The sequence below is a fragment of the Paenibacillus sp. 01T424 genome (assembly GCF_056398745.1).
Genome location: NZ_JBFTPZ010000014.1, coordinates 1 through 115,343, shown reverse-complemented (window position 1 = coordinate 115,343; position 115,343 = coordinate 1). Strand labels below are relative to the sequence as shown.

Here is a 115,343-nt window from a genome sequence, read left to right as displayed (position 1 = left end):
GTTCACGATTAGGGAAAACGCCATGAAATAAAAGTTGTTTAAAAGTGCTTTTCTAAAAACTTCATCCTGCCACAATCTCGTAAAGTTATCAAATCCGATAAACACCTTCTCAGTAATGCCATCCCAACGAAAGAAACCGTAAAAAAAAGATACGATAACGGGATAAACAAAAAACAAAGCATATAAAGCAAGCGTCGGAATAATGAACGCCACGTAAGTAATCGGATTTTTGAGCGCTCTGTTCATAATGTCCTCCTTTTGTCCTAGCGTTAAAAGAGGGTGCCCTCCAGGAAGGAAGCACACCCTCTTGCATAGCAGGATCGAATGTAATGTGTTGCGATTACTTAGCTGCGTTCGCTTTATCTTGCGATGCTTGAATTTTTGCAGCTACTTTTTCTGGTGTGCTTACTTTACCGATAAGCTCTTGAATACCAACGTTAATGTCAGCGCCTACTGCTGGTTGAACGATTGCATCATAAGCTTTCCATGAGCTGGAAGCGTTAGCCATAACCGTCAAGATTTCAGTTGTAAGCGGGTCAACACCAGATAGATCGCTTAGTTTCAAAGAAGGAAGCAATTTGTCTTCTACCAAAGTACGTTTTTGAACCTCTTCGGAATAGAAGTTAGCGATAAATTTCTTAACTGCTGCAATTTGATCTTCAGTTAGCGTAGCAGAGAAACCAAAGCCGTTTGAGTATGATGCGTTGATTGATGTTTGGTCGCCAGCGCCGCCTTCGATTGACGGGAAGCCGAAGTAACCGATTTGACCTTTAAGATCGCCAGCTTCGTCGCCTGAGAAGCGGTTAGCATCCCAAGTTCCTGTGAATACCATTGCAGCTTTACCAGAAAGCAATTGCGCGCCTTGATCAGCATAAGCAAGACCTAGAGCACCTTTAGTGAAGAAATCTTTGTTAACAAGCTCAGCATATGAAGTTAGACCTTTAACGAAGTTAGGATCAGTCCATTTTGCAGTACCAGCAACAACATCGCTGAATGCTTGGATACCAACGTTACGCTCCATAACTGTGTTCCAAAGCATACCGTTTACCCAGCCGTCTTTAGCAGCCAAACCAAGTGGTGTGTAGCCAGCTGTTTTGATTTTTTCGGAGATTTCAACCAATTGCGTCCAAGTTGTAGGAATTTCCAAGCCTAGCTCAGAGAAAATTTTCTTGTTGTAGAAAATCGCTTCGCTATAGCCGCCGAAAGGAAGGCCATAAACTTTGCCATCTACAGTGAACTCGTCCAAGCTTGCAAATTTGTCTGTAAGACCAAGTTCTGCAATGATTGGTGTCAAGTCAAGCATGCGGTTAGCTTTTACATAAAGGTTAAGGTCTGCTCCACCGAATACTTCAAAAATATCAGGAGGGTTGCCAGCAGCCATTTCAGCTTTCAGCTTTTGATCGCGGTTAACGATCTCGTCAATACCTTCAAGCTTGAAAGTAAGACCTTTATTTTCGTCTTGTGTTTTTGCAACAACATCTTCAAGAATTTTCAAACGAGTTTTGCTTGTTTCTTTAATTTGAGTGTGTCGAAGGGACAATGTTACGTCCTTTGCTGGTGCATCGGTTGCTGGAGCATCCGTTGCTGCATTCGTTGGGGCATTTGTTGCAGCGCCTTCATTTCCTTTACCAGCATTGTTACCGCCGCACGCCGATGCGACAATCATAAGGGAAAGCAGCGTAGTGGCAATTAGTGTAGATCTCTTTTTCATTGGGAAGACCTCCTCGTTTATGGTGTTGCTTGTTTGCCTCGCACATTTATTATAGTCCTGCAGAACCAATTCAAAGGAGGTCAAAAAAACGACGAGTTAGGGAGACAATTCTCTCATTTTTCAAAAGAGGGATAAAATCTTATAGCCCGTCGGGTTACTTTTCCCGACGGGCTATGTAAATTAATCTTACGTTTTAGTGACGCATATCCTTCGTTATCCCTCTAACAACCTCATAAAATCGCTGCCACTCTGGAATAGAACCTTGTATATGGTTATTTTCCACTATAATATTGTTTTCATTATGTGATATTTTATCTTCCCTATTCGTTATTTGAGCTTCAAGCTGCAATTTTTCTTGCTTAGCACGTAAACTGCCATCCGACAATTATATCCCTCATCCCTTTAGCCAGCCTTTTCGCAGTGCAAAAAGCTCCCTAAGATCCTCAGTAGACATTTCCGTAATCCACTGCTCCGATTGACCGACCACTTGATCGTTAAGCGACTGCTTTCGCTCAATCATCTCGTCGATCTTCTCTTCAAGCGTTCCGAGTGTAATAAACTTATGCACCTGAACCTTTTTCGTCTGGCCGATTCGGAATGCCCGGTCGGTCGCTTGGTTCTCAACGGCAGGATTCCACCACCGGTCAAAATGGAAAACATGGTTTGCAGCGGTCAGATTAAGACCCGTTCCCCCCGCTTTTAGTGAAAGGACAAATGCAGAGCACGGCTCCTCCGCATTTTGAAACTGCTCAATCATTTGATCCCGCTTCACCTTAGGCACGCCGCCATGCAAATAAGGAACCGGCAAACCTATTCGCTCCTCAAGCAGCTGCTTCAGTTGGTGCCCCATATCGATATATTGGGTAAAGATAAGGCAGCGTTCACCTTCGGCAGCTATTTCCTCGCACATTTCAAGCAGCCTTGCTACTTTATTCGAACGTTCTATTTCCCATAAAGCAGCGGTATCCTCATGATTAAGCAGGGAAGGATGATCACATAATTGTTTCAGCTTGGTTAAAGCTGCAAGAATGAGCCCTCTGCGCTGCATTGGACCTAGTTTATCCAAATTCTCAAGGAGGTCTGCGACTAAATTTTCATACATCGCGCCTTGTTCAGCTGTCAACGTCATATACAGCTTCGTTTCATTTTTATCCGGCAAAGACAGCTGAATCGAAGGGTCCTTCTTAATTCTTCGCAGCATGAATGGTTTTACCCAGCTTTGAAGGCCAGCAATAAGCTTCTCATCTCGTGTTTTCTCTATCGGTGTGACGATCTCCTTGCGGAACTCGGTCATATTGCCAAGATAACCCGGATTTATAAAATCATAAATCGACCAGAGCTCTGTCAATCGATTTTCCATCGGCGTTCCTGTCAGAGCCAGGCGATGATTCGAAGGCAGCCTCCTTATTGCTGTAGATTGTTTTGTATATACGTTTTTAATATTTTGCGCTTCATCGAGGCAAAGAGCATCCCAATCCACTAAACACAAATCATCTTCATCCAGCTGTGCCAAGGAGTAAGAAGTTATGACCAAATCTGCCCCTGAAACGGAATCGCGGAATGATTCGCCTTTCTCCCGTTTGTTGCCGTAATGCAGCATGACATTAAGCGAAGGTGCAAAACGCTCGAGCTCCTTCTCCCAGTTGCCTATTACTGAAGTTGGGCAAATAAGCAGCGAAGGCCCTCCCATTTGAAGTTTCTTCTCCTTAATATAGACAAGGTAAGCCATAAATTGAATCGTTTTTCCGAGTCCCATATCATCTGCAAGCACACCGCCAAGCCCGAATTTCCTAAGAAAAAGCAACCACGATACGCCTTCATGCTGGTATGGTCGAAGCTCTCCCAAAAACGTAGCTGGAATTTCCGCCTGCGGTATTTCCTTAATTTGCTGCAGCTGCGTGAGCCATGCCGTTAAATGGTCATTCAGCTCAACTTCCGTGTCCATAGACGAATCAAGCTCACCGCTGTCATCGAGCGGGATGCCGCCTCTTAAATGCATTTCCAGCACATCACGGAATGATAGTCCTTTGCGTTTACCCATCCGCTTCAGCCACTGTTTAATTTGCGTCACATCCTGTGGGTCCAAATGAACCCATTCGCCGCCGACATTGAAGAGACGACGGTTTTGCTCTGCCAACTGCAGAAATTCGGCATCGGTCAAATTCACATCACCAAGAGCCAGCTTCCAATCAAATTGTACGATTTGATCAAGTCCAAACATGGGCTGAGCCGCTGAGCCTACTGAAGATTTCATCTTTGCCTTCAAACGAAGCTTGCGATTACGAACCGCTTCCCACCAGCTAGGCAATAAGACCGGACAACCTGCCTCCAGCAGTTGAACGCTTGCATGCTCAAGAAACTTCCATGCTTCATTATCCGATAAGGTGTATCTTAGCTTGCCGTCGTTTTCCGCTTCTGTTAGATCAGGAAGAGCATTCATCCATTTCTGCTGCTCCTTAGCCAGCTTGCCATCTAGAAGCGGAAGCCATTCTTGCGGAATGATTTGTCCATCATCCGTATCCGCTTCCCAGCCATCCTGACTAATATTCTGGCGAATAGGCAGCCACGGTCCACCATCACGATTTTGCAGAGCGGGTCGAAGCCTCCAAATGGATGACTCCTGCGGCTCCACTAGCTGAAGCGCAATTCGGAATGGAAGGACATCCTTCCTAAGCCCAATGGCAATGAGCCAATCTTCCTCATCAACTGCTTTTCTCCTCAGCACCGCTTCTCCAGAAGCATTGCCTATTTCCCTCCAAGCCTGTGCAGCCTGTTCGTTTTCTTCAATCATTTGCTCAATTGCTCCGCTAATCCACTGTTCAATTCCTTTATCGCCGTTCTGATTAGCAGCTGCTACAATAGCACTCCATTGCTGGTTGCGCTCGGTATCCTGCTCAGGAATAGCCATTCTCCAGCTTCGCTTCTCTTCCGTCCAACGCTCCCAATCAGGCATATACCAACCATTAAGAAGCGCAATTCTTATGAACTCTGCCATTTGCATCAAGACCGTCAAACGCTCCGTCCACTCTACTTGAAGCAGGCGAACATGCTGAGGCGAGGATAAATAATCAATGGCAAGGAGCGGCGGAACCTTCAGCATCTTACGCTCACCTACACTGACTTCCTCGACATCCGCTCCATACCAAGATGCCTTGTGCCATGCGAACAATAAGGATCGCAGCTTGCCATCCGCAGAATCCTTTCGATCGACAGCGCTTAACCAAATGGACGTACCCTCTTCTTCATTCCAAAATCCGTCTATCGTCAACTTGCGCGCGCCAATGTAAGTTCTCATGTAACTATTTTCCCTTTCCACAGCTCTTCCTGAAATGCTCGCAATCGCTGATGCTTACTTACAAGTCCAGAAATATATTGATTCCATCTCACTTCATCTTTATCCGCTTTATATAACCGCTCCAGCTTCTTAAGCTGCTTAACCGCAATTCGGTAGCCTTGACGGTTCCGTGATTGGATGGACGATTCAACCGATTGATGATACATGGGCATTAGCGCGCGAGGCGCAAGCTTAGCAATTTCTCGAAGCGCATGAGCGCCGACATCCTCAGGGCTTGATCCAATCAGCATTTGTAAATCAGCCCATTCATCATAACGCTTCTGGTCGAGCCAATGGTCAGATAATTCTGAATAAGAATGGGGCAGCAATTGCTTCATATAATCGGTCCATATCGGCATTTCAGGCCGGTCAAGATCTGCTCTTCGGCATAATGTAACGAACGGTCCCACCGAACGGCCATTTTTCAATTTATTGATTCGCTCGAACAAGAAGCTCATCCACTGCTCTACAAGCTCCCATTTCCCTTCTTCCATCCGCTGTGCGGCGCAAGGATACATCACTTTCTGAGAGCGCTCAAAGCTTGTTAATGCAAAATGAGCAATTGCCTTCTCATCCTGTTTGTCAAAAAAATACATGATGCCAATCGCAGTATGCAAAAATGCCTTATTGACGTCTTCGACATCTTCATTCATCGACAGCTCAACCATCGAAGCTAACTCCCGCTCAAACCAGCTGCGGCTCTCTGAAAGCTTCTCGCATAAAACTAAATAGATATACTCCCAGTCAAAAAGCTGCTTTTCGGTACTCGATGCCCATACTTTCACTCGAGCGATTAATGCATCCGCCCAAGCTTCTTCCCGCAGCTCCATTGCTTCGGGAGTTAGCTCGGATACCAATGTATATAAATGCTCCACCCAAGGCTCTGCCATCCGGATGAACGACATTTCATGATAATATCTGCTGAACGAGTCCACCGTATTAATCGCTCGCTCTGCTTGCTCCAGCACAAAGATGATGGCTGTTGACCAATGCAAACGCTGCATCCTTTTTTCCCAATCCTTAGCAAGCCCCTTTAATGAGGACAATAATGGTTGAAGCGCATGGAGAGAGTGCCGGCATTTCCGCCATACGTCGCCATGTGTCGCTTCCATCCATTCCAGCCACTCCTCAGCTGAAGCTTGTTCACCGGGCTCGCGAGGCAAAGCAGGCGCTGCTTCGGGAGGTGGTGCAGCAGCCTGTGTATTTTTGAGCAGCGCACTCGCGGAAGACAACCCCAGCAAGCGAAAATAGGATCGCTCCGCCAGTGTATGTCCCCCCTCCTGCTGACTGCAATATTGAAAATAAACAGCAGCCATATGCTTGCAAAATCCTGTATAGGGACAAGTACATGAGCTATAACGCAGCTGACCAGCATCAAGGATGACCGCATAAAGATCCGATCCTTGCACGACCCCATAAAGATGATCATGGCTTCCCTCATTCGCGCTGTTCACTTTACCTTCCATGTAATAATGCCAGCCCCGCTTCATAATCGTTGTCTCAACATGGACGTTCAGTTGTTGCTCAATTAGCGCGTGCAGCTTTTCATTGAGGTGCATCATAGACATTCACCCGCTTCCTTTCCGTTCACTTGCATTCTTACTATTATACCAAGCCAATAAGGCTGGTGCCATCATTTGACGTTAAAAGCTGGATTACAATTGCAAATGAAATAAGCAGCAGCAAAAAAAAAAAAAAGCCTTACCGGCGAAGATCTCCGCTCGGCAAGGCGCAAAACAATATTATAATGGCATCTTCACAGTAAACGTTAATTTCCCAGCCGGCTCTGCAGCCACATAAACATCACCTTTATATTGCTTCGCAATCGTTTTTACAATCGATAAGCCTAAGCCTTGATGATCCTGCTGCTTAGTGGAATAACCCGCTTCAAATATAGGATTCGAAATGGCAAGCTCCGCATCGTCACAATTATTTGTTACCGTAAATTCCAGCATATCCGCCGTTTGTTTGCCGATAAGCGTAACATGGCGTCGATCCTCCGAGTATTTCAATACCTCATCAAAAGCATTATCGATCAAATTGCCAAGCATACGATTGACATCAAGCGTTCTAACGCCCATTTCCTGCATATTCAGTCCGGTAAAGGAGCAGCTAAATTGAATTTTGTTGCTTTCCGCTTGTGAAATTTTGGAACGAACCAAAGCTGCTATGGCCGGATTGCCAATATTGATAATATCGTTCATTAATCGAATATCACCGGTCAGCTCCTTCGTATAAGCAACGAGCTCATGCGATTTGTTAAGCTCTGCGAGAGAGTGAATGGTCTGGACATGATTCAAGAAATCATGCCTCTGCGCTCGAATAGACTGGAACATTTGATTAATCTCTTCCACATAGGTCTCCTGCGTGACGCGAACAACCTTGTCGCGAGAATGCCTGTAATATCTCATCGCAAATACAGCTATCAACAAACTGAAAAAGGTGACAATTAAAATGATAATGCCCAAATTCAGAAACTGAGAGTCCAGTTTATCCTGAATGACATGATAATCAGAGGTCATCATTAGCACATAGCTATTCATAGGCTGACCGTCACGATCGGTAATATTAATACCATCCTCATTAACAAATACCGGAATATACATTTTGAAAATCTCTTTTCCGCCGATATTCTCTCTTAACGTGACCGTCTTCTTAGAAAAGTAAGCTTTGCGGACTAAATTCGTATCCTGCTTTGATTTAATATTATACGTGCCATAAAAGATCGGTTCCTGCACTTTATGGCCTTGAACCTCGCCTTGCGGATTAATCGTATTTTTCCCATCAGGAAATGTCTCCGGATTAATAAAAGCAATTTCAAGCAATGAATCGCTGCTTTGAATTGAATTTTCAATCATGCGGTGAACACCTGTCGCATTCTCATACTTTTGTTGTCGCTCATAATCTACATAAGGATCAATAATATAGTTTGTAGCTCCGTCGTAGTAGTAACCCCATTTGTTAAGCTTATCCACATTTGTTGCAGATACCTCATAAGGTCCGCTCCAGAAGTTCGGAAGTGATTGTCCAAGCCAGTTTACCGATGCATTTTTGTTTTCGAATAGCTGGTTAAACACCTCGTACCATGGCTTCCATTCTTTTGTACTAATATTGGTTTGCTTAGCATTGGATGATTTGTATAAAACAATGTCATCAGGCAATTTTTTGAGAAGGGTAATGTGGCTTAGGTCCAGCTTATCGCGCAGCTCCATGAGCTGCTCCGTCGTTACTTTCTCAATATCGGGATCAAGCGCATATTGAATTGCAATCGAGGCGGCGCGAAGTTCACGTCCAATCTGGTTTTGAAACTGTTCCGAGCCTTCGCGGGATTGCTCGAGCGAAATCTCCAGCCGCTTGGCATGTGTTAGAAGCTCTTCATTAAAGGAATCTTCCAGCGTTTTTTTTGTGAGAAAATAATAAGCCGTATTATTTAATAAAACTAAAACGACGATAATACTAATCGCCACAAGCCAAATGTTGCGTTGCATCTCAAGCATCTTGCCCTTCTATTTATTATAGCTTCCATTATGGATCATCCTAAACTAAACGACAATATGACAATCACTAACAAATGATTACAAATACATGAATATCAACCAAAGCGCTAGTATTTCGTTCTAGATTAAACCGTCCATTTTTTGAAAAACAATCGAACAGCCCACTTGCGCTCCTGCCGCTTTTTGTAACGAGGAAGCATACGATAAATTCGAAGTCCTTCTTCAATGGCATTTTTAGCTTCAGCCGTATTGCCTAATTTCTTATATATCATAGTAAGTTGATCATATGCCTCGCAAGATGAGGAGTTTATCGATTGAAAGGATTGGATATGCTTAAGCGCTTGCTCTGTTTGGCCATTCGAGAAATGAGCCGCTAGATTCAAGTATGGTGCACCGTATTTGACGCGTGGATTAAGCTCCAGCCCCCGAAGTATGCTTGCTACCCCATTTTCCTCATCACCGGTATATAAATAACTAGTCCCTAAGTCATCCCAAAATTCAGCTGATTCATCAAGCATTGGCTGCAGCGGGACAAGCCATGTCAAAGCCTCTTTATACTTCTTTCTCTCAATTAAAAGACGAGCCAACTCATGCTTGGAGGACACATCATTTGGCGACCGATCAATTTGCTGTTTCAGTTTTTTTATTCTTGATATTCTTTTTAGTGGTTTAAATATGCTTGGCATTAACCCGACAAACCGACGATCAAGCACATACAGCAGGAGAAGCATGACAAGAATGGCTATAAACGGATTGCCAAACAACCAAAATAAAAATATTAAAAGACTAAATTTTAACATATGATCCTCCTGCACGCTTTGTAATTAAACATTCAATTCGTAAGCAAATCCATCATTTATTGTACAAATATGGTTCTATCATACCATAATCTTCACATTTTTCGAGCAAAAATAGCATTTCATTACTATATCTAATGTATGAATAATAAAAACTTGTATGACTTAAACTACACGCTAGAAATATCAATTGCATTAAATTGGAGGATGAAAACATCATGGCGACGAATGAGACACCAGATTCGACATTAACTGATCGGCAAGGTCACCCGATCTCAGACAATCAAAATATTCGTACCGTTGGCAATCGTGGTCCGTCGACACTGGAGAACTATCATTTCATCGAGAAAATATCTCATTTTGACAGAGAACGTATTCCAGAACGTGTTGTGCACGGCCGCGGCGCAGGTGCGCACGGTTATTTCGAGGCTTACGGCAAGCTTGGCGAAGAGCCGATTGCAAAATATACGAGAGCCAAGCTATTTCAAGAGCCGGGCAAGCGTACGCCCGTATTCGTTCGTTTTTCCAGCGTTATTCACGGAGGCCATTCACCAGAAACGCTGCGCGATCCGCGCGGGTTCGCTACCAAGTTTTATACTGAAGATGGCAACTGGGATCTTGTCGGCAACAATCTGAAAATATTTTTCATACGGGATGCGATGAAATTTCCTGACATGGTTCATGCATTCAAGCCCGACCCAGTCACCAATGTACAAAGTATGGAACGTTTTTTTGATTTTGTATCTCAATCGCCGGAAGCTACCCATATGATTACCTTTTTGTTCTCGCCTTGGGGAATACCCGCAAACTATAGGCAAATGCAGGGCTCCGGCGTCAATACATACAAATGGATTAATGCAGAAGGCGAAGGCGTACTCGTCAAATACCATTGGGAGCCGCTTCAAGGCATTCGCAACCTAAAACAAAGCGAAGCAGAGCAAATTCAAGGGAAAAATTTCAATCACGGAACCCAAGATTTATATGAAGCCATCGAACGTGGTGAATATCCAGCTTGGGAATTACAAGTGCAGTGGATGAGCGATGACGAGCATGAAGAGCTTGATTTTGACCCGCTGGACGACACAAAGCTTTGGGACCCTGAATTATTCCCGATGCTGCCCGTTGGGAAGATGGTCTTAAACAAAAACCCGGAAAACTACTTTGCAGAAGTCGAGCAAGCGGCTTTTGGCACAGGCGTACTCGTTGATGGTCTAGATTTCTCTGACGATAAGATGCTGCAGGGCCGGACGTTTTCCTATTCCGATACTCAGCGCCACCGCGTCGGCTCTAACTACCTTCAATTGCCGATCAACGCACCGAAGAAACGTGTTGCGACCAATCAGCGTGACGGGCAAATGGCTTTCTATATCGATATTGCACCCGGCCAAAATCCGCATGTCAATTATGAGCCGTCTACAATGGGCGGATTAACGGAAGCTCCAAAGTCGGGTGAGCCTCATGAGCCCTCCTATTCCGCAAAACTTATAAAACAGCCTATCGATCGCCAAAACAATTTCAAACAAGCTGGGGAGACCTATCGTAAATTCGAGGACTGGGAGAAGGATGAGCTCATCGAAAATTTGGTAGATGCACTCAGCACATGCAGCACAGTTATTCGTGATCAAATGATTCAACATTTCACAGAAGCGGATCCCGAATATGGCAAACGTGTGAAGGAAGGACTACACACAACCGATAAGCTCGGCAACAGCTCAAAACACGTTGGAACAACGCCAGCAAAAGAAGGAATGGAGCTTTCTGAGGAGCTCGGACACTCCACTGACGGTTATTGAAAATGATGAAAGTGATATTTTTCAAGTGAATACCCTCTTGACGAAAGCGTTTTACATTCTTATGATGTTAATATTCAAATGAATGGTGTTCAACATCATTTTATCGATTAAAACGATCAATCATATGAAATTGGCGTGTTACTCACTAAAAGAGGCATGAGCCAAGAACTGATTACCTTCTAATTTCCTTTTAGAACGGTTTTCTTTTCTTGGCTCTTTTTTTTGCCAGATGGGCACCTTAATGACAAAGGAGGGATTTCAAGTATGGCTCGCGCCTTTCGGGTTGAACGCGTAATCGGCAACAATGTGTTATTAACAATTGATGTTCAAACAGAGAAAGAATACGTCATTTTTGGCAAAGGATTAGGGTTCAGTCTTAAAGCCGGACAAATCATTGATCGAACCGATAACCGCATAGAAAAACGATTTCGTTTGGATGATTCCGAACAAATGAAGAAATATCACACGTATCTTGAAGAAATCGATCCAACCATCATTGATATGACAGAGCGAATAGCCGATTACATCAAGCAGAAAACGGGTGTCGAAGTAAACCCGAAACTATATTTCACACTGCCGAGCCACATCCAATTTGCTCTTTATCGGCTTTACAATGGCATGGATATTGTAAATCCCTTTCTAAACGAGACGAAACAGAGCTTTCCTTTAGAGTTCGAAATTGCCGCCAAATTGGCTGAGTGGATAAGTGAGCAATTCCACGTCGGCATCCCGGAAGAAGAAATAGGGTTTTTATCGTTTCATGTTTATTCTGGAATTCACAATGTACCGGTAGGGCAACTTATTAAACAAGCAGACCAACACTAGGAGGATATTATTATGCTATCTAAACTTTTTGGAAAGTCAAAACAAAAAATAATTGAAGTATCAGCACCCTTGTCAGGAAAGGTCGTACCGTTAACTGCTGTTCCTGATGAAGCTTTCGCAGGCAAACATATGGGTGACGGACTTGCGATTGAGCCGTCTGAAGGGACAATCGTCGCTCCTTTCGATGGTACTGTATCTCATCTTATTCATACCAATCATGCCATTATTATTGAGCATGCATCAGGCCTGCAGCTTCTCATTCACATCGGTATCAATACTGTAGCACTAAATGGCGATGGTTTTGAGGCTCATGTAGCTTCAGGTGACACCTTTCAAGCCGGTGATGCACTTATAACATTTGATCGCGCTAAAATCGAAGCCGCAGGTTATCCATCCATCACACCTATCGTTGTCGCAAACGAGGATGATGTGAAGCAATTGGAACACTTGCTTACCAGCGGTTCTGTTACAGCTGGCAAGGAGCTTCTGCTTAAGGCAACTATGAACGGCTAAAGAAGCACCCCTACACTTGGATAAGAAAAGAGGACGAATAACTATGCTAGCCTTCCTACAAAAAATAGGTAAAGCATTAATGCTTCCAGTCGCCGCTCTTCCAGCGGCTTCCATCCTGCTTCGTTTCGGTAATATTGACTATGTGAAAGACTTTCACATGGGCAGCGCAGGAGAGTTTATTAATCAATACATCGCACCGTTTCTTGCTGCTGGCGGCGCCGCAATTTTCGATAACTTACCGCTCATATTTGCCGTCGGTGTTGCCATCGGACTTGCTGGTGATGCAGTTGCCGCACTGGCTGCCGTTATCGCTTACCAAGTGCTTGTAACCGTTCAAATTAAAGTGCCGCTCGTCTTTACCAACATTGTTGGAAAAGATGTTGAACTCAACATGGGCGTCCTTGGCGGTATTATTGCTGGTTTGATATCAGCGTACTTATATAAAAGATTCCATACGATCAAGCTGCCCGACTGGCTTGGCTTCTTCAGCGGCAAACGATTTGTCCCTATCATAACCTCGCTCGTTATGGTTATCGTTGCTCTCTTGCTCGGTCTTGTTTGGGGTCCTGTTCAAATAGCGCTGGATACTTTTGGCCGCTGGGTCGTTGGTTTTGGCGGAATCGGCTCCTTCGTTTTTCTTACAGCAAACCGACTGCTTATTCCTACCGGCTTGCATCATGTTATTAATTCCATCGCTTGGTTCCAAATCGGTGACTATACAGATGCAACAGGAAAAGTAGTGCACGGTGACTTGTATCGCTTTTTCGCTGGAGACAAAACAGCGGGCATGTTTATGACTGGCTTCTTCCCGATTATGATGTTTGCACTGCCAGCAGGCGCGCTTGCAATTATCCACACAGCTCGCAAAGAGAAGCGCAAACTCGTTGCTTCCATATTTATTGGTACGGCATTCGCTTCATTCCTGACAGGGATCACAGAACCGCTTGAATTTGCTTTTATGTTCGCAGCACCGTTTCTATTTGTCATTCATGCCATCTTAACGGGGTTATCCGGCTTCATCCTCTACCAGCTGGAGGTTAGGCATGGGTTTGGCTTCTCAGCAGGCTTTATCGATTATGCGATCAATTATCAGCTCGCGACGAATCCGCTGCTCATTATTCCGGTGGGCCTTGCCTTTGCCGTCGTGTATTATTTCTTATTTCGATTTATCATCGTCAAATTCAATATTAAGACGCCAGGTCGCGAAGATGAGACAGCCGAGGACAAAGCCGATAACAAAGAAAAGACTGCAGCCGCATCTGGCAGTAAAGCAGAAAATGTGCTGCATGCGCTCGGCGGATCTTCAAATATCGTCGGTCTAGATGCTTGTATTACACGTCTTCGCTTAGTCGTAAAGGATGAATCGATTGTCAATGATACACAGCTCAAGGGCATGGGCGCAGCAGGCATTATCCGTTTAGGCAAGGGCGCAGTGCAAGTTATATTCGGCACGCAGTCCGAGCAATTGAAAGACGAAATTAAAAAAATAATGTAACAACAAACATATTAGGAGTGAAAAACGATGAAAAACAGCTTTGTTATACAAAATCCATTTGGCATACATGCAAGACCAGCACGCAAGATCGTTGAAGCAGCAAAGGCATTCACAGGAACAGTTACACTAGAGAAGGATGGCAAAAGCTTCAATGCCAAAAGTCTAGTTCATGTCATTTCCGTTGGGGCAAAACTTGGAGACAGCATTGCCGTTTCTGCTGATGGTGAGCACGCTGAGGCTGTTGTAGCTGCTATTGGAGAGATTCTTGTCTCTATTGAGGCGCATGCAGAAAAGGGGCAATAAGAGATGATGCTTCAAGGAATTGCCGCATCTCCTGGATATGCGATCGGCGTAGCTAAAGTATTGTCTACAAAACCTCTCCAGATCGAGAAGGTTCACTTGGAAGACAATCGATTGGACGATGAAATTAAACGTTTTGAAGCTGCAATTGCTTCAACTCATGAAGAGCTTGAAGCCATCCACGCCAAGCTGATTGCTCAGAACAAACAGCATGAGGCAGAAATATTTGAAGCGCATCTGATGCTGCTCGAGGATGAAGAACTCATCGACCGCTCGAAAGAGATCGTCAGATCCGAACGGATTAATGTTGAATTCGCCTTTTTCAACACCTCTGAAGAGATTGCAGAAATGATTGGCGGGCTGGATGATCCCTATTTGAAGGAAAGAGCAGCCGATATTCGTGACGTAAGCCTACGTGTATTGAACAAGCTGCAAGGCATTTCATCAACTTCTTTGAATGATGAATCAGGTTCTATCATTCTGTTTGCAGAAGATTTAACACCTTCGGATACGGCTCAGCTCGATCCAAGCAAAGTGATTGGCTTCGCAACGCAAGCAGGCGGACGCACTTCCCACTCTGCCATTATTGCAAGGTCTATCGGCATTCCTGCCATTGTCGGAATCGGCAGCTCCATGGAGCAGGCAGTGAAAAACGGCCAAACCGTCATCATTGACGGGACAGATGGGCATATTTTCGTGGACCCGGATAATGAAACATTAACTCGATATTCACAATTGCAGAAGCAGCAGCTTGAAAGCAAGCAATTTTATCAAACCTTTATGAATCAGCCTTCCGTAAGCAGCGATGGCGTACAGGTTGAACTTGTAGCAAATATCGGCTTAGTTAAGGATGCCGAGCTTGCCGCTGCGGCAGGAGCTGAAGGCATCGGACTCTTTCGTACCGAGTTTCTATATATGGACGCAGCTGGGCTGCCCTCCGAGGATACACAGTTTGAAGCTTATCGCAAAGCAGCAAAAGCGTTTGGAAACGATGCGCCTATCGTCATCCGAACGATAGATATTGGCGGAGACAAGGAAATTGCATACCTCAACCTGCCTAAAGAAGACAACCCATTCCTTGGTTACCGTGCCATTCGCATCTGCTTGGATCGACCGGATATGTTCAAGACACAACTTCGGGCGATTTTGCGGGCCAGCGCATACGGCAACTTAAAAATTATGTTCCCTATGATTGCTACACTGGGTGAATGGCGCCAAGCTAAAGCTATGCTGGAAGAAACAAAGCAGGAACTGACCGAAGCAGGTATTCCCTTTAACTCTGGGATCGAAGCCGGCATCATGATCGAAATTCCAGCAGCGGCTCTGCTAGCGGATTTATTCGCCAAGGAAGTTGATTTCTTCAGTATCGGAACAAACGATTTAGTTCAGTACACATTTGCTGCAGATCGTATGAATCCTAAGCTTTCCTATCTAAACGATCCGCTTCATCCAGCTATTTTACAGCTCATTAATCGTGTTATTACAGCCGCTCATGCTCATGGCAAATGGGTGGGGATGTGCGGTGAAATGGCGGGCTCGAAGCATGCACTGCCGATTCTGCTCGGTCTAGGTTTAGACGAGTTTAGTATGAGCGCAAGTGCAATACTTCCTGCTCGCGCTTTGCTCGCAAATCTATCTCAGCAGGAAATGAAGCAGATAGCTCAGGCCGTTCTGGCACTAAGCTCAGCTGAAGAGGTTAAAGGCTATGTGGAGCAGCATGTTTCTGGATTAACATAAAATTTCAGCAAAAGAGGCTGTACTGCATCAGAATGCGGTACAGCCTCTTTTATTTAGATTCGGATTTGAATACGAACCTTGCCTTCTTCATATTGAAATTTAAGCTCACCCTTATATTTCTCCACCGTTCTCCTTACTATAGAGAGACCGTTTCCTCGTAAAACAGAACCCTTCGCTTTCGTAGTAAAACCATATTGGAAGAAACACTTTTGCTCCTCATCCGTAAGCACGGCTGGATTCTCGATTATAAATATATATTTTCCATGTTCCACTTTACATTGCACTTGAATCTCCTGCGATATATACCCAGCATTTGATTCCACCGCTTCAATCGCATTATCCAACAAATTAGAAAATAATTTGACTAAGTCCATCGACTCTATTTTATCGAATGCATCATAATCTGTAGCGAAGCTGATGATTATATTTTTCGAATGCGCCAGCTCCCTCTTGCTCTGGAACAGCACCATTAAAATCGGATTTTTTATATGCAGCGATAGGTTTAACGTTTTGGATTCCTCGGTTAGCTGTTTTAAATAATCATGTGCCTTATCATACCTTCGGATGTCCATTAATCCATTCAACACCTGGAGATGATTCATGAGATCATGACGACTTGATTTGATGGTCTCTACAATTTTGCCCAACTCGGAAATGTATACCTTCTCAGATTCACGCATGTCCTGATGAAGCCTGGCTTTGTACCATTTATTAAGCACATATACACCAGCGAGCAGCAATAAAGCAAACAGGACATCCACTCCGAAAATAAACATATTATTTTGGACAACATACTTGCCCACATGGCCTAAATCCTTTGCAGCGATATCGATCCCCACAACACCAAGCACCGTGCCATCCTCATCAAAGAATGGAACCCCGACGGACATATAGGATTCGCTTATCCTATCATGTAACACTCCTGTGGAATATTTTAACCCTTTTTTAGCCATCTCCACTTGATTAGTAGGAACGGTACAAGGAAAACCAATCGGTATATCTTTTATATGAGGCGGAAATGCGTTAACCATTACTTTGGAAACATCGGTATCATCTAAAAGCAGAATATAGATATAGAGCGCATTTATACGTTTCCGATACTCCTCTAAATACAGCTTTATTTTTTTGCGATTCTCATCATCCGTTTTGGTTAGTAGAAATTGCTTATAAGCAACTTTATCTAAACCATTTGCTGCATCCGTAGCGATTTCCGTATACTGCTTCGCCAGCGTGATCTCCGCTGACTTCGTTGTATAGTGATAGGTGGAGATGAGTTTAAGTCCAACAAGCATACTTATGATTGCAATGGATAAAACGATAAAATAAATCATTCTTTTTTTTGTATACACTAGGTCTGGTTTCATTAGCTTATTCCTTTTCAGTACATCAATAATTGATAATAATCAGAAATTTCAGAGGCAGCATACTAGTCAGCCATTACCGTCTGGTTTCTTCCAGCGTGCTTGGCCTTATAGAGAGCTTGATCTGCAAGTGAAAATAATTCATCTGCTGTTTGTGCATGGGAAGGAAACTGAGCTACGCCAAGCGAAACGGTAACCATCTGCTTGAGATGATTTTCGCTGCTCGCCATCGTTGTACGAATCCGCTCAGCAGTTTCAAAGGCAACATACGGCGCGGCATTCGGCAGCAGGACAACGAACTCTTCCCCTCCATAACGGCTGCAAAGGTCATCAGGTGTTACAGAAAACCTTACAATGTCTGCCAAATGCTGAAGCACTCTGTCACCTTCCTGATGCCCATATGTATCATTAATGGTTTTAAAGCGATCAATATCCAGGACGACAATGGAGTAAGGTTTCTTTTCTTCTATCCATTTTTTCATAATCGTTTCTAACGTTCTTCTATTATTTAATCCGGTCAAAGCATCCGTCATAGCCGCTTGTGTCAACCGATCCGTTTCCGTTTTAATACCGTTCATAGCAAGTATGACCGTGCTCGTTAATAAATCGGCTTCTCTGTTCCAATGATGCTTCATGGCGGGTATGGGAACTTCTTCTTTCCCCATTTTGCTGACGATATTCGCAAGCGTTACAAAAGGTTTAGCCAATCGGCGGGCAAGAAAGGTCGTCACGAGCATCAAAAGAATAAAGGGTATGAGCGTGTATAATAGGATCGCTTGTATATGATTGTTCAACTGCTCCTTCACTATGCTTATTGGTGAAAGCACAACGACCCCCCATTGATTCTCAGGGACGTAGGAGTAACCGGCAAGCCATTTCACACCATTTTCATCTACGGCGAGCTCTTGACCGCTCTGCCCCTTAATCAGCTTCTGAACGATCAGATTCGAGGTGCTATTCTTTCCAATCTGACTTTTATCAGGATCGTACATCAAGTGGCCATCTGAACCTACTACATAGAAATAGGAACCGTTATGGTCAAGGTTATCATTACCGAATATCATATTTAGAACGTTATTTTGTTGCAAATAGAGGCTTCCACCGATATAGCCCCGGTATACACCCTTTTGATCAAACAAAGGCTCACTAATAAACACCATGAGATTTTTTGTTGTCGCGCTCGTATAAGGCTTTGACAAATATGGCTTTCGTGATGCCAATGCTTCCTTCGCAGCGGCTGTTTTTATAGGCTCGCCTGCCTTGCCAATCGACGAAGGGGACAGTGTGCGCATGACACCATTCTCATCAACTACGACAATCGAATTAAAATAGTTGCTGCTATTGCGAATGAGATCAAGATATTTTCCGGAATCTGATTGCTTCATATCACTATTCAAAGAGTAAAAGTCTGCCGCGTTTTTAAGACTGCTTCGCATCGACTCAAATAATAAATCCATTATCATGCTCATTTTTGATGCGGTTGAAAGATTAAGTGTAAGTGTTGTTTCATACAACGCTTGTTTCTTGGACTGGTAGGATGCAAAAAGCAAAATGGTTAACATGAGTAAAACCGAAACAGAGACTAAACCAATCATTAGTGTCGTCAGGCTCACTTTTCTCTTTTGGATAGCTTGTTTTACATGTAAAAGCGACACAGCGATACCTTCTTTGATTTATGATATTACTAATTATTCGACGAGATTCGACAAATACCTCTTTCCTAGCTGGTTTATTTTCCATAATTAGATAATCAATTTCAATAATTGCCCATTAATCGATTTAAAAAAATAAGACAGCACCTTGTCACAGTGCCGTCCGATTAGGTTGCTATGTTAGATTTGTAATTCACCAAGCTTGATTAGCTCGACAACCGCTTGTGAACGACCTTTTACGTTCAGCTTTTGCATGACATTAGAAATATGGTTGCGGACGGTCTTCTCGCTGATGAATAGTTGTTGTGCAATATCTCTTGTTGTCTTGTCCTGTACTAACAGCTCGAATACCTCGCGTTCACGATGCGTCAATAAAAACTTGCTCTTATGGTCGCTACCCTTCAATGTTTGTCACCCCTCCTTGCGCGGGTTTTTATGGTTTAACAAGGTTAAGGGATACAGTCAACTTATACTATGAAGGGGCGATACCATTGGTGCTGTTATGAAGGGAAAATGGGCTCTGCTGCCCATTATATTTTTGCATGAATGATGAGCCGATGCGTGGGGTTTACTATGGGATCACAGGTGATCAAAGTCAGCAGCTTATCTTTATTGTTGTAATTTAGAACAGATACATCAGTCGGATCTACAATGGATACTTTATAAACGGTATATGTGAAGCTTTCATCTTTTGTATCCACGACGATTTTATCTCCGACCTCAACTTCCCCAAGCCGATTAAACAGCCTTCCCTTAGAGCGCATCCGATGCCCGGCTATAGCTGCGTTGCCGACTTTGCCTATTGCTGTTGTTTCCTTTAAGTGAGCTGTAGCCGATTTCATATTCTTCTGGGTGGCTCCCTCAACGACAGGCAGCTTAAGCTTTATTTTATCAATCTTAATCGTTGCAATGGGGGCAATCTTCTGTGCTTTTGGCGCCTCTGTAGGGGTTGCTTCTGGTGTAGCTGCTTCCGTCGGCGATTGAATCGGCGTCTCGGTCGCTGCGGATTGCTCGTTGAAGAGATCCGTCAAATGCTCATATTGCTGCTGCGCTTGCTGCTCTGCGCTCACATCAAAGCTCGCCTCATCCCAAGTAGCCATCAGCTTATCCTGCTGACGGTTCTCGTACCATTCATTCGCTTTTGGATAGAGCAATATGAGAATACCTACAATCACTAATGCATAAGAGAGTATTCTTTTCATTTTTCCCCACCTTCCGCTAGCTGGCCTCAGTCTGTGGTCCTTTCGCCTCGAAAACCCATTTCTTGCTTCCGTAAAAGTTAAGCGCAACGGTTACCACCGTTACAATCAGCTTTGAGACGACCTCATTCAAACCCCACCACTCGTTCAAGGCCATAAGCAGCAGTAAAGTAATACCTAGTATGATACCGTTCCATACGATGAATCTCATACCTCTATTTAGCTGCTGCGGGCTTGAAGCTTCATTTTCCCTCTTCCTAAAAGTATATCGGCTATTTAGCACATAGCTGTTAATCATTCCAGCTCCGTATGCAATCACCTGTGCAAGTAAATAATACGCACCAAACCAAATGAGGAGTGTAAACATCAGAAAATCGATTAACGTATTAAGAAGTCCAACTAAATTGAACTTTACAAATTGTGCGATGAATCCTCTAGCTGCTCGTTTTGATGTTGCGTTAGACATATTTTTTAACCCGATCTTGTTCAGCAGACTCTGAGGATTGATTGTCATCTTTCGCAGGAAACCCCTGAGCTTCGCGAACGATGTATAAAGGGCGGTTTTTGGATTCTTCATAAATCCGGCCAATATATTCCCCGATTATGCCTAAGAGCATCAATATAATGCCGTTAAACAATAGATTTACTGCCACAATGGAAGCCCAGCCAGCAATCGTGGTGCCCGTAAACAGCTTCTGGAATATAACGACTAACAAATACAAGAAGCTCGTTATTGATAATGTAAAGCCAACATAGGTGGCAATTTTCAAAGGTTTATAAGAGAAGGAGGTTATTCCGTCTATGGCAAAAGATATCATTTTTTTCAGCGGATATTTGGTTTCGCCTGCAAAACGTTCTTCCCGTTCATATTCGACCATCGTCTGACGGAAACCGATCCAGCTAACCAAGCCGCGAACGAACCGATTTTTTTCCTTCAAGCCGCGCAGCACATCGCATACCTTCCGGTCGATCAAACGGAAATCCCCCGTATCTACGGGAATATCCACATTCGTTAAGCTGCGCAGCGTGCGATAAAACAGCTTAGCGGTTATTTTCTTGAACATCGTCTCGCCTTTACGCTTAAGACGTTTGCCATAAACAACCTCAAAGCCTTCCTTCCATTTGGCGATCATATCGATAATGACCTCTGGAGGATCTTGTAGATCAGCATCAATGACGACGATCGCATCACCCTGCGCATAATCCATCCCCGCTGAAATCGCGATTTGATGACCAAAATTACGTGAAAAATTAATCATTCGGACATTTGGATCGAAATCGCAGATCATGGAAATTAATTCGACCGTACGATCTTTACTTCCATCGTTGACGAAAATAAGCTCATAACACTCGTTCGTGCTGTCCATGACCAGCTTCAGCCGCTCGTACGTATGCTCGATAACCTCTTCTTCGTTGTACATAGGAACGATAATACTGTATTTTACAGCCGATTGTTTCATCCAGATACCCCTTTCTTCAAGCAAAAACGCCTTCGGCGTCCTTAGACGCTGAAGTAGCCTTGACGGTGAAATATAAGATAAGTATGAGAAAACGATATACTTTCTTATATTTTAAAATAACCAGCTTGGGAACCAGCGTAGAACATGCTCTACATACCAGGTCTTTACAGTCATACCGGATAGCGCAGGATAGTACATCACAAATAACAATATCGCTACTGCCACAAAAACATTTCGAATCAGCTTAAAGTTTGGCCGTTTCTCTTCGATTATTTTAAACATATAGACCAAGCTCAGAATAATGAACGGCACCATTGCAAAATAGTGATAAAGGAACGTAAGCCTTGTTACAAGCATCCAAGGCACGTACTGTGCTAGAAACGCAATCCATATCGTATACATCGCTTTATCTTTCCGTTTGATACTCATCCATATCGTCGCTGCCATCGCAAAAATGCCTGCCCACCAAATAAGCGGATTGCCCATCGCTACAATTGTGGATTTCATACCTGCTGCCATATTGTCGCCTGAGTAATACCATACCGGCCTCTTCATGAACGGCCACTCCCACCATGAGGATGAGAATGGATGCGTTGATACCAGCTTGCTATGATAGCTGAACATATGCTTCTGGTAATCAACTAGACTTTTCAAGGTATATCCTTCATCCATTACAGTCAGTACTGGAATGTAGGATAACGCATAAATCGCAAGCGGTATAACGATATAAAATACGAGACATACAGCAAGCGTTATGATCGTATAACGAGGAAATACGTTTATAATATGCTGCAGCTTGTCTTGGCTAAAGCCAGACTCTTTTTTGTTCTCTTTCAGAACTCGCTTGGCAGCTGCATACTCCTTATAACGATCAAATAAAGATAAACCGAGCATAATAGCTAAGCCTGCGCCCCCATAGAGCACAATCCATTTGGAAGCTACTCCGATTCCAAAAAAGAGACCGGCTAAAAACAACGGCAGCAAAGTAACACTCAGCTTTACCTTGTAGAAGCTTAAGGAATAATATTTGTGCATGAAATAAAACATCAGCATAATGAAAAACACGCCGTAAACGTCAATCGTTGCAATTCTAGTCTGCGTAAAATGCATAAAATCTGCTGCTAGCAACGCAGTCGCCACACCAGCATAAACAGTCGTTTTAAACAGCCTTCTCGCGAATACATACATTAACGGCAGCATTGCAATGCCAAACAGCGTGCCGGCAATGCGCCAGCCAAACGGATTAAGCCCAAACAGCTTAATACCGATCGCAATTATAATTTTGCCAAGCGGTGGATGTGTATTCTCGTAAGCTACAATATGCTCCATATGCTCATAAGCAGTACGGGCATGATAAATTTCATCAAAATAAGATCCGTTCATATAAGTCGCTTCATACTTCGCGCGCTGCTGTTCATCAAAGAGCAAAGGTACGCTGCCTCGTTTGGCATCCTTCGCCTGCTCATCATTTATTCCGACGATTGATAACGGTATTTGGTTGCCTTGCTCGTAAATAGCCATCTCATGCATGGAGAAGCCTGTTTGAACCGTCGTAAGCTTCACATACCGAGCTGCGAGCGCCGCGGGCTGACTGTTCCAAGTAAATACAGCAACATGGCTGCTGTCGACTTCCATGAGATTGTCCCAGTCGGTCCCATTTTGACTAAATTCATATTTGTATTTTCCTGTTCCAACTCCGCCAAAGCTGTTGATGCGATCAAGCTGCTTAACCTCGCCCAAATCAACGTAAAAGCTTTGACCAACGGACGAAGGCTGCCATGCGGTTGTCGGCCCCTTCATCTCGCCAAGTTGGAATAGCGCGACGACCGCATAAATTAGCGTAATCGCACCCATCCATATCCAATCCTTGCGCACGAGTCGTTCATTCTCTTGCTTCACTCTTGAGATCGCTTCAGCTTTGAAAGCTGTTAGTGTCTTGTGATCCGACTGCTTGCGTTCTTCCTCCAGCAGCGGGGCGATAGGCTTCAATCTTCCGCGTGCATAATTATCATATCCGATATATAACAAGTAAAGCATCAATCCAACATTTGCTAACGAGCACAATAAAACAATTCCATTAAAAGGCACGTTCGTGCTCACCTTGCTGTAGTCAAGCACATAAGCAATATTGATGAAGCTCGTCAAGCTAAATCCGAAATACACCATCAACATCCTGCGATCGAACGATTGTATAAAAGCAAAGATTCCAAGCAGCATTACTGGAAACAGATAACGCTCATGCATCTTCGTTACACCCATAAATACGACAACGATAAGCACCATCGCTATAAAATAAGAGCGCTTTGACGATTCATTGTCTCGCTTTAACAGTGCAAAAAAAGCGGAGATCGCTACGGCTGCAAAAATGAAGATATTCCCCCATTTTTTGAACGAAAACAGCAGCCACGTATCCGTAATCGGCTTCCAATTCGCATCGCTTAACGCATAGAAGTTGAATGCATTTAGCGTCGCGTACGGATAAGAAGACAAGGTTCCTGAATACAGCTTAATGAGGCCCGACAAGCCGCTGTTGCCCCAGAAGAAAGGCAAAGCGAGCAATATAAACGTAGTGAAGCCGTAAAATGCGCTGACCGGAATCTTCTTCCAATCTTTGCGATATACGAACCACAACAGCAGCACAGGCATGAATATAAATGCCTGCGGCTTAATAAGCGCTGCAATAGCAAACAAAACCGAAGCGCGCTCTATTTTATTTTCGACCAGTCCATGAATAGCCAGCACGAGTGCCAGCGCAAATATCGAATCCACTTGCCCCCATGCGGCAGAATCCACAATAATAGCTGGATTGAATAAGAAAAGAAGCGCTAATCCTAACGCTATCGAATAGCCAGCTTTCTTATTGCCTATTTGGACAATGAAATAAGCAGCAGCCAAATCGGCTAAAATCGCCGGGAGCTTAAATAGAAGCAATGCCGCATTTGATCCTGAATCTAGCGACAGCATATCTTTTATTAAACCTAATACATACAGAATATAAATATAGCCGGGAGGGTAATCTACAAACATTCCCGAATGGTAAAATCCAGAAAGCCCCTGCTTCGCAGCTTGGTCAGCCCAAGCCATAAACAAAGCGATATCATTCGCATAACCACTGCTTGAAACAGCAATCCAAAGCCGCAAAATTAGTGCGCCGAGGAACACGAATACAAGAATGGTTTTATGTAAATGTTGTTTCTCGTCAAGCCAGCTTCGCTCACGAAACAGCTTCTTATAAATAAGTGCAAAAAACAAGGTGAACAGTGCACCAAACAAAATAAGTGGAAGGACTGAGCCGCCCGAAGTCGATGCTTCAGTTCCTTGGCTTGTCTCCGTAGGGACTAAGCTGAACACCTCTGCACCGGATGGCGCCTTAGATACTTTCTCTACACTGACGTCATCAAAATAGGCTTTCCCGGTATTAATGCTCCCGTATCCGCCTAAACTAGCGCTGAACGTAATACTTTTCTGGTCCTGGCCCGTCTTCGCATAAAACTCAATGTACGCCCATTTTCCATTTGTATCCTTCACTTCAGGATAAGTTACTGCTACGCCTTCAACGAAAAATAGAGCCCCTGTTGCATCCAAGCCTACTTGTTCCGTCTTCACGTACCCAGAAAATTTATATGTTGTTTTTGGTTTTACTTTTATCGTCTGTGTCCACCGCGAGTGATTAGCTTGCTTGTTCTCAAGCACGGCTGAATAGGTTCCTGTATGCGCTTCGGTATTATCAATCGTATACGAAGTAATTTGCTCTTCCTTCAAATACGCATCATGCGTCCAATCTGAAGGGGCTCCCTCCGTAACATTTTCAAAACCGGCATTGTTAAGCAGATTGCTTGCTGCGTTTGATACTGCCGCTGGCCATAGAAGGGTTAGGAGAAGGATGGTTATTGTAGCGCGACTAAACATATTCATCATCGTTCCGATTTCCACCTCATATTTGGAATAAAGTTGTCCATTTTATAATGAAATACAACTTAACTCTATGTGATATTAACCTCATGGTCAATGAAAAAGTGAAATTTCCACCGCTTTTTTAGCACGACGGAAAAGTCGACAGCGATAATAAAAAAGCATCCCTAATGGGATGCGCGAAATGCCACAATGGAATGCATGTTTTTCTGCATGTAAGCACTCTCGATTCAGCTTGAGGCTGGAGGCAGCATACCACCCTTTCCATCGGCTATGCCTACAATTTCTGAAGGTTTTCTTATATCTGCGACAACGATATCGTTTTTCTCGCCAATCATGCCTCCCGCCACATAGCTTTTGCCATCTATGACTCTTGTTCCAGCGATATGCCTCATAAAATATTCCGTATTCAACATCGCATCAATGACATAAGAAAACGCAATGCGCACATCGAGCCGAATAATGGTTATCGCTAATCGCTTAGCTGTTGCGATCGCAGCCTCCTTAACCGTTCCGATGCCGCCGTCCACAATAAGCGCATGCTTAGCTAGGGTTGTGACCGCAGCCTCGTCTATAACAGGGAGCCTCTGCGTAAATCCTATAAGAATATCAGCATTTTTGACGGATTCCGCGATGTTGTTCTCATTGTATATCCGCCCGGTGCTGTACCTTGGAAGAATGGCATTCAAAGCTTGCGCAATGATTGCTCCCTGCTGATCTCGCCTGCTGATGTAAACGTCAGCTCCTCGCTCGGCGAGCGTCAACGCAAGCTTTGAGCCTAAGTTTCCCGCGCCAATAATCGAGACCTTCTTTTGCTTAAGCTCTGGAACCAGCTCGTTGATTAGAAGATCACAAGCCAGCGAGGTAATATCGTTTCCTTTATAGGCTTTTATCTCACTCTGCAGCACACACGCTTTGGCGACAGTCAGAAAATCACCCGATTCCGCGTTTTTAGCTTCGGCATCAATGAAAATGTAATCGACCTTACCATCGGCGTATTCACAAATAGCCTTTACATGCTCACGCTCTGGAACAATATAGAAACAGGCTACAAAAGTCTGCGATTCTCTGGCAGGTCCAATGATAAACGGCGGGTTGTTATGCCTCGCGGTAGATCCGATGATGGCAAGCGCCAATCGATTGCTTTCATGTGCTTTTTTTACACAATCATCAATTGCTCGCATCACTCTGCATCGCCGTGCTCATCTTCATCTAACCCATGCTTTTTCAAAATTTTCCCTAAAATATTTTTAATTTCACCTTGCTCGAAAACAATCGCCGACTCCAGCCTCTTTAGATCCGACCGCAGCTGCTCTTCATCGAGTGTTCGCGGCGAAGCTATAAAAATTCTGGGATGCAGACTTGGCAGTATGCTCTCCTTCTCGTAAAATAGCGATTCTGCTAATTTCTCGCCAGGGCGCATGCCTGTATATTTGATTTTCATTTCTTGCTCCGGCTTATAACCGGCAAAACGAATCAGTGCTTTCGCAAGGTCATCAATTTTCACCGGCTTGCCCATGTCGAGCACGAAGATTTCCCCGCCGTTTGACAATGCGCCTGCTTGCATAACCAAATGAACCGCCTCTGGTATCGTCATAAAAAAACGAACCATATCCGGATGCGTCACCGTTACCGGCCCGCCTGCTGCGATTTGTTTCTTGAAGATGGGGATTACGCTGCCTCTGCTCTCCAGTACATTGCCGAATCGAACAATCGAGAAGATCGTAGCACTGCTTTTTACTTTGGACTGCACAAGCATTTCTGCCATTCGCTTCGTCATTCCCATCACATTAATTGGACTCACCGCTTTATCGGTAGAGATGAATACAAATCGCTGCACTTCAGCCATGATCGCATTATCTACAACATTCAGCGTGCCAAATATGTTATTTCTGACGGCTGCTGAAGCGTTATTTTCCATTAACGGGACATGCTTATGGGCGGCAGCATGGAATACAATATGAGGCTGATGCCGGCGGAATACATATTCCACCTCAGGTGCATTCTGAATGTCTGCAATGATGCTATGAAGGAGGAGATCCGGGTATCTTTCTCTCATTACACCTTCGATAAGGTGAATGCTATTTTCTCCGTGCCCAAGCAATATGATGCTGTTGGGATTACACTTCGCAACCTGGTTGACGAGCTCGCCCCCAATTGATCCGCCTGCACCCGTAATAAGCACGATTTTGTCTTGAATATAACTCTTCACATCAATTAACGAATCGTTAATCATTTCTCTGCCCAGGAGTTCCTTCAGATCCAGCTCTTTAACTTTGCTATCCTGATTTCGTCCTAAAATGATATCCTTCATTCGCGGCAATATGCTTACATAAGCTGGAGTCTGCTTGCAGATGGCAACGATGCTGTCCAACTTTTCGCTCTGAGCTGAAGGTATGGCGATAATGATGTCTGTTATGCCATACGTACCGACGATATGCGGAATATCCTCTCGCTTGCCCAAAACCTGAATGCCGTAAATTTCGTAATTTTGTTTTTTGCTGCTATCGTCAATAAAACCGATTGGCGTAAGCTCTGCAATGTCATAAAGCAGCAGCTGTTTAGCTGTAATCGTGCCTGCAGCGCCTGCGCCAACGATTAACGCTTTTTTTCTCGTAACCTTGGATGCCTTGGCATGCTCCATCACATTCATAAAGCATATTCGGAAACCGCCGAGCAGCGCCGCAGAGATTAGTCCCAGCACCACAAGCATCAGAAAAGGAATTTGTTCATCTGTGAAAAGCAGCAACTCCGCTGCGTAGAGAATGACAGCTGCCGAGGAGCAGCAAGCTGTCGATGATGGATAAGACCAGCATCCTTTTTCTAAATGTCATACGTCCACTCCGCTCGTCGTCTCTATTTGTACTTCCACTAAAGTAAGCTCCGTTAAAGCGGCTATGCTGTAGCTTGTTGTCGACTCCATTTCCAAGCAATCCCCGGGAGCGACGTTTAGCGGCTTACCATCCACAATCGCTACGCCTTTGCCGGCTTGAACGGTCCATATAACCCTTCGAGAGGGCAATGAACCCGGAACATAATGCTCTCCTGTATGAACCACAATTTTTTTCACGAGCGTCTCTCGGTTGTCTTCCAGCTTAAACACGTCCAAAATGCGATACCAGCCCCAGCGGAGCTCCTCGTACATCAGTCGCTGATCGATAGGCTGCATCATTTCCTTAATGCGGGGACTCGCAGATTTATCGGATACGAGAATGCCATTCGGACTTGCTGCTACAACAATGTTCGATAAACCAAGCACCGTCACCAAAATATCCAATTCATTAAGCACATGCGTATTGTTCGAATCGTCGCTTATAAGACCCTGCCCAATTACATTCGTATCCATTTCCTCCGTCAGCGTGTTCCATGTGCCGAGGTCCTTCCACTCATTTTCATATGCGATGGCTCTGAGCTGCTTCGCTTTTTCCAACACTTCATAATCAAAGCTGTTTTTGGGCAGCGCATCATATTGACGGGATAATTGTTGATAGGAGGTTGGGTAATTTCGATCGCGTAGAAGCGAGAGCAAATAATCAAGCTTGAAGGCAAACACGCCGCAATTCCATAGTGCACCATTGTCTATTAACTCCTTGGCAATCAGCGCTGGCGGCTTCTCGACAAAACTTGTAATCACGATGCTATTATTAGTCTGTGATGCGAGATTCATAGGAGATGGAATCATATAGCCATATTTCTCTGAAGGATAAGTCGGACGTGATCCGATTAAGGCAACCTCCGCATTCGTTCCTCTCAAAACCTGCTCTAATTCCTTGATCTTTTTGAAAAAATCTGTATTTACATAGGGGTCTACAGGCAGCACGCATACGATCTCGTCCTTAGAAGCTTTCACTATTGAATTCAAATAAGCGGAAACCAAAGCAATAGCCGGAAAGGTATCTCTTCTCTCCGGTTCCACGATGATCGGAACTTGGTTGCCAATCTGGCTTCTAATCAAATCCACCTGAGAGGAGCATGTGGCGATATAGGATGAAGCCTCAAGACCAGCCTCTTGCAGCTGTCTCCACACCCGTTGAACCATCGATTCTCGTTCGCCGTTCTCCCCTTTGAGCACCTTTAAAAATTGCTTCGTTCGCGAGCCGTTCGAAAGCGGCCATAATCGTTTGCCGGAGCCTCCCGAGAGCAAAATTATTTTCATTAGCCTCGCTCTCCTTTTAGTGCATTCATATCCTGCATAACCATTTCTTTAACAAGCGCTTGAACGTCATATTTAGGTGTCCACCCTAATTGTTTCTTTGCCTTCTCAGGACTTCCGAGCAGCAGCTCAACCTCGGTAGGCCGATAATATTTGGCATCCACGGCAACAACCTCCTTGCCGACCGGAAGCGAATAGGCTGGATTATGGCATGCCTTTACATAGGCCACTTCGTCTTCCTTTTCCCCTTTAAATGCTATTTCCACACCGATCTCGGCAAAAGCAAGACGAACAAACTCTCTAACCTCTGTCGTGTATCCTGTTGCAATAACAAAGTCTTCCGGCTCGCTCTGCTGAAGAATCAGCCACATCGCCTCGACGTAATCTCTTGCGTGTCCCCAGTCTCGCTGCGCATTTAAATTTCCTAAGTAAACCTTGTCTTGCAGTCCATGCGCTATGCGGGCAACAGCTTTCGTTATTTTGCGTGAAACGAATGTTTCTCCTCGCAAAGGACTTTCATGATTAAAGAGAATACCGTTGGACGCGAACATGCCGTAGGCCTCGCGGTAGTTTACTGTGATCCAATAGGCATACAACTTGGCAACTGCATAAGGACTGCGGGGATAAAACGGTGTATTCTCATGCTGCGGAATTTGTTGAACAAGCCCGTAAAGCTCAGATGTGGAGGCTTGATAAATTTTTGTTTTTTGCGTAAGCCCGAGCAGTCGTACAGCTTCCAGTATGCGCAGCGTTCCGATGCCATCTGCGTTGGCTGTATACTCTGGCGTATCGAAGCTGACATGAACATGGCTCATCGCTGCCAAGTTATAAATTTCATCCGGTTTCACCTGTTCAATAATTCGCACTATGTTTAAAGAATCCGTTAGGTCTCCATAATGAAGAAAAAATCTTTGTTCATTAATGCTGGAATCATTCAACAAATGGTCGATTCTTCCGGTATTCGGCAGAGAGCTTCTTCTCTGCAATCCGTGTACAATATATCCCTTATCTAACAGCAATTCCGCTAGATATGCGCCGTCTTGTCCCGTAATCCCTGTTACAAAAGCAATCTTCAAAACATCYGCCCCTTCCCTATCATCCCAATTAGTAACATAGTATGTCTCTCAAACGAATTGGTATGGACGTAATGGAAGCTTCTCAAACTCTATTCTATAAATAGGCAAAGACATGCTCACATTAAGAGCCGATTACATAATCTGATAAGTAGAATTATATATTTAGGTTAAATAGGAAAGGTCGGAGGCTGATAATGAGTCAATTGAAAGGGAAAAAAATTATGGTCACCGGAGGCTCCGGCTTCTTAGGCTCGCATGTCGTCGAGCTGCTTGCTAAATACGATGCAGCAGACGTTGTTGTACCGAGGAGCCGGCAATATGATTTAACTAGCCAGGCCGCATGTTTGTCCGTCATTCAAGACTATAAACCGGATATCGTCATTCATTTGGCCGCAAAAGTAGGTGGGATTGGAGCCAATCGCGCAAATCCAGGTTCTTTCTTCTATGACAACCTGTCGATGGGCATCCACCTCGCAGAGGCATCTCGTCTTCATGGCGTCGAAAAGTTTGTAGCCTGCGGAACGATTTGCTCTTACCCCAAATTTGCCAATGTTCCATTCAAGGAAGAAGAGCTGTGGGACGGCTATCCAGAAGAGACAAACGCACCTTATGGCTTAGCCAAAAAAATGCTGCTCGTTCAGTCTCAAGCTTATCGCAAGCAATACGGCTTTAATTCCATCTTCCTTCTACCCGTTAATCTGTATGGTCCCAGAGATAACTTTGATCTGGAAACCTCGCATGTCATTCCTGCGCTTATTCGCAAATGCTTAGAGGCGAAAGAACAGAATGCTGATTACATTGAGGTTTGGGGCACAGGGATTGCAACAAGAGAGTTTTTATATGTGGAGGACGCTGCAACAGCTATTCTGCAAGCCGCAGAGCAGTTTAATGGCGAAGAGCCTGTCAATATTGGCACAGGCCGCGAAATCTCGATTAAAGAGCTCGCTCATTTAATTGCGGAGAAAACAGGCTACACCGGAAATATACGATGGGATGCAAGCAGACCCGACGGGCAGCTGCGAAGATGCCTTGACACATCCAAAGCAGAGCAGCTATTCTCCTTCAAGGCACAGACGGATTTGCCGGAAGGGTTAGAGAAGACCGTGAAATGGTATATCGATCAGCAATAAATACGGTCATAAAAACAAAAGCCACAGCGACTATCCCTAGTCGCTGTGGCTTTTGTTTTTATGATGCCCGCTTCTTTCCTTTTATTGCGCTCCCTTTAATCCGTGGCTGGACACTCCCCTTGCGCTTGCTCCGGCTGACAGCTCTCCTGCTTGATGCACCTTTACTACTTTTTTTTCTTCGCATGCCGGTTGTTTTTTTTCCTAACCTTTTACGTCCGTTTCTTCTTAACGGCTTCGTTCTCCTTATGCTTGAAGCTGGTTTGGCAACTGGCAGATTAGCATGATAATAGCTTGAAACCTCAGCAAAATACGAATTCAACACATTTTCAAGGCTCTGCTGGGAATAATGGTTTGTTTCGATATTTTTTGCCCGAAGCTTATCGAACCAGCTTGTCACCCCTTGAACAAAACCGTCTGTTGCCTGCAAACGTCTCTCGCATACGTTCATATGAAGATTAAGCTCATCCTCGGTAGGCAGAAGCCCCATCTGAATCAGCTGATTGAATACAATTTTTTTCCCGATCTCTTGTTGTTCCGCATTATGCTTCGCGCCTATTTGCTCACTATGAATGCGGTAATGAAGCAGAACATCAGGTATATTCGTGATGCGGGTTAATTGCGCCATTCTCGTCCACAGCTCATAATCCTCCGTATGTGGACTCTGATAGTCATAATAAAGCGAGTAGCTCTTAACGACGGAGCTCCGCATCATGACCGTTGGATGATTTAGAGAGCAATAAAACAAAAGCCCTGCCTTAATGTCCTCATGATCGGTTGGATGCTTAACCCAAATATCGGTATGCATATATTTCATCGCTGTACCGCAAAGGCCGATATCCGGGTATTGATTCATATGCTCAACCTGCCTTGCCAAACGATCAGGAAAAGCAAAGTCATCACAATCCATTCTAGCAATATATTCGCCTTGAGCAAGAACAAGCCCCTTGTTCAGCGTGAAAATAAGTCCGTAGTTTGATCCATTGCTAAAGAAACGGATTCTTGTATCCGAGTAAGAGGCAATGATTGCGGCGCTCTGATCCTTGGAGCCGTCATCAATAATTAAAAACTCAAAATCTTGAAATGTCTGATTTAAAATGCTCTCGATTGCTTCGCGCAAAAACAATTCACCGTTATAAACCGGCATCAAAACCGTTACCTTTGGCACCTTCCCGCCTCCTTCTACACACTCACTACTATACAATGAATGATAGATGCAGATGGTTTGGACAAAAGCCTTAGGGCATCTTCATCGTTCTTTCAACAATGTCGCTGTTTCAGTATAATCTCGGATGATTCGCTCGTATTTGCTGAACAATCATCGCGTGCTTCTGTCCCGCATCATAGGACAACGAATGGCCATGACGCCGGTATAATAACAAGGCTTCATGAATGGCAGTCCCACGCCAGCCCCTCTCGCATAACGAAATCCAGAAATCCCAATCCTCATAGCCGTGTATCATCGCTTCATTGTAACCGCCTACTGATAACCAAGCACTTTTGCGAACAAGCGAGGTGACACAAACAATATTTTCAGAGAGCAAGCGGTTAAAATCAAATTCAGGCGGAATCCAAACCCACGATTGATCGCCGAAATACTCCAAGCCGACAGTTGCGAAGCCAACCTCCGGTCTCGCTTCTAATATGCGGTAAGCCTTCTCTATTAAAGTAGGCTGTATTTTGTCGTCCGCATCAAGGGGCAATATATATTTCCCTCTTGCTTCGCGTATGCCAACGTTTCGTCCATACGGCAGACCAATATTCGTCTGAACATGAATGACTCTCGTTTTTGGCCGCTGAAGGCGTTGCAGAACTTCGATCGTGTACGGGTCAGTAGAGCCGTTATTTACGACAATAATTTCAATCTCTTGAAAGGTCGAGTTTAAGCAAGAATCTACGGCCTCCTCCACGTATTGGCCGTAATTGTAACAGGGAATGACGATGCTTACGATTGGCGCGAGCTCAAGATCTTGACCAAGCCGCCTGCGCAGCATTCTCCTAACCTCCCATTCGTCGCACAGCCAGCTGAGCCATAGCTTATCCAAGCGGTTTTCGTGAAAAAGCTCTGGATGGTTATTCACAATTTGTTTACGGAGCAGATCATGCATGGAACCATCGGAATCGGCGCTTAATACACGATAAGCCAGCGGGGCGTCATTTACAGCTACACTGGTCCAGCCCTTTTTCGAAAGCGAAATCCAAAAGTCCCAATCCTCATAACCATCCGTCATCCCCTCGTTATAGCCGCCAGCTTCAAGCCAAGCCTGCTTCCGAAAGAGAGCGCTTATGCATATAATATTTTCAGCTAACAAGCGGCCAAAATGAAAGACCGGCGGCTCCCAGCTATAATGAACAGCCCCGAAAGTATGATAGCCTGGCGAAGCAATGCCTGCCATTGGATTTTGCTCAAGCAGGCGAATCGCCTTCTCAAGAAAGCTGTGATGGAGCAAATCATCTGCATCCAGCGATACGATGAAGTCGCCCTGTGCTGCCTTAATCCCCGCATTCCTCGCAGCCGGGAGTCCACTGTTCCTCTCATAAATGACTCTCGTCTTTGGTTTATTTAAACTATTTATTAGATCGATCGTCGCTGGCTCTGTTGATCCATAATCCACGACGATTACTTCAATCTCCGAATAGGAAGAAGCTAAGCAAGAATCGACGGTTTGTTCAATAAATCTACCCTCATCCAAGCACGGGATTACTATGCTGACCTTCACATTCATCGGGCAAGCTCCTTTCATTCTGGTGTAACTTTCCTGTCTGGCAACATAAAATAATGATACATATCCTTTGTCACCGGCAAGCTGTATTTAACTGTCAACAGCGAAAGAATCGACTGGTCGTAACGATGATCGATAAATTCCGGGAAGTTCGGCAGGCCGCTGCTATTTTCAGCATTCGAAATCACTTTATAATCTTGGCAATAAAACAGCCATTCTTCTAATAGGCTTCTGCTTTTCTCATTATTGTAAAACATAAAAAATCCAGCCCAGACCTGCTCCGCTTCCCAATACCCCGAGCTGTCACACTGCATGAACACGAAGCTGTCTCTTTTGGTCCAGCTTTTATTTAAATAATAGGCTGTTTTAAAAAAAGCAAATCCGCCGTTATCGGCGCAGTGGGCAAATAGCGGATACAATGGATTAGTGAACCGCGTGTCCGCGTCCGAATACAGCACCAGCGCTCCTTCTTCCATTTTCGATAAAGAGTCCAGTAAAATATACGGCTTCCAGCACCATAAGCCAAAACCTTTCTCATGCTGCAAAATTGCTGCATTCTTACGAGCAAAAGCCGTTCCTTCGAGATCGCTTGGATGATATGAAATGACACGATCAACGCCAAATTGCAGCGCAGTCGCGTTTAGTCTATCTTGATAGGATTGAAATTCTGGTGATGCAAAACTTACTAAATAAATCATTCATGACCACTTCCTTCTAACCTATGATCCATCAACGCGAGTTCGATGAATCCATGCATAATCTTTGTTTGTACTCGGCGTCCATCTTGCATAAAAAATATTCGTATTTCGCTCCATCACCTCCTGGAACATCCTGCTCATCCCTGTATCGTAATGGGCCATTGTCAAAGAACGGTTCTCTACATCGGACATCATGCAATACACCTTGTAGCCGTAATGCTTAGCCCGAAAGCAAATATCCATGTCGTCTTGATACAAAGGCGCGTAGCATTCATCCAAGTATCCATACTGCTCCAAAAATGATTTTCGAATGACGAGCGGTCCGCGCATGCAAGCATCCACTTCAAAAACACGGTTTTTCAAATTCGGATCTGCTTTCTCATCCTGCCTCCAATACACCTCGTTTGCAGAACACGAGATTTGCCCAGGTCCGCTAAGCGTCGTTCCTCTCGGGTAAAAGTTAACGCCGGATAAACAGCCGACAATAGCACAACTCGTATTTTTGTCCATAAACTGTACAACCTCGTAAAAGATATTTTTATCGTAAACATAATTGTCATCCTGCAAAATGACGCAATAAGCACCGGATGATTTTTTTAAGCCGATGTTGTTCGTTTTAATCTCAAAGATGTTAGGCGTCGTTTCATAAGCAATACTGTAATCCACTTGAACGGTCTGAAAAAATTGCTTCACCACATATTCGCTTTGATCGTAGCAGCCATCGAAAATAATACGGAGTTCAGCATTTTTATATTCGCTCACAGCACGGTGCAGCTCCGCTATTAGGGGAACAATCGTCGCTTCTTTATTGAAAACAGGCAGCGTAATGCTTATTTTCGGATATAAATTCCCGTTCAGGCAATCCTTAATCGTCTTGTCCAGCACCTGCTTATAAGGAAGGTGATATTCCTTTACATATTCAATCGTCATCTTTTTCCAGTACACAATCTCTTGACCACTCAGCTGAAGCGTGCGCTGCAGCAGCTGTTTTTGCTGCAAATGATCCAATGGGTCGAATACTCCGATGGGTGAAAAATCGATGCCGGACTGCGCGGTTACAAGCGGTATTGCGCCGTGGATTAGTCCCTGTAAAATCGAAGAATCATATTCGCCTAACGAGGGGTAAACGATAAAATCAGTGTTCGAGAGCAGCTCTGCGCTCTGGGCTTCATTAAGCTCTTCACCGTGAACAAACAGCTTATCACCGAGCACAGCTTTTAATTGCAGCAGCCTGTTGTTGAAAAACCTATTTGCAGGCTGCCCTACAACATGCAGCTCCAAATTTTGACTCGCGATGTCTGAACTCGAGAAGAGTAGAAAGACGGCTTCAAAACCATTGTTTAATCCGAGTTTTGGAGCGATATACGTGTACACTCTTCTTTGCCCCGTTTTTACATTTTCCGAAGATGGCAACGTATTAGGTTGATCTAAAGCAGCAATCCCGCCTAACAACATTTTTAATTTCCATTTTGGCAGTCCGCGTTTGATGTAAGAATTGTAGGTTTCAATATTTCCGATTCCGATAATGAAATCAGCTTGTTTGATAGACTGTTCCAGCTCGTCAACATTCGGTGCAGCAGTCTCATGGAAAACATCATCTGGCAGGTTATGGCCAGCCTTTAATCTAGACGTGCTGTGGTTGATTTCTTGTGGATGCAGCCCTGTCGTTATCAATATACTTTTCTTTATATGGCATAGCCCATTTATACGTGAGAGATGATTGGATGCACCTACATACAGATCGTAGCTTTGACCTTGCAGCATCCGCTGATCAAAATATGAGGCATTGAACAGCGTTACTGCGCCTATTGGAACGAGTAAATCATGGAGCGCAGCGGTGAGCTGACCGGCTGCCTTACTGCCCGCAGCTGCCTCATCCGCCTCATAACAAAGCAAGATTCTCATCTTTATTTACCCTCCTCATTTTTAACAGCAATCTATTCTCATTCCTATTGCTGTTGCTCTATTAATCTTTTAATTCCCTCCTCTAGTGTTATTTTTGGCTTCCACTTCGGCACGGTTACCCCCTTGTTCCATGGAATCATAATTTCTCGCGGATGGTAGGGTCGTCCTCCCCAATTCACCTGTAACGGTACATCCATGATTTTTTCGATAATGCCCGCTAACTCCTTCAGTGGAATGGGCTGCTGTGAAGAAACGGAATAAACCTCGTTCTTAACTGCCCCTTCATTTAGCAGCTGCTGGGCTGCGAGCATATAAGCTTCAACAACATCATCAATGTGTACAATATCAATCAGCTGCTCTCCAGGTGACATCGCAAGCGGTTTATGTTCCTTTCCAGCCTTCAGCAGCAACGAAATGATTTTGGATCTCGTATCGTTTGGACCGTAATTATCGAACAGCTCCAGCGTAATTACACGTAACGGCGACGATTCACAATAATAAGCTAAAATATCCGTAAACGCTTGTTTTGAGGCATCATACAGCGATTTTGGACTATAAAGCTTATTGTCAAAATGCTGTGAGAAGGTTCCCGTATTAATGAATGCATAAACGTGCTGCGACAACATCGCCTCCACTAGCTGCGTACCGAAAAGAATATTGCTTGTCAGCATCTCTTCTACCTGTCTTGGCGCATAAGTAACTGTGGCGAAGGATGCTAAATGAATAACAAGATCGGGCTTTGCAGACTCGACAATTGCGAACATACTGTCAATCGTCCCATCATGCCGATGTATGATGATAGCACCCTGGACATCCTCCAGTTGCTTAAGGCTCGATTCATTTCTAGCGATAATGTGCACCTTCCACCCTTCCGCCAAAAGCTTTCGAACGAGGTGTGAGCCAATAAAACCCGTGGCTCCGGTGACTAAAGCTGTTAAGGCTGCACGGGAATTTTTTTCTATCATCGATCTCCCCCCTCAGCTTGTTTTCCCTGCATATTCATGCCATTGATTCAAACAAACCTGCCGAATATCTTCGTTGCCTTGATAGGCAAGCGTCCACTCAACCACCTTATTCAGCGCCTGATCAAGGGTCCATCTTGGCTTCCACCCTAAGCGCCGCTGCGCCTCCGAGCAGTCCAGCTTCAGCTCATGGGCTTCATGCGGGTGCTTGCCTGTATCCGTATGCACTACTACGCCGCCCCATTTCGCACCAAGTTGTTCAACAACCTGGCCTACCGGCCTTGCATCCTCATCGCGAGGACCGAAATTCCAACCTTCCGCATACTCTGATCCGTTCGCATAAAGTTTCTCTGCAAGCAGCAAATATCCGCTTAAAGGCTCAAGTACATGCTGCCAAGGTCTTACAGCATGCGGGTTTCTAATGCTCACCGCACTGCCGTCCATGAAGGCACGAACCATATCTGGAACTAAGCGATTCTGAGCAAAATCTCCGCCCCCGATGACATTGCCCGCTCTTGCCGTTGCAATGCCGACACCGTGAACCTTCTCATCTTTGCTATGAAAGAAGGAATTGCGATAAGAGGCTGTAACAAGCTCCGAGCAAGCTTTGCTGTTTGAATATGGATCATAACCGCCCAGCCTATCGCTCTCCCTATAGCCCCATGCCCATTCTTGATTTTCATACACTTTATCTGTCGTTACATTAACAACCGCCTTAATGCCCGCTCCACTCTCCACAGCAAGCTTTACCGCATCAAGCAGATTAACCGTACCCATGACGTTGACTTCAAAAGTATAAGCAGGCGTTTCGTAGGAGGGCTTAACCAGAGCTTGAGCTGCCATATGAATAACGATATCAGGCTCAGCAGCTAACAAAACCTTGCTCAGCCTTGCTGAATCTCTAATATCACCGGTAACGGACTGAATCATCGCATCGATATTGCAAAGCTCATATAAATTAGGCTGCTGCTGCGGTGCTAGCGCATAACCAGTCACCTTGGCGCCCATCGCTGCCAGCCACAAGCAAAGCCAGCTGCCTTTAAAGCCGGTGTGTCCAGTAATGAACACTTTTTTATTGCGCCAAAAGCTTGGATTCATCATGGACACTCCTTTATTTTTTCCATAGCGCTTTTCCTGATTTCCATAAACCTTCTAAATAGTTTTTATCTCTAAGCGTATCCATCGGCTGAAAGAACCCCTCATGCTTATAAGCCATAAGTTGTCCATCATTAGCTATCTTCTGCATGCAGTCCATCTCCAGATTTGTATGATCGCCTTCAATATAATCAAGCAGCTGCGGTTCCATTACGAAAAAACCTGAATTAATCCAGCTCCCGTCGCCTTTTGGTTTCTCCATAAAATCAATAACCTTGTTGCTGTCCTTTATATCGAGAGCGCCAAATCTGCCGCTTGGCTGCGTAGCCGTTACTGTAGCCAGCTTGTTATGAGAGCAGTGAAAAGCTGACAGCTTGCCAATATCGATGTCCGAAACCCCGTCGCCGTACGTCAGCATAAATGTTTTGTTTCCTAAATACGGCTGAACTCGCTTTAGCCTGCCGCCCGTCATCGTTTCTTTGCCTGTGTCGACCAACGTGATTTTCCAAGGTTCAATGGAAGATTCATGAATTGTCATTTCGTTTCGATTCGATAAATCAAAGGTCACATCCGAGTGATGCAAAAAATAATGATAGAAATATTCTTTGATGAAATAACCTTTGTAGCCCAAACAAATCACAAAATCAGTAAAGCCGTAATGCGCATAGGTTTGCATGATATGCCATAAGATTGGCTTATCCCCAATGTCGATCATCGGTTTTGGCTTCATGAGCGACTCCTCGCTTATTCTAGTGCCGAACCCACCTGCTAGAATGACCACTTTCGTATTTTTATCTATCGTCCGCATAGAAACATCCTCTCTTTCTCTCAAATATACTTGCCATCTTCCTATGTTTATTCATTCAATAGTTTGTTGTTCTGATGAATACCCAGTCTGTGAAAATTTAATAGATGCGATCAAGCAATGGAATACAGGCGCTTCACGCCTATCGATTGCCCGTACCATGCCAAATTATCGACATAGAATACATTGAACGAGGTTTCTTGAAAATAAGGAGGGATAACGCTTGTCTCAAACCGTTGTCAAACGAAAACCAGCTGCGAATAAGCGAATGAAACGACAAAGTAAAAAAATAAATCGCACGTCCGCAAATACGCGTCGCAGAGCTTCTCGCAAGGGGAAGAAGCTGCTGCGGTCAAATCGAATAAACAAACGAGCAAGAGGATGGAAACGCGGCATCCTCGCCCGTAAAGTACCAGCTGCTCCAATAGCTCCTACTGCTCCTGCTTCTTCTCTTGTTGAACAGCCAAGCGACGGAGGGGCAGCGCCTATTTTAATACCGCTGACGGGTATTATTTTCAGCAAGGATCGAGCCCTCCAGCTGGATGCAGCCCTGCGATCGCTTTACTTGCATGCCCTCGATATTTCCAATTTTCACATGAAGGTCCTTTACAAGACATCGAGCGATTTTTATGAATCACAATATGAACGACTCAAAAACGAATACCCGTTGGTGCAATTTATTAAAGAGGAGCAATTCAAAGAGCAGGTTATCGCTTCGATGGAACCCTATACCTATGTTCTATTCATCGTGGATGATTGCTTGTTCGTTCGCGATTTCACGCTGCAGTCCGTCATGAACACATTAGCTGCGCACAACGATTTGATTGGCTTTTCCTTAAGACTGGGACCAAACATTCGTTACTGCTACACGATGAGTGCTGAACAGTCTATTCCATGGCATCACATTATCGAGTATGGCTATCGCAAGTTTGACTGGACATCGGCGCAGTATGAATTCGGCTATCCGATTGAAGTTTCCAGCTCGGTATACCGCACAACTCATCTTCTTCCGCATCTGAGAAACTTGGATTTCTCCAACCCCAATACGCTTGAAGGATGTATGGCAGGACGTGCGCAGGAGCTGTCTGAGGGGCGCCAGTTTCTAGCATGCAGCGAAGTATCCTTAGCGTTTTGCAACCCGCTCAACGTCGTTCAGAATGTGTATGCCAACCGCGCAGGAAGCAATAAGGAATACTCGCCGCAAGAGCTTGCTTTGCTATTTGAGAACGGTGATCGTATAAACGTAAACAAATATGCAAACTATATCCCAGCCGCATGCCACGAGCAGGTAGACATCTTTTAATAGCTGTTCCTTTCATTCATCCACAAAAAAACGTAAGCAGCTCGGAAAAATCCGAACCGCTTACGTTTTTTTATGCCGCTAGCTTCTCAAAAAGCTATGGCCGCCGAAGTTGTTTTTATCGCGAATTAATATTTTCATTGGAAACGGAAGCTGCTGGCCCTCCACGTAACCATAGGATGGATTCATCACTTTAGGAGACTTGTCGATTAAATATTTATTTAAATGCGATTCGTCATGCCAAACGGCATTGATCCCATTATTCATATCCGTTCTAATATTCTCATCCAGAACACGAATGAGATTCGTATAGTGCTCCGTTCGGCCGCCGTTCAACCCACCCATAAAGTAGTAGCTTCCTGCGCCCTCAGGAATATAGGCTAAGCTTTGTTGATTTTTCTCAAAATCAAGCTCGTGGCGCGCTTTATTGTAGAAGCCTGGATGCTGGACCGCAACGATGCCCTCGTGAATTGGCAATATTTCTTCTCTTACGACATCAACGAATTGCATATTGGCATTAAAGAAAAATACAAAATCACATTCCTGCTGCAGCTGATGCACCACGTTTCTAAACATCGCATATCGCAGCAGCGTATTGCCCGGCCATCCAAGATTATCTTGAGGAATCTTCAAAATGTTCGATCTCTCTTCATCAACGATGTGCTCGGCATCTGTGAATACATAATAGTTTTTCTGGTAGCCCGGCAAGAAATAAGCTTCGGCGCTCCGATAGAAGTTTTCCCAGAAAATACTGTATTTCCCTGTGCATATATAAAGAATCCCGATTCGAGATCCGGCTACGCTCGCAATTTCCGCTTCACTCGGCATTTGAGTAGTCAGATAAGGCGATGCATTTGTGCTTTCTGGCTGTGCTTGCGAGAGGACAGCACCTTGATTCGTCATATAAGACTCTTGATGCGCATCCTCAAAACCTTTCGAATGCCCTTCTCTATACCCTTGCTCATAACCTGTGTGAAACGGTCCGCTTCTTTTTCTCCCTCTTGCACCGCTTCTCAACCCTTTTTTTAATGTTTTACCTCGCCGTTTCCCTTTTTTTACACCATATTTGTTTTTGCGGCTGCTTAATTTCCCGCCGGCGTTCAACGTTTTTTTGACACTCGTTTTTTTGACGCTCGTTTTTTTAATAGCTGTACTTTTTTTTCGTTTCGTCAGCATGCTGCCGTCCTCCTAAACTTGGAATTATATATTATTAGCCTTAATGATCGGAGGAGCTACAATAGGGAAGCCTTCCGAATACTGGTTTTTATCGGCCTGCGTTAAAGGACGAACATAACGCTGCTCCAGTCCCCATGCCTTATAGGCATATTTTGTCGTCATTCGGTGCAGCTTGCCCTGTATAATCTGGTACATTTCGCCGTCCTGCGTTTTTACTAAACTGCCCTCAGCGAAATTGGTGGTGAGCGCCGATAATGCAGCTATTCTCTGCTGCAAAACTGTAATCGAAATGTCCCCTCCTATCGGCCAGTTCCATAAATCAAGCTGCGGCAATCTTACTGCATCCACATGCATTAAATCTGAAGACCGTACAATATATCGATATCCATTTTCTACCCAATACACATTCGAATCAGTTCCTTTAACAACGATATGGCTAGGGTAAAAGTTTGTTCCTTTTCTCTTTTCATTAGGCGATGCCGAATTCATTACCGCCTCCAGCCTGCTGATCTGATCCCAGTCGCCCCATTTTTCACGAAAAAAAGCGTTGTTAAGCAAGGACGCATCCAGAAACGAACGCATCGTCACACTGCCATAATGATGGATGAATGTATCCTCCGCAATAACTAGATCCAGACCAAGCAATTGTATCCGAAGATAAAAGTCTACATCCTCGCAGGTCCCAATGACATATCCCTCATCCATATACCCGACTCGCTGAAGCACCTCTCTGGATAAAAGCAAGCAAAAGCCCATTATGGCATTCGTTTTTCTCCATCGTACCGGGTTAATATGATTGTAATTTTGGGCAAACTGCTGCATTTCTTTCATGTTTTTGTAGCTGACATCAATCTTTTGATCATTCGACAAATAATTGGTTACCGGACCAACAAGACCAATCGATGGGTTGCTGTTCAAGCACGACAATAAATTCGACAGCCAGTTTTTCGTCACGATCGTATCATTGTTAAGAATGAGAATCGACGTACCTTTTGCCATCATCAGGCCTTGATTGACGCCACCGGAAAAACCTAAGTTCTCTTGAAAAATTTTATAGCGCAATCGCCCTGCCTGCGACTTTAAATAGGCAGCCGTTCCATCCGTTGAGCCATTATCAATAATGATGATTTCGTAAGACTGCGGCGTATATTTATGAATGCTCTCTATGCAATTTCGTAAATAGTTCAACTGGTTATAGGTTGGAATAATAATGCTTGTGCCTTCAAAAGGCTGCTGATAGCTTGCTGCTCCACTCGCCCTGCCATCCCGATAACCAGCTGCATAGCTCGCTTGAAAGTTGGTTCGCTTTATTTTACGGACTGCTTTTATACGCCTGCGCGAATATCGCTTGCGCATCTGGGTTCACCTCCCACGATCTTGTTTAGCTATCATGATGGAAAGACGATTTGAAGCAGCTGGCTGAGCCGCTTCTCGTAGGTATGCTGCTCCAGCGTTTTTATAAATCCTCTTAATGCGATTTGATTCCTCTTTTGCTCGTCATGCAGGTAATATGCAATTTTATCAGCCAGCTCTTTTGGTGAAGAGTACGTTTCAAGCTCCATTCCAGGTACATAAAAATCGCTTAAGTCCTGACGAACATCTGTAAGCTGAAAAGCTCCGGCAGCCGCAATTTCATACGTACGAGGGTTGATCGACAGGCCGGGAAGGTTGCGGCTATTTTTGTTATGCACCTTGTCGTCATGGGAACGATGAATATTGATGACAATCTTGGCGCCATTGTAATAGCTCGCTGCTTCTTCTGAGCTGATCCATGAAATGCGAATGCCCTTGCTTAGGCTTTTGTAACGCTTAAGCCTTTTCCAGAACAAACCGATAATTCTTGTATCGCGCTGTGCTAGTGCAGGAGCAATTCGATCTATTAATCTGACTCTGTTATGAAAGGCATTCCCAATAAAGCAAATATCGCTTTGATAATGAGCGGGTACATATTTGGGCTTATACACGGCTGGGTTAACTGCCAGCGGCAAATAATGAACCTGACAGCCGAGCTGCCGATAGATTGGAATAGCAGCCAACTCATGGGTAAATAGCCATTCATACTGCGGGGCAATGACCGTTGTAACATCGGTTACGTAGGGCTCATCGACGAGCCATATCGCTGTTTTAACGCCGATCGAACGAATGCCTTTGATTTGGTTGACTGGCACCTGAGTGCCATGCAGTACGAGCACTAAATCCGGTCTTCTCCTGCTTGCCAGATCAATAAGATTATCCGATGGAGATGCGATGATCAGCTCGCTGACCATACCTCTGAGAGCATCCGTAACCGCCTGATCCATATCTGGAAAAGGGCCTCTTAATCCCGCGCGAACATATAATACTCGCAGAGATCGAAGCACGCTTGCAGGCCGCGGTATTTTCTGAATTATAGCCTCACAGGTACCCACATGGTAACCATGCTTCCAGCCAGATTCGCGTCCTGCATCCCACTCGTTTGCTGCTGAAATGTTTATTTTCCGTTTCTGCTTCAGAAGTATCTCACCTCTTTCTGTAACGAGTACTCTTTATACATTTCTAATTAGTGCCTGCTCCAACAAATCTATGCTTCGATCCCATTCCCACTTCTTTACCGTCTCGCTCCCGCCAGCTCTTAGGTGTTCGCGCAGAGACTTGTCTGCTATCAAACTTTGTACTGCATTCGCTGCTGCTCTAATGTCATTTGGAATGACCAAACTATTATAATGATTGACCAGATATTCATCCGTCCCCGTTACATCAGCAACGACTGGAACTCCTCCGCAAGCCATCATCTCAAGTGGAGGATAGAGGAAACTTTCAACCCTGCTCATTTTGAGCAAAATATCACAGCTAGAGTAAATATGCTTCATCGTTTCATAGGATACACTCTCAAAGAAGCGGTCACAGCGCCAAGATGCAGCGGGACGCCCCGACGAGCTGACACACCAAACCTCACAGTTCAAATCCCGCACTGCCGCAAAAGCATCGCTCATTCCTTTGTAAGGAACGTTAATAGGGCCCTCCAGCAATACTCTAACCTTGCTGCTTTTTGGTGCAAGCGGCTCTGCCTCATACATAAGTGAGGTATCGAGTCCGTTAGGGATATAGATCGCTTGCTTATTAAACGTACGCTGCAGCCAGCGCTGCAGCCAGCCTGCCATCGTCAGAAACGTAAAATCATTCGTTTTGTACGTTTGATAGGCCAGCTTCGATTGCTCCGACGATGGCGAATAAAATCTGGATTCATCCGATTGAATGAAATAAAAGCGTTTCTTTGCTTCTATTCTTCTTGCAGCGCCGAGTGTAGCCCAAAAGGTCGCAATCACAATATCACGATCCGCAGGAGCGCGGGATTCTGTGACGATGGGCACCTCAACAGGATGCCAGCTAACCTGCGTATTTCCATCCATGGAAACTAATACGACATCATAACCGCGCTGCTTCAAGCGGTTGGCATGCTGAAGAATAACCGCTACGCCACCGGAAATGGAGCATCCTGGGATGACGTATGCAATTTTCGGCTTACAGACGCCGCCTACTACAGCAATCCAGCGGCCGTCACGATAGCCGTCTTTCCATCCAGCTTTGTAGCCTTCTGACTGGCTTCTTATCGATCCTGCCCGCCAATCTTTCCTTCCATTTTTGACCAAGTGGCTTTTTCTACCAATTCTCCTTTTTGGCTTCAGCATCATCTTAGGTCGGACCTTAAGATTTTTGAATTTCATAATCTTTTTTCCTTCCCTTATATCTGTAATGGCGGTATACTTGGTGACTCTATGCATTCAACCCTATCTCATAATATGTTTGAACCTTTTTACCGCCACGGCGTCTGTTACCATGAAGTTTCTTCTCTCCTAATCGTTGTAAAAAAATAGACTGGGACACAGGTAATGTCGCAGTCTAGCTAGCCTACTATTGTGTTTTCTCATCCGCTAGACGCAATCCCGCTTCCTGCAGCGAAGTGAACGTACCCGCGTCATGCCACCACCCTTTCAAAATGCTGTGCTTGAGTGCCCCCCTCGCCGCATAAAAGTTGTTTACATCGGTAATTTCAAGCTCCCCTCTCCCCGAAGGACGCAATGTCTTTATTACATTAAAAACATCAGCGTTGTACATATAAATACCCGTTACACAATAATTAGAGCCGGGATTCGAAGGCTTCTCCTCAATGGATACAATTCGCCCGCCTTCCATTCTCGGAACGCCAAATCTTTCTGGATCAGCTACTCTCTTAAGTAATACCTTTGCCTCTTCCGATGATGCTTCAAAAGAAACCATATATTCAGATAATGAATCCTCGAACAAATTGTCTCCTAGCAGAACGACAAATTTTTCATCCGCAGATACGAACCCAGCTGCCAAAGCTAATGCCTCAGCAACACCGCCAAACTGATCTTGCACTCTAAAAACGAGATTGACGCCCCATTCGTGGCCGCTCCCCAAAAAATCAACATACAAGCCTGCTGATTGTTTTCCTATAACGAGCAAAATATCTTTAATCCCTGCATCCGCCAGCTTTTTAATCGCATAATATATCATAGGATGCTTTCCGACTGGCAATAGATGCTTGTTCATAAATTTCGTTAGCGGATAAAGTCTCGTGCCTGACCCGCCAGCCAGTATAACGCCTTTCATCCAGCAGTCCACCTCCCCTCGCTCTACTGAAACTCCCTTATAAGTATATGAATTTAAAAGATTTAAGAGTGGATGGATAACCACATGCGCTAAGATTTGGACGTTGTTGATCAAAAATCATAACGATAAAGGGGCTTGTACGGCTGCCTTTTTTAAGAAAGACAAGCTTCAAATCTATATTTTATTAATAAACTAGATTTAGAGAGACATTCAAAACTAGAGGTGATGCAATTGATTCGAAAAGCGATCATTCCTGCCGCAGGCTATGGAATTCGCAATTTACCCATAACCAAGGCTATACCCAAAGAATTGTTTCCCATTGGAAACCGACCAGCAATCGACTATGTAGTTAAAGAAGCAGTCGATGCAGGAATTACCGACATTTTAATTATACTATCTCGCAATAAGACAGAAATTATGAACTATTTTGACCGTTCGATGGAGCTGGAGGCTCATTTGCGTACGATTCACAAAGAAAGCATGCTGCCTATCATTGCTCCCGCCAAAGTCAATATTCAATATATTCGTCAATATGAAGCACTCGGTCTTGGTCATGCCGTTTCGCTTGGACAATCATTTGCTGCAAACGAGCCCTTTGCTGTTCTGCTGCCGGATCAAATAAACCTGTATCAAAACTCTTTGCTCTTACCCTTAATTCGAAACTACGAGAAGCACAGAACCAATGTCATTGGACTGCAATCGGTTGACCCCAAGCTGTTGTCCCAATACGGCGTGGCGTCTGCTGTTCAAGTTCAGCGCCGAATTTACGAGGTCGCTTCCATAGTAGAGAAGCCGGCATATGATCCTCCGTCCCAGCTCGCGGTCATGGGCAGATATATTCTTGAACCTGGCATTTTGGAATTATTAAAAACAACGAAACCCGGAATAGGCGGAGAGATTCAATTAACCGATGCTTTAAATCAGATGGGCATGACACGCAAAGCGATCGGATATGTATACAAGGAACGCTGGTACGATACGAGCATCGAGCATGACTACTTGAAAATTCAACAGCGTGCATACCAGCTCCATAAAAAGCGGAAGCAATAAAGCAAAAAATAAGGATAGGCTGCTGCCATCCTTATTTTTGTTTGCTGCTCTGATTGACTATGCTTCGGTATTGCTTCGTCTGCGCAATTTTTTTGGCACGAAGCAATCGAATCGTTTTTTTCGTAACCTTCCATGTATGCATTTTTTGATTGGCTCTTCTAATTGCTACAAAATGGCTGGGACTTGTGAAAGCCAGCTTATAGCCTTTTTTGATGCTGTCCTTCTGAAACCTCATATCCGTTCCCTTGCGAAGATGTTTGAAAGAAACGTCCGGATACAGCTTTTTTTTGAACAGCATCGTCGCTCCTGCTACTCTATTTTTACTAGGCATCGTTGCAAGCATCAGCCTTGAAGAATGCTTAAAGTACATATAAAACTTATTTTTCCCTATCAGATCCGCTTCCGTCTTTTCAAGTCGCAGCATTGCCTCAGTCAAATAATTCGGAGCGTAATAATCATCATCGTCGAATTTGGCTATAATCTCATATTGGGCTTTGCTAATGCCGTAATTTAAGCATTTCCCAAGCGACCATTTGGCCGGCAGCTTGTATATCGATACATTTCCAAAGCTGCTGGCCTGTTTTTTGTAAAGTTCAATGTTCATGCCATCGTTATTTAGCAGCACGATCATCTCCTTCACCCTCCATTGCTGACGCTTGAAGTTAGTGAATAGATTTTGCATAAAGAGGGGCTTATTCGTTGCTGTAACTATGGTTACACCTGAGGTCATCCTCCCCTGACCGGAAAAATGCTCCTTATCCATGCCGGCTGCATCGTGCCTCCTTACTCGGTCATAAACAGCTAGTGATATTCTCATGATCCGCCGCCTCCGAGCGTGACGATTCTTGATTTGCCCGTAATCCATTTGACTACATTTCGGGTGTCATATACAAACGGAGCATGCTCCAAAACAAGTTCCAGCGGCAAAGAAGTATGATCGGTAGCAATGATAACGCAATCTGTATTTGAAAGTGTTTCTGCGCTTAGCTCCAAGCTGACAAGCTTATGCTCGCCTACTTGCAGCGATGGTACGTATGGATCATGGTAAACTACATCCGCACCTTTTAGATGCAGACTTTGAATCAAACCAATAGCCGCTGATTCCCTGTAATCAGATATATCTGGCTTATAGGCTACTCCATATATCATAATTCTCGTTTCCGAGAGCGGTTTAGGCGCCAAATAATGTTCAAGCTGCTGTGTAATATATAGTGGCATTCCATCATTAATTGTATTTGAAATGTGAATAAAATCAGAAGTAATGCCATGCTGCTTCAGCTTCCATGCTAAATAAGAGGGGTCCACTGGAATACAGTGACCGCCAATTCCAGGCCCGGGATAAAACGTGTTGTATCCAAATGGCTTCGTACTGGCTGCCTCGATAATTTCCCAAACATTCAGATGGATTGCATCGCATATTAAGGCCATTTCATTAATGAAAGAAATGTTAATTAGTCGATAAGCATTTTCCAATATTTTTGTCATCTCCGCTGTATCCGTGGAGGAAACGGGATGCACACGAATAAAAATTTGATTGTATAATTCCTTCACTCGCTCCAAGCAGCCGGGCGTTACGCCGCTAATTACCTTTGGAATACTTTCTACATCAAAATGTTTATTTCCAGGATCTACCCGTTCAGGCGAGTAGGCAATATGATAGTCTATCCCTGCGTTAAGCCCGGTTTGATTCAAAACAGGCAGGAGCACTTCTCTTGTAGTGCCCGGGTAAGTTGAGCTTTCTAATATGACTAGCTGCTGCCGCTTAAGTCTACTGCTAATTTGTTTGRCCGCTTGCGTCAAATAGCTCAAATCAGGCGTTCCATGCGCAGTTAAAGGCGTTGGCACACAAATAACGATTGCTTCAGCTGCATCCATTAGATGAAACTCATTTGAAATGGTAAAGCGGTCAGAAAAATTCGCTTCTTGTATATCCTGATCCTTAATTTCGTTTATATAGCTTTTTCCTAATTGAATCGACTCTACTTTTCTTCTATCCAAATCAATTCCAACAACGTTAAACCCCTTACGAACAAAAAGCAGAGCAAGTGGCAGACCCACATAACCAAGCCCCACAATAGCTACCGTTCTCTGCTTTTCAATCGCGTTATGATTATGCAAATCGCTCATATTCTAATCTCTCGCCTTCTCTCTAGTAATTTTTAATCAGCTTAGATAGTATATGAAACAACTTATTAATAGTTTGGACAGTTTGGATACAAAATGCAGCCACCGTGATCACAGCCCAATTTTCCACTTCCCTTGCATTCGCCTTATACCTTCCTTTCAAATGCCGCATATGCTATCGATAATCTGCAGCAAGCAAATGCTTCGAGAGGGGTAACGATATGGCTGGAAAATACCGCAAGCGCAGCAGGCATTTTGACGTCATTATGATGTCTGACTTTAGATTGCCGGGTGGAACAACCTCATCCAACGTAGAAGAAATGAAAGCTCAAAAAAGAGCAGGTTTAACAACAGGGCTGATTCACATGTCCGGCCAGCCAAGAAGCAAAACCAGTACAATTAACCCCAAAATCAAGCGTATGGTCGATGGGCGGAGCATTCGAATGCTGAATACAACCGCCAGAGCTACCTGTGAAACTCTAATTATTAGACATCCGCGAATTCTTCATGTGAGAAGAAGATATAAACCGAACGTATCGGCAAAGAGAATACACGTCATCGTCAATCAAACCCCAAGAAAGGATTATGGCAGATACGGCCGGTTAGTTTATAACATTAGTCGCTGCGAACAGCGGGTCAAACAATTTTTCGGAAAATCCAGCACATGGCATCCAATCGGCCCTCAAGTGAGAAATACGCTTTTTAAGCACCATGCAGGTGATTTGAAGAACATTAAATTGGCTTCTGCAGATTGGGTCAACATCATTAATACGAGGGAATGGAGACGGAAAAACCGTCCTTCTCACAGAGGCGTGATCAAAATAGGCAGACACTCCAGAGATGCTTATGTGAAATGGCCTTCCAATCGAACGGATCTTCTAAAAATTTATCCCGCTTCATCAAAATATGAAATACACATTCTTGGCGGTGCTAGAACACCGCGTCGGATATTAGGAAAGCTGCCTCAAAATTGGCATGTGCTTGGATTTGGAAAACGCTCGCCAAAGTCTTTTTTGGCAGGACTCGACGTCTTTGTTTACTATACACATCCCAATTGTGTCGAAGCGTTTGGCCGCGTTATTTTTGAGGCGATGGCTGCTGGCGTGCCGGTTATTCTTCCCCCAAGCTACAAGGAGCTTTTTGGTGAAGCCGCCATTTATGCTGAACCTTCCAATGTAACGAATGAAATCGATCGGTTGATGTCAAGCTCCGAACTTTACGATAGGCAAGTGAGAAGAGCGATTCAATATGTTGAAGCAAACTTTGGTTACACGAAGCATCGTGCAAGATTAAATAAATAAGAATGCAAAAAAAATGCACCTAGGCTAACGGGTGCATTTTTTTCATTTCAATTGAGGCATATCTCAATACGAACGACGACGTTTTTTGCGGATAGGCTTCCTTAGCTTGCGCCGAGCTCTTCTCTTCTTCACCATCATGTTTCGATGCTTTATCCGATCTGGTTCGTCTGCGTAATACGGAATCGGTTGATCCATCACATCCGTACTGAACGCTTCTGAATGAAAGTACCCATTTGATAGCAAAAATGGATTTTCAACTTCAGAATTGTCATAGTAATGCATGCGAAACTTTGCTCTCGTTTGATCTGCAATCACTTCTCCGCTAGTGAAGTGACTATAGCTCCAGGTTGAGCTCGCCGCTGTATTTCGTTCTACTTCTATCCATTCATTTCTATATTCTTCGATTAGTTCTCCGTATAGCTGCCCCTTCTCATGCTCGATCCATGAGATCGCCAGCTCAAAATTATTGGATATTCGAATGGAGCGCAGTGGTTTATTACCAATGGAATACGTATGAGAGGCAGTTTTTGATATATCCCATCTCTCCATAAGGTTGCTGTGAGAGACCTGATAGCCCGCATCACGCAAGGAAAAGACACCATAAAAGAGTGTGTGCGATTGATCCAGCCATCCTTGATCGATAAAATTATGGGTCGTTTGATCATAATAACAATTATTTTCACTAAGCTTGAGCCAGCATTTCAGGAAGCTTTCCGTAACAGCATGACGTTTAAAGCTCATAAAGCTTGAATCATAGATCCCGTTTTTCCTAACATCCGTCAACCAATCCAAATCCAGAAACTCAGGATCAATGACTTTTCCTATCAAAGTAATGGGATGCTGATTGAAACCTTCTGCAAGCTCTTCAAATGGAGAAATGACCCATGTATCCGCATCCAAGTAATGGATAGCTATCTCATTCGTATACTTTTTGTATATATAGTTCACCAATAAAGCCTTGCAAGCCCGCTGTGCTTCTTGAAGAGTGTACTGGAAAAAAAACTTTTTCATATTGGAATATACATCCGTATCTTTCATGAGCACGACCTCATCAAAATAAGGACAGCCAAAAGCGGCATTAGGCATAGTTTCCTCCATCACACCAATGATAACCTTGCCATTAGGCATATGTTTCTTAATGGATTTGGCCATCATTATCGCTTTAGCTGTATGCTCTGCATGTATAACCGTACCAAAAATCATAATGCCTCTCCCAATCTAGCTATAACTAGTCTATTATCATTCATGGCAGTACGACCATCTCCTCTCCTTTCATATCCTATGATTGCCTTGTTTCATAGGAAACCCTAGTATCCGTCTAAATATAGGGTGAAGATCATCTGATAGTTTTACCCATTGCCATTCCAAAATAAAAACGGCTCAGAGATTGAAACCCTCCAGCCGTTTCTGTATTTTCATTACGATTACCTGCCCTTTAGTCGTAAATCATGCGCCTATCTTTGATGCTTTTGCTCTTCATCTTATTTTCTATAGTCTGCGCTGGAAAAATTCGTTCGACCATCGCATTAAATTCTGCAATATAGCCTTGTATAGGATGCCCAAGCTTCACATCATTCATATACGCATTCATCCGCCCAACAAAATCAGGATTAGCTGACACATATACATGTTCAATGCTCGGATTTAATTGCTTCACTTTACTCGCAATTTGTTCCTTTACTTGCGCCGTAAGCATATGGTTTCCTGTAGACAGGGTGCTCATGCGCCGGCTAATCTCCACGCCCTCTTTCCCCATATACCCACTATTTGTTCGACTTAGCATTTTGGATTCAACCTTAGGCTGAATCTCATCTAATGAAACAGCGACGTATGCGTTATGGTCGGTTATCATCACATATGAAGATTTGACTACACCTAAATCTGTGATCTCCTTAGCCATTTTTTCATTCATTTGCATTCTATAATTTTTATGCGAGCCGATGACGTTATTGCTGTTTAGCCTGCGTCCATTTACTCGATTTTTCTCATTCATTTGGTCATCAGCGAATCGTTTATTTTTTAATAAATTACCATTTGCATCATAACGGATACTATTCGAGCGGATGTCTTTATTTCCAAGCTCACCGTGATTTTCCATGCAGCCTGCCAGCATTGTGCTTAGCAGCACACCTGCAGACAAAGCAACGATTTGTTTGCGCATTTAGCCATCCTCCAACTTGTTTTGTTTAGGCACCGGACCCTTCCTTAGCGTTCGCCTTTTCTGGACTCGCTATTCATTGCATTGACAAAGCAAAAGGGATGAAGTAAATTAGTATCAGATACTAGTACTTGGTACTAATTTTGAGAGGAAGTGTGCATTGTATGGACAAAATAAAACCATCTGCCATTCAATCGAATGCCGTCATTACCGCGATAGGCACTTACGTTCCTGAACGGATTCTAACAAACACAGATATGGAGAAGCTTGTGGAGACGAGCGATGAATGGATCATGCAGCGAACCGGCATCAAGGAGCGTCATATCGCCTCCGACAGTCAGTTCACCAGCGATCTATGCTTTGAAGCTGTTCATAATATGATTGAACGCTACGGCGTAAGTGTGACTGATGTTGACTACATTATCGTGGCTACTTCTACGCCAGATGCTGTCTTCCCAAGCGTAGCTTCTCAGGTGCAGTCGCACTTCAACATCAGCCATGCAGGTGCAGCCGATATTCAAGCAGCCTGTGCTGGTTTTGCCGCTGCCATCCAATTAGCGAATGGCTTGTTGTTATCTGGAGCGCATCGCAAAATTTTAGTGCTTGGCGCAGAAACGTTATCCAAAATTACGGACTATACAGACCGTACGACCTGTATTTTGTTTGGCGACGGGGCTGGCGCAATTCTTATGGAAGCTTCGCATGACAGACATGGCGATATCGAAGCAGTATATACCAAAACAGATGGTGCACGTGGTCATCTGCTTTATCGCAGCAGTTTAGCATCCGCAATTGGTGAGCATGATATACAAACGAACGGTTTAATCGTGCAAAATGGCCGGGAAGTATATCGCTGGGCGGTTAGTCATGTAGCTGAAGGTGTTCAGCAGCTATTGGAGAAGAGCGGATATACACCGGCAGAAATCAATTGGTTTATTCCTCATAGCGCTAATATGCGAATTATAGAATCGCTTTGCGAACGAACAGGCTTCTCACTTGAACAAACCTTATCGAGTATAAAACAATATGGCAACACATCCGCTGCATCCATTCCGCTTGCCCTAGACGAGGCTGTGAAATCCGGCTTCGTTAAGCCTGGACATCTTTTGCTCCTATACGGCTTTGGAGGCGGATTAACTCAAGCTGGTGTCGTTCTTCGCTGGTCCTTCTAGAACATGCTAAACAGCCCAATACTCCATCGATTACATTCCGCTTGGAACCGATGGTGTAGAGGGCTGTTTTTCTACAGCCATTTAGGGTTGACTCTCGTATGCTGCTTGATGTCCATCTTCAAAACCCGTTGCAAAACCTGTGTTATAGCCATCATTAAAGGTTTGCCCAAGTCCTGCTCGTTCGGTTTCCTTATGGGCAAATCGTTTCCTCGGTACTTGTTTTCTACGTTGTAGTGTTTTTTTGCTTGTCGTATTTCTTCTTGCTGTCCGTTTGCGAGGGCTTCGTGCACTTTCACTTTTCCGTGTTTTGCTCTTATTGTTCAACAATCCCCTCTCCCCCTGACCAATGAACGCCATAAATAGGCAGCTCAGGCTGAAGCCATGGCTTCGTTGGATTACCCTTCCGTTTTACCCGTCTATGCCAAGCAAGGCTTGTTACCGATTCAGCAATCGTTTCCTGTAGTTCGGTAAGCGATCTTACATTGTCCCGGAGGAGCTTAACTGTTCCTTGTGAAGCATCAGACACATCAGCGATACTTTCTAATATACGGGCAAGCGCGCCTTGGCTTCTAGCAAGCGAGGCTAAAAAAGCCGCTCTTGCCTCACGTTCAGATCCCAAGGTCTCCATCAGTTTTTGTCACCAAAGGTGAAGCCCTTGCCCAGTGAAGACAATGAATCACCATAGCTCTCTGACATTTCTTCCTCTTGCTGCAGCACAGCCTTCATAATAGACACGATCCCTTGATCAAGCTTCGCGATTCCATCGATCATCTCAATCACCTGATCATGCATTTGAATAGACTGGCCTAGCTGCGTTTGGTGCGAATTAAAGGTGTGGGTATGCACATGATTACATATCCAGCCTCGCATCTTCTCTGCCTCAGCCGCTTTGGCTTCCAGCATAATTGCTATATTCCATTGCATATTAGCTGTTGAGCTAAGCATTCGCATATAGGCTTGATCACGATCCATTGCAAGCTAGACCTCCTTATTTGCTCTCTATTCTTCCCCGTCTGCTTCCTTCAGCTCACGGATGACATAGGTAAGCTGAGAAGCAATCGTTTCTTGAAAATCTGCGATACTATTCAAATATGCAACGATATTCTGACCCACTGCTTGCGTATTTTCCAGAATGCCAGATAAACCTCCTAAATTCGGATGCTCGTCTGGAAGCGCCTGCACGATCTCGGATAAGCGAACCGTTACATGCCGTTCTGCTTCTAGCATTCGTGCCATTTGTACATTGCCGTGAGACATATGCTGCATAATTTCCGTAATTGTAGCTTGCATCGTACTTTCCCTCCTTKCTCCTACATCATATGCGTGCTCCGCAGCAGTGGATACTTCCCTTTTGTTACAATGCTTGACGAAGCGTAATCGGTGCGATCAAGGGCAAGCCATCGGGAATCATACGAAGCTCTGCTTCGGAAAGCTTCTCTTTATGTCCAGGCTGCAAGCCCCAGCCATCGGCAGCAAGGCGACTCATAATAATACGTTTCTTGCCATTCTCAAGATAGAAGCTGCTTCCGTTCTCACTTGCATAAATGCTGCCATTTTGGAGTTCGTTGTTATCACCGTAACATAGCGAGCCTTTACGTGAAATGACTACATCCACCTCGATAGGCTCACCGATCGGCCAACGACACAAGTCAAGCTGAGATACACGTTTAACTGGCTGCTCCCATAAGCCATGAATTGGCCGTCTAACGCTGTCCTCTATCCAATAGATTGTTTCTCCAAAACCTTTTACGACCATTTGCTGCGGATAAAACACCGACTCCCCAAGCTTCGGTCTAATGCCCGCTTCCCATTCAGGAAGCTTGGCTTGACGTTCAAAGTCAGTTCCCTCTCGGTCCAAAAACTTCTCATCCAAGTCGCTCCATTTGTTCATAAAATAATGCTTGGAATTAAGGGCCTCGGACTCTTTCGCGTTATACTCCGCCAGCTCCTTATCATGTCGTTCGGCATGAATGTAGGCGTCGCGCGCGTAAACCAATGAATATCCTTGCAATCTCACTCGCAAGCCATAATCTTCTGCTTCAAACGGCGACTCTTGGCAGCCTTCATCGAGAAAACCCACTTTCTCCAGCAGCTCGYGCCGAAAGAGCAGGCATCTGCTTGCTAACCGCTCTGTTTGATGCCATTTCGATGAATCACTAGCATTATTTAATCTCGCAAGTTCATGCATATCTTCCATATCAACATAATGAAACTCCATCTTTTGTTTGCCAGTCAGACCGATAGAGACAGGGCCTACCATTCCGATGCCAGCATGGCTATTCAAGCATATTAATAGATTGTCGAGCCAATTTTCAGTCGGTCGCATCCCATTGTTTAGCAGCAAAATAGTCGTCCCTTTAGCCATCATTAAACCTTTATTTGCAGCGCCTGTGAAGCCTGCCGATTTTGCTAAAATACGATACCGCACTTGGCCATCTAGTTGTCTTAAATAATGCTCGATACCATCAGAAGATCCATTATCTATAACGATGATTTCATAAGGCAAATCGGTATGATCCATAATGCCTTCGATACATGCTTTTACCGATTCAACCTCATTATGACTGGGAATAATTATGCTAGTTCCTTCGAAACAAGAATCATAGCTTTCAATGCCGGCTTTCAATCCTTCCTCATAGCCTTCATTCATACCCAGCCTATATCTCTCTACTCTTTTTTTCGCTGTATTGCGCAAACTAACATTGTTTTTGAGACGTCGGACCGGTCTTTTTTTGCGTCTCATCGATAACCTCTCCAATCCGTCATTTGATCTTTTTTACTTCAACATCATATAGTATGTTTTGAAGAGATATCTGCAACGGCAAGTGTACTGCTTATCAAGGAATGAGTATAAAATGCTGCGACAACAAAATGCTAGAGTTGTCTTATAATTTTGTATAAAAAGAGACTGCCTTTGGTGTTTTACACCTACAGGCAATCTCCTTTTCAATTCGTCTTATCCTTTACCGATAGCAATCCAGTTGAGATGGCCAACTGGCTCTTGACTGATGCGTGTACGAATGATGAGAATAACTGCATGATCCGCAGCTTTCGAATGAGCTACAGCATAGCAAGCCGGGTTGTCAGTCGTTACGGTTAGCACGTAATAATTATCCACGAACGGCTCATCAAATGGAATGATAAGCTCTACTTGTTCTGCTTGCACAGTAAAGCTGTAAGGCGCAAGCCCAAATTGCTGCTTTACAATGCCTTGGCTTGCGTTAGTAATTACAGGTGCAAATTGCAGTGCTGAAAGACCAATGGATTGCTCTTGAATATGCCTTCCAGTAATTGAGCCATCTGCAATCTGCTCTACTTGATTTGCAGCTGAACCCTCTACATTGCTCAGCAGTAATCCAGGTGCCAACAAATCTGCGGTAATGCTTCCAGGAACAATTTGTTCCGTTCCTACGCTGCCAAGAGCGAGCTTCGCTGAAGTTACGCTTCCGTCCGTCAGCTGTTCCGCACCTACGCTGCCATACGCTAGCTTCGTTGTCGTCACGCTTCCGTCCGTCAGCTGTTCCGTTCCTACGCTGCCATACGCCAGCTTCGTCGTTGTCACGCTTCCGTCCGTCAGCTGCTCCGTTCCTACGCTGCCAATTCCCAGCTTCGTCGTTGTCACGCTTCCGTCCGTCAGCTGTTCCGCACCTACGCTGCCATACGCYAGCTTCGTCGTTGTCACGCTTCCGTCCGTCAGCTGTTCCGCACCTACGCTGCCATACGCTAGCTTCGTTGTCGTCACGCTTCCGTCCGTCAGCTGTTCCGCACCTACGCTRCCATACGCTAGCTTCGTTGTCGTCACGCTTCCGTCCGTCAGCTGTTCCGCACCTACGCTGCCATACGCTAGCTTCGTTGTCGTCACGCTTCCGTCCGTCAGATGCTCCGAACCTACACTGCCTAATGCCAGCTTCGTCGTTGTCACGCTTCCGTCCGTCAGCTGTTCCGCACCTACGCTGCCAATTCCCAGCTTCGTCGTTGTCACGCTTCCGTCCATTAAGTGCTCTGAACCTATGCTATCATACGCCAGTTTCGATGAAGTTACGCTGCCGCCCATCAGCTGTTCTGAATCTACACTGCCATAAGCCAGCTTCGATGTAGTCACGCTTCCGTCTGCCAACTGTTCTGAACTTACGCTTCCATGCGTAAGCTTCGCTGATGTCACACTTCTATCCGTCAGTTGTTCTGAACCTACGCTTCCATACGCAAGCTTTGTTGATGTCACACTTCTATCCGTCAGTTGTTCTGAACCAATGCTTCCATTCGCCAGCTTTGCGGATGTCACGCTTCCGTCCATCAGCTGTTCCAAACCTACGCTGTCAAATGCTAGCTTGGTCGTCGTCACGCTTCTGTCTATCAAGTGCTCTGAACCTACACTGTCATATGCCAATTTTGATGATGTTACACTTCCGCCCATCAGCTGTTCTGAATCTACGCTTCCATACGCAAGCTTCGCTGTCGTCACACTGCCGTCCGTCAGCTGTTCCGAATTTACACTGCCAAATGCCAGCTTCGTTGATGTCACACTTCCGTCCATCAGCTGATTCGGACCTACGCTGCCTAGCGCCAGTTTCTCTGTTGTCACACTTCCGTCAGTCAGCTGGTCTGATCCAACGCTTCCATACGTAAGCTTCGCTGATGTCACACTTCTATCCGTCAGTTGTTCTGAACCAACGCTTCCATACGCAAGTTTCGCTGATGTCACACTTCTATCCATTAGTTGTTCTAAACCAATGCTTCCATACGATAGCTTCGATGTTGTCACACTGCCATCTGCTAGTTGCTCCGAACCTATGCTTTCATACGCCAGCTTCGATGTCGTCACACTGCCGTCCGTCACCTGTTCCGAATTTACACTGCCAAATGCCAGCTTCGTTGACGTCACACTTCCGTCCAACAGCTGATTCGAGCCTACGCTGCCAAATGCCAGTTTCTCTGTTGTCACACTTCCGTCAGTCAGCTGTTCTGATCCAACGCTTCCAAACGCTAGTTTCCATGCAGTCACGCTTCCATCCATTAACTGCTCCGAGCCTATGCTCTCTAACGCAATCTTTGTTGTAGTTACACTTTCATCTGACAACTGATCCGTACCTACGCTGCCTAGCTCAAGCTTCGATGCCGTCACACTGCCATCCGACAACTGATCCGTACCCACGCTGCCAAGCACCAACTTCGTCGTCGTCACACTACCATTCGACAACTGATCAGAGCCTACACTGCCTAGTTCCAGCTTCGATTTTGTTACACTGCCGTCCGCCAACTGATCCGTACCCACGCTGCCAAGCACCAACTTCGTCGTCGTCACACTGCCATTCGACAACTGATCCGAGCCTACACTGCCTAGTACCAGCTTCGATTTTGTTACACTGCCATCCGCCAGCTGCTCCGTACCTACACTGCGCAGCTCCAGCTTCGATTTCGTTACACTACCATCCGCCAACTGATCCGTACCTACACTGCGTAGCTCCAGCTTCGATTTCGTCACACTGCCATCCGACAACTGATCTGGGCCTACACTGCCAGGTACCAGCTTCGATGTCGTCACACTGCCATCCGACAACTGATCCGTACTCACGCTGCCAAGTACCAGCTTCGATGTCGTCACACTGCTATCCATCAACTGATCCGTACCCACGCTGCCTCGTACCAACTTCGTCGTCGTCACACTGCCATCCGACAACTGATCCGAGCCTACACTGCCTAGTACCAACTTTGATTTTGTTATACTACCGTCCGCCAACTGCTCCGTACCTACACTGCCTAAATCAAGCTTCGATGTCGTTACACTGCCATCCGTCAACTGATCCGTACCCACGCTGCCAAGTACCAGCTTTGATGTCGTCACACTGCGATCTGATAACTGCTCCGTACCTACACTGCGCAGCTCCAGCTTCGATTTGGTCACACAACCATCTGACAACTGCGCCGAGCCTATGCTGCCTAGCTCCAGCTTCGACGACGTTACACTTCCGTCCGACAACTGCTCCGTACCCACACTGCCTAGTTCCAGCTTCGATGTCGTCACACTGCCGTCCGACAACTGCTTCGTGCCTACGCTGCCTAGTACCAATTTCGTCGTCGTCACACTTTCATTCGCCAGCTGCTCCGAACCTACACTGCCTAGTACCAGCTTCGATGTCGTTACGCTTCCGTCCGACAACTGATCCTTTCCTACGCTACCTAGATTCAGCTTCGACGTCGTCACGCTTCCGTCTGCCAGCTGCTCCGTCCCCACACTGTCGACGGACAACAACTTACTATCGATAGAGCCTTCCTTAATCTTTCTTCCCAAAATACTATTGTCAGCAATTCGGTCAAACACAAGCACATCATTAGCCAAATGAGCTAGTGTAATCGTGCCCTTGCGAACGTGATAGCCTTGAATCGAATCGGATTTCAAATGTTTGCCGGCAAGTGATTCGAGCTGTACATGCTCGCTTGAGACGGCATCTTGAGCCAGCTTTGCACTCGTCACCGACTCATCCTGCAATGCATGTTCGTTTACACTATTTATTGTTAAATGCGTTGCATTTACCGACTCTGGCTTAAGCTGCTTCGCGCCGATCGACAATTCCGCTATTTTACCCGACGTAATGGCTCCTGGTGCGATATGATCCGTACCTACAGCACCTTTGCTTATAACATCAGCACCTACGGAATCGTTTTGCAATTGCGCTGGTCCAATACTGTTTGCTGTCAGCTTTTCAATCGTAATCGAATCATCCGCCAAATGCGCGGCATGAACCGCTCCTTCTCCCAAATGGATTCCAAGCACGGATGCATTTCCCAAATGACGGCTAAGCACCGCTTCATTTGCTATCTGCTTTGATTGCACAGCGCCGTAAGCTAGTTTAGCAGATGTAATGACACCATCTTGAAGGTGCTCATTTCCGATCGATTGATCAGCCAAATGTTCAGCTCCAATTGCATGAGCTTCAATATGGGTCGAGCGAATCGATTCTGCTTGTATGTGGTGGGAAGCAATCAAATTGGCTCCGAGATGCCCTGGCATAATAGCTTGAGACGCAATCTTGACACTCGATACGCTTCCGTCTGCGAGCTTGCCAGTCGAGACGCTTAAATCAGCCAGCTTATCCGTCGTAACCGATTCAGGGGAAAGCTTTAATGAATTTACAGTATGATCTGCCAAATGATGCGAAAAAACTGCACCTGAAGCAATAGCTTGATCCGTGACAGCGCCTTTCGTTAGCTTGCTGCTCGTAACTGAACCGTCTTGCAGCTTTTTATTATCTACAGCATCCTTTGCGAGATGGCGTCCTTCAATGATCTCCGATTTTAAATGCATGCCGTTCACTGCTTCAGAAGAAATCGCTTCACCCGTTACGGCACCCTTAGTAAAATGATACGACCTTAACACTTCAGGAGCCAGCTTTTGAAACGTTACCGATTCATCCTGAAGATGCCGGGATTCAATAGCAAAGTTTGTTATGACTTTACTATCAACAGCACCATCAGCCAGCTTACTTCGCGTTATTGAAGCATCCGCTAATTGAGTAGTACCAACAGCCTCCATACCAATATGGTCAACACGAATGGATAATGGCGCGATTTTATCTTCATTAACAATGCCGCTTTGTAGATGATCCCGTTTAATTGCATTTGGTGCAATATGCTTCATGTTTACTGCATCTGTTGTCAGATGCGCCTGCAATATTTGCCCATCAGCAATTTTGTCGGATGTAATGCTTCCAGAGCCCAAATGACGGCTGTGAACGGAGTCATTCGCGAGCTTCTGAGCATTAACGGATTGATCAGAAAGCTTGGAAATCGTTATCGAATGATCAACAATTTTAATGGTGGATACCGATTGATCCGCAAGCTTCCTAGAGTTAATGGACTGATCCGCGATGTGCTCACTTGTTATTTGCCCTGTTCCAATGTGGGAGCTTAGAACGGCCGCTGCTTGCAGATGAGATGAAGATACCGATTCGTCCGCTAATTGTTCTGCTTTTACCGCTTTTGGCTGCAGTTCCCTTGTTCCGACTGCTCCTTCTGCTAGATGTTCCGCGGCTATGTCTCCGAGGGCCAAATGCTTTCCCTGAATAATACCAACTGCGACATGCTCAGATAGCAGCAATCCAGGCTTCAAATGCTCCGCTTCAATCGCTTCTGCTGCTATCTTCTCACTCGTAACAGCTGAGTCACGAAGTTTGGAATGTGTTACTGCTCCTTCAGAAAGCTTTGAGTTGTCAACGGCTTCATTAGCCAAATTTTCCGGTCGGATCGTTCCGCTTTTAATTTTATCGCCAGTAATGGCTTGATCGGCAAGCAGGTCTGTTGTAATGAGCAATGACTTCAAATGCCTGGATTCGATTGACCCTTCTGCAATTTTGTCCATACTGATCGTACGATCCGCAAGCTTCTCTGACGAGATGCTGCCATCTTGAAGCTTATTTCCAGAAATTGAATAATCCAAAATTTTGTTTCCAGTAATCGAGTGGTTTACCAAATGCTCGCCCATAATCGATTCTTTTGCAATTTTAGCGGAGTTGATTGTGCCGTCAGCTAAATGGATGGTGTGAATGGAATAATCGGCAATCGTGCTTGCCTGCACGCTGCCTGCTGCCAGCTTGCTGCTATCGATCGACCCAGGTGCAATTTTCTCTGATGTAACCGAAAAGTCTACCAAATCATCCGTGTATATAAAAGCTGGAGGACCTTCCGGTGCCAATTTCTCATCAAGTTTCTCAAACTTTTCTTCCAAGCTTAACTGTGCGATCTGCTGGGCAAGCTCTTCGACAGCGAGCTGCTCTTGCTCTTCAATCTGGTGCAGCTGTTCCAGCGTATCCAAATGCTCTAATTGCTCCTGCAGCTCTTCTCCATGCGATTGTTCCAATTGTTCATTTAGTTCCAGCTGCTCCCCTAGCTCCAACAGCCTTGCTTGCTCCTGCTGCTCTTCTTGCGATTGTTCCAGCTGTTCCCCTTGCTCCAACAGTTCTACTTGCCCCACTTGTTCCTGCTGCTCTACTAGTTCCAGCTGCTGCTCTTGCTCCACCGGTTCCACTTGAATAAGTTGTTCTAACTGTTCAATCTCCTCAGAGTCCTCCACCGTGACAACTTCCGAATCCATCTGCTCTGATGGATTCTCAAGTATGAGAGCGAGTGCGTTAATGCTCGCTTTCTCCTTCTCTTCTTCCTCTTTTTTAATCAACGTTTTAGCTGCATGTGCTTGTGCAACAGCGGCCTTCTTCCTGTTCAAATCATCTAGCCACTTTAACTCGGAAGCATTCGGATTATCAACATAAAAAAGCGGCTTTCGCCCCTTCGGGCTTTTCCCTTTTCTGTTTTTTGTCATAGTCCTCTCCTTCTTCCACCTGAAATGTCATAGGTAATATATGCAGGTACCTATGGGCTCGCTACAAGGAGTACAGACAAATGTACATAAGCGGCTTTTAAAAAACAAAAAACCGCGGGAGCATGCAGCTCTCCGCGGTTTCTGTTTCAACTGTTTTAACTATTTCGATCTGGACAATAAGTATAAGAAATAAGGTGCTCCAATAACAGCAACAACAATGCCTGTTGGAATTTCGTTTGGCTGGAATGCCCATCTGGCAAGTGTATCCGCCACAATAACGAGCAGCGCGCCTACAAAAGCTGAAGCTGGCAATAATACCTGATGCTGCGGACCGACAAGTCTTCTTGCCAAGTGAGGCGCTATGAGTCCGACAAATCCGATGCCCCCGCCGACAGCAACGCAAGAACCAGCTAGGCCTACCGCTGCAGCAAGCAGCAATGCCCGCTCCTTGTTCACTTGAGCTCCAAGTCCAACTGCCAATTGATCGCCTAAATTTAATGCATTCAATGCTTTCGCCTTATATTGCACGATTGGAAAAATAACGATTAACCATGGGAGCAGTGCAACCACATACTTCCAGTTCGTTCCCCAAATGCTCCCCGCCATCCATACAGCAAAAAACTGATATTTCTCAGGCGTTAGACGCAAAATCAGAAGCTGCATCGCTGCGCTAATACCCGCCGCTACAGCGATACCTACCAATATCATCCGAGTTGGCAATAACCCTCGATGTCTTTTATACGAAAGTACAAAAATGAACAATGCGGTAAACGATGCTCCGATTAATGCAAGAAACGGCATCAAAAATATAGAGCCCTTTTCCGTCGTCGGATAAAAAGAAATAAACAAGATAACTGCAAGCCCTGCGCCCGCGTTTATACCCAGCAGCCCTGGATCAGAAAGCGGATTGCGCGATAATCCTTGAATAATACAGCCCGATACTGCAAAACCTGCACCAATTAATATAGAGATGACAATCCGCGGCAAGCGGAAATCAAATAGAATTAGCTCCTGCTTAGCCGTTCCCGATCCAATTAACGTTTTGAATACGTCAAGCGGTGCTAAGCGAATAAATCCTGTGTTCATACTGATGATAACGGACAATACAATAAGTACGCTAAGCACGGTCATTACGAGGACTGCGCGTTTTCTTCTACGCTGTTCGGTTTCGGTAATAAAGTAAGTATTCATGCTTATTCTCCCTTCATTCTTGTTACAAGATAGAGGAAGAACGGAACGCCTATAACCGCGATTATAATACCGATAGCCACTTCCTGAGGCGGATTAATCAATCGCCCGCCAATATCAGCCAGCACCATAAGTAAACTTCCCAAAACCGCCGAGCATGGAATGATCCATCTATAGTCGACACCAACTAGGAATCGTGAGATATGAGGAATAATCAAGCCTACAAAACCGATAGAGCCGACCGCTGAAACGGCGGTGCCTGCCAGCAATAAGACTATAATGACGCCTGCTGCTTTTACTAGGCCAGTTCGTTGTCCAAGACCTGCAGCAACATCATCGCCTAAGCTTAACAATGTAATGGAGCGCGATAACACGATGGCGCCAAGCAGTCCACCAACTACCCATGGCCATACAATTTGAATTTGCAGCCATTTCGTTCCGGCTACCCCGCCAGCATACCAAAAAGCCAAATCCTGACCAATTTTATAATAAATCGCTATGCCTTCTGTTATAGCAAGCAGCAATGCCCCTACAGCCGCACCAGCCAGTGTAAGCCGCACAGGTGTTAGGCCGCCTTTTGCTAATGAGCCGATTCCATATACGAGTCCCATTGCAACTGCTGCACCCGCAAAACACACAAACATAAGACCAAGATAAGATATCGAAGGGAAAAAAGCGAAGCAAAGCGCCAACATAAAACCTGCTCCTGCGTTAATTCCAAGCAAGCTCGAGTCTGCTAATGGGTTTCTAGTCATGCCTTGCATAACAGAACCTGCGACAGCGAAAGCTGCTCCCACCAAAGCAGCGGCTAACGCACGCGGCATACGAAGCTCTTTAATAATTTGATGCTGAATGTTTTCCTCATTGAAGTGGAATACGCCATCCCAAACCGTTGAGAGACTGATATCTGCTGCACCGACGGAGATAGATAATGCGAGCGATAATAAGAGTGCTGCAAACCCGCCAAATAAAATAATCGTAGCCACTAGCGGCCGTGTGCGCAGCTTTGTGCCTGCCAGCGCTTTCTTGCTTGATAGAGAAGACATTTGAAAACTACCCTTCTGTATGTATACTTTGGTTGATAAAAAATGCTTCATAAAGGAAGTCTGTTTCCAGACATAAAAAAAAACCTACTCAACTGATAACGATTCTCGTTTTCAATATAGCAGATTTTTCATATGTTTTCAATGCAATAATTTAGATATTTCGTGCTGCCTTCATGCGGCTTCCTATCAAGTAGAAAGTCTTCCTCTCATAGCAATAGTCGTAAAGCGGTTAGGAGAGAATCTGCTGATCGACGGTTCTCCCTGCTTTTCTTCCAATAGATCAGCAACAATATGAGCTGTGATTGGACTTAGCAAAATACCGTTGCGATAATGACCTGCGGCCATAATAACGGCTGGCATTCCCTCTACTTGCCCAAGCATTGGCATTCCATCTCGCGTTGCAGGACGCAAGCCTGCCCACCGATGCGCGGTTTCTTTGCCTTTAAGAAATGGAAAAAGCTGATTGCTGCTGCGAATTAAGCGGCCGATGCCTCGTTCTGTCACACTCGTCTCAAAGCCCGCGACATCTTCAGAAGCACCGCATACGAGCCGAGCATTTCTTTTTCCGACCCAATAGGCTTGGCTGGAGAAGATCATATGGCGAACTTCAGCTTCTTGATGCTCATAAGAGCAGATTTGTCCCCGAATCGGATGGATCGGAACAGAAAGTCCGAACCATCGTTCATATTCACCTGACCAAGCGCCCGCGCAGACGACTAGCCGATCGGCATGAACCTTCTTTATCATCGTTTCTGCTCGGACAGACGCTCCCCCGCTCTRTTGAACTGCAACCTCTTCAATTTTACCCGCATGGGATAGGATGACGACACCTAACCTCCGGCAAGCTTCTTCAAGTGCTGCAACAAGCTTTGGCGCGTAAACATGGCTCTCCTTTGGCGTAAATACGCCTGCAATTGCCGAATGAGCAAGCATCGGCTCCAGCTTCCTAAGCTGAGCTGCATCAATAAGCTGAGCTTCGGCTCCCCATTCATTTTGCCATTGCAATCTGGATTGTATGGGCAAGACGTCTGCTTCATGCATAAAAACGTTAATGCTTCCACTCTGCACCCACTCCGTCGACATGCCGGATTGTTCCTCGATCGCTTTAATCCACGCCGGGTAGCTGCGGTGACTGTTTAGGCACAGCTGAAAAAATTGATCGGGCTGCTCCGTATTTTCTGAAAATGGAGCAAGCATGCCTGCCGCTGCGCCGGATGCTTGCCCTCCGAGTGCGCTTGGCTCAATGAGTGTTACGTTCATGCCTCTACGCGCCGACTCGAAGGCACAAGACAAACCAATAATGCCGCCTCCTAGTATAATTACCGATTGGGGCATTATTGTTCCCCTCCTGAGCTAACTCCTGTTTCAAATAATGAGCCTGCCCAATCACTGCTTGCAGATGCATAACGTTTTTTCGGTATGCGGCCAGCCAGCCATGCCAATCGCCCTGCTTCAATCGCTAATCGAAATGCGCGAGCCATCATAATCGGATCCTGTGCCTTAGCGATAGGCGTATTAGCCAAAATGCCGTCCGCACCTAGCTCCATCGCTTCCGCAGCATCCTTCGCCGATCCAATACCCGCATCGATGATGACTGGAACCCTCGACTGCTCCGCAATAAGTCCGAGGTTATAGGGATTGAGCAAACCGAGCCCAGATCCAATTGGCGATCCTCCAGGCATGATTGCTGAAGCTCCAGCTTCCTCTAATTTCCGGCATAGGATTGGGTCATCGGATGTATAAGGAAGAACGATAAAACCCTCGTTCGCAAGCTGCTCCGTAGCACGCAGCGTTTCTATAGGGTCAGGCAGAAGTGTTCGATGGTCTCCGCTGATTTCAACCTTAATCCAGTTGCCAAGCCCAGCTTCTCTCGCCAGACGCGCGATTCGAACAGCCTCCTCCGCTGTTCTCGCACCAGATGTATTCGGCAAATATTGCATTTGTTTATCTTCAAAGTGTTGAAGTACCGAATCATCCTCTACACTCTCTAGATTAACCCTTCTAACCGCGAACGTAATAACCTCCGAGCCCGACGCTTCAAGCGCCTCCTGCAGAACAGCAGGACTTGGAAATCTCCCCGTACCGAACAAAAAAYGCGACCGCAGCGCATGTCCTCCAATAAGAAGGACATCTTCATGATCCCAATTTCCCAAAATGTTCAGCCCCCTCCAACAAAATGCACAAGTTCTATGGAGCTTCCGCTAAGTAATTCAGTTTCAGCCCACCTTGCGCGTTGTACGATCATACCGTTAAGCTCAATAACGAGCTTTTTATTTTGTTGTCCCAGCTGGACGACCAGTTCCTCCACTGTTTTAGCGCTGGTCTGCTCCTCGCGGCCATTAATCTTCACTATCTTAAAGGGAGGAACATATTCAGAACGGTGGGCTTCGATTTTCTTTAAGAAAGCCTGACAAACACCAGCCGGATCGTTATGGCCAACAATTGCTGAAACTGCACATATCCGTGTTGCCCCCGACGCTAGCACTTCATCAACATTTTCAAGTGTGATCCCGCCAATAGCCACGAACGGTATCGATATATGATGCGCTGCTTCCCTGACATAACTTGTAGTAACAGCCGTACGGCCCGGCTTTGTTTCGGTAGGATACACTGGCCCAACGCCGATATAATCGGCTCCCTCCTGTTCAGCAGCTAGTGCTTGCTGCAGGTTATGCGTGGATATGCCAATTATGCGGTCAGCACCAAGCCATTCTCTTGCTTTGGCAATTGGCATATCATCCTGACCTAAATGAACACCGTCAGCATCCGTCTCAAGAACAAGATCAGGATAATCATTAATGATAAGAGGCACTTTATATTTTCGCGTTAGTATTCGAAGGGCTTTGGCCTCTTCAAGTACCTCTTCCCTCGTCCCCGTTTTATTGCGAAGCTGAACCATTTGAGCTCCGCCAATCAGCGCCTGCTCCATCACTTCAACGACTGATCTGCCAGGGTGATTAGATTTCGCTGTAATGGCGTAGAGCTTGAAGTTCCGCCAGCCTTGTCTACTCATTCTCAAACACAACCTTTCATCAAAAAAATCATTTATTTCCATTTCATAAGAACGTTTTAACGAGATTAATTGCATTCTCCGCATCCGCTGTGCCTTGCACAAGCACCCGTCCATCTGGGAAGAGAATCAGCTGCTCTCCGCTTGAGATCATCGCTTTCACTAAATACCGATTCACGGTGAGCGTGCAGCCAAGCGCTCGCAAAGTTTGCTCTACCTCTTTTAAATCAACCGGCTTGCCTAACGTCACCTGCACCGTATCCCTACCGCATAATACGGTAGAGCTTATTTGAGTATCTTCCGCTCTATCAGCTTCAAAACAAAGCATGCCGTCAGTTGCTACATCAGGCGTTTGAGCACAGAATGGGCACTCGGTACTGAATGCCGGAAGCTCCGATTCCCGCATTCGGAATGACCATAGATCAATGCTCAACCACGTTTTACGCAGCGCCGAATCATTGCCAGTTAGCCATTTTATCGCCTCAGCTGCTTGCATAGATGCAATCCATTCAACCGCCGGAGCGAGTACGCCCACCGTATCGCAAGTATCGGCCTCCTGCTCCATATCATCTGCTCCGATTAAGCAGCGCAAGCAAGCTGTCTCTCCAGGAATTAATGTTGCCTGCATGCCCTGCGCCCCAGCCACTCCGCCATAAACAAATGGGATTCGCTGTCTAAAGCATTGGTCGCTGACCAGCAGCCTTGTCGCTGCATTATCCGTCCCATCAAGGACGATATGGACTCCTCCGGCGAGAAATCCGATGTTCTGTGCATTCACATCCGCTACTGTCGCCATAATGTTTACACTGCTGTTAATTTGGCGAAGCCGATTAGCAGCGGCCACTGCTTTGGGCATCACTGCCAGAGCGTCCGCCTCGTCAAAAAGCATTTGGCGCTGCAAGTTGCTCGGCTCAACAAAGTCCCTGTCTACCAGCCTAACTTCCCCGACACCGGCTCTTACCATATGCTGCGCAAGCGAAGCGCCTAATGCGCCAACACCGACGATAAGCACCGAGGCATCGGCCAGCTTGCGCTGGCCTGCCTCTCCAATGAATGCAAATCTCGTTTGCCTCGAATAACGATCTGCAAAAGCATCAAGAACAGAATCAACCATAAATCTTGCTCCCTGCCGCCTTGAATGCATCTGATTTTTCCTTCATTCCCGCTTCAATGGCTTCCGTTGTTTCCATATCGTTTTGCGCGGCATACTCTCTTATATCTTGGGTGATTCGCATGCTGCAAAACTTCGGCCCGCACATGGAGCAGAAATGAGCGGATTTCGCAGCATCAGCTGGAAGCGTCTCATCGTGGTAAGCCATCGCACGCTCTGGATCAAGCGATAGATGGAATTGATCCCGCCAACGAAACTCGAATCGCGCTTTGGACAATGCATCATCACGCAGCTTCGCTCCACGGTGCCCTTTCGCCAAGTCAGCCGCATGCGCTGCGATTTTGTACGTAATAACGCCTTCCTTCACATCCTCCTTATTCGGAAGGCCAAGGTGCTCCTTCGGTGTTACATAACAAAGCATTGCCGTGCCGAACCATCCAATCATTGCAGCACCAATTGCCGAAGTAATATGATCATAGCCTGGCGCGATATCGGTCGTTAGCGGTCCTAATGTATAGAAAGGCGCTTCATCGCACACCTCTAGCTGACGATCCATATTTTCTTTGATCAAATGCATAGGCACATGGCCAGGGCCTTCAATCATCACTTGTACATCATGTTTCCATGCGATCTTCGTTAGCTCACCCAATGTATCCAGCTCAGCAAACTGAGCAGCGTCATTGGCATCTGCTATAGAACCGGGTCTCAGGCCGTCACCGAGCGAGAATGATACGTCGTATGCTTTCATAATTTCACAAATGTCTTCAAAATGCGTATATAGGAAATTCTCCTTATGGTGTGCCAGGCACCATGCTGCCATAATTGATCCGCCTCGCGAGACAATGCCCGTAACGCGCTTTGCCGTAAGTGGTATGTAGCGGAGCAGCACACCTGCATGAATCGTAAAATAGTCGACGCCCTGCTCGGCTTGTTCAATAAGCGTATCGCGGAATACTTCCCAGCAAAGGTCTTCTGCTTTGCCGTTCACTTTCTCCAGCGCCTGATAAATGGGCACTGTGCCAACTGGAACTGGTGAATTCCGCACGATCCACTCCCGCGTCGTATGGATGTTTTTCCCCGTGGACAAATCCATAATCGTATCGGCTCCCCAGCGCGTCGCCCAAGTCATCTTCTCCACTTCCTCTTCAATCGAAGAAGCTACAGCAGAGTTGCCGATATTAGCATTGATTTTAACGTGAAACTGCCGCCCAATAATCATCGGCTCACTTTCAGGATGGTTGATGTTAGTCGGAATAATGGCACGGCCGGCTGCAATCTCGCTACGTACAAATTCTGCACTCATCCCTTCGCGAATAGCGATGTATTCCATCTCAGATGTAATGATCCCTTTGCGGGCGTAATGAAGCTGCGTAACATTTTGCCCTGTTTTGGCACGAAGCGGTTTCCTCGTTAACCCTGGGAATCGTTCCGCGCCTCGCTGCTCTGCTTTTTCAGCCGAAATAAATCCATTATCCTCCGGTTTGATTTCCCTGCCCTCATAGGGCTCTACATCACCACGCTGCAAGATCCATTCGCTGCGAATACCGGGCAAACCACGCCGAACATCTGCCTCATACGTTTCATCGGTATAAGGACCACTTGCATCATAGACTCGTACAGGTTCATTCGGCAGCTCTTCACCATTTCTGCCAGTACTAGCTTCAAGTGCAATTTCTCTCATCGGAACACGGATGTTTCCCTTTGAGCCCTCGACGTACACCTTGCGGCTGCCCGGAAGCGGAGTAGAAAAAATAGACATAACAAAAACCTCCTAATGGAATAATAGAATTCCTCCTGGAGGCATACGCAAGCATATGAGAAAGTTTAAAACACCGCTGCTATACAAGTAGCTAGGCTGCTACAAGAGCTGCAATTGCTGGAGCGTGCATGGCGGCCACAAAGCTTTATCGATTCACTGGCGCCAAACAAAAAAACCGCTCCAGCAAAGGAGCGGTCGAAGAGTGTCGTCATGCGAGTGTTATCTTGCAAGGGTTCCCCCTAAGCAGATAAAGTCATGCCGCATAAGCTGAGGCTTCAGCAGATTCCGGCAGAGCTTTCACGCGCAAAGCATAAACGCACAATCCCACTTTCCTACGCTGGCATAACCCAGATCAGGTTCAAAGGGACCAAAGCGATTCGCTTTATCTCAGCCATTACGGCGCCCCTAGTGGATTTCCTTGTTTGACTATACCGTTTAGTAAAGAAGGGTGTCAACCCTCTATTTTCCAAACCGCGGAAAAACACAGCCTGCTACAGTCCGCTTTCCTTCAGCAGCCTTACCCATCGATCAGCGGTGTGGCGCCATGTAAATGTCTGCTCCACACGCTCGCGGCTGCGGCGCCCCAGCTTCTGCCTGAGCTGTTTATCGCGAAGCAGCAGATGCAGCTTTTCTCGCAGCTCTCGCTCGATATGAAGCTGATTGACCAAATAGCCCGTTTCACCATTGCGGATAATTTCTTTCATTCCGCCTGCACGTGTTGCGACTACCGGAACGCCGCAGGACATCGCCTCGACATTAACGAGCCCAAATGCCTCCCTCTGTCCAGATGGCACGACCGCTACATCAGCAACGAGCATCCAGCTGGGCACTTCCGAATGCGGCACGTAGGGCACAAAACGAACATGACCCGGACATTTGCGTCCAAGCTGTTCAAGCTTGCGCGCATAAGCCGTTTTGCGATGCGAGCCATAAAATGGGCTCCCTACGATGATAACGACGAGCTCTGGGTGGCTTTTGGCAAGCTGCGGCACGATATTGAGAAGATGATGAACGCCCTTAAGCGGAATAAGCCTCCCCATAAAAAGCACCACTTTTTTACCATGCAATCCTCTCTTTTGCCTTAAACTCTCCCGTTTGGCGGCTCCTTCGGAGGAATATTGTGAAGGAAACCTTGCCGTATCTACCCCAGGATAAATGACTCGCAGCTTCGAAGCGACCTCTGGCGCTTTCGACACTACAATTCGCCTTAGAAACTCGCTATTTACGATGATTCTATCTGCTGCCTGCAAGCACTTATGCAAGTTTGCAGAAGAAATATAGGAGGGTGAAATAAAGGTGGAGGAATGCAAATAAAGCCAGACTCGTTTGCCTGGATTCAATCGCTTCATCGTTAGCACAAATTGGGGACGATTCTCGACGTCGATGACCTGAGGAGAAAAACGGTGAACCRCATGTCCTACCTCTTGAATATATCGCTGCTTATTGCCCGCTGCAAACCGTTCACAAACAACACCGTTAAATTGTCCTTGACGAGGCAATCGCTTGCTCAGTCTTCCAAATATACGAGGTTCCGCGTAAGGCTTAAGCAGCGGGGCAAATTTCTCTACCACCCGCTCAACCGAGCTGCTTCCTGATGATGGAATCGGGAAGGAGCCTGGTGTTACAATTGCAACTTTAATAGGTGCCATTTATTCGTATGCCTCCTGCATGATCTGCTTTTTTTGCAGTATCATACGTATCTAGCAACGGCTTTGGCACGGCTTTTCCAAGGCTATAGCTTGAATTTCATTTGGAATAGTCCAGCTCTTCGAGCTGCCATATAGATGATCACGACAAGCGGTCCGATGAATACACCGATAACACCGACGAGCTTGAAGCCGACATATAAACTTACAAGCGCTGACAATGAGCCGATCCCTACAGAATCACCGAGAATTTTRGGCTCTACGATGCGGCGGAATACGGTAATCACTAGAAATAGAATAATTAGCCCTACCCCTACAAAAACATTGCCCGTCAGCAGCAAATAACTTCCCCATGGCACAAGCACAGAACCTGTTCCAAGAATCGGCATAATATCAACAATGATAATAAGCAGTGCGATAGCAAGCGGATATTTGACATTAAGTATGAGCAAACCGATCAACGAAATGATGTAGGTGAGTGCACTCAAAATAAACTGCGAACGCAAGAAACCAAAAATCGACTTTTTGAGATTGTTCAGCACATCATTGACCTGAGGCTGCGATTTTTCTTCAAATAATGAAAGCACCGTTGCCTTCATCGTATTTAGACTAAAGCTCATCATGTATACCGCCACCAAGAAAACGATAAAGAAGATGAACATGCCCGGGATGCTTGAGGCGAAAGCGATAACGGTGTTCGATAACGTACCCACCATTTTCGTTAATGTACTCGTTAGCTCCATTAGCCATTTCTCTAACGTTTCAATGGCGTCAGGAGGGAAGTTTTGATATAACGATTGTGCCTGAAACATGAGATCGTCTACCATCCCATTGGCATTTTCGAAGTATTGGGGCACTTTTTTGAAAAAGGCTATTAATTCGGCTACCACTTTCACCCCAAGCAGCGCGATTAGTCCGATGAGAATAACCGTAAATAGGCTGCTTGATATTGTAGCTGCCACCAGCCGATTCATTCGGAATTTTTTCATAAACAGCTGATTAAGCGGCTCAAGAAAAATAGCTACAACAAGCGCAAGCAAGAAAGGAGCACCTACCGTAAAAAACAGATAGAGCAACAATAACCCTAAAGCGATAAATACGATTGTCTTAATAGACACAGCTTCTCCTCCTCTCTATTCTTTTATATGCACTTTACGCCACTCTTAAACCAGCTCTTTCATACTAATCCAGCACTGCGCTGCGCTCATGGAAATTAACATCTTTATAGTACATATCCTTAACAAGTAGGTTAGGTCCGCAGCATGAAGCGACCGGGCAGTGACAATTCACACTTTGCGCAAGGGAATGGTCCAGCCATTTATCAAATAAATCCTCCAATTTGGACGAACCGATGTTGCCAAAAGCGGGCACGTCAGAAAAGTCGGTTACAAATACATCGCCTGTAAACAAATTTACGTTCAGTCGATTGCGGCCATCAGGATCGTTACGTACCGTTACATTTGGCTCATTCGCTAATCTTCGCAGCAGCTCACGTTCTGATTTGCTGTCACTGCATGGATAAAAGGGAAGTGTACCGAACAGCATCCAAACGGATTGGTCTCGCGCTTTCAGCAAGCGTTCAATAGCTTCCAGCATTTGCTCGCGTGAGAGAACAGGTAAATCCTTCGCAAAGGAGCTAGGATACATCGGATGTACCTCATGCCTCTGACATCCCATATCCACAATCAGCTGATGAATCTCATCAATTTTGTTATACGTTTTGTAATTGATCATAGACTCCGCAGAAACGAGTACACCTGTCTCGCTAAGGCGACGCGTGTTTTCGATCATTCGTTCATAAAGCTTGGTCGCGGCTTCGAGCGATACATGATGATTGGCTTTCGCAAATCCAATTTGGTGAAAATCTTCCGGAGACGTGTAGTTAAATGAAATGTGCATGACATCTAGATAAAGAGCTAGCTGCTCATAACGGCTGTAAGGCAGCGTCACGTTCGAATTGATTTGGGAGCGAATGCCGCGGCTGCGGGCGTATTGAAGCAACGGCACCATGTAATCACGAACCGTTCGGTCGGAGAAGGATGGCTCCCCGCCTGTAATGCTTATCGTTTCCAGATGCTCTACTTCATCCAGTCGGTCCAGCATCTGCTTAAGCGGCAGCTTGGCGGGTTCTGTCATTACAAGTGTATCTCCAACAGCACAATGCTCGCATCGCATATTGCATAGGTTGGAAACGGTCATTTCGACGCTTGTTAAGCGATGTCTTCCATATTGCTGCAACGAACGGATGGGATCCCACGGATCATTCGTTGGCGAAAGTGTGGATAACGGTGTTCTTGATTGTTGAAATTGTATTGTGTTCATTTTTCTTCAGCACCTGACTTATTTTCTGGAATGAATCATTCTTTAGTTATTGTAATGCGCGACTGCAAAGGAAGCAAATAAAACGGCAAAAAAAGAAGCAAAAAGGAGCCCTAAGCGGCTCCCAATCTGTCTTTCGTTAAATTCCTGAGGCAAACTGCACTTCGCTCGCGTCATCGTTCACGCTGACAATCATCATCGTGAGCTGCTTCGACAAATCGATCTCGTAAGGCGATTTCAGTTCCTCGCCCGCTTCATTATATAGAACACGAATAATAGGTCGATGCGGGTAAGAATGATTAAGATCTGCTACGATACCCGACTCTCCTGTTTGCAGCTTAACTGTTATTCCAATCGGGTAAATAGCAACCTTATCGCGGAACAGCTGCAGCATTCGCTGCTCGTATAACGTTCCCGTACCGGCATAAAGCCGCTCAATCGCGTGATGTGGAAGCATTGGAGCACTGTAGACGCGATTTGTTGTCATGGCGTCATACGAATCGACCAACCCGATCCACTTGGCATAATCATGAATTTCATTGCCTTTGATTCCGCGCGGATAACCGCTTCCGTCAATTCGCTCATGATGCTGGAATGCACAGTGGGCAACAAGCAGCGGCAGGTTAGGCTCATCCTTGAGCAGCTCGTAACCGATTCTCGCATGCTGCTTCATCGCTTCGAACTCCTCTTTGGAGAGGGAGCCTGGTTTTCTTAACACATCAATCGCAATCTGCGTCTTGCCGATATCGTGAAGAAGAGCGCCCATGCCAAGCGTCGTAAGCTCTTCCTTAGAATAGCCGTTCGACATACCGAGCAGTGTCGTATAAACGCAGACGTTTAAAGAATGCTGGAACAAATAATGATCAACGGAGCTCATGTCCATTAGCATGATCATGGCATCCTTATGACCGGAGAGGTCATCGATAATCATATTCATCATATTTTTAAATGGCTGTGCGATATAGGGGTAGGTTACGCCTTTTTTGCGTTTAGGACGATCCATCATTTCGCGGAAATTCGTTCGAATTTCCTTCAGCGCGATTTGCATCGTTTCCTCTCTAATTAAAGAAGGCAGCACAATATCATCCGTCTTCGGATCTGTTATATAAACATATTGAATTCCGCATTGATCCAAGCGGGATATAAGTCTCTCTGTCAGTTCCATATTTTCGCCAAGAAGAACGATACCTTCTTGAGAAAATATTTTTTTGGCCAGCTTCATACCCGGCCTGCATTTCGCTATTGGCAACAACCGCATTTTCTCGATCCTTCCCCATTAAAAGTCGGCTAACTATTACATCGGAAAAAATCGTTCGTAATGTTAATGTACGGGATATACGGGAAAATCGCAACCATTTTATACTATTTTTTCGACATGAATTGTCGATATTTTTCATATTCTTTGTCAAATCGAGGTATTTTCCCATCTTAGCTGACAACATTCCGCCAATTCAGACGAATTTTGCAGCTGCGCTTCAATCACGTCTCGAATGAATTCAGGCAAGTAATAGTTCACTTGCACCGCGCTGGCGAGCGACTCGTAACCCGCCTTGAAACTGAACATATCGATCGTTCCCAGCTTATACAGTCGTTCATCATCCAGCGTTTCTCCATTAACTGTTACCTGTATGAGTCTATCCATCGGCATTCTGTTCGAATCATAGGTAACGGACAAGCCATCTATGGCAAGCGTTCCAAGCACTTCACCGCGAAAGCCGTATCCCTTGATCGGCTTATGGATAAATTCGGGAAGCAGCGCTTGCTCCAGCGCTGTCCTTATATCCGTGCCTGCGATGAGCATGAGGCACGGATTAATCGGCGACGGACAGAGGGCGTGCAATTCGCCCGCTGTCACGTCCCCTTGCGCGAGGCCGCCGAGCAGCTGTCCAGCGTTGACTATGCCGATTTCGGCATCGGTCCAGCGGCGCAAGCCAGCGGCCAGCAGGTTGCCGAGCGGTGATTCCCGCTCGGCTCTGGCGGGCAGCGGTGCAGAAAGCCGGGCGATAACCCGGCTTAGGCGCTGCTGTCCCGCCTTTAGATAGCTGCCGATGATGGCGGCAGCTTCCGGATGCTCTGCCATTGCGGCCGTAGGAACGCAGGTTGCGCGGAACATTGGGCGCGAGGAAACATCGTCCATTCCGATTTCTACTCGCCCGATATACTCGCCGAATTTCCCCGCTGCACAAATCGTCGTATTACCGATAACAATCGGCTCTTCCAATAAATGATGGGTATGTGCTCCCAAAATAAGATCGATGCCCTCAAGCTTCTCCGCCATTTGCTTATCGAAGGTAATCCCGATATGGGACATCACTACCAGCACATCTACCTTATCTCTCAGCTTTGCCGCCTGTTCTTGCACCGCCGCGAATGGATCGGATACCTGCCAGCCTAGCAAAGAATAAAAGTCAGAAAAGGCCGCTGTGACGCCTATGATACCGATTCGAAGTTCATTTTTGTCAATAATAATACTTGGCAGCAGCCAATCAGGCTGCTCACCTGAAGCAGCCTCGTGCATATTGGCACAAACGACAGCAAACTGAGCGCGATCAGTATACGCCTCCGAAATCGTCTGAGAAGAATAAGTAAGCCCTTCATTATTGCCAAGTGTTATTACTTCATACCCAGCTTGATTTAAAAGTTCTACATTAACAATCCCATCGCTGCCTTCGGTCTCCACTCGCATGCGATCCATATGGTCTCCGCAGTCTACCGCAAGCACTCGCTCATTGCCCCAGCTTCGTCTTTCCTCTGCGATAAAAGAAGCGATCTTGGCGGCATGCTCCAGACGACTATGTATATCATTGCTATGAAGAAGCACTACCCTTGTACGAAAACTGTCCGTCAAATTCATGCACGCCTCCTTAATGCCTGTACTCAGCGACACAAAACCAGTCTACTTGTTATTACGCAAATCATTCATCGAAAATGTATGCTTAAAACCATATGCAGCTTCAACCTGCGTATTTGGCTCATCGTGTCCCATTTTGAGTTTAACGATACTTTTCACATTTAAGCATTTGCTGCTGCCGTTGGGCACATAAAGGCGGATAGGGCCTGCCTTCTGCAAAGGCAAGCCATTAATCCGGTAAAGCACAGCCGCCTGCTCAAGCTGCTCCCATGGAATAGTAGCCTCGAAAGAATCCGCCGCTTCTACGATTAAATAAGATGGCGTCTTGGACACTGCAGCATTCTCAGAATTATTGTCCCTCATCCATGCAGCGTACCATTGATATAAGTCAAATGCTTCACCTTCAGCATCCGGCACTCTGCCTGCAATAAGGAAGCTTGCGCCCGAAAGTTTTGCCATCTCCTCTGGGGTCGTAACGGACATTCCTATCTCAAAATGTTCAATCTTGATCTCATGCATCAGCTGCTTCTCAGCCTCCAATCTGCGACATCCGCCGTTCGGTAGGAATATGCGTTTGTGCGCTGTCAGCCAGCTTAGCCGCCATTTCATGATTTTCCGGCTTAATGTCCATCGATTTCAGCAGCAATTGCTGCATTTCCTCTGGATGCCCGAATGCTTCTCTTACATTCAGCTCATCTACCCAATATAAGCAAGGCTTAATGGACCCATCCGCTGTTAAGCGCAGCCGATTGCAATTGCTGCAGAAGTGATCGCTGATGGGATGAATAAGCCCGAAGGAGCCGCGGCCGCCCTTCATTTGCCAATCCTCTGAAGGACCGTTTCCATGCACGTTTGGTCCGCGGCTAATCGTATAGCCTTCTTGCTCTGCTACTTCCAGTACACGCGAAAGCGGCAAATAATGCTTTTTCCAATTTTCATCCGCATGGCCGATTGGCATATATTCAATAAATCTAACATGCATCGGCTGCTCGTAGGCGAGTTTTAAAAATGCGGCAATTTCATCCTCATTTACTTCTTTAAGAAGCACGCAATTCAGCTTAATAGGGTCGAAGCCTACTGCTGCTGCCGCTTCGATTCCTTCCATCACACGTTTTAATTCCCCGCTTCTTGCAATAAAGCGAAATCTTGCGGAGTCCAGCGTATCTAAACTAATATTGACACGATTCAAGCCTGCTGCTCGAAGCGCTTCCGCTTGTTTGGCTAGAAAAACACCATTCGTCGTTAATGCTATATCTTTAATGCCAGCTATGGCAGATAATCTTTTAATTAAACCATCGAGACCCGGCCTTATAAGCGGCTCGCCTCCGGTAATGCGCAGCTTCGTAATGCCAAGCGCCGCACCCGCTTCAACTACCTCGACAATTTGATCATAGGAAAGTAAATTTTCTGATTCTGTGAATTCCATTCCTTCCTCTGGCATGCAATACAAGCATCGCAAATTACAACGATCCGTTACTGAAATACGTAAGTAATCGTGTACCCGTCCAAAACGATCCGTCAATGTCGGCATGACCTTCACTCCCTTTCTGTACGAGTATAAGCATAACATTTTTTCTTGAATTATGATATTCTATAAACAGCTTCAAGCCTATACGATGAGAGGTTTTATACCATGAAATATGACTGGATTATTAAATTATTTGCAGGGCTTCCCGAGCGAATTGGGGCCCCTTCCATACAGCTGCAATCGGATTTGGAGAAAATGAGCGTAGCCGATCTGAAGGCCGCCATTTCTGACGAATACCCAGATCATCAAGCATTAATACAGATAGCTTTTATCGCATGCAACCACGTTTACGCCGCCGAGGATACGATCATACACGCCTCTGACGAGCTAGCCCTGCTTCCGCCAGTATCCGGAGGAGAAGAGAAACAAGAGCTTGCCAAGGAGCCTATAGAGCGCTATATCGTAACAAACGATGTCATTAGCTCCGATGCTGTGCTTGCAAAAGTTATTGTACCGGAAAATGGTGCCTCTATTGCATTTGTAGGAACAACGCGTGAATGGACACATGGGCAGCGTACGGTACGGCTTGAATATGAAGCCTATGCACCGATGGCCATTGCAACGATGCAGCAAATTGGCAATGAAATTGCCGAGCGCTGGCAAGGCGCCTTATGTGCCATCAGCCATAGAATTGGCGTTGTTGGCCTCGCTGAGACAAGCGTCGTTATCGCGGTGTCATCCCCCCACCGTGACAGCTGTTACGAGGCGAGCCGCTACGCCATTGAACGTCTTAAACAAATCGTCCCTATATGGAAGAAAGAAATTTGGGAAGACGGATCAGAATGGAAAGGGCATCAGCTTGGCCCGTGGAATCCTACTGAACAATTAAAGGACTTTTAGAATTACAACTAGGCGTGTCGAACATGGCTTCACGATGCTTTTAAGGAGATTAGCAAAAATGAACAAACCAATCACACAAAATAACGCTGCGCCTGAAATATCGGGCGTGGGATCAGCTCGTTATGCGAGACAAGTCCGCTTCTCACCCGTTGGAGAGAAAGGACAACAGCTGCTTACCGGCAGTCGCGCAGCGGTCGTTGGCATGGGTGCGCTTGGTTCTGTCATCGCCCAGCATTTAGTCAGATCCGGCGTTGGATATGTGCGTATTATAGACCGGGACATTATTGAATGGAGTAATTTACAGCGGCAAATGCTGTATACCGAAGAAGATGTATTATCGCTGCTTCCCAAAGCAGAGGCCGCTGCTGCGCATTTGCGAGCCATGAACAGCTCTGTCTTCATTGATCCGATAGTTGCTGATTTAACGGCAATGAATGCGGAAGAATTACTCACTGATGTTGATCTTATTGTTGATGGCAGTGACAACTTCTCTGTTCGATATTTAATTAATGATTATAGCGTGAAGTACAGCATTCCTTGGATTTATGGCGGAGCCGTCGGCGCATCGGGCATGACAATGACGATTATACCAGGCGAATCCCCCTGCTACCGATGCTTGTTCAATGAACCGCCTCCGCCTGGAACGACCGATACTTGTGAAACGGCAGGTGTCATCTCTCCAGTCGTTGACATCATCGGCTCTCTTCAAGCAACGGAAGCCATTAAGCTGCTCTCAGGCAACAAGAACGCACTTCACGGCACCTTATTTCAAGTTGACCTTTGGAATCATGCTTGGCTTCCTATTTCTGTGGCCAAATCGAAGCGAAGCCATTGCGACTGCTGCGGAAATAGGCAGTTCGCATTTTTGGAAGACCAAATGTCGGGATCAGCTGCTGCTCTATGCGGTCGCCATTCTGTGCAAATTACACCGAGTCAAGATGCTCTACTGAACTTGGAAGAGTTAGCTGAACGCTTAAAGCCGGTTGGCACAATAACACGCAATCGTTTTTTACTGCGAATTGAACTTGAGGCTGATTTGACCTTAGTCCTGTTCCAGGATGGCCGAGCCATCGTCCAAGGCACAGATCAATTATCAAAAGCAAGGTCGCTTTATGCTGAATTATTAGGTAATTAGTCGCTATTATAATACCCTCATATTGCCAATCCGATCAATCATTGCTACTATTGTAGGTATATCTTTTCTACTACTACCAATGAGGTGTCTCGATGAGAGTTCATGTTACAGAATTAATTAATGGAGACCGTTTAAGCAATGACACTTTCAACAATTACGGACTTCATGTACTCTCCAAAGGAACAGTACTCAATAACCAAGATATATCAAGATTATTTCAACATCAAATGGACTATATTGATATAGATGAAAGAGTAAGCGAAGAAACGGAAGGTCGTACACTTGAATCTACTATAAATCCCAAGTGGCTTCCTACCGTTCAGCCCCTTTACGAAAACGCTGTCAAAAGCTTTGAGGGATTATTCACGAAAGCGAATCAGCAAGGAAAAGTGGATGTCGAGGAAGTAACGTCCATCTTCCAGCCTCTACTGAGCAACCTCCAAATGGAACGCGATGTTGTATCTATGCTGCTATTACTCAATTCTAAAGACGATTATACGTATCAGCATTCCGTGCAGGTCGGTATGTTGTCGTATTATCTCGCTACTTGGGTCGGGTACTCCAATGAAGAAGCTGTTCGTATCGGCAATGCCGGCTTCCTCCATGATATCGGAAAATGCCGAATTGAAGAGAGCATTTTAAATAAGCCTGGGAAGCTGACTGATGAAGAGTACGAAGAAGTGAAGAGACACACCTTATACGGACATGAAATTATTTTAGACTCTCTGGATGAACCATTTGTAGCCATTGGAGCACTTCAACATCATGAGCGAAATGATGGCACTGGATATCCTCAAGGTCTGAAGGGTGATGAGATTCATCCCGTATCCAAAATCATTGCTGTAGTCGATATTTACAGTGCGATGATTTCCCAGCGCGTGTATCAACAGAAGCGTGATTTGCTTTTTGTACTAAAGGAACTTTATCAGCTGAGCTTCAAAGAGCTTGATCCCTATACAACCCACACCTTTATTAAACATATGATGCCTAATTTCATAGGCAAAAGAATCGAGCTTGTAGGTGGAGAAAGTGGAATTATTGTCATGACTCACCCTACCGAGTTTTTCCGCCCGCTTATTCAAATTGGTGAAGAATTCATCGATATGGCCATTGAGCGTGAGTATGAAATCCAGCAGGTTTATATTTAAATGTTTCAAAAACAACCCGAATTGCAGATCATATCTGCGATTGCGGGTTTTTTTTATGCTGCCGCTTATTCTTATCAACCACGTTCGCAACTTATACAATGATTTTATCGTTGTTATTGTAAATGATACCAAATATGCAAATTAAGACTAGAGGTGATGGAGTGAGAAGCATTTTAGCAATAATCATTATTGCTTTAATGATGACCGGATGCAAATCCGAAGCAATTAGTAATACACCAACTGTTCAACCAAGCGAGCTAACAATCATTGAACCGAACGAACAGCCGAATCGAGTCCGTGAAAAAGTTGTCATTTATAACCTCAAAAATGCTGATGGCAGCAAGGCAGCTATTGAAACCATCTATCAGACCATAACGGAAGCCGACCTTGTAGATGTATTTAAACAAACTTTTGAAGAAGCTGAACCATTAAAAGGTATCGTGAAAATGGCAGCTCCAACTTATAAAGTAATAATCGGCAGCTCTGAATATTATCTTTTGATCGGTGATGATAAAACAGATTCAATCGTTAATTTAGATGACTCGCATACGATGTTCAGGCTATCTCCTTCTAACACAATTAAGATTCGGGAAATACTATCTTGGTCAGAGCCAGAGAAAGTGGTCGAAGGACTTGTAATGGACAAAAAAGTTATGGCCCGAGATGCATCGAATCGAATTTTAGTGGCTGCGAACTGGTCAGAAGACGAGAGAAAAAGCCATTCGATGGATGATTGGTTTACAAAAGCAGAACAGAATCGCGAGCTAGCGTGGTACACCATCGATAAAGAAGTCTATGGCAAGCTGCATATTGGTCAGCCAGTGGCTATAAGAGCAGCAGCTATGCAGCTCGATTCATCGCCACCCATACGGTTCTCCATTACGGCACAAATCATTGATCCTATAATAACCAAATCACCCCTTTATTTAAGTCTAATTGAAAAAGAATTAAGCAATCAGCAGCTGCTTTTGACTCCGATCCGTCCAGATAAGGAATGGATTTTGGATGGTATTAATCCTAGCAGATATACGGTTAGTCCTATAAACAATGAAGCTGACTCTACTCGCCTAGAACAGGTTTCCATTTATATTTTTAAATCGGAGCAGCAGCTTGAAGAGGGTCTAAAGGATTTTCAAAACAAACCGAATTGATTAATATGCTTTACCCTCGTATTTATAAGATAAACAATGCGATGATTTTTTATTGGGCACATGGCAACATGGAAGAAACCGCTAAGCTTAGCAGCTATTTCGAGAAAGCAGTAAAGCTTCTACTCGAAAAATAGACGGATACGATGAACATGGAAACGGGGCTGCCCTAAAGTAGAAAATTCTACTTTGGGACAGCCCCTTTTTCCTATTGGCTCTATCGTTAACCGATTGAACCTTCCATTTCGACTATGACTAAATGAAGCTACTTAGAATACTAGGAAGGGAATAGAACAAACCTTCCTTTCATACAGTACTCTTAAAGATAATGTATCAAGGGAGGATTTCGCCATTGTTAGATCAGTCATTTGTAGCTCGTTCTCTAGAAGAAGTTAGGTTTTGGTCTCGTATTATGAAAGAGCATTCTCTTTTTCTTAAATTGGGTTTCCGATGTGAAGATACACAACTAATTAATGAAGCAAATCATTTCTATGCCGTTTTTGAATCAATCGAAAATAAATCTAATGCTTATACAATTGAAACAGATCCTACCGTAATTAAAAGATTCAATGAAGAAGTTTATACTGCTGTTTCTTACATTTGGGCTTTCAAAAGAAAAGTGCTCGGTTTAATTCTGACTTGCAAACTTCCAGGTGCAAACAACTTCCCATTGTTAGTTGATCRTGTGAGCAGAGAAGCTAATTATTTCAGAAATCGTTTGTCGGAATTAAATTTAGGTCAGTTACAGCCACTGCCTGATGCTATTATCGACGAGAATGTTTTCTTTCTAAGAATCATGGCAGACCACGCCAAATTCATTAGTCACTTGCTTGATCCTTCAGAGCGACAGTTAGTGGAACAAGCGAATAACTTCAGTGAAGAATTTGACACGTTACTATTTCAAGCAAGGGACTTAGAGTCTATGCGACCTCAATCGCAAACTGTTCCGCTACTTGACCAATTTCTTGATCAAAATAGAGTGTCAGTTAAATCGCTTCGTGACTTTAAAAGTACAGCTCGAGACCTTATTGAAGCCTGCCGTATAAAAAGTATCATTCATCCGTTATTGGCGGATCATGTATTCCGAGAAGCAGAACATTTCCTCGTTATAATTGATATGTTTGAAAACAGTCTGACAGGTAAACCTGTTTAATCTTTGAATCATAGGGTTATTTCTATACAGTCTGTATTAGTTATCTCCTCGACCTAGCCAGTCGAGGATTTTTCGATGTCATTTTTTTTACTGTTCATTTATAATCATTTTTGATTTCCGTTTCCCCGATTTATTGCAGAAATTGCTTAAAGAAATAAAAAAAAGAATCCGTAGAAAATATCTACGGATTCACCGATTTACTAGCAAATAGAAATTCAAAGTAGTAGCGTATTTGACTAAACGGTATCAAAACGTTATCATACGATATTTTGAAACCGTTTAGCCCTTGATACGCCTACGTTTTTATTAACCGATTGAACCTTCCATCTCAAACTTGATCAAACGGTTCATCTCTACCGCATATTCCATCGGCAGTTCTTTCGTGAACGGCTCGATGAAGCCCATTACGATCATTTGCGTTGCTTCCGCTTCGCTCAGACCACGGCTCATGAGGTAGAACAGTTGATCCTCAGAAACCTTCGATACTGTTGCTTCATGCTCAAGTGTGATGTTATCGTTCAAAATCTCGTTATAAGGAATCGTATCTGACGTTGATTCATTATCGAGAATAAGCGTATCACATTTGATATTAGCTTTCGCGCCGTCGGAGTTGCGTCCGAAGGATGCAAGACCACGGTATGTTACTTTACCGCCATGCTTACTGATTGATTTGGAAATAATTGTCGAGCTCGTATCTGGTGCAAGGTGAGTCATTTTTGCCCCTGCATCCTGATGCTGGCCTTTGCCGGCAACGGCAATGGACAATACCATACCTTTTGCGCCGCGACCGCGAAGGACAACAGCTGGGTACTTCATCGTCAGCTTGGAGCCGATGTTTCCATCTACCCATTCCATCGTAGCATTCTCATCAGCTACCGCACGTTTAGTAACCAGGTTGTAGATATTCGGTGCCCAGTTTTGAATCGTAGTGTAACGAACGCGTGCATTTTTCTTAACCAAGATTTCAACTACCGCACTGTGCAAAGAGTTTGTGCTGTAAACGGGAGCTGTACAGCCTTCTACATAGTGAACGGAGCTGTCTTCATCGGCAATAATAAGCGTACGCTCAAATTGACCCATGTTCTCGGAGTTAATACGGAAGTATGCCTGCAAAGGCACTTCGCATTTTACGCCTTTTGGTACGTAGATAAAGCTTCCGCCTGACCATACCGCACTGTTCAAAGCAGCAAATTTATTGTCATTCGGAGGAATAATCGTTCCGAAATATTCTTTCATAAGCTCAGGATACTCACGAAGCGCAGTATCCGTATCTGTGAAGATAACGCCTTGCTTCTCAAGATCCTCTTGCATGCTGTGATAAACGACCTCGGACTCATATTGAGCCGATACGCCGGCTAGAAACTTTTGCTCAGCTTCTGGAATACCCAGCTTGTCAAATGTTTCTTTAATTTCGGAAGGAACTTCCTCCCATGTTTTCCCTTGCTTGTCTGAAGCACGAACATAATATTGGATGTCGTCAAAATCAAGCTCATCCATGTTGCCGCCCCATTTAGGCATCGGCATTTTGAAAAATTGCTCCAGTGATTTCAAGCGGAAATCCAGCATCCACTCCGGCTCACCTTTAATATCCGAAATCGTACGTACGATTTCTTCCGTTAAACCTTTGCCTGATTCGAATACGGCTTTGTGCTCGTCACGGAAACCATACTTATAATCTTCCATTTCCGGCATTGATTTAGCCATGGTCATTCACGCTCCTCATAAATCTAGTTTAATGTGATTCTTGCTGCTCGATCCCTTTGCGTAAAGCGTTCCACGCTAGTGTCGCACACTTAATTCTTGCAGGAAATTTGTTTACACCAGAAAGTGCATCCAATTCCTCATATTCATCAAATTCAACCGGTTCGCCTTTCATTAGAGCTGAGAATTTCTCAGCCATGGCAAGCGCCTCATCAAATGTTTTTCCTTTTATCGCCTCTGTCATCATCGATGCAGAGCTCATGCTGATCGAACAGCCTTCACCACTGAACTTCGCATTGGCAACTTTGCCGTCTACGACCTGCAGCTGCAGCGATATACGATCGCCACAAGTAGGGTTATTCAGGTTGATGGTAACTGATTCTTCATCCAAGGTTCCGCGATTTCTAGGATTTTTATAATGATCCATAATGACTCTGCGATATAAATCATCCAATTGCATGACCGAAGAACTCCTTTGTTTGTAGTAAGGCATCGGCTAAGCGGTCAATTTCATCTTCAGTATTATATAAATAAAAGCTTGCTCTTGCCGTTGCCGATACATTCAACCAACGCATTAGCGGCTGGCAGCAGTGATGGCCTGCACGAATCGCAATGCCTTTGGAATCAAGCACGGTCGCAACATCATGCGGATGTACATCATCCAAGTTGAATGTGATGAGTCCTACACGATTTTGCTTCGGACCGTACAATGTGATGCCTTCCAGCGAAGATAGCTTCTCGTAAGCATATGTGGCTAAACGTCTCTCATGCTGATCAATTTCATCTAGTCCAATTTCTTGTAGGAAGTCAATTGCAGCACCGAGTCCAACCGCACCCGCAATAATGGGAGTGCCGCCTTCAAAGCGGTACGGAATCTCTTTCCACGTAGACTCATAAAAATCAACAAAATCAATCATCTCGCCGCCATACTCAATCGGCTCCATCTTGTTAAGCAGTGCCTTCTTGCCATATAATGCGCCGATGCCGGTAGGACCACACATTTTATGACCAGAAAAAGCATAAAAATCAACATCCAAATCTTGGAGATCGATCTTCATATGCGGTGTGCTCTGTGCACCATCCACGACCATAATGGCACCATTACGATGTGCAATTTGGGTAATTTCTTTAATCGGATTTATAAGACCGAGCACGTTCGAGACGTAAGTGATGGAAACCACCTTCGTCTGTGGAGTGATCGTTTTCTCAATATCCTCAAGAGAAATGGTACCATCGGGCTGCATCGGGATATATTTCAACGTTGCGCCAGTGGCCTTAGCAGCTTGCTGCCACGGAATTAAATTACTGTGATGCTCCATCGGTGTGATGACAATTTCATCACCTTCACCGCATACACTGCGTGCATAGCTTGAAGCAACCAAGTTTAGTGCTGTTGTAGTACCGCGTGTGAAAATAATTTGCTCCGGTGCTCCCGCATTCAGAAACTTCGCTACCTTCTCGCGCGCTCCCTCATAGGCATCAGTCGCCCTGGAACCAAGTGTATGCACACCGCGATGAACGTTCGCGTTATCCAGCTCATAGTACCGATTAACCGCATCAATGACGGAGCGCGGCTTCTGCGAAGATGCCGCGCTGTCCAGATAAACGAGCGGGTGCCCGTTTATTTCTTGATGCAATATCGGGAACTGCTCCCGAATCGCATTTATATTCATCCCTCTAGCTTCCTTTCGAGCAAACGCTGAAGCTGACCGCGTACCGCCTCGACTGGAATTTCCGATACGACTGGAGCCAAAAAGCCGTAAATAATTAGACGTTCAGCGTCTTGCTTAGATATACCGCGAGACATTAGGTAATATACCTGCTCAGGGTTTACTTGCCCCACGCTTGCTGCGTGGCCTGCTGTTACATCATCTTCATCTATAAGCAAAATCGGATTGGCATCGCCGCGCGCTTTAGGGCTCAGCATGAGCACCTTCTCGGTTTGTACACCGTTCGCTTTCGTCGCACCCTTCTCGATTTTTGTAATTCCGTTGATGATCGCTGAAGCGGAATCCTTCATTACTGCACGTGTTACCATGTTGCTGTCGGAGCTTTTGCCGAAGTGAACGGCTTGCGTCGTCAAGCTGTTTTGTTGAGCATTTTTGCCTACGCTGATAACTTTTGCATCAGAAGTAGAGCCTGTGCCCTTCAACATGGATTTCGTGTCTGACAACGTATTTCCGTCATTCAAATCACCGATAATCCATTCCATTTGGCCGTCATTTTCAATAACCGAACGACGGATTGACATATCCACGCCCGTCTCAGCCATATGGTGAATGGAGCTGAAACGAACATGAGCGCCTGGCTTCACGAACACTTCAACAACAGATGGATGTACGAAAGGAGCACTGCTTGCTCCCGGTTCGGATACAACACAATCCACATATGTCACTCGGCTATTATTGTCCGCTACGATCAAGATATGCGGAGCAAATGTCGCTTCAGCATTATCATTGTAGAAAATCGCTTGAAGCGGCAGCTCGACTTCAACATCTTTAGGAACGTAAACGAATACGCCACCGTTCCAAAGTGCTGCATGAAGTGCTGTAAGCTTATCTTCGTCCTTCGCTACTGCTTGGAACAAATATTTTTGAACGAGGTCGCCATGCTCTTTGCATGCCGTCTCCAAATCTGTGAAAATAACGCCTTTGCTAGCCAATTCGTTTGAAAACTGATTCCATACGATGCCGGAATTACGTTGAACAAGCAAATTTTCAGTTCCTTCTGTGATCAATTCACGAACAGCTTGTGGAAGTTCGCTAATTGCTCCAACCGTTGTCGGTTGCTCGTAGTTTCCTAGTGCTGTCAAATTCCACCGTTCAATACGAACCTTCTCCGGCTTAGGCCATCCGAGTGTTCCGGCAAGGTCTGCCGCTTCTCCGCGCAGTTCAACAAGCCAGTTCGGCTCGCCTTTACTACGTGCCAGCGCTTCAGCAGCTTGACGGTTGGCCTGCGTTGATAGTTGTGTACTCATCCGTTTTGCCCCCTTCTCTGCTTAAGCCTGACCGACCGTTTCATCTTCGATTCCAAGCTCTTCTTTTACCCAATCATAACCTTCGTTTTCCAAACGCTCAGCCAGCTCAGGACCACCCGATTTAACGATACGGCCTTGCATCATAACATGTACATAGTCTGGAGTAATATAGTTAAGCAAACGCTGATAGTGAGTAATGATAAGGAAACCGCGATCTTCCGAACGCATAGCATTTACGCCTTGTGATACGATACGAAGTGCATCTATGTCAAGACCTGAATCGATCTCATCAAGAACAACGATTTTTGGATCAAGAAGCATCATTTGCAAAATTTCGTTACGTTTTTTCTCGCCGCCTGAGAAACCTTCGTTAAGGTAACGATGAGCGAATTCAGCATTCATTTCAAGCTCTTTCATTTTGCTTTCCATTTTGCGAATGAATTTAATCAACGAGATTTCATTGCCTTCGCCAAGACGTGCATTTAGCGCACTGCGTAGAAAGTCAGAGTTTGTTACGCCTGGAATTTCACTTGGATATTGCATTGCAAGAAACAAACCAGCAAGTGCGCGCTCATCAACACCCATTTCAAGGATGTCAGCGCCATCTAGTACTGCCGTTCCTTCTGTTACTTCATATTTAGGATGTCCCATCAAAGCGGATGCCAGTGTAGATTTACCGGTACCGTTCGGGCCCATGATCGCGTGAATTTCTCCACCTTTAATTTCTAGGTTAATACCTTTCAAAATCTCTTTTCCGTCGATAGCCGCTTTCAGACCATCAATGACAAAATGAGTAGACATAATATGCTGATCCCTCCAAGGTTGGTTTAATTCGCTCAGTCACKTCTATAAATAATAGACTTTCTATTATAGAGTGATTCTCAATGATTCTCAATAATCATTTTAATATAGTTTTTGTTATAAATCAATGTGAGATGTCTTTGATTCATTGATAATGTCTTTTTATTGTAGATATAAAACGAAAAGCTAAAGGTTGATTTCGGCTTATATTTCTCCTATTTCACCTTTAATCGGCAATTAGATGGGTTTTCCTCGTAAGATCCTTTGATCAAAATAAATCTTTTATGCCAATGCATTTTTAATTTTTTGAACTTCTGACAGAAATGTTTCTTCATCCAGTACAGGCAAAATCTTTGGAGATGGTATTTCATCTTCCATTCTTACCCAAGATTTGCATCCATTATAAGCAGGCCTCATCGAAATTTCCAAAGGCTTCTCCAATCGGTAAACTCGAAGCAATAAAACATGCAGCGGCTTGGTTTTTTTCCAGCGCAATCTTTCCTCTGCAAACGTATCTGTCCATATATGCAAATCGCGTAAACGATCGAGTGTTTCTTGATCCGTTACTTCAATATCTTCAACGACCTCAGCGTAAGCTTCTAGCTTAATCGTTTCCATGTCTATCGACCAATTCGCTAACGTTTCATCCAAACCGTCAACATATTGCTCCTTTAGAAGATGTTTCTTCTGGTGCTCGTAAGCAGGCATTAAATAAAAGCAGGGGCTAATAAGCTGAAAATCTCGCGTTTCTTCAATGATTCCGCCTTTACGCATAACGATAATTTGCTGCCCCTCTGCGAGCGCTTTTACACTGACAGCCCACTCTTTCAAAGCGATCGACTGTTGTTCTTTTTGTGCAGTCACTATACTTCCTCCATCCAACTTGTCTATAATTGATAACATTATATCAAATGAGGGTATTCCAAGGCGAAATAATATACATTATACTATGTTGAGATGAATACTGGGCATTGCTGCCCAACTACTATAAACCGGAGGTGGACAGCCGTGTCTGCATATCATCCATTATCAGAACAAGAAGCCATTCAAATAGCTCTTTCGCTTGACGGTTATTTCCCAGAGGGAGCAAGTTTAACCAGCCGAGAAATTGGAGACGGTAATTTAAACTTGGTTTTCCACATCGTTGATTCTAGCAGCGGCAAGAGCCTTATTATGAAACAGGCGCTTCCTTATGCTAAAGTTGTTGGGGAGTCTTGGCCACTTACACTCGATCGTGCACGTATTGAAAGTGATAAGCTTATTTTGGAAGGCGAGCTTGCTCCTGGACTCGTTCCAAACGTTTATAAATATGACCCAGAGCTCTATCTCACGATTATGGAAGATCTCAGCGATCATATTATCATGCGTCAAGGGCTGATTGGCGGAACACGTTATCCTAAATTCGCGGACGATATTTCAACATTTATGGCGCGGACTTTATTTTTCACCTCTGATCTTGGCATGAACCAGCAGGAAAAGAAGCAGCGCGTAAAAGCTTTTATTAATCCTGAGTTATGTAAAATAACAGAGGATCTTATATTCGACGATCCTTATACGAATTCGCCTAACAACAGCTTTGATCCAACTATTCAGGATGCTGCTGAGGCGCTTTGGCAGGATTCACAGCTTCATTTTGAAGTAGCGATTCTGCGTGACAAATTTTTAACAAATGCACAAGCGCTGTTGCATGGCGATCTTCATACGGGCAGTGTTTTCGTAACGCCTGAATCTACAAAGGTCATCGATCCTGAATTCGCTTATTATGGTCCAATTGGCTTCGACATCGGTGCTGTTATTGCGAATTTGCTTCTCAACTTTGCAGGACAAGAGCATTGGAGCACGGATACAGAAACGAGAAATGACTTCCGTCGTTATTTGACCGATTCGGTGCGTGATGTGTGGAACCTATTCGATCAAAAATTCCGTGCATTATGGGATGAGCATGGTCTCGATCGTATTGCTTCTTCAACACCAGGCTACCAAGATTACTATATGAATCGTTTGCTGCAGGACGCTGTTGGTTTTGCAGGCTGCAAAACCGTACGCCGAATCGTCGGTTTGTCTCATGTAATCGATGTAGATCGTATCCCTGATGCAGCTGCTAAACAGAAAGCTCAGCGCCTCGCTCTTGCTATTGGAACATCGCTGATTCGCAACAACCGCAATACGCAATCCATTGAGGAAGTTATCGACGTTGCCTTATCACTTGCAAATAAATGATTGAACACAGAGAGGAAATGACACCATGACAACAAATAATTATGCTGGCTTGCAATCGGTTATCTGGACCGAAGACAGGCTTGATTTACTTGACCAACGGCTTTTGCCAGAAGAAATCGTTTATTTGCCTTTAACGACTGCAGAGGATGTATGGGAAGCGATTCGCCACTTAAAAGTACGCGGAGCTCCAGCCATCGGCATTTCAGCAGCTTACGGAGTCGTTCTAGGCAGCCGAGATGAGCAAACCACTGAGGCATGGCTCGCGCAAGTCGTCAAGCAAGCAGAATATCTTGCGACTTCAAGACCAACCGCAGTTAACTTGTTCTGGGCACTTGATCGCATGAAAGCAGCTGCCGCTTCTTACATCGAGAAAGGCTTGTCGCTTGAGGAAAGCAAAGCCGCTTTGCTAACGGAAGCAATCGCGATTCAAAGCGAAGATGAAGAAACAAACAGAATGATCGGTGAACATGCACTATCATTGTTTAAAGATGATATGGGTGTATTGACACACTGTAATGCTGGCGGCTTGGCTACGGCTAAATACGGCACAGCTCTTGCACCCTTCTACTTAGCCTTGGAACGCGGTATTACACTGCGTGTATATGCTGACGAGACGCGTCCTGTCCTTCAAGGCGCTCGGTTAACTGCATTTGAATTACAGCAGGCAGGCGTCGATGTTACGCTTATTTGCGACAACATGGCTGGTATGATTATGGCTAAGGGCTGGGTAGATGCGGTTATCGTAGGTACTGACCGCGTTGCTGCAAACGGTGATGTAGCTAACAAAATCGGAACGTACAGCGTAGCTGTACTCGCTAAAGCTCACGGCATTCCTTTTTATGTAGCGAGTCCTCTTTCCACAATTGATTTGAATACGCCGACTGGTTCTGAAATTCCAATTGAAGAGCGCAATGCGGAAGAAATTACAGAAGGCTTCGGCAAGCGTACAGCCCCTCAGGGCATTAAAGTATACAATCCGGCCTTCGACGTAACGCCTAATGAATATGTAACAGCCATTATTACTGAAAAAGGCATCGTCCAAGCGCCATACGATGTTAATCTTCGCAAACTTTTTGAATAATCATTAGAGAATAAAAGCCCTAATCTGTTGTTCGCGGCATTCACGCGTACAGCTTGATTGGGGCTCTTTGTTTTCTTTTGGTTAAAGCATCAATTGGAGCGCTTCCGAGCCCTTCATGCCTACTACAACACCCTTTGTCTCTGCTGTTAAAGTAACGGATTCCAAAGGGGCTTCCATCAACTCTTCCAACGTTTTTACTCCAACAGCTCTGCCAGCTATAATTTCCCGGTCTTTGAGTCGCTCATTAAGCAGAGAAACATCAAGCGCACCGCACATAATATATCCTTTGTCCGTCATGATAGCGAGCAAAGTTGTTTTGGGCAGCTTCACTTCAACGCCAAGAACGGTTTCTCCATTCTCCAGTGTGAAAGGAACCATCCGCATCATATAGGATCCACCCCCTTCTTTTACATAATGTAAAAGGCAATGCACTGCAACATCAGTATATGCAAAAGTAAGTTTGCAGTGTTGGATGTTTGCTTATTTATGCAGTGGTTGAGGGGTGAAATCACAAATGCGATCACAAGTTGATAAGTGAATCAATCTGCACTGTCGGCTCTTGTTGCATGTTGGGAGCCACATGAAACAGAGTTTTCATTACCCTAAAAAATTCAACTCTTCTTTAATTTTCTTTATCTCATTTATAGCATGTTCAATCAAATTTCTATTGATTTTTTCACCTGTGTATACATTGTAATCATCAATTACTTCTATTAGATATTCCTTCAATTCGGTATCAGACTTATCCAGCAATTCTATACCATGCCATTCTCCATCCCAAATCGCAGCAACACGCTGCCTATCATCATCATTTGATTCGTCAAAATAAAATACCCAATAATTATACTTCTTATTGATTTTCATCTCCTCATCTCCCTAAAATGAAACCGTGATATGTACCTCTCCCGACTGAAGTCCAAATGAAGTTATCTATCTGCATTATATGATTGGGAGAAAATTGACCCAATGATCTATCGTAACTCCTGCTTACATCAATAATTTCCTTTCATGTTGAGTTTTCGATGAAACACTTGTTTTAATATATTCGCAAATGTCGATATTCACTTTATTTATCCTCAAATTTATGTGGCTCAATAACAAAACTTTTTAAAATATATCCACACTTCATACAAATTACATGAGTAACATCTGATCCTAAAGTTAGTATTTTTTTCATAGGGTATACTCTGGCTTCACCGTGCGACTTACCTTTCCCAAAGTTGGTTCCTCCACATTCGGGACAAACTTCTTCTTTTTTCATCTCGAACCTCTCCCTTTGAACTTAACCTTTCCTTGCCTTTCTAATCAAACTAATCACAACAAAACGGATACTTACTATCCTTATACTTATACTTACACGTCAGGCACTCCTGCACCTTACCTCTTCAAAAAAGAAAATCAACAGGTTAACAAACTCGGATGTTTTTCATTTTAACTTATAGCAGCCTACTTATCGGCAATATGGCATGATGCAAATGTCCTGCTAAATGGTATTTGTATTTACGGACTTCTAACGAAGATACTTCAGTCGAAAAAGAGACACCAGTTAATTCCCAGAATTTATGCCCATCTAATTGATAACCAATATAGAAGCCGTCCTATGGCCTCCTATAACTACAACATCGTCACCTTCACTCAAGCTCCTCAGCACCCTTTATATGTATTTACATCATTCAAAACATTTCTCCTCCCTATGAAATAACCATTTCACCAAACCTTCCTAACTTTCCAATAATTATACAATTTGGCATATAATTTGTCTCAAACTATGTCGAAACAAAATTAATCAAAAAAAGACTCCCCTCAAAGTGGAAAGCCAGCTACATATATTTCTCACAATCACAATTCAACTCAACAAACTCACAAACTGGTCTCAAGATTAGTAAAAAACTAGTCATTTAAAAAAGTTTACACTTAATTTTCATTTAAGATAATAATCATGAAAAACCAAATGAAAGCCTGTCATGATAGGGCTTTTTTGTGTTTTTCGAGGGTTTTGGACCCCCTTCTTTTACATAATGTAAAAAGCAAGGCACTGCAACATCAGTATATGCAAAAGTAAGTTGGCATTATTGGATGTTTGCTTATTTATGCTCCTGCATTCTTCTGAAAATGCTAGGCTCTAATTATGTTTCTCCAATGACAAATCCCTTCGATCTTCATTTTGTATGGTTCTTCTTCTCTCTCTAGTCTATTACCCATAGAAATTGCATGATCGTATGTCGTCTTGTTTAAAAGATATTTCTCACCTCAGGCAGATGTCCAAGCGGGCAGGTTAATGCCTGCATTAAATAGTTAGAAATTATAAATAGGAGGGATTTAGGTATGGGTTGTAATAATTCTGCAACTGCTTTAACTTGTTGTGCTGATAAAAACTTTGTACAAGATAAAGTATGTACACCATGGAGTGGCACCGTTGTCGCTGCTGATGTCCTAGTTGTCGTCTTCACAAATAATATTAACCAAAATATAGTTGGTACTGGATATTTGCAATACGACATCGGTCCAGATGATATTACATTTGATTTTCTCGACAGCACGGGAAATCCAATCAATGCTGCTCCATTTACACTCTCTCCCGGAACGAGTCTTGCTTTTACGTATAGGCGCTTCAGTGCCATTCAAATAACGCTTCCAGCAGCTTCACCAGGTACCTATCAAGGGGAGTTCTGCATAACTACCCGTTACCCTGTCCAATAAAATAATGAGTGGAGGGATAAAGGAATATGTGTGAAACAAATTCTACACTTAGTTGTTGCTCAGATAAAGTCATTGTGCAAGATAAAGTGTGCTCAAATTGGCAATTAGCTGCAGCTGGGACCCAAATCATTTATTCGGACAATATATCACAAACCATCAATGGTACAGGATATGTTAAATATGAAACCGGTACAGCACCATTAACAGTAAACTTCTTCAGAACAGGAATCGTAGCAGCTATTCAAACCATAGTTATTCCTGTTGGAGGCAGTGCATCATTTACGGTAGCACGATTTAATACCATTTCCTTAACTACGACGGCAGCAGCACAAGGGGAGTTTTGTATTACTGTCCGTTATAGTCTTTAATCTTATAACTTAATAATAATGGGTGGTTCTTCATTTATTGAAGAACCACCCTTTATTATTGTTCATTTAATGGAATGGGGTTTGAATGCAGACCAATCGTAGTTGAAATTACATATTTTCCTTCAATATAAAGTAACTCATTACCTTTTGCAGAAACTTTTACAGATTTAATGCCTTCACCAATAAAATTAACCGTATTACCAGGTGGTACAATCATTAGTTTAGTTTCTGTACCAACAATTTCTACTTCCAAAGGATCTGTGCTCGATGGACTCGAGTATATAGTAATTTGCGCCACCTTAACTTTTGCTTCAATATCTGTTTCCCATATTTGAAGTCCCGTTAGATTACCTTGAAGTAATATATTTCCACAGCATTCTTTTTCGACCAGCATAGTCGCAGGATCAACGCAAGGTGAATCCGGGCAAGGACACGGCCTAGGCCTTGGACATGGTCTCGGTCTTGGCCTGTGACATCGCTTAGGAGGACACGGAAATATCGGGAAACATCTCTTCCTTCGGGCTCTTTTTTTACAGCATTTTTTCTTTATTATATATTTTGATTTTTGCTTATTTATTTGAATAAAAGAGGGTTTCACCATGAGAACATTCATTAATTCAAATAAGGGCTTTTTCTTTGAACAGAATCTCCTTTTCAGCATATTCCCCCCTCTTTCAAAAAAACCATATTCCAGTTCATACTTATATTAAATGTATCTTTCCGGCACATGGTTATACATTATCTGAATTTATTCCAAAAGAAGTCATATGCCTAGTAGATTTGACCTCCATTAACGAAATGAATGATTGAATATTACGTAAGTTCGTGCATAGACCAAACTACACCATTTGTAGAACCGCCGCCTATATTAAGTGATATTGTCAGACCGTTCGCATTGTAGTAAAGCCCAATAACATCTCCAGCGGAGAGCGTAACCTCACCTGCCAAAGTTACTGTTCCATTACCAAGTACAGCTCTTAAGGTTAGAAGCAATGCAATATTAACATTCAAAATAGGTAATAATCCAGTAACCAAACTTGTTGTAGTAGGCGATGTTCTTTGAACTAGAAAGAAAGGGTTTACTCCAGCTCCGAGGCTTACGCCAATAGCTGCAGTGGTTATATAATTTACTGTTGCTAAAATAGAATATCTACCAGTGACCGGTATCGTGTAATTGCCTGTTGCGGCATTGAAATTCGCATTTCCATAATAAGGATTCGCTACAGACCAGTTAATAAGCTGACCCGTTGCTGATAAAGTAAGAGAAGACAAAAATGCTGAAAATCCTTCAGCAGCAAAGTTCGGACCAGTGGCTCCTGTCGCACCTGTCGCACCTGTTGCTCCCGTTGCACCCGTTACTCCTACTCCTGTTGCTCCTGTTGCGCCAGTTGTACCAGTCACTCCTACTCCCGTCGCTCCTGTAGCGCCGGTTGCTCCTGTTGCACCCGTCACTCCCACTCCCGTCGCTCCTGTAGCTCCGGTTGCCCCTGTTGCTCCTGTCACTCCTACTCCCGTAGCTCCCGTCGCTCCTGTAGCGCCGGTTGCCCCGGTTGCTCCGATCACTCCCACTCCCGTCGCTCCTGTAGCGCCGGTTGCCCCGGTTGCTCCGATCACTCCCACTCCCGTAGCTCCTGTAGCGCCGGTTGCTCCGGTCACTCCTACTCCCGTAGCTCCTGTCGCCCCAGTTGCACCCGTCACTCCTACTCCCGTCGCACCTGTAGCTCCGGTTGCTCCCGTTGCACCCGTTACTCCCACTCCCGTCGCTCCTGTAGCGCCGGTTGCCCCGGTTGCACCCGTCACTCCTACCCCTGTCGCTCCTGTCGCTCCTGTAGCTCCGGTTGCCCCTGTTGCTCCTACTCCCGTCGCTCCTGTGGCACCTGTGGCCCCGGTTGCTCCTGTCACTCCTACTCCAGTAGCTCCTGTCGTGCCCGTCGCCCCTGTTGCACCCGTCACTCCTACTCCCGTCGCTCCTGTCGTGCCTGTTGCCCCGGTTGCACCCGTCACTCCCACTCCCGTCGCTCCTGTCGTGCCTGTTGCCCCGGTTGCACCCGTCACTCCCACCCCTGTCGCTCCTGCCGTGCCTGTTGCCCCGGTTGCACCCGTCACTCCCACCCCTGTCGCTCCTGTAGCGCCGGTTGCTCCCGTTGCACCCGTTACTCCTACTCCCGTCGCTCCTGTAGCTCCGGTTGCCCCAGTTGCTCCTGTCACTCCTACTCCCGTCGCTCCTGTAGCGCTGGTTGCCCCAGTTGCTCCTGTCACTCCCACTCCCGTCGCTCCTGTAGCGCCGGTTGCCCCCGTTGCACCCGATACTCCTACTCCCGTCGCTCCTGTAGCTCCGGTTGCCCCAGTTGCTCCTGTCACTCCTACTCCCGTCGCTCCTGTCGTGCCCGTTGCCCCAGTTGCACCTGTCACTCCTACTCCCGTGGCTCCTGTCGCCCCTGTCGCTCCTGTTGCCCCTGTTACTCCCGTTGCTCCCGTTGCTCCTGTCGGCCCTGTCGGCCCTGTCGCCCCTGTCGCCCCTGTCTCCCCAGTTGCTCCTGTCACTCCTGTTACTCCCGTTGCACCCGTCGCCCCTGTTTCACCTGTCGATCCCGTCGCGCCAGTTATCCCCTTCTTACGCGTCCCGTCGCAGCTTAATGAACCGGAACAGGAACAGTTGCTACTTGAACATTGCGATCTGTTAAGTTTTGAGCTGCCACAATACATATCCATTAGCCCCATCCTTTGTACAACAATCTCGAATTCATATATCACAAAAAATCAGAATCGATGAAAATTTTCAATTCCAATTTCCCTATCATTAAATCTATATAAAACTTATCATTTAAAATAAAAATTCTGCCAGAAACAAAAAAACCTCTACCCCTCTATCGGCAGACTCTATTAATAGTAAATGAATTTTCCTCAGTTATTGATTGTACTCAAGCCTTATTTTCTAAATAATAGTCATTTGTAGCATACCTAAAAATAGAGCCACCTCTACCTTCAATAAGGCAAAGTGACTCTATCATTTTCACTACTTTTAACCTGTCTAACCCTGCCCATACTAAGACTACATAATATATCGAGACCAACAATCCATTTTTTGTTTTTTTATAAAATTATACATTTATTCTGCATTTAATCTTGACATCACAACCTCCGTTTAATGTTTCAATGAAATAATAATATATGCTAAAATAGATCAGCCGAACTTTATTATAAGTAGTTAGGTCTTTATACCGTATAGCACAGATTTAATCTAAATCCTGTACCTATCCATTTGAATGCGGATACATTTTCTTGCATCACTCGAGTTATCGCTGCTCACTACTACATGAAAAATCGATTTAGTGGTATATTAGTACTATATCGAATCGTCCGGAGGTCCTATGGAAAAACATAACTCTTCACAAGACCGAGCATCCTTTATTTTTAATATTGAGGTGCTTGTAGAAGGGAAAAACAACGCTGCAGCGCTTGAGCAATTGCTTCATTCGCTAAATGGTTCTGACTTTGTTGATTTCCGTATATTATCCGGCATCCAACTTGGAGAGCAAATCGAACATCGCAAGAATAATACAAGCTCCACCCGAGAAATCCCTTTGCCGCCTAACTTAACTAAAGATGCTGACAACGTACAACCTAACAGAACTTCAACCACCACTCCTGAGAAAACAAAAGAAGCTAAAAAGGCCGACAAACCAGCAGCAGATGCTCTAGAAGCTTTAAGCTATTACGACAAAATAAGGGCACTCATGAAAAACAATACCTTAATCCGGCTCCTCGTTAATAAAGGCTTAGGTATTACGCTCAGCATTCCTTGCCGAATCATTAATATGGATGAGTCGGAAAATATTATTACCGTTTATCATGTCGACGAGAAGCAAGTGTATACGTTTCGAATGAACGAAATTGAAGACTTCTCATACTAATCCACGCATGAAGAAAAAAACCGTTCCAGTGACTGTTTATCAGCCATAGAACGGTTTTTTTATGCATAACCCGGAGATAACATTTGTTCAATGTTGTCACTTGATACAGGCGGACTCCAGAAGAAGCCTTGCATTTCATCGCATTTATGCTTGCGAAGAAACTCCATTTGCCCTTCAGTTTCCACGCCTTCTGCGATAACCTGAATATTCAGGTTATGAGCCATTGCAATAATTGCTGCAACGATTTCTGCATCACTCGGGTCCTGCTGAATATCACGTACGAAGGAGCGGTCAATTTTCAACCGATCAATCGGGAAGTTTTTCAAATAATGAAATGAACTATAGCCCGTGCCAAAATCATCAACGCTAATATTAACGCCTAATTCCGTTAAGTCGAGCAAACAGCGAGACACATGGCTAACATCCATCGTCATCGACTCCGTGATTTCCAGATCCAAATATTTTGGATCGAGGCCTGTTTTCTCAAGTACTGCCGCTACCTTGCCTGCGAGATCCGTTTGAACAAATTGCCTAATCGATAAATTGACGGATACCGGCATTAATGGCAATCCAGCGTCTTGCCATGCTTTGTTTTGACGGCAAGCCTCTTCCAGCACCCAATCGCCAATTTGGACAATCATGCCGCTCTCTTCAGCTAACGGGATAAAGTTCCCTGGTGGTATCATGCCTTTAAGCGGATGATTCCATCTTACAAGCGCTTCTACGCCAACCATAGTACCTGAACTCAAATCATATTGCGGTTGATAATGCAAAATAAATTCCTCGCGCTGAATCGCGCGATACATCTCATGCTGCAGCGTAAGTCGCTCCAATGACGAATTGCTCCAGTCCTCCGAATAAAGCAGGCAATCATTTTTCCCGCTTTCCTTCACTTTGACAAGCGCCATATCTGCTTTCTTGATAAGCGAATAACTATCATCATCCGCGTTGCTGTTTGTAACCAAACCAATGCTCGCTGTAATATGTAACGGGAAGCCGCTCAGCTCATAGGGCTCTTCAATCGACTTGAGGAGATTTCTGCACAGCTCAAGCAAATGCTTCTCCGATCGTAAATTGCAAAATAATAAAGCAAATTCATCGCCTTCCATACGCGCTGCAAAATCATTGTCATCAAGATCTCGATTTAGTCTTTCAGCAACTTGCATGAGAAGAATATCACCGAATTCGCGTCCAAAGGATGCGTTAACCAGCTTAAAGCGATCTAAATCCAAATAACAAATACCAACGATACGTTCTTCTTCCTTCGCCCTTGTCAACGTCTCCGTCAGTTTCATTTGAAACAAAGTGCGATTCGGCAATCCGGTCATATCGTCGTGATAGGCCATGTAGCGAATTCGTTCAACATTTCGTTTGCGATCGCTTAAATCTTGGCTTATCACTACCGTTCCGATGACTTCTTCCATCTGTATCATAGGAGAGCAAACAACTTGAAGCTCGAGCGGAAAACCTGAACCATGTGTAATGTTAATATTGATCTGTTTCGTTTCACCAAGCAAAGCCTGCTCAAATGTTTCTTGCAGCAATTGCCGGCTGCCCGGTTCGACTAATGTCAAGATCGTTTCACCGAGAAGCTCGGTTCGGTCATAACCAAGTGTACGGCCGGACGCCTCGTTCAACTCCATGACAATCCCGTTTTTATCCAATATCGCCAGCGGAACGGCATCTGAACGAAGCAAGGTCTCTACAATTGCCGTATGATAATTTTGGAAGCTAAACGTCACATTTCGCTTTATATAAACAATTACTGCAGTTACGATTAACGATGCAGCGATGGCCAAAGCGGTCCATTTGTACATCGTGTTAGAAATTAATATAAATGATACGATAATMCAGACCAACCCGAGTGCTGCCAGCAAACAGCTAATAACCAACGATCCATTCAATGATTGCTTGAGGAGTTGTCGCTTTCTATCAGGAAAACCATCTATCCGTTTCGTCACGCACAAACGTCCTTCCTCTATTTCGAGTCAAGTCAGTGTTCGCTTTATTATAAACGATGTACGCGTTCTGGTATAGAAATATTTACTAAAGCAACTTGTTTTTTTGTTGTAATACAGAGTAATATGTCGTCAATTCATTATTTATTTCTAACTAATTACTTTCTTTCTTAAGTGCTGCAGTAATAATACATATCCATCCAGCTATAATCGCAACGCCGCCAATAGGTGTGATCATGCCAAGCTTGCTGAAGCTCGTAAGCGATAATACGTACAAACTGCCGCTAAAAATGATCATTCCTGTTAGAATTAATCGACCGCCATTTAAAGCAAGCTTGCTCGTCCCCATTTGTTTGGCGAACAAGGAAATTAGCATTAAACCGAGTGCGCTGTACATGTGATAACGAACGCCTGTTTCAAAAACCTCTAAATAATGATCACTCAATTGTTTTTCTAATCCATGTGCTCCGAATGCGCCTAAAGCAATGGCTAAAGCCGCGTTTATTGCTCCGATTGCAAAATATTTTGGAAACATTTGTTTTCAATCCTCTCGTATTTGTGTATAATTTTACCGTAATTAGTAAAGGAGCTGATATAAATGGAAAATGAAACCAATAACAATGCTAATCCATCTTCCAGCAATGAGCCTTACGGTTCAAGACCCGTTTTCTCCAATGACCAAACCATCTATGAAGGTCCTAAGAAACATTCAGGAATTGGCATTACATCCTTCATCATTGGGCTGCTCTCAGCCGTATTGCTTATTATTGCAATCGTCTCAGGCTTCTCATTCGCTGATCAGATCGCAAATACAGACATCGTTATAGCAGACCCTTCTGATAAAGCAGCCTTTCAAGCTTCAATCGAAGCGCTTGGTCAAGAAGTTCTTGTTTCTATGATGCTTACTATCGTTTGTATTTTTGGAGCAGGACTACTCTCCCTTGCAGGTCTTATATTAGCTATTATCGGTGCCGTTTCCAGCAAGCGTCGTAAAACGTTTGGCGTTATTGGCATTGTACTTAACGTTGTCGTATTTGTAGGCGGTATTGCCTTATTTTTTGTAGGCTCTGCTTCTATTGCGTCATCTGTTGCCTAATTAAATTTCGGCCAGCTGTAAAAAGTCTGTCTCAGCCTCAATGGAGCGCTCGAAGCAGGCTTTTCTTATTCAAGCCGCTTATCTCACCGTTAATTTCGTCCGACTAAAACCTTCCTTCGTCTTATTAACCTCAAGGCAAGCCGGGAATGCATCCTTCAGCTCCTGAACGTGTGATATAACTCCGATCATTCTTCCCGATTTCTGCAAATCAACAAGCGCTGTAATTGCTTTCTGAAGCGATTCCTCATCCAGTGAACCAAAACCCTCATCAATGAACATCATTTCAATCGTCACGCCGCCCATGTGGGATTGAATAACATCCGTCATTCCAAGCGCAAGACATAACGAGGCGTTAAACTTCTCACCGCCAGACAATGTTTTCACGTCACGATTCTGACCTGTATACGCATCATAGACATCGAGGCCTAGTCCGCTTTGCTTGCCGCGAGTTTCAAGGCGATCACTTCTTTGCAGCATAAATTGCCCATTCGATAAATCATGCAAACGCGTATTGGCAGCAAAGAGAATCTGCTCCAAAAACTCAATTAGAATATAGCGCTCGAACGATACCTTAAGCGCATTATCCCCTTTCAGCATCTGGAATATATCCATGACCTCTTCTAGCTTAGCCTCTAGTTCGCTCACATAATCATTGGCCTTTCCAATTGAAACAGCGAGCCGCTCAGCAACTTGACCCGTCCGCATTGCCGTTTGTGCGGCGGCAAATAGTTTCTCCTGCTGCTGCTTCAAAGCAGCAAGCTGCTCCTGAAGCTGCGCCAGATCAACTCTAGGTTTGCCTGCAAGCTCGCTTTGCAGTTCAACCAGCTGCTGCATAAGTGAAGCAACGGCTGCTTGGTATGCAGCAATTTCTTTTTTCAACTGTTCTCTAGCTGAGTCAGGCAAAGCTGCTTCTCGATATTGCTGAACCGTGTCAAAACCCGCTTTCACGAGCTCATCCAGCAATCGCTGCTCTGCTAGCTGCTTGTTTTTTTCGGATTCTTGCTGCTGCTGCTCGGATTGCACGGCATATGCTTTCTGTTCGGCCAGCTTCGCTGTCATTTTTTGCTGCTGCTCTTGAACAGATTTCCAAGCAGCTGACATTCGGTCATAAACTACCTGCTGCTCGTTTAGTTTTTCAGTCAGCTTCTCAGGAGTACGCAGCGTTTCTGGGATGCAGCCCAGCTCCTGCTGCAGCGCCGATTGCTGTGACGTTCGCTCAACGATTAAGCGCTGCTGCTCCTGCTGTAGTTGTTCCTTACTAAGCTGTTGCTTCTCGAGCTGCTGCTCCTGACGTTCGATCAACTGCTTGAGCTCAGGAAGCTGCTTCACTTTCAATAGAAGCTTGTCCGTTTCTTCCTTAAGGCCGCGCCAAAGCTGCAGCAGCTGCGCTCGTTGCTCCTCCAGCATGACGGCTTTCAATCCAAATTCCGCCAGCTCTTTAGCACCGTCCTCGCGTGTTGCTTGTGCTGCAGCTGCTTGTGCTCGCGCTTCAAGCCATTCCCGCTCCACTGCAGCTAATTGTAACTTTGCCTCTTGCAGCCGTTCACGAGAAGGAATCTCTGAATGTATGACCGACTTTGCTGGATGCTCCTCACTGCCGCACACAGGACAAGGCATGCCCTCATGCAGATGGGCAGCCAGCAGTGACGCTTGCCCCTCAAGCCATGCAGCCTCAAGCAGATCGTGGTTGTCTTTTGTTTTGCTGAGAGTTTGAGCGAATTCTTTCTCTAATAGAGCGATTCTCGTCATTTCTTTCTCGACGTCAACTACTCGCTTTAATTGTTTCCCCTGCTGCTCAATAAGACGCAGCTGATCCAGCTTATCTGTCAGCTCTGCCGTTTCAAGCTCTGTTTCCTTCACTTGTGCATTTGCAGCGAGCTTCGCTTCTCGCAGCTTTATTAGCTCTGCATCCAATGCCTCAAGCTTAGTTGTACAACCCTTCTCCGCAAGTACGAGCTTGTCGATCGCTTGCTGCTGGCTAGCGAGCGTTCTTACGATTGGAGCCATCTCTTGCAATTTGCTGAGCTCACGTTCCGCTTCTCGCCGTTCGTCGCCGCGCTGCTCTTCTACTGCAAACCTCTCAACTGCAACCTTAAAGTCGCGCTCCGCGGTTTCCAGCTCCGCTTGCCTCGTAGCAAATTGTTCCCGCTTCAACTTCGCATCAGCAGCGGTTCGTTCAGCATGCTCCTGATATGGTGCCAAATGGGCTGCTTTTTCAGCAAGCGCCAGTCGCTGCTCCTTCAAGCCATATTCCGGCTTCTGACCATCCAGCTGCTCAAGCTGCATCCGCTTCCTCGCATGCTCCTCGTACTTGCTATTCAGCGTCATCGCAAGCCTCAGCTGCACTTCTGCCGCTTCAAGCCTTCCTGCAAGCAGCTCCTTTTGCTCTTCCGCTTCTCCTGCAAGCTTCATATAAAATTCGAACTCCAGCGCCAAAGCGTCCGTCACTTGCGTCGCACTATATACTTCCTGCTCAAAGGTTTCAACAAGCTTACTATTTTCTCGCTCTGGCAGCGCCTCTTGTACTTGCTTCATATAAGCATTAAGRGTCGCTTTTGCTTCTTTCAATTGATCCTGCAGCGCACGATTTTTTTGCTGAAAACGATTTTCCAAACGCTCATACAGCTCTGTCCGAAAAATTCGGCGCAAAATCTCTTCCTTATTATCCGTATCGGAAGTCAGCAGCTTTCGAAACTCTCCCTGCGGAAGCATGACAATCTGACTGAATTGCTCCTTGGTGAGGCCAATAATCTGCTCCAGCCTAGCATTCACGTCAGACAAAATAAAACGGTCTACAGCTGGAATGGGTTCCCCGCTAGTCGTCTCGTACAGCTCGCATTTACCGCCTGTTTCACTTTTGTTCCCGCCCTTGCGATGAGGCATCTGCCTAAGGACCAAGTAGCTTCTCCGACCGATAGCGAAATCGAAATGAACCGCGGTGTGTATTTCTTCTGCAGCAAAATGACTGCGAAGCATACGGGGATCAGCTCGATCCTCTCCACTAGCCGTTCCATAGATAGCAAAACAAATCGCATCAAAAATTGACGTTTTCCCTGCGCCTGTATTGCCTGAAATAACAAACAGGCGTCGATCCTCCAGCATGCTGAAATCAATCGTTTCCGTGTCTCGATAGGAGCCGAAAGCTGTCATTGTTAATTTGATTGGCCTCATAGCATACCTCCTTCCTCACGCAGCAGCTCTGCATACGTATTCGCAAACAACTGTTTTTTCGCTTCCGAGAGTGGTTGCTGCTTTACTTCTTGATAAAAAGCTGCGAACAGCTCGATTGGATCAGCCTCACGCCGTCCTTTTGCCACTCCAGCGTCCAAGCTGCTGCCATCGCTCGAATGGCTGCCTGAAGATAATGGCCTGCGTTCCACATGAAGCGCATTCGGATAAACCGCACGCACCTTCTCCATTGGAAACAATACGGGATTATCATTCAAAAGAGTAACAAAAACATAATCCTCGTTTATTTCATGCTTCGTTATCTCTTCAATAGTAGCAGTTACACGGCGCATGTTGCGAAGCGGAAGCAGCTCGCGCTTCTCGATCTCCACTTCACCCGCTTCATTAAGCTCAATGACAAAATAACCCTTCGCATGGTTTTCCTCAGAAATCGAATATTTAAGCGGGGAACCCGCATACCTTATCTTGTGATTGCGAACGAAATGGGCCTGATGCAAATGTCCAAGCGCTGTATAATTAAATTTCTCAAAATAAGCCGCACTCACATGTTCAGCTCCGCCAACAGACAATGGCCGCTCGGAGTCGCTTGTATTAAGCTCCGGCTCTCCGGTTGCCGTAACAAAAGCGTGCCCGACAAACACATGCCGAGCTTCTGGATTCATAGACTCAGCAATGTTTGCTGTAACTGCCCGCATCGCATCGTCATGCGTTTTTATGGATTCATCGCCAAACACGTAGCGTACTTGCGCAGGATCTGCGAACGGAACAAGATGGAAGTGAACCTCGCCGAATTCATCATTTAGCACGACTGGTCCGAGCGTTTTGCGAAGCTGTCCCGCCAAATATAAACCGCGATTTTCCATCATTTTTGTACCAAAATTAATACGGTCTGGACTGTCGTGATTCCCTGATATTGCAAGCACTGGCGTACCTAAATCGATGACGATCCGGCTGAGCAGCTCATCAAGCAATTCTACCGCTTCCGTAGGCGGTACAGCCCGATCATAGAGATCGCCAGCAATAATGACCGCATCCGGCCGTTCGATTTCGATCGCTTGCAGCAGCTGCATCAGAACATAACGCTGATCCTCTGTCATATATACGCCTTGAACGAGCTTGCCCAAATGCCAGTCCGCAGTATGAAATAGCTTCATTCGTCACAAACATCCCTTCCTTGCATTTCTATCTATCTTAACACGTTATTGGTCTATCATTTATTTTAACATCCGATTCATCATGCCGCATAGTAAAGCTGAAATTGCTTTCCGCTATCTATTGCACATCACATAAATACACGATAAAGTTAGACACGGCATACGTTTATCAAACTCTATTCCTATTATAATGACAACGATGGAGGACTACCAAATTGTCTCGTTTCACATCTACTTTATCCAAAAACTACATACTGCTGCTTACTGTCGTATTCGGAGGTTTTCTCATCTTTGGCTTCTCTGAAAATATTAAAGGGCCTGCGCTTCCTAGAATGCAGAGTGAGTTGAAGCTTGACGAGCTGCAAGTCGGAATTTTGTTAGCATTTAACTCCCTTGGCTATTTGCTTGCATGCAGCTTTACCGGGTGGCTTACCCGCAAAGCAGGAATGAAGCTCACTTTGGTGCTCACATTTGGCTCTATGGCGGTATCGGGTGTTTGCATCTATTTTGCAGCCAATTACACCTCACTTTCATCCGCTTATTTCCTCATGTATGTCGGAAATGGGATGCTGGAAATCGCGCTAGCCATCCTTGCCGCTCGAATTTTCATCAAAAACACAGGCACGATGATGAACCTCGCACACTTTTTTTATGGGCTCAGCTCAACCTTTGCCCCGATCATTGCTGCTTCGCTGATAGGTGTTCAAGTATTTGGCTCTGCGCTAGGCTGGCGGGGAATGTACATGCTTATGCTCGCGCTCTCGATTTTGCCCATGCTTCCAGGACTTTTCGCAAAATATGCCGGTGATGAGCAAAAACACGAGGAACGAATCACTTTAAAGGAATTTGCTCGTGACAAGATCGCTTGGCTCATTGTCGTCGTGCTATCTTTCGGAGTAATATCGGAGCTTGCTGTTGGCGGTTGGCTCGTTAACTTTTTGGAGAAGGCTTACGGTTGGAGCGGCGATGCTTCGGCTAAAATGCTATCTGCCTTTTTCTTCTGCTTTATGCTCGCAAGGCTCGTTCTCGGTCCCGTCACTGACAAAATTGGCTACACGAGATCGCTCATTTTACTATCTGCTTTTTCTGGGTTATGCTCAGTTGCAGCCATTATCATCGGTGAACCAGGTGCCTTTTTGTTTGCACTCGCAGGAGTTGGTATCGCCCCAATCTATCCAACCGTCATGGCCCTGCTTGCCAAACGTTACCCAAACAACGCCGATACCGCTATTACCTTTACCGTAACCTTAATGGGTATAGCGAGTGTCATCGGCAACCTCGCTATCGGCGCCATTACAGAATGGACGAAGCAGCTGTTTGCCGGAAGTGAAAACTCACATGCCAGCCTCGTTGCAGGTCTGCAAGGCGGTTATCTATTCATCGGGGCATGTGCGCTTGCCTGCTCGGTCACTTCGATCATTCTTTATCGCATGCTTAGAAATAGGAATGCAATATTGTAAATAGAAATGCCCCTGCCAGTGCTGAAGCTCAGCACGCTGCGGGGGCATTTTTTATACTAGGCAGCCTTATCAAAAATATCTCGATGTTATCATTTTTTTCTTCGTATAAAATTCCACTCCATCCTTTCCATTGGCATGCAAATCTCCGTAGAAAGAGTCCTTCCAGCCCGAAAATGGAAAAAAAGCCATTGGTGCTGGCACGCCTACATTAACACCCAGCATACCGGCTTCCGCTTCCTCGCGGAATTGACGAACCGCCTTAGCATTTTCCGTATAAATGACTGCTGAATTACCAAATCTAGAACTATTCACTATAGTAAGCGCCTCATTTAAATCTTCCGCGCGCAGGACAGATAATACTGGACCAAATATTTCCTCCGTGGCAATCGTCATTTCAGGCTTCACTTGGTCAAAAATCGTCGGTCCAAGAAAATATCCTTCGCCGCTGCGCTCCGTTGCAAGCCTGCCATCAAGTAGAAGCGCAGCCCCTTCAGCAATCCCGCTCGCAATATACTTTTCGATGCGCTTGCGATGCTCATCGCGTATGACTGGCGTTAAGGTGACGTCATCGCGCATTCCCGAACCGATGATCATCGCTTCCGCTGCAGCTTGCAGCGCCTTCATAAAGCTGCTCCCATCACCGACTGCAACGACAGCAGAGCAAGCCATGCATCGCTCACCAGCACTGCCAAAGGATGAGGCAATGATGTTCTCAACCGTTTTATCGATATGCGCGTCCGGCATTACAATATGGATGTTCTTGGCGCCGGCAAGCGCTTGAACTCTTTTGCCGTTATACGCAGCACGTTCATATACGTATTTGGCAACAGGCTGCGAGCCGACAAATGAAATGGCCTTAACACTGGGACTGCTCGTCAATACATTTACAACATCGTTAGCGCCATGCACCACATTCAGTACACCATCCGGCAATCCCGCTTCCCGCAATAGCTCCGCAAGCTTGTTAACGGTAAGCGGCGTACGTTCTGATGGCTTGAGCACAAAAGTGTTGCCAAGCGCGATGGCAAGCGGGAACATCCAGCACGGTACCATCATCGGAAAATTAAATGGCGTGATGCCTCCCACTACACCAAGCGGCACCCGGAACAGCTCCGAATCGATGTCCGTTGCAATGTTTGCAAGCGTTGCGCCCATCATATGCGTCGGCGCTCCTGCCGCAAACTCCACATTTTCGATGCCGCGCTGCACTTCTCCGACCGCTTCTTTGTAGCTTTTTCCGTTCTCCATCGTTATAATCTCCGCCAGCTCCTCCGCATGCTCCTGCAGAAGCTGCCAGTAACGAAACAGCACCCTCGCCCTGCGTGGAACAGGGGTTTTGCTCCATGCTGGATAAGCCTGCTCCGCAGCATGCACAGCAGCTTCAACATCCTCTTGAACGGATAATGGGACATAAGCGATTACTGCGCCTGTAGCCGGATTTATCACTTTATCTGTTCGTCCATTTACAGACTCCACCCAAACACCGTTTATAAAATTACGTAATTTAAGCGGATCCTGTAGGGAAATAGGTTCTATAGCCATCCTATCAGCTCCTATGTTTGTTAATTATCGTTGGGAACAAACCTTTTATCCTTTGTCGCACTCAAGGAGCTATCTCCTTTTGGAAATCTATGCTCAAATTTTTACTGCACGTCTTTTTGTTCTCTAACATCTTGTTTAAGAAGCACATTAACAAAATATTTGCGAGCATCCGCCGTCTCAATGAGCAGCGAAGCTTCATCACCGCCGGGGTGCTTAAGCTCCAGCCAATCGCCGCTCAGYCCTTCACGCACGCCAGTAATGACATACTCCTGATTCAAATACGCATCAATCTTGTTTTTCTCCTCGACGAATTGCTCATAGGCGGACATTTCTCTTCCTCCTTTGGCGCTATGGCTTCCCTTTATCCCTCATGTCGCGAAGCAGCGTTGGGACAAGCAGCTATCGATTATCCCCCTTGTAAGGAGCCCGCTTCACATATCGTCCAGCCCCTAGAGAGCCAACAAATTGACAATCTTGAATGACAAATTCACCGCGTGATAGCACGCTAACGGGCAAGCCTGTCACCTTCAATCCTTCAAACGGGTTATAATCGACATTCATATGATGTGTTTCAGCTGAGAGAATACGCTCTGCTAGCGGATCAAAGATGACGATATCCGCATCACTGCCAACGGCAATCGTCCCCTTCTGGGGAAAAAGACCAAACAGCTTGGCGCTGCGCGTCGATACAATGTCTACGAATTGATTAAGCGTAATGCGCCCTTGATGAACGCCCTCCGAATAAAATAGCGAGAATCGATCCTCTATAACGGGGCCGCCATTTGGAATTTTACTGAAATCCCCCCGCCCCAAATCCTTCTGTCCGTCAAAATTAAAAGAGCAGTGGTCCGAACCCAGCGTTTGCAGCTGGCCGCTCTTCAGTGCATTCCAAAGAATCTCTTGATGATGCGCTTCACGAAGAGGCGGCGACCAAACGTATTTTGCCCCTTCAAAATCCGGCTTCTCCAGCTGCGACTGATCGAGCACCAAATATTGTGGACAGGTTTCGCCCCACACGTCCACGCCTTGATTGCGCGCCTCTGCGATTTGCTGGACGGCTTCGGCGCATGTCACATGCACAACATACAGTCTCGCTCCAGCAAGCTCGGCTAGTTTTGCTGCCCGTCCAGTTGCCTCTCCTTCAATAATCGACGGTCTCGTAAGCGCATGATAAATAGGATCGGTGTTGCCTTCCTCCAACGCTTTATGAATGAGAAAATCGATGACATCGCCATTCTCAGCATGCACCATTACCATCGCTCCATGCTCCTTGGCTGCGAGCATCGTCCGAAACAACGTGCCGTCATCCGCTTGAAACACGTTTTTGTACGCCATAAACACCTTCAACGAGGTAATGCCCTCTTCACGAATAATCGATGGAAGCTCGGCAAGCACTGCATCGTTTATTTCACTAATCATGAGGTGAAAGCCATAATCGATAACGGCTTTACTGTCTGCTTTTTGATGCCATGCCGCAATGGATTCCTTCAGTGGTTTCCCTTTCGTCGTCAAGCAGAAATCAACAATCGTTGTAGTTCCTCCGAAAGCTGCAGCTTTTGTGCCTGTCTCAAAATCATCCGCCGTAACCGTGCCGCCAAACGGCATATCAAGATGGGTATGTGGATCAATGCCGCCTGGAAATACGTATTTGCCTGTTGCATCGATAATCTCATCCGCTTCCGATTCGAGGTCAATACCGATTTTGGCGATGATGCCTTCCTTAATCAGCACATCAGCTTTATATGTGTCGGCTGCCGTTACAATAACCCCATTTTTAATGAGCCTCACCGTCATCCTATACAGCCTCCTTCTTATCGCCATCGTCAGAATCATTGCTTTTTCCTAGTGACGCAATTGCCGCTTGCCGTTGATTCCAGCTTAGAGCCGGCTCCGTCGAGGGAACCTCTACCATCTCAATCGCACCTTCAACCGGGCAAACAATAGAACAAAGGTTGCAACCTACACAATCTTCCTCGCGAACCTTCAGGTATGCTGCGCCAGTATCGTCTATATGCCGCTCAATACACTGATGCGAAGTATCCTCGCAAGCGATATGGCATTTATTGCAAACGATGCAAGTATCCTGTTCAATTCGTGCAACGACCGCGTAATTAAGGTCTAGATCTCCCCAATCCGAATAGCGCTCTACCGATTTGCCTATTAGCTCATTGACTGATTTCAAACCCTTTTCATCCAAATAATTGTTCAAACCATCGATCATATCCTCTACGATGCTAAAGCCATGATGCATGGCAGCTGTACATACTTGAACGCCAGTTGATCCCATCAAAATAAACTCAACCGCATCCCGCCAGCTCGATATTCCGCCTATCCCGGAAATGGGTACGCCAACTAAAGGATTTCGGGCACATTCCGCAACCATATTAAGCGCAATCGGCTTAACTGCAGGCCCGCAGTAGCCCCCATGCGCGCCTTTTCCGCCAACATGCGGAATCGTATTCCATGTATCGATATCAACTCCAGCTAGTGAATTAATGGTATTGATCAGCGAGATCGCATCCGCTCCTCCGCGAACAGCTGCTTTCGCTGTCGCGGTAATGTCCGTAATATTGGGCGTAAGCTTGACTATGACTGGCGTCCTCGCTGCCTCCTTGACCCACATTGTCTGCATTTCAACCAGATCCGGCTGCTGACCAGAAGCAGCGCCCATCCCCCGCTCCGCCATGCCATGGGGACATCCGAAGTTCAATTCCAGTCCATCGACACCGATTGCCTCTACTTTTTTTACAATTTCATGCCATTTCTCGCGTTTAGGCTCCACCATCAATGAAACGACAAGCGCATGCTCCGGAAATCGCTTCTTTGTCTCGTAAATTTCCTTTAAGTTCACTTCAAGCGGGCGATCCGAAATCAGCTCAATGTTGTTGAATCCTGCTACTCGTTGTCCATTGAAATGAATAGCTGCAAATCGTGAGGATGTATTAATAATTGGAATAATTGG

Annotated in this window: 95 protein-coding genes, 2 pseudogenes and 1 riboswitch (1 of these 98 running past the window's edge); of the genes and pseudogenes, 23 read left to right on the top strand and 74 right to left on the bottom strand. The window is 45.2% G+C overall.

Features of this window, described 5'->3' with window-relative positions; genetic code table 11:
* The 7 genes from AC1DPK_RS13535 to AC1DPK_RS13505 form a co-directional block, all read right to left on the bottom strand.
* Window positions 1–246 carry the 5' end (the start) of a carbohydrate ABC transporter permease gene (locus AC1DPK_RS13535; protein ID WP_477510633.1) on the bottom strand. 636 nt of this gene lie to the left of the window's left edge, so 246 of the gene's 882 nt are visible here — the first part of the coding sequence; its start codon is at window positions 244–246; its stop codon lies off the left edge, out of view.
* Window positions 247–340: 94 nt separating this feature from the next.
* Window positions 341–1,711 (bottom strand): extracellular solute-binding protein, encoded by a 1,371-nt coding sequence (locus AC1DPK_RS13530; RefSeq protein ID WP_076270207.1) that lies wholly within the window; start codon window positions 1,709–1,711, stop codon window positions 341–343.
* Between the two features lie 193 nt (window positions 1,712–1,904).
* The gene (locus AC1DPK_RS13525) at window positions 1,905–2,096 is read right to left on the bottom strand and encodes a hypothetical protein (protein ID WP_441885939.1); all 192 of its coding nucleotides are present in this window, start codon (window positions 2,094–2,096) and stop codon (window positions 1,905–1,907) included.
* Between the two features lie 9 nt (window positions 2,097–2,105).
* Window positions 2,106–5,006: a DEAD/DEAH box helicase gene (locus tag AC1DPK_RS13520; protein WP_477510632.1), complete on the bottom strand. Its 2,901-nt coding sequence runs from the start codon at window positions 5,004–5,006 to the stop codon at window positions 2,106–2,108.
* On the bottom strand, window positions 5,003–6,613 hold the full coding sequence (locus AC1DPK_RS13515; RefSeq protein WP_441885945.1) for an SWIM zinc finger family protein: 1,611 nt from the start codon (window positions 6,611–6,613) through the stop codon (window positions 5,003–5,005). The genes AC1DPK_RS13520 and AC1DPK_RS13515 overlap by 4 nt, the downstream gene beginning before the upstream one ends.
* A 174-nt stretch (window positions 6,614–6,787) precedes the next feature.
* Entirely contained in the window at window positions 6,788–8,542 is a 1,755-nt protein-coding gene (locus AC1DPK_RS13510; RefSeq protein ID WP_477510631.1) for a sensor histidine kinase, read from the bottom strand.
* A 125-nt stretch (window positions 8,543–8,667) separates the two neighbouring features.
* On the bottom strand, window positions 8,668–9,342 hold the full coding sequence (locus AC1DPK_RS13505) for a tetratricopeptide repeat protein (protein ID WP_477510630.1): 675 nt from the start codon (window positions 9,340–9,342) through the stop codon (window positions 8,668–8,670).
* Between the two features lie 224 nt (window positions 9,343–9,566).
* On the opposite strand from AC1DPK_RS13505, the pseudogene AC1DPK_RS13500 reads away from it, so the two are divergent.
* The 6 genes and pseudogenes from AC1DPK_RS13500 to ptsP all read left to right on the top strand — a co-directional run.
* Window positions 9,567–11,132 (top strand): annotated as a pseudogene (locus AC1DPK_RS13500) (catalase); the annotation flags it as partial.
* 264 nt (window positions 11,133–11,396) lie between these two features.
* Window positions 11,397–11,957: a PRD domain-containing protein gene (locus tag AC1DPK_RS13495; protein WP_477510629.1), complete on the top strand. Its 561-nt coding sequence runs from the start codon at window positions 11,397–11,399 to the stop codon at window positions 11,955–11,957.
* Window positions 11,958–11,969: 12 nt separating this feature from the next.
* Window positions 11,970–12,470, top strand: a complete 501-nt coding sequence (locus AC1DPK_RS13490) for a PTS sugar transporter subunit IIA (RefSeq protein WP_477510628.1) — start codon at window positions 11,970–11,972, stop codon at window positions 12,468–12,470.
* A 43-nt stretch (window positions 12,471–12,513) separates the two neighbouring features.
* A complete protein-coding gene (gene nagE / locus AC1DPK_RS13485) occupies window positions 12,514–13,965 on the top strand; it encodes an N-acetylglucosamine-specific PTS transporter subunit IIBC (RefSeq protein WP_477510627.1) in 1,452 nt (483 codons plus the stop codon).
* Between the two features lie 27 nt (window positions 13,966–13,992).
* Window positions 13,993–14,268 (top strand): HPr family phosphocarrier protein, encoded by a 276-nt coding sequence (locus AC1DPK_RS13480; protein WP_477510626.1) that lies wholly within the window; start codon window positions 13,993–13,995, stop codon window positions 14,266–14,268.
* A 3-nt stretch (window positions 14,269–14,271) separates the two neighbouring features.
* A complete protein-coding gene (ptsP, locus tag AC1DPK_RS13475) occupies window positions 14,272–16,002 on the top strand; it encodes a phosphoenolpyruvate--protein phosphotransferase (RefSeq protein WP_477510625.1) in 1,731 nt (576 codons plus the stop codon).
* Window positions 16,003–16,055: 53 nt separating this feature from the next.
* Here ptsP and AC1DPK_RS13470 read toward each other — a convergent pair whose 3' ends face one another.
* The 12 genes and pseudogenes from AC1DPK_RS13470 to gmd form a co-directional block, all read right to left on the bottom strand.
* Window positions 16,056–17,366, bottom strand: coding sequence for a GHKL domain-containing protein (locus AC1DPK_RS13470; RefSeq protein WP_477510624.1), 1,311 nt, complete (start codon window positions 17,364–17,366; stop codon window positions 16,056–16,058).
* Window positions 17,367–17,428: 62 nt separating this feature from the next.
* The gene (locus AC1DPK_RS13465; RefSeq protein WP_477510623.1) at window positions 17,429–19,018 is read right to left on the bottom strand and encodes a sensor domain-containing diguanylate cyclase; all 1,590 of its coding nucleotides are present in this window, start codon (window positions 19,016–19,018) and stop codon (window positions 17,429–17,431) included.
* Window positions 19,019–19,195: 177 nt separating this feature from the next.
* Window positions 19,196–19,420 carry a helix-turn-helix domain-containing protein gene (locus tag AC1DPK_RS13460; RefSeq protein WP_006040330.1) on the bottom strand — a complete coding sequence of 75 codons (225 nt, stop codon included), beginning with the start codon at window positions 19,418–19,420 and terminating at the stop codon, window positions 19,196–19,198.
* 125 nt (window positions 19,421–19,545) lie between these two features.
* Complete coding sequence (locus AC1DPK_RS13455) at window positions 19,546–20,217, bottom strand: class D sortase (RefSeq protein ID WP_477510622.1); 672 nt, start codon at window positions 20,215–20,217, stop codon at window positions 19,546–19,548.
* 16 nt (window positions 20,218–20,233) lie between these two features.
* Window positions 20,234–20,680: a GtrA family protein gene (locus tag AC1DPK_RS13450; RefSeq protein ID WP_339204032.1), complete on the bottom strand. Its 447-nt coding sequence runs from the start codon at window positions 20,678–20,680 to the stop codon at window positions 20,234–20,236.
* Complete coding sequence (locus tag AC1DPK_RS13445; RefSeq protein WP_477510621.1) at window positions 20,673–21,674, bottom strand: glycosyltransferase family 2 protein; 1,002 nt, start codon at window positions 21,672–21,674, stop codon at window positions 20,673–20,675. Before AC1DPK_RS13445 ends, AC1DPK_RS13450 begins: the two co-directional genes overlap by 8 nt.
* A 111-nt stretch (window positions 21,675–21,785) precedes the next feature.
* Entirely contained in the window at window positions 21,786–25,592 is a 3,807-nt protein-coding gene (locus AC1DPK_RS13440) for a phospholipid carrier-dependent glycosyltransferase (protein ID WP_477510620.1), read from the bottom strand.
* Window positions 25,593–25,816: 224 nt separating this feature from the next.
* Window positions 25,817–26,770, bottom strand: a complete 954-nt coding sequence (locus AC1DPK_RS13435) for an NAD(P)-binding domain-containing protein (RefSeq protein ID WP_477510619.1) — start codon at window positions 26,768–26,770, stop codon at window positions 25,817–25,819.
* On the bottom strand, window positions 26,770–27,900 hold the full coding sequence (locus tag AC1DPK_RS13430) for a UDP-N-acetylglucosamine 4,6-dehydratase family protein (RefSeq protein ID WP_477510639.1): 1,131 nt from the start codon (window positions 27,898–27,900) through the stop codon (window positions 26,770–26,772). Before AC1DPK_RS13430 ends, AC1DPK_RS13435 begins: the two co-directional genes overlap by 1 nt.
* A gap of 15 nt (window positions 27,901–27,915) precedes the next feature.
* Window positions 27,916–28,356 (bottom strand): annotated as a pseudogene (locus AC1DPK_RS13425) (nucleoside-diphosphate sugar epimerase/dehydratase); the annotation flags it as partial.
* Between the two features lie 60 nt (window positions 28,357–28,416).
* Window positions 28,417–29,742 carry a sugar phosphate nucleotidyltransferase gene (locus AC1DPK_RS13420; RefSeq protein ID WP_441886737.1) on the bottom strand — a complete coding sequence of 442 codons (1,326 nt, stop codon included), beginning with the start codon at window positions 29,740–29,742 and terminating at the stop codon, window positions 28,417–28,419.
* Window positions 29,742–30,815, bottom strand: coding sequence for a GDP-mannose 4,6-dehydratase (gmd, locus tag AC1DPK_RS13415; RefSeq protein ID WP_477510618.1), 1,074 nt, complete (start codon window positions 30,813–30,815; stop codon window positions 29,742–29,744). The genes AC1DPK_RS13420 and gmd overlap by 1 nt, the downstream gene beginning before the upstream one ends.
* Window positions 30,816–31,009: 194 nt before the next feature.
* On the opposite strand from gmd, the gene AC1DPK_RS13410 reads away from it, so the two are divergent.
* A complete protein-coding gene (locus tag AC1DPK_RS13410; protein ID WP_477510617.1) occupies window positions 31,010–31,945 on the top strand; it encodes a GDP-L-fucose synthase family protein in 936 nt (311 codons plus the stop codon).
* A gap of 58 nt (window positions 31,946–32,003) precedes the next feature.
* Here the strand turns inward: AC1DPK_RS13410 and AC1DPK_RS13405 are convergent, their stop codons facing one another.
* The 7 genes from AC1DPK_RS13405 to rfbF form a co-directional block, all read right to left on the bottom strand.
* Window positions 32,004–33,110 carry a glycosyltransferase family 2 protein gene (locus AC1DPK_RS13405; protein WP_477510616.1) on the bottom strand — a complete coding sequence of 369 codons (1,107 nt, stop codon included), beginning with the start codon at window positions 33,108–33,110 and terminating at the stop codon, window positions 32,004–32,006.
* Between the two features lie 109 nt (window positions 33,111–33,219).
* Window positions 33,220–34,668 carry a glycosyltransferase family 2 protein gene (locus tag AC1DPK_RS13400; protein WP_477510615.1) on the bottom strand — a complete coding sequence of 483 codons (1,449 nt, stop codon included), beginning with the start codon at window positions 34,666–34,668 and terminating at the stop codon, window positions 33,220–33,222.
* A gap of 14 nt (window positions 34,669–34,682) precedes the next feature.
* Window positions 34,683–35,363, bottom strand: coding sequence for a hypothetical protein (locus AC1DPK_RS13395; protein WP_477510614.1), 681 nt, complete (start codon window positions 35,361–35,363; stop codon window positions 34,683–34,685).
* A 21-nt stretch (window positions 35,364–35,384) separates the two neighbouring features.
* The gene (locus AC1DPK_RS13390; RefSeq protein WP_477510613.1) at window positions 35,385–37,268 is read right to left on the bottom strand and encodes a glycosyltransferase family 2 protein; all 1,884 of its coding nucleotides are present in this window, start codon (window positions 37,266–37,268) and stop codon (window positions 35,385–35,387) included.
* Between the two features lie 44 nt (window positions 37,269–37,312).
* Complete coding sequence (locus AC1DPK_RS13385) at window positions 37,313–38,233, bottom strand: NAD-dependent epimerase/dehydratase family protein (RefSeq protein WP_441886758.1); 921 nt, start codon at window positions 38,231–38,233, stop codon at window positions 37,313–37,315.
* Window positions 38,234–38,245: 12 nt separating this feature from the next.
* Entirely contained in the window at window positions 38,246–39,331 is a 1,086-nt protein-coding gene (rfbG, locus tag AC1DPK_RS13380; RefSeq protein ID WP_441886761.1) for a CDP-glucose 4,6-dehydratase, read from the bottom strand.
* A gap of 10 nt (window positions 39,332–39,341) precedes the next feature.
* Window positions 39,342–40,133 carry a glucose-1-phosphate cytidylyltransferase gene (gene rfbF, locus AC1DPK_RS13375; RefSeq protein WP_477510612.1) on the bottom strand — a complete coding sequence of 264 codons (792 nt, stop codon included), beginning with the start codon at window positions 40,131–40,133 and terminating at the stop codon, window positions 39,342–39,344.
* Between the two features lie 220 nt (window positions 40,134–40,353).
* On the opposite strand from rfbF, the gene AC1DPK_RS13370 reads away from it, so the two are divergent.
* Window positions 40,354–41,433, top strand: a complete 1,080-nt coding sequence (locus AC1DPK_RS13370) for a hypothetical protein (protein WP_477510611.1) — start codon at window positions 40,354–40,356, stop codon at window positions 41,431–41,433.
* 78 nt (window positions 41,434–41,511) lie between these two features.
* Here the strand turns inward: AC1DPK_RS13370 and AC1DPK_RS13365 are convergent, their stop codons facing one another.
* From AC1DPK_RS13365 to AC1DPK_RS13345, 5 genes are all read right to left on the bottom strand, one after another.
* On the bottom strand, window positions 41,512–42,606 hold the full coding sequence (locus AC1DPK_RS13365; RefSeq protein WP_477510610.1) for a family 6 glucosyltransferase: 1,095 nt from the start codon (window positions 42,604–42,606) through the stop codon (window positions 41,512–41,514).
* Between the two features lie 24 nt (window positions 42,607–42,630).
* Window positions 42,631–43,962 carry a glycosyltransferase family 2 protein gene (locus AC1DPK_RS13360; RefSeq protein WP_441886773.1) on the bottom strand — a complete coding sequence of 444 codons (1,332 nt, stop codon included), beginning with the start codon at window positions 43,960–43,962 and terminating at the stop codon, window positions 42,631–42,633.
* Between the two features lie 32 nt (window positions 43,963–43,994).
* Entirely contained in the window at window positions 43,995–44,906 is a 912-nt protein-coding gene (locus AC1DPK_RS13355) for a CgeB family protein (protein ID WP_477510609.1), read from the bottom strand.
* Window positions 44,907–45,131: 225 nt separating this feature from the next.
* Complete coding sequence (locus AC1DPK_RS13350; protein WP_477510608.1) at window positions 45,132–46,310, bottom strand: glycosyltransferase family 4 protein; 1,179 nt, start codon at window positions 46,308–46,310, stop codon at window positions 45,132–45,134.
* A 187-nt stretch (window positions 46,311–46,497) separates the two neighbouring features.
* Window positions 46,498–47,220 carry a sugar phosphate nucleotidyltransferase gene (locus AC1DPK_RS13345; RefSeq protein ID WP_441886782.1) on the bottom strand — a complete coding sequence of 241 codons (723 nt, stop codon included), beginning with the start codon at window positions 47,218–47,220 and terminating at the stop codon, window positions 46,498–46,500.
* Window positions 47,221–47,451: 231 nt separating this feature from the next.
* On the opposite strand from AC1DPK_RS13345, the gene AC1DPK_RS13340 reads away from it, so the two are divergent.
* Complete coding sequence (locus tag AC1DPK_RS13340) at window positions 47,452–48,270, top strand: UTP--glucose-1-phosphate uridylyltransferase (RefSeq protein WP_477510607.1); 819 nt, start codon at window positions 47,452–47,454, stop codon at window positions 48,268–48,270.
* A 31-nt stretch (window positions 48,271–48,301) separates the two neighbouring features.
* On the opposite strand, the gene AC1DPK_RS13335 is transcribed toward AC1DPK_RS13340, so the two are convergent.
* Entirely contained in the window at window positions 48,302–49,087 is a 786-nt protein-coding gene (locus tag AC1DPK_RS13335; RefSeq protein ID WP_477510606.1) for a glycosyltransferase family 2 protein, read from the bottom strand.
* Entirely contained in the window at window positions 49,084–50,397 is a 1,314-nt protein-coding gene (locus AC1DPK_RS13330) for a nucleotide sugar dehydrogenase (protein ID WP_477510605.1), read from the bottom strand. The genes AC1DPK_RS13335 and AC1DPK_RS13330 overlap by 4 nt, the downstream gene beginning before the upstream one ends.
* 218 nt (window positions 50,398–50,615) lie before the next feature.
* Here AC1DPK_RS13330 and AC1DPK_RS13325 point away from each other — a divergent pair, with 218 nt between their 5' ends.
* Window positions 50,616–51,695, top strand: coding sequence for a glycosyltransferase (locus AC1DPK_RS13325; protein ID WP_477510604.1), 1,080 nt, complete (start codon window positions 50,616–50,618; stop codon window positions 51,693–51,695).
* A gap of 63 nt (window positions 51,696–51,758) precedes the next feature.
* Here AC1DPK_RS13325 and AC1DPK_RS13320 read toward each other — a convergent pair whose 3' ends face one another.
* The gene (locus AC1DPK_RS13320; RefSeq protein WP_477510603.1) at window positions 51,759–52,898 is read right to left on the bottom strand and encodes a hypothetical protein; all 1,140 of its coding nucleotides are present in this window, start codon (window positions 52,896–52,898) and stop codon (window positions 51,759–51,761) included.
* A gap of 232 nt (window positions 52,899–53,130) precedes the next feature.
* Complete coding sequence (locus AC1DPK_RS13315; protein WP_477510602.1) at window positions 53,131–53,856, bottom strand: YhcN/YlaJ family sporulation lipoprotein; 726 nt, start codon at window positions 53,854–53,856, stop codon at window positions 53,131–53,133.
* A gap of 161 nt (window positions 53,857–54,017) precedes the next feature.
* Here AC1DPK_RS13315 and AC1DPK_RS13310 point away from each other — a divergent pair, with 161 nt between their 5' ends.
* Entirely contained in the window at window positions 54,018–55,025 is a 1,008-nt protein-coding gene (locus AC1DPK_RS13310; protein WP_477510601.1) for a beta-ketoacyl-ACP synthase 3, read from the top strand.
* Window positions 55,026–55,106: 81 nt separating this feature from the next.
* Here the strand turns inward: AC1DPK_RS13310 and AC1DPK_RS13305 are convergent, their stop codons facing one another.
* From AC1DPK_RS13305 to moaA, 20 genes are all read right to left on the bottom strand, one after another.
* On the bottom strand, window positions 55,107–55,352 hold the full coding sequence (locus AC1DPK_RS13305) for a hypothetical protein (protein WP_441886803.1): 246 nt from the start codon (window positions 55,350–55,352) through the stop codon (window positions 55,107–55,109).
* Window positions 55,339–55,653 (bottom strand): hypothetical protein, encoded by a 315-nt coding sequence (locus tag AC1DPK_RS13300; protein ID WP_477510600.1) that lies wholly within the window; start codon window positions 55,651–55,653, stop codon window positions 55,339–55,341. Before AC1DPK_RS13300 ends, AC1DPK_RS13305 begins: the two co-directional genes overlap by 14 nt.
* Entirely contained in the window at window positions 55,653–55,997 is a 345-nt protein-coding gene (locus AC1DPK_RS13295; RefSeq protein WP_477510599.1) for an alpha-helical endospore appendage domain-containing protein, read from the bottom strand. The genes AC1DPK_RS13300 and AC1DPK_RS13295 overlap by 1 nt, the downstream gene beginning before the upstream one ends.
* 27 nt (window positions 55,998–56,024) lie before the next feature.
* On the bottom strand, window positions 56,025–56,315 hold the full coding sequence (locus AC1DPK_RS13290) for a nucleoside-diphosphate sugar epimerase (RefSeq protein WP_477510598.1): 291 nt from the start codon (window positions 56,313–56,315) through the stop codon (window positions 56,025–56,027).
* Between the two features lie 64 nt (window positions 56,316–56,379).
* Window positions 56,380–57,768 carry a glycosyltransferase family 2 protein gene (locus AC1DPK_RS13285; protein WP_477510597.1) on the bottom strand — a complete coding sequence of 463 codons (1,389 nt, stop codon included), beginning with the start codon at window positions 57,766–57,768 and terminating at the stop codon, window positions 56,380–56,382.
* A 213-nt stretch (window positions 57,769–57,981) separates the two neighbouring features.
* Window positions 57,982–64,338, bottom strand: a complete 6,357-nt coding sequence (locus tag AC1DPK_RS13280; RefSeq protein WP_477510596.1) for a WIAG-tail domain — start codon at window positions 64,336–64,338, stop codon at window positions 57,982–57,984.
* Between the two features lie 159 nt (window positions 64,339–64,497).
* On the bottom strand, window positions 64,498–65,529 hold the full coding sequence (locus AC1DPK_RS13275) for a FecCD family ABC transporter permease (protein ID WP_477510595.1): 1,032 nt from the start codon (window positions 65,527–65,529) through the stop codon (window positions 64,498–64,500).
* A gap of 2 nt (window positions 65,530–65,531) precedes the next feature.
* Window positions 65,532–66,572, bottom strand: a complete 1,041-nt coding sequence (locus AC1DPK_RS13270) for a FecCD family ABC transporter permease (protein WP_339204068.1) — start codon at window positions 66,570–66,572, stop codon at window positions 65,532–65,534.
* Between the two features lie 186 nt (window positions 66,573–66,758).
* Complete coding sequence (gene thiO / locus AC1DPK_RS13265; protein ID WP_477510594.1) at window positions 66,759–67,907, bottom strand: glycine oxidase ThiO; 1,149 nt, start codon at window positions 67,905–67,907, stop codon at window positions 66,759–66,761.
* The gene (locus tag AC1DPK_RS13260; RefSeq protein ID WP_477510593.1) at window positions 67,907–68,725 is read right to left on the bottom strand and encodes a thiazole synthase; all 819 of its coding nucleotides are present in this window, start codon (window positions 68,723–68,725) and stop codon (window positions 67,907–67,909) included. The genes thiO and AC1DPK_RS13260 overlap by 1 nt, the downstream gene beginning before the upstream one ends.
* A gap of 5 nt (window positions 68,726–68,730) precedes the next feature.
* Window positions 68,731–69,585, bottom strand: a complete 855-nt coding sequence (thiE, locus tag AC1DPK_RS13255; RefSeq protein ID WP_477510592.1) for a thiamine phosphate synthase — start codon at window positions 69,583–69,585, stop codon at window positions 68,731–68,733.
* 43 nt (window positions 69,586–69,628) lie between these two features.
* Window positions 69,629–70,696 (bottom strand): ThiF family adenylyltransferase, encoded by a 1,068-nt coding sequence (locus AC1DPK_RS13250; RefSeq protein ID WP_477510591.1) that lies wholly within the window; start codon window positions 70,694–70,696, stop codon window positions 69,629–69,631.
* Window positions 70,689–72,452 (bottom strand): phosphomethylpyrimidine synthase ThiC, encoded by a 1,764-nt coding sequence (thiC, locus tag AC1DPK_RS13245; protein WP_477510590.1) that lies wholly within the window; start codon window positions 72,450–72,452, stop codon window positions 70,689–70,691. The genes AC1DPK_RS13250 and thiC overlap by 8 nt, the downstream gene beginning before the upstream one ends.
* A gap of 312 nt (window positions 72,453–72,764) precedes the next feature.
* Window positions 72,765–72,869: riboswitch (TPP riboswitch) on the bottom strand.
* 74 nt (window positions 72,870–72,943) lie between these two features.
* The gene (locus AC1DPK_RS13240) at window positions 72,944–74,101 is read right to left on the bottom strand and encodes a glycosyltransferase family 4 protein (RefSeq protein WP_477510589.1); all 1,158 of its coding nucleotides are present in this window, start codon (window positions 74,099–74,101) and stop codon (window positions 72,944–72,946) included.
* A gap of 83 nt (window positions 74,102–74,184) precedes the next feature.
* Window positions 74,185–75,216 (bottom strand): sporulation integral membrane protein YtvI, encoded by a 1,032-nt coding sequence (gene ytvI / locus AC1DPK_RS13235; RefSeq protein ID WP_076270261.1) that lies wholly within the window; start codon window positions 75,214–75,216, stop codon window positions 74,185–74,187.
* A gap of 64 nt (window positions 75,217–75,280) precedes the next feature.
* Window positions 75,281–76,420: a radical SAM/CxCxxxxC motif protein YfkAB gene (yfkAB, locus tag AC1DPK_RS13230; protein WP_477510588.1), complete on the bottom strand. Its 1,140-nt coding sequence runs from the start codon at window positions 76,418–76,420 to the stop codon at window positions 75,281–75,283.
* A gap of 136 nt (window positions 76,421–76,556) precedes the next feature.
* Window positions 76,557–77,675 carry an HD-GYP domain-containing protein gene (locus tag AC1DPK_RS13225; RefSeq protein ID WP_477510587.1) on the bottom strand — a complete coding sequence of 373 codons (1,119 nt, stop codon included), beginning with the start codon at window positions 77,673–77,675 and terminating at the stop codon, window positions 76,557–76,559.
* Window positions 77,676–77,822: 147 nt separating this feature from the next.
* Window positions 77,823–79,271 (bottom strand): bifunctional metallophosphatase/5'-nucleotidase, encoded by a 1,449-nt coding sequence (locus tag AC1DPK_RS13220; protein ID WP_477510586.1) that lies wholly within the window; start codon window positions 79,269–79,271, stop codon window positions 77,823–77,825.
* A gap of 42 nt (window positions 79,272–79,313) precedes the next feature.
* Window positions 79,314–79,808: a hypothetical protein gene (locus AC1DPK_RS13215; protein WP_477510585.1), complete on the bottom strand. Its 495-nt coding sequence runs from the start codon at window positions 79,806–79,808 to the stop codon at window positions 79,314–79,316.
* The gene (gene moaA, locus AC1DPK_RS13210) at window positions 79,798–80,799 is read right to left on the bottom strand and encodes a GTP 3',8-cyclase MoaA (RefSeq protein WP_076270264.1); all 1,002 of its coding nucleotides are present in this window, start codon (window positions 80,797–80,799) and stop codon (window positions 79,798–79,800) included. Before moaA ends, AC1DPK_RS13215 begins: the two co-directional genes overlap by 11 nt.
* A 102-nt stretch (window positions 80,800–80,901) precedes the next feature.
* Between moaA and AC1DPK_RS13205 the strand changes: the two genes are divergently transcribed.
* The 5 genes from AC1DPK_RS13205 (at window position 80,902) to AC1DPK_RS13185 (ending at window position 86,220) form a co-directional block, all read left to right on the top strand.
* The gene (locus AC1DPK_RS13205; protein WP_477510584.1) at window positions 80,902–81,636 is read left to right on the top strand and encodes a molybdenum cofactor biosynthesis protein; all 735 of its coding nucleotides are present in this window, start codon (window positions 80,902–80,904) and stop codon (window positions 81,634–81,636) included.
* 58 nt (window positions 81,637–81,694) lie between these two features.
* A complete protein-coding gene (locus tag AC1DPK_RS13200) occupies window positions 81,695–82,771 on the top strand; it encodes a ThiF family adenylyltransferase (RefSeq protein WP_477510583.1) in 1,077 nt (358 codons plus the stop codon).
* Window positions 82,772–82,863: 92 nt separating this feature from the next.
* A complete protein-coding gene (locus AC1DPK_RS13195) occupies window positions 82,864–83,919 on the top strand; it encodes an HD-GYP domain-containing protein (RefSeq protein WP_430063499.1) in 1,056 nt (351 codons plus the stop codon).
* Between the two features lie 161 nt (window positions 83,920–84,080).
* Window positions 84,081–85,070, top strand: a complete 990-nt coding sequence (locus AC1DPK_RS13190) for a YhfM domain-containing protein (RefSeq protein WP_477510582.1) — start codon at window positions 84,081–84,083, stop codon at window positions 85,068–85,070.
* Window positions 85,071–85,419: 349 nt separating this feature from the next.
* Complete coding sequence (locus tag AC1DPK_RS13185) at window positions 85,420–86,220, top strand: DUF2935 domain-containing protein (protein ID WP_477510581.1); 801 nt, start codon at window positions 85,420–85,422, stop codon at window positions 86,218–86,220.
* Between the two features lie 306 nt (window positions 86,221–86,526).
* Here AC1DPK_RS13185 and sufB read toward each other — a convergent pair whose 3' ends face one another.
* From sufB to AC1DPK_RS13155, 6 genes are all read right to left on the bottom strand, one after another.
* Entirely contained in the window at window positions 86,527–87,924 is a 1,398-nt protein-coding gene (gene sufB, locus AC1DPK_RS13180) for a Fe-S cluster assembly protein SufB (protein WP_076270269.1), read from the bottom strand.
* A 28-nt stretch (window positions 87,925–87,952) separates the two neighbouring features.
* Window positions 87,953–88,381, bottom strand: a complete 429-nt coding sequence (sufU, locus tag AC1DPK_RS13175) for a Fe-S cluster assembly sulfur transfer protein SufU (protein WP_441909156.1) — start codon at window positions 88,379–88,381, stop codon at window positions 87,953–87,955.
* A complete protein-coding gene (locus AC1DPK_RS13170) occupies window positions 88,368–89,594 on the bottom strand; it encodes a cysteine desulfurase (protein ID WP_477510580.1) in 1,227 nt (408 codons plus the stop codon). The genes sufU and AC1DPK_RS13170 overlap by 14 nt, the downstream gene beginning before the upstream one ends.
* Complete coding sequence (gene sufD / locus AC1DPK_RS13165; RefSeq protein WP_339204088.1) at window positions 89,591–90,898, bottom strand: Fe-S cluster assembly protein SufD; 1,308 nt, start codon at window positions 90,896–90,898, stop codon at window positions 89,591–89,593. Before sufD ends, AC1DPK_RS13170 begins: the two co-directional genes overlap by 4 nt.
* A 21-nt stretch (window positions 90,899–90,919) precedes the next feature.
* Window positions 90,920–91,699, bottom strand: a complete 780-nt coding sequence (gene sufC, locus AC1DPK_RS13160) for a Fe-S cluster assembly ATPase SufC (RefSeq protein ID WP_076270273.1) — start codon at window positions 91,697–91,699, stop codon at window positions 90,920–90,922.
* 282 nt (window positions 91,700–91,981) lie between these two features.
* Window positions 91,982–92,563, bottom strand: a complete 582-nt coding sequence (locus AC1DPK_RS13155; protein ID WP_477510579.1) for a DUF1802 family protein — start codon at window positions 92,561–92,563, stop codon at window positions 91,982–91,984.
* 144 nt (window positions 92,564–92,707) lie between these two features.
* Here AC1DPK_RS13155 and mtnK point away from each other — a divergent pair, with 144 nt between their 5' ends.
* Window positions 92,708–93,919 (top strand): S-methyl-5-thioribose kinase, encoded by a 1,212-nt coding sequence (gene mtnK / locus AC1DPK_RS13150; protein ID WP_477510578.1) that lies wholly within the window; start codon window positions 92,708–92,710, stop codon window positions 93,917–93,919.
* A 25-nt stretch (window positions 93,920–93,944) separates the two neighbouring features.
* Window positions 93,945–95,000 (top strand): S-methyl-5-thioribose-1-phosphate isomerase, encoded by a 1,056-nt coding sequence (gene mtnA, locus AC1DPK_RS13145; protein WP_076270276.1) that lies wholly within the window; start codon window positions 93,945–93,947, stop codon window positions 94,998–95,000.
* Between the two features lie 81 nt (window positions 95,001–95,081).
* On the opposite strand, the gene AC1DPK_RS13140 is transcribed toward mtnA, so the two are convergent.
* The 3 genes from AC1DPK_RS13140 to AC1DPK_RS13130 form a co-directional block, all read right to left on the bottom strand.
* Window positions 95,082–95,387, bottom strand: coding sequence for a YunC family protein (locus AC1DPK_RS13140; protein ID WP_076270277.1), 306 nt, complete (start codon window positions 95,385–95,387; stop codon window positions 95,082–95,084).
* Window positions 95,388–95,597: 210 nt separating this feature from the next.
* Window positions 95,598–95,864 carry a hypothetical protein gene (locus tag AC1DPK_RS13135; protein ID WP_441885453.1) on the bottom strand — a complete coding sequence of 89 codons (267 nt, stop codon included), beginning with the start codon at window positions 95,862–95,864 and terminating at the stop codon, window positions 95,598–95,600.
* 202 nt (window positions 95,865–96,066) lie between these two features.
* The gene (locus AC1DPK_RS13130; RefSeq protein WP_477510577.1) at window positions 96,067–96,261 is read right to left on the bottom strand and encodes a transcription initiation factor TFIIIB; all 195 of its coding nucleotides are present in this window, start codon (window positions 96,259–96,261) and stop codon (window positions 96,067–96,069) included.
* A 1,064-nt stretch (window positions 96,262–97,325) separates the two neighbouring features.
* Here AC1DPK_RS13130 and AC1DPK_RS13125 point away from each other — a divergent pair.
* Both AC1DPK_RS13125 and AC1DPK_RS13120 read left to right on the top strand, forming a co-directional pair.
* Entirely contained in the window at window positions 97,326–97,700 is a 375-nt protein-coding gene (locus AC1DPK_RS13125) for a DUF3992 domain-containing protein (RefSeq protein WP_441885457.1), read from the top strand.
* A gap of 26 nt (window positions 97,701–97,726) precedes the next feature.
* On the top strand, window positions 97,727–98,068 hold the full coding sequence (locus AC1DPK_RS13120) for a DUF3992 domain-containing protein (protein WP_076270281.1): 342 nt from the start codon (window positions 97,727–97,729) through the stop codon (window positions 98,066–98,068).
* Between the two features lie 55 nt (window positions 98,069–98,123).
* On the opposite strand, the gene AC1DPK_RS13115 is transcribed toward AC1DPK_RS13120, so the two are convergent.
* Both AC1DPK_RS13115 and AC1DPK_RS13110 read right to left on the bottom strand, forming a co-directional pair.
* Entirely contained in the window at window positions 98,124–98,729 is a 606-nt protein-coding gene (locus AC1DPK_RS13115; protein ID WP_477510576.1) for an S-Ena type endospore appendage, read from the bottom strand.
* A 152-nt stretch (window positions 98,730–98,881) separates the two neighbouring features.
* Window positions 98,882–100,780, bottom strand: coding sequence for a collagen-like protein (locus AC1DPK_RS13110; protein WP_477510575.1), 1,899 nt, complete (start codon window positions 100,778–100,780; stop codon window positions 98,882–98,884).
* A 659-nt stretch (window positions 100,781–101,439) separates the two neighbouring features.
* On the opposite strand from AC1DPK_RS13110, the gene AC1DPK_RS13105 reads away from it, so the two are divergent.
* Window positions 101,440–101,982, top strand: a complete 543-nt coding sequence (locus AC1DPK_RS13105) for a hypothetical protein (RefSeq protein WP_477510574.1) — start codon at window positions 101,440–101,442, stop codon at window positions 101,980–101,982.
* Window positions 101,983–102,041: 59 nt separating this feature from the next.
* Here AC1DPK_RS13105 and AC1DPK_RS13100 read toward each other — a convergent pair whose 3' ends face one another.
* Both AC1DPK_RS13100 and AC1DPK_RS13095 read right to left on the bottom strand, forming a co-directional pair.
* Complete coding sequence (locus AC1DPK_RS13100; RefSeq protein WP_477510573.1) at window positions 102,042–103,943, bottom strand: putative bifunctional diguanylate cyclase/phosphodiesterase; 1,902 nt, start codon at window positions 103,941–103,943, stop codon at window positions 102,042–102,044.
* Between the two features lie 151 nt (window positions 103,944–104,094).
* On the bottom strand, window positions 104,095–104,475 hold the full coding sequence (locus tag AC1DPK_RS13095; RefSeq protein WP_430063522.1) for a DUF423 domain-containing protein: 381 nt from the start codon (window positions 104,473–104,475) through the stop codon (window positions 104,095–104,097).
* Between the two features lie 63 nt (window positions 104,476–104,538).
* Between AC1DPK_RS13095 and AC1DPK_RS13090 the strand changes: the two genes are divergently transcribed.
* Window positions 104,539–105,036: a hypothetical protein gene (locus AC1DPK_RS13090; protein WP_477510572.1), complete on the top strand. Its 498-nt coding sequence runs from the start codon at window positions 104,539–104,541 to the stop codon at window positions 105,034–105,036.
* 78 nt (window positions 105,037–105,114) lie between these two features.
* Here the strand turns inward: AC1DPK_RS13090 and AC1DPK_RS13085 are convergent, their stop codons facing one another.
* Window positions 105,115–108,207 (bottom strand): AAA family ATPase, encoded by a 3,093-nt coding sequence (locus AC1DPK_RS13085; protein ID WP_477510571.1) that lies wholly within the window; start codon window positions 108,205–108,207, stop codon window positions 105,115–105,117.
* A complete protein-coding gene (locus tag AC1DPK_RS13080; RefSeq protein ID WP_477510570.1) occupies window positions 108,204–109,379 on the bottom strand; it encodes an exonuclease SbcCD subunit D in 1,176 nt (391 codons plus the stop codon). Before AC1DPK_RS13080 ends, AC1DPK_RS13085 begins: the two co-directional genes overlap by 4 nt.
* A 215-nt stretch (window positions 109,380–109,594) precedes the next feature.
* Here AC1DPK_RS13080 and AC1DPK_RS13075 point away from each other — a divergent pair, with 215 nt between their 5' ends.
* Complete coding sequence (locus AC1DPK_RS13075; protein WP_477510569.1) at window positions 109,595–110,839, top strand: MFS transporter; 1,245 nt, start codon at window positions 109,595–109,597, stop codon at window positions 110,837–110,839.
* A gap of 69 nt (window positions 110,840–110,908) precedes the next feature.
* On the opposite strand, the gene AC1DPK_RS13070 is transcribed toward AC1DPK_RS13075, so the two are convergent.
* The 4 genes from AC1DPK_RS13070 to preA all read right to left on the bottom strand — a co-directional run.
* Entirely contained in the window at window positions 110,909–112,381 is a 1,473-nt protein-coding gene (locus tag AC1DPK_RS13070) for a CoA-acylating methylmalonate-semialdehyde dehydrogenase (protein WP_477510568.1), read from the bottom strand.
* 101 nt (window positions 112,382–112,482) lie between these two features.
* Entirely contained in the window at window positions 112,483–112,710 is a 228-nt protein-coding gene (locus tag AC1DPK_RS13065) for a hypothetical protein (RefSeq protein ID WP_477510567.1), read from the bottom strand.
* Between the two features lie 70 nt (window positions 112,711–112,780).
* Complete coding sequence (gene hydA, locus AC1DPK_RS13060; RefSeq protein WP_477510566.1) at window positions 112,781–114,175, bottom strand: dihydropyrimidinase; 1,395 nt, start codon at window positions 114,173–114,175, stop codon at window positions 112,781–112,783.
* 1 nt (window position 114,176) lies between these two features.
* On the bottom strand, window positions 114,177–115,343 hold a 1,167-nt coding region (gene preA, locus AC1DPK_RS13055; protein WP_477510565.1), incomplete at its 5' end, for an NAD-dependent dihydropyrimidine dehydrogenase subunit PreA.

Bases quoted from the DNA above. Each gene is read 5' to 3' on its own strand.
- AC1DPK_RS13530 (WP_076270207.1), bottom strand. From the start codon at position 1,711: ATGAAAAAGAGATCTACACTAATTGCCACTACGCTGCTTTCCCTTATG.
- AC1DPK_RS13520 (WP_477510632.1), bottom strand. From the start codon at position 5,006: ATGAGAACTTACATTGGCGCGCGCAAGTTGACGATAGACGGATTTTGG.
- AC1DPK_RS13515 (WP_441885945.1), bottom strand. From the start codon at position 6,613: ATGTCTATGATGCACCTCAATGAAAAGCTGCACGCGCTAATTGAGCAA.
- AC1DPK_RS13510 (WP_477510631.1), bottom strand. From the start codon at position 8,542: ATGCTTGAGATGCAACGCAACATTTGGCTTGTGGCGATTAGTATTATC.
- AC1DPK_RS13505 (WP_477510630.1), bottom strand. From the start codon at position 9,342: ATGTTAAAATTTAGTCTTTTAATATTTTTATTTTGGTTGTTTGGCAAT.
- AC1DPK_RS13495 (WP_477510629.1), top strand. From the start codon at position 11,397: ATGGCTCGCGCCTTTCGGGTTGAACGCGTAATCGGCAACAATGTGTTA.
- AC1DPK_RS13490 (WP_477510628.1), top strand. From the start codon at position 11,970: ATGCTATCTAAACTTTTTGGAAAGTCAAAACAAAAAATAATTGAAGTA.
- nagE (WP_477510627.1), top strand. From the start codon at position 12,514: ATGCTAGCCTTCCTACAAAAAATAGGTAAAGCATTAATGCTTCCAGTC.
- AC1DPK_RS13480 (WP_477510626.1), top strand. From the start codon at position 13,993: ATGAAAAACAGCTTTGTTATACAAAATCCATTTGGCATACATGCAAGA.
- ptsP (WP_477510625.1), top strand. From the start codon at position 14,272: ATGATGCTTCAAGGAATTGCCGCATCTCCTGGATATGCGATCGGCGTA.
- AC1DPK_RS13470 (WP_477510624.1), bottom strand. From the start codon at position 17,366: ATGAAACCAGACCTAGTGTATACAAAAAAAAGAATGATTTATTTTATC.
- AC1DPK_RS13455 (WP_477510622.1), bottom strand. From the start codon at position 20,217: ATGAAAAGAATACTCTCTTATGCATTAGTGATTGTAGGTATTCTCATA.
- AC1DPK_RS13450 (WP_339204032.1), bottom strand. From the start codon at position 20,680: ATGTCTAACGCAACATCAAAACGAGCAGCTAGAGGATTCATCGCACAA.
- AC1DPK_RS13445 (WP_477510621.1), bottom strand. From the start codon at position 21,674: ATGAAACAATCGGCTGTAAAATACAGTATTATCGTTCCTATGTACAAC.
- AC1DPK_RS13440 (WP_477510620.1), bottom strand. From the start codon at position 25,592: ATGATGAATATGTTTAGTCGCGCTACAATAACCATCCTTCTCCTAACC.
- AC1DPK_RS13435 (WP_477510619.1), bottom strand. From the start codon at position 26,770: ATGCGAGCAATTGATGATTGTGTAAAAAAAGCACATGAAAGCAATCGA.
- AC1DPK_RS13430 (WP_477510639.1), bottom strand. From the start codon at position 27,900: ATGAAGGATATCATTTTAGGACGAAATCAGGATAGCAAAGTTAAAGAG.
- AC1DPK_RS13420 (WP_441886737.1), bottom strand. From the start codon at position 29,742: ATGAAAATAATTTTGCTCTCGGGAGGCTCCGGCAAACGATTATGGCCG.
- AC1DPK_RS13410 (WP_477510617.1), top strand. From the start codon at position 31,010: ATGAGTCAATTGAAAGGGAAAAAAATTATGGTCACCGGAGGCTCCGGC.
- AC1DPK_RS13400 (WP_477510615.1), bottom strand. From the start codon at position 34,668: ATGAATGTGAAGGTCAGCATAGTAATCCCGTGCTTGGATGAGGGTAGA.
- AC1DPK_RS13395 (WP_477510614.1), bottom strand. From the start codon at position 35,363: ATGATTTATTTAGTAAGTTTTGCATCACCAGAATTTCAATCCTATCAA.
- AC1DPK_RS13390 (WP_477510613.1), bottom strand. From the start codon at position 37,268: ATGAGAATCTTGCTTTGTTATGAGGCGGATGAGGCAGCTGCGGGCAGT.
- AC1DPK_RS13385 (WP_441886758.1), bottom strand. From the start codon at position 38,233: ATGATAGAAAAAAATTCCCGTGCAGCCTTAACAGCTTTAGTCACCGGA.
- rfbG (WP_441886761.1), bottom strand. From the start codon at position 39,331: ATGATGAATCCAAGCTTTTGGCGCAATAAAAAAGTGTTCATTACTGGA.
- rfbF (WP_477510612.1), bottom strand. From the start codon at position 40,133: ATGCGGACGATAGATAAAAATACGAAAGTGGTCATTCTAGCAGGTGGG.
- AC1DPK_RS13365 (WP_477510610.1), bottom strand. From the start codon at position 42,606: ATGCTGACGAAACGAAAAAAAAGTACAGCTATTAAAAAAACGAGCGTC.
- AC1DPK_RS13360 (WP_441886773.1), bottom strand. From the start codon at position 43,962: ATGCGCAAGCGATATTCGCGCAGGCGTATAAAAGCAGTCCGTAAAATA.
- AC1DPK_RS13355 (WP_477510609.1), bottom strand. From the start codon at position 44,906: ATGGATCAGGCGGTTACGGATGCTCTCAGAGGTATGGTCAGCGAGCTG.
- AC1DPK_RS13350 (WP_477510608.1), bottom strand. From the start codon at position 46,310: ATGAAATTCAAAAATCTTAAGGTCCGACCTAAGATGATGCTGAAGCCA.
- AC1DPK_RS13345 (WP_441886782.1), bottom strand. From the start codon at position 47,220: ATGAAAGGCGTTATACTGGCTGGCGGGTCAGGCACGAGACTTTATCCG.
- AC1DPK_RS13335 (WP_477510606.1), bottom strand. From the start codon at position 49,087: ATGAGAATATCACTAGCTGTTTATGACCGAGTAAGGAGGCACGATGCA.
- AC1DPK_RS13325 (WP_477510604.1), top strand. From the start codon at position 50,616: ATGGCTGGAAAATACCGCAAGCGCAGCAGGCATTTTGACGTCATTATG.
- AC1DPK_RS13320 (WP_477510603.1), bottom strand. From the start codon at position 52,898: ATGATTTTTGGTACGGTTATACATGCAGAGCATACAGCTAAAGCGATA.
- AC1DPK_RS13315 (WP_477510602.1), bottom strand. From the start codon at position 53,856: ATGCGCAAACAAATCGTTGCTTTGTCTGCAGGTGTGCTGCTAAGCACA.
- AC1DPK_RS13310 (WP_477510601.1), top strand. From the start codon at position 54,018: ATGGACAAAATAAAACCATCTGCCATTCAATCGAATGCCGTCATTACC.
- AC1DPK_RS13300 (WP_477510600.1), bottom strand. From the start codon at position 55,653: ATGGAGACCTTGGGATCTGAACGTGAGGCAAGAGCGGCTTTTTTAGCC.
- AC1DPK_RS13295 (WP_477510599.1), bottom strand. From the start codon at position 55,997: ATGGATCGTGATCAAGCCTATATGCGAATGCTTAGCTCAACAGCTAAT.
- AC1DPK_RS13290 (WP_477510598.1), bottom strand. From the start codon at position 56,315: ATGCAAGCTACAATTACGGAAATTATGCAGCATATGTCTCACGGCAAT.
- AC1DPK_RS13275 (WP_477510595.1), bottom strand. From the start codon at position 65,529: ATGAATACTTACTTTATTACCGAAACCGAACAGCGTAGAAGAAAACGC.
- AC1DPK_RS13270 (WP_339204068.1), bottom strand. From the start codon at position 66,572: ATGTCTTCTCTATCAAGCAAGAAAGCGCTGGCAGGCACAAAGCTGCGC.
- thiE (WP_477510592.1), bottom strand. From the start codon at position 69,585: ATGAGTAGACAAGGCTGGCGGAACTTCAAGCTCTACGCCATTACAGCG.
- AC1DPK_RS13250 (WP_477510591.1), bottom strand. From the start codon at position 70,696: ATGGTTGATTCTGTTCTTGATGCTTTTGCAGATCGTTATTCGAGGCAA.
- thiC (WP_477510590.1), bottom strand. From the start codon at position 72,452: ATGTCTATTTTTTCTACTCCGCTTCCGGGCAGCCGCAAGGTGTACGTC.
- yfkAB (WP_477510588.1), bottom strand. From the start codon at position 76,420: ATGAACACAATACAATTTCAACAATCAAGAACACCGTTATCCACACTT.
- AC1DPK_RS13225 (WP_477510587.1), bottom strand. From the start codon at position 77,675: ATGCGGTTGTTGCCAATAGCGAAATGCAGGCCGGGTATGAAGCTGGCC.
- AC1DPK_RS13220 (WP_477510586.1), bottom strand. From the start codon at position 79,271: ATGAATTTGACGGACAGTTTTCGTACAAGGGTAGTGCTTCTTCATAGC.
- moaA (WP_076270264.1), bottom strand. From the start codon at position 80,799: ATGCCGACATTGACGGATCGTTTTGGACGGGTACACGATTACTTACGT.
- AC1DPK_RS13205 (WP_477510584.1), top strand. From the start codon at position 80,902: ATGAAATATGACTGGATTATTAAATTATTTGCAGGGCTTCCCGAGCGA.
- AC1DPK_RS13200 (WP_477510583.1), top strand. From the start codon at position 81,695: ATGAACAAACCAATCACACAAAATAACGCTGCGCCTGAAATATCGGGC.
- AC1DPK_RS13195 (WP_430063499.1), top strand. From the start codon at position 82,864: ATGAGAGTTCATGTTACAGAATTAATTAATGGAGACCGTTTAAGCAAT.
- sufB (WP_076270269.1), bottom strand. From the start codon at position 87,924: ATGGCTAAATCAATGCCGGAAATGGAAGATTATAAGTATGGTTTCCGT.
- sufU (WP_441909156.1), bottom strand. From the start codon at position 88,381: ATGCAATTGGATGATTTATATCGCAGAGTCATTATGGATCATTATAAA.
- AC1DPK_RS13170 (WP_477510580.1), bottom strand. From the start codon at position 89,594: ATGAATATAAATGCGATTCGGGAGCAGTTCCCGATATTGCATCAAGAA.
- sufD (WP_339204088.1), bottom strand. From the start codon at position 90,898: ATGAGTACACAACTATCAACGCAGGCCAACCGTCAAGCTGCTGAAGCG.
- sufC (WP_076270273.1), bottom strand. From the start codon at position 91,699: ATGTCTACTCATTTTGTCATTGATGGTCTGAAAGCGGCTATCGACGGA.
- mtnA (WP_076270276.1), top strand. From the start codon at position 93,945: ATGACAACAAATAATTATGCTGGCTTGCAATCGGTTATCTGGACCGAA.
- AC1DPK_RS13140 (WP_076270277.1), bottom strand. From the start codon at position 95,387: ATGATGCGGATGGTTCCTTTCACACTGGAGAATGGAGAAACCGTTCTT.
- AC1DPK_RS13135 (WP_441885453.1), bottom strand. From the start codon at position 95,864: ATGAAAATCAATAAGAAGTATAATTATTGGGTATTTTATTTTGACGAA.
- AC1DPK_RS13130 (WP_477510577.1), bottom strand. From the start codon at position 96,261: ATGAAAAAAGAAGAAGTTTGTCCCGAATGTGGAGGAACCAACTTTGGG.
- AC1DPK_RS13125 (WP_441885457.1), top strand. From the start codon at position 97,326: ATGGGTTGTAATAATTCTGCAACTGCTTTAACTTGTTGTGCTGATAAA.
- AC1DPK_RS13120 (WP_076270281.1), top strand. From the start codon at position 97,727: ATGTGTGAAACAAATTCTACACTTAGTTGTTGCTCAGATAAAGTCATT.
- AC1DPK_RS13115 (WP_477510576.1), bottom strand. From the start codon at position 98,729: ATGCTGAAAAGGAGATTCTGTTCAAAGAAAAAGCCCTTATTTGAATTA.
- AC1DPK_RS13110 (WP_477510575.1), bottom strand. From the start codon at position 100,780: ATGGATATGTATTGTGGCAGCTCAAAACTTAACAGATCGCAATGTTCA.
- AC1DPK_RS13105 (WP_477510574.1), top strand. From the start codon at position 101,440: ATGGAAAAACATAACTCTTCACAAGACCGAGCATCCTTTATTTTTAAT.
- AC1DPK_RS13095 (WP_430063522.1), bottom strand. From the start codon at position 104,475: ATGTTTCCAAAATATTTTGCAATCGGAGCAATAAACGCGGCTTTAGCC.
- AC1DPK_RS13090 (WP_477510572.1), top strand. From the start codon at position 104,539: ATGGAAAATGAAACCAATAACAATGCTAATCCATCTTCCAGCAATGAG.
- AC1DPK_RS13080 (WP_477510570.1), bottom strand. From the start codon at position 109,379: ATGAAGCTATTTCATACTGCGGACTGGCATTTGGGCAAGCTCGTTCAA.
- AC1DPK_RS13070 (WP_477510568.1), bottom strand. From the start codon at position 112,381: ATGGCTATAGAACCTATTTCCCTACAGGATCCGCTTAAATTACGTAAT.
- hydA (WP_477510566.1), bottom strand. From the start codon at position 114,175: ATGACGGTGAGGCTCATTAAAAATGGGGTTATTGTAACGGCAGCCGAC.